The organism is Massilia sp. GCM10023247 (assembly GCF_042653325.1).
GTDB lineage: Bacteria > Pseudomonadota > Gammaproteobacteria > Burkholderiales > Burkholderiaceae_D > Telluria.
In genome coordinates this window covers 741,508-855,863 of record NZ_JBHSIB010000007.1, presented here as the reverse complement: position 1 = coordinate 855,863, position 114,356 = coordinate 741,508, and the positions used below count along the sequence as shown (strand labels likewise).

General features: G+C 65.9%; 98 protein-coding genes, 3 tRNA genes and 3 pseudogenes (2 of these 104 only partly in view). 59 read left to right on the top strand and 45 right to left on the bottom strand.

The window, feature by feature from the left end; all coding sequences use genetic code 11:
- From aroE to corA, 3 genes are all read left to right on the top strand, one after another.
- On the top strand, positions 1-382 hold the 3' end of the coding sequence (aroE, locus tag ACFPAH_RS07420) for a shikimate dehydrogenase (protein ID WP_379742890.1). It extends 437 nt beyond the left edge of the window; the window shows 382 of its 819 coding nt (coding positions 438-819); its start codon lies beyond the left edge, outside the window; it ends in the stop codon at positions 380-382.
- A gap of 11 nt (positions 383-393) precedes the next feature.
- Complete coding sequence (gene mtgA / locus ACFPAH_RS07415) at positions 394-1,119, top strand: monofunctional biosynthetic peptidoglycan transglycosylase (RefSeq protein WP_379742887.1); 726 nt, start codon at positions 394-396, stop codon at positions 1,117-1,119.
- Between the two features lie 120 nt (positions 1,120-1,239).
- Positions 1,240-2,211 carry a magnesium/cobalt transporter CorA gene (corA, locus tag ACFPAH_RS07410; RefSeq protein WP_379742884.1) on the top strand — a complete coding sequence of 324 codons (972 nt, stop codon included), beginning with the start codon at positions 1,240-1,242 and terminating at the stop codon, positions 2,209-2,211.
- Positions 2,212-2,311: 100 nt separating this feature from the next.
- Here the strand turns inward: corA and ACFPAH_RS07405 are convergent, their stop codons facing one another.
- The 4 genes from ACFPAH_RS07405 to thiD form a co-directional block, all read right to left on the bottom strand.
- Positions 2,312-2,815 (bottom strand): hypothetical protein, encoded by a 504-nt coding sequence (locus ACFPAH_RS07405; RefSeq protein WP_379742881.1) that lies wholly within the window; start codon positions 2,813-2,815, stop codon positions 2,312-2,314.
- The gene (locus ACFPAH_RS07400; RefSeq protein ID WP_379742878.1) at positions 2,784-3,584 is read right to left on the bottom strand and encodes a glycoside hydrolase family 19 protein; all 801 of its coding nucleotides are present in this window, start codon (positions 3,582-3,584) and stop codon (positions 2,784-2,786) included. The genes ACFPAH_RS07405 and ACFPAH_RS07400 overlap by 32 nt, the downstream gene beginning before the upstream one ends.
- Before the next feature lie 94 nt (positions 3,585-3,678).
- Entirely contained in the window at positions 3,679-4,977 is a 1,299-nt protein-coding gene (hemL, locus tag ACFPAH_RS07395) for a glutamate-1-semialdehyde 2,1-aminomutase (RefSeq protein WP_379742875.1), read from the bottom strand.
- A 19-nt stretch (positions 4,978-4,996) separates the two neighbouring features.
- Positions 4,997-5,779, bottom strand: a complete 783-nt coding sequence (gene thiD / locus ACFPAH_RS07390) for a bifunctional hydroxymethylpyrimidine kinase/phosphomethylpyrimidine kinase (RefSeq protein ID WP_379742872.1) — start codon at positions 5,777-5,779, stop codon at positions 4,997-4,999.
- 133 nt (positions 5,780-5,912) lie between these two features.
- On the opposite strand from thiD, the gene ACFPAH_RS07385 reads away from it, so the two are divergent.
- From ACFPAH_RS07385 to ACFPAH_RS07360, 6 genes are all read left to right on the top strand, one after another.
- Positions 5,913-6,065: a rubredoxin gene (locus ACFPAH_RS07385; protein WP_136221333.1), complete on the top strand. Its 153-nt coding sequence runs from the start codon at positions 5,913-5,915 to the stop codon at positions 6,063-6,065.
- 245 nt (positions 6,066-6,310) lie between these two features.
- The gene (locus ACFPAH_RS07380; protein WP_379742869.1) at positions 6,311-6,706 is read left to right on the top strand and encodes a response regulator; all 396 of its coding nucleotides are present in this window, start codon (positions 6,311-6,313) and stop codon (positions 6,704-6,706) included.
- A 22-nt stretch (positions 6,707-6,728) separates the two neighbouring features.
- Entirely contained in the window at positions 6,729-7,097 is a 369-nt protein-coding gene (locus ACFPAH_RS07375) for a response regulator transcription factor (RefSeq protein ID WP_379742866.1), read from the top strand.
- Entirely contained in the window at positions 7,097-7,654 is a 558-nt protein-coding gene (locus ACFPAH_RS07370) for a chemotaxis protein CheW (RefSeq protein WP_379742863.1), read from the top strand. The genes ACFPAH_RS07375 and ACFPAH_RS07370 overlap by 1 nt, the downstream gene beginning before the upstream one ends.
- Positions 7,655-7,676: 22 nt before the next feature.
- Complete coding sequence (locus ACFPAH_RS07365; protein ID WP_379742860.1) at positions 7,677-10,013, top strand: methyl-accepting chemotaxis protein; 2,337 nt, start codon at positions 7,677-7,679, stop codon at positions 10,011-10,013.
- Positions 10,014-10,033: 20 nt separating this feature from the next.
- Positions 10,034-15,391: an Hpt domain-containing protein gene (locus ACFPAH_RS07360; protein WP_379742857.1), complete on the top strand. Its 5,358-nt coding sequence runs from the start codon at positions 10,034-10,036 to the stop codon at positions 15,389-15,391.
- 106 nt (positions 15,392-15,497) lie between these two features.
- Here ACFPAH_RS07360 and ACFPAH_RS07355 read toward each other — a convergent pair whose 3' ends face one another.
- Positions 15,498-16,961 (bottom strand): cryptochrome/photolyase family protein, encoded by a 1,464-nt coding sequence (locus ACFPAH_RS07355; protein WP_379742854.1) that lies wholly within the window; start codon positions 16,959-16,961, stop codon positions 15,498-15,500.
- 273 nt (positions 16,962-17,234) lie between these two features.
- On the opposite strand from ACFPAH_RS07355, the gene ACFPAH_RS07350 reads away from it, so the two are divergent.
- From ACFPAH_RS07350 to ACFPAH_RS07325, 6 genes and pseudogenes are all read left to right on the top strand, one after another.
- Positions 17,235-17,855: a YqgE/AlgH family protein gene (locus ACFPAH_RS07350; protein ID WP_379743035.1), complete on the top strand. Its 621-nt coding sequence runs from the start codon at positions 17,235-17,237 to the stop codon at positions 17,853-17,855.
- Between the two features lie 2 nt (positions 17,856-17,857).
- The gene (gene ruvX, locus ACFPAH_RS07345) at positions 17,858-18,250 is read left to right on the top strand and encodes a Holliday junction resolvase RuvX (RefSeq protein WP_379742851.1); all 393 of its coding nucleotides are present in this window, start codon (positions 17,858-17,860) and stop codon (positions 18,248-18,250) included.
- Complete coding sequence (pyrR, locus tag ACFPAH_RS07340; RefSeq protein ID WP_379742848.1) at positions 18,237-18,767, top strand: bifunctional pyr operon transcriptional regulator/uracil phosphoribosyltransferase PyrR; 531 nt, start codon at positions 18,237-18,239, stop codon at positions 18,765-18,767. The genes ruvX and pyrR overlap by 14 nt, the downstream gene beginning before the upstream one ends.
- Positions 18,757-19,725: pseudogene (locus ACFPAH_RS07335) on the top strand (aspartate carbamoyltransferase catalytic subunit); the annotation flags it as partial. The gene pyrR and the pseudogene ACFPAH_RS07335, both read left to right, overlap by 11 nt.
- Entirely contained in the window at positions 19,722-21,023 is a 1,302-nt protein-coding gene (locus ACFPAH_RS07330) for a dihydroorotase (protein ID WP_379742845.1), read from the top strand. The pseudogene ACFPAH_RS07335 and the gene ACFPAH_RS07330, both read left to right, overlap by 4 nt.
- 49 nt (positions 21,024-21,072) lie before the next feature.
- Positions 21,073-21,846 (top strand): lysophospholipid acyltransferase family protein, encoded by a 774-nt coding sequence (locus ACFPAH_RS07325; protein ID WP_379742842.1) that lies wholly within the window; start codon positions 21,073-21,075, stop codon positions 21,844-21,846.
- A 9-nt stretch (positions 21,847-21,855) separates the two neighbouring features.
- Here the strand turns inward: ACFPAH_RS07325 and ACFPAH_RS07320 are convergent, their stop codons facing one another.
- Complete coding sequence (locus ACFPAH_RS07320) at positions 21,856-22,701, bottom strand: symmetrical bis(5'-nucleosyl)-tetraphosphatase (protein ID WP_379742838.1); 846 nt, start codon at positions 22,699-22,701, stop codon at positions 21,856-21,858.
- A 242-nt stretch (positions 22,702-22,943) separates the two neighbouring features.
- On the opposite strand from ACFPAH_RS07320, the gene ACFPAH_RS07315 reads away from it, so the two are divergent.
- The 7 genes from ACFPAH_RS07315 (at position 22,944) to ACFPAH_RS07285 (ending at position 29,858) form a co-directional block, all read left to right on the top strand.
- A complete protein-coding gene (locus ACFPAH_RS07315; RefSeq protein ID WP_379742835.1) occupies positions 22,944-23,252 on the top strand; it encodes a hypothetical protein in 309 nt (102 codons plus the stop codon).
- A 504-nt stretch (positions 23,253-23,756) separates the two neighbouring features.
- The gene (locus ACFPAH_RS07310) at positions 23,757-24,857 is read left to right on the top strand and encodes a glycosyltransferase family 4 protein (protein WP_379742832.1); all 1,101 of its coding nucleotides are present in this window, start codon (positions 23,757-23,759) and stop codon (positions 24,855-24,857) included.
- Positions 24,858-24,933: 76 nt separating this feature from the next.
- A complete protein-coding gene (locus ACFPAH_RS07305; protein ID WP_379743032.1) occupies positions 24,934-25,245 on the top strand; it encodes an H-NS family nucleoid-associated regulatory protein in 312 nt (103 codons plus the stop codon).
- A gap of 326 nt (positions 25,246-25,571) precedes the next feature.
- Positions 25,572-26,957, top strand: a complete 1,386-nt coding sequence (locus tag ACFPAH_RS07300) for a phosphomannomutase/phosphoglucomutase (protein WP_379742829.1) — start codon at positions 25,572-25,574, stop codon at positions 26,955-26,957.
- 23 nt (positions 26,958-26,980) lie between these two features.
- Complete coding sequence (gene waaC, locus ACFPAH_RS07295) at positions 26,981-27,961, top strand: lipopolysaccharide heptosyltransferase I (protein ID WP_379742826.1); 981 nt, start codon at positions 26,981-26,983, stop codon at positions 27,959-27,961.
- A complete protein-coding gene (gene waaA / locus ACFPAH_RS07290) occupies positions 27,958-29,259 on the top strand; it encodes a lipid IV(A) 3-deoxy-D-manno-octulosonic acid transferase (protein ID WP_379742823.1) in 1,302 nt (433 codons plus the stop codon). The genes waaC and waaA overlap by 4 nt, the downstream gene beginning before the upstream one ends.
- A gap of 50 nt (positions 29,260-29,309) precedes the next feature.
- The gene (locus ACFPAH_RS07285) at positions 29,310-29,858 is read left to right on the top strand and encodes a YcxB family protein (RefSeq protein WP_379742820.1); all 549 of its coding nucleotides are present in this window, start codon (positions 29,310-29,312) and stop codon (positions 29,856-29,858) included.
- Between the two features lie 130 nt (positions 29,859-29,988).
- Here the strand turns inward: ACFPAH_RS07285 and ACFPAH_RS07280 are convergent, their stop codons facing one another.
- The 7 genes from ACFPAH_RS07280 to ACFPAH_RS07250 all read right to left on the bottom strand — a co-directional run bounded on the left by ACFPAH_RS07280 (position 29,989) and on the right by ACFPAH_RS07250 (position 37,925).
- Positions 29,989-30,927, bottom strand: coding sequence for a M48 family metallopeptidase (locus tag ACFPAH_RS07280; protein ID WP_379742817.1), 939 nt, complete (start codon positions 30,925-30,927; stop codon positions 29,989-29,991).
- A gap of 44 nt (positions 30,928-30,971) precedes the next feature.
- On the bottom strand, positions 30,972-31,712 hold the full coding sequence (locus ACFPAH_RS07275; protein ID WP_379742814.1) for a lysophospholipid acyltransferase family protein: 741 nt from the start codon (positions 31,710-31,712) through the stop codon (positions 30,972-30,974).
- 19 nt (positions 31,713-31,731) lie between these two features.
- Positions 31,732-32,307 carry a D-glycero-beta-D-manno-heptose 1,7-bisphosphate 7-phosphatase gene (gmhB, locus tag ACFPAH_RS07270; RefSeq protein WP_379743029.1) on the bottom strand — a complete coding sequence of 192 codons (576 nt, stop codon included), beginning with the start codon at positions 32,305-32,307 and terminating at the stop codon, positions 31,732-31,734.
- A gap of 8 nt (positions 32,308-32,315) precedes the next feature.
- Entirely contained in the window at positions 32,316-34,403 is a 2,088-nt protein-coding gene (gene glyS / locus ACFPAH_RS07265) for a glycine--tRNA ligase subunit beta (protein WP_379742811.1), read from the bottom strand.
- A 25-nt stretch (positions 34,404-34,428) separates the two neighbouring features.
- Positions 34,429-35,340: a glycine--tRNA ligase subunit alpha gene (gene glyQ, locus ACFPAH_RS07260; protein WP_379742808.1), complete on the bottom strand. Its 912-nt coding sequence runs from the start codon at positions 35,338-35,340 to the stop codon at positions 34,429-34,431.
- Between the two features lie 111 nt (positions 35,341-35,451).
- Positions 35,452-37,041, bottom strand: a complete 1,590-nt coding sequence (lnt, locus tag ACFPAH_RS07255) for an apolipoprotein N-acyltransferase (RefSeq protein ID WP_379742805.1) — start codon at positions 37,039-37,041, stop codon at positions 35,452-35,454.
- A complete protein-coding gene (locus tag ACFPAH_RS07250) occupies positions 37,041-37,925 on the bottom strand; it encodes an HlyC/CorC family transporter (protein WP_379742802.1) in 885 nt (294 codons plus the stop codon). The genes lnt and ACFPAH_RS07250 overlap by 1 nt, the downstream gene beginning before the upstream one ends.
- Before the next feature lie 159 nt (positions 37,926-38,084).
- Between ACFPAH_RS07250 and ACFPAH_RS07245 the strand changes: the two genes are divergently transcribed.
- Both ACFPAH_RS07245 and ACFPAH_RS07240 read left to right on the top strand, forming a co-directional pair.
- Positions 38,085-38,537, top strand: coding sequence for a (2Fe-2S)-binding protein (locus ACFPAH_RS07245; RefSeq protein WP_379742799.1), 453 nt, complete (start codon positions 38,085-38,087; stop codon positions 38,535-38,537).
- 10 nt (positions 38,538-38,547) lie between these two features.
- Positions 38,548-40,773, top strand: coding sequence for a xanthine dehydrogenase family protein molybdopterin-binding subunit (locus ACFPAH_RS07240; protein WP_379742796.1), 2,226 nt, complete (start codon positions 38,548-38,550; stop codon positions 40,771-40,773).
- Positions 40,774-40,880: 107 nt separating this feature from the next.
- Here the strand turns inward: ACFPAH_RS07240 and ybeY are convergent, their stop codons facing one another.
- The 3 genes from ybeY to miaB are packed head-to-tail and all read right to left on the bottom strand — an operon-like array spanning position 40,881 to position 43,769.
- On the bottom strand, positions 40,881-41,345 hold the full coding sequence (gene ybeY / locus ACFPAH_RS07235) for an rRNA maturation RNase YbeY (RefSeq protein ID WP_379742793.1): 465 nt from the start codon (positions 41,343-41,345) through the stop codon (positions 40,881-40,883).
- Entirely contained in the window at positions 41,326-42,411 is a 1,086-nt protein-coding gene (locus tag ACFPAH_RS07230; protein WP_379742790.1) for a PhoH family protein, read from the bottom strand. Before ACFPAH_RS07230 ends, ybeY begins: the two co-directional genes overlap by 20 nt.
- A complete protein-coding gene (miaB, locus tag ACFPAH_RS07225) occupies positions 42,408-43,769 on the bottom strand; it encodes a tRNA (N6-isopentenyl adenosine(37)-C2)-methylthiotransferase MiaB (RefSeq protein WP_379742787.1) in 1,362 nt (453 codons plus the stop codon). Before miaB ends, ACFPAH_RS07230 begins: the two co-directional genes overlap by 4 nt.
- Before the next feature lie 624 nt (positions 43,770-44,393).
- On the opposite strand from miaB, the gene ACFPAH_RS07220 reads away from it, so the two are divergent.
- The 3 genes from ACFPAH_RS07220 (at position 44,394) to ACFPAH_RS07210 (ending at position 46,360) form a co-directional block, all read left to right on the top strand.
- A complete protein-coding gene (locus ACFPAH_RS07220) occupies positions 44,394-44,786 on the top strand; it encodes a hypothetical protein (RefSeq protein WP_379742784.1) in 393 nt (130 codons plus the stop codon).
- 355 nt (positions 44,787-45,141) lie between these two features.
- Positions 45,142-45,747 carry a glutathione transferase GstA gene (gene gstA, locus ACFPAH_RS07215; protein WP_379742782.1) on the top strand — a complete coding sequence of 202 codons (606 nt, stop codon included), beginning with the start codon at positions 45,142-45,144 and terminating at the stop codon, positions 45,745-45,747.
- Positions 45,748-45,793: 46 nt separating this feature from the next.
- Complete coding sequence (locus ACFPAH_RS07210; RefSeq protein ID WP_379742779.1) at positions 45,794-46,360, top strand: DUF1697 domain-containing protein; 567 nt, start codon at positions 45,794-45,796, stop codon at positions 46,358-46,360.
- Positions 46,361-46,409: 49 nt separating this feature from the next.
- Here ACFPAH_RS07210 and ACFPAH_RS07205 read toward each other — a convergent pair whose 3' ends face one another.
- A complete protein-coding gene (locus ACFPAH_RS07205; RefSeq protein WP_379742775.1) occupies positions 46,410-46,682 on the bottom strand; it encodes a PEP-CTERM sorting domain-containing protein in 273 nt (90 codons plus the stop codon).
- A 607-nt stretch (positions 46,683-47,289) separates the two neighbouring features.
- Here ACFPAH_RS07205 and ACFPAH_RS07200 point away from each other — a divergent pair.
- Positions 47,290-49,248: an AAA family ATPase gene (locus ACFPAH_RS07200; protein WP_379742772.1), complete on the top strand. Its 1,959-nt coding sequence runs from the start codon at positions 47,290-47,292 to the stop codon at positions 49,246-49,248.
- 81 nt (positions 49,249-49,329) lie between these two features.
- Here ACFPAH_RS07200 and ybaL read toward each other — a convergent pair whose 3' ends face one another.
- The gene (gene ybaL / locus ACFPAH_RS07195; RefSeq protein ID WP_379742769.1) at positions 49,330-51,030 is read right to left on the bottom strand and encodes a YbaL family putative K(+) efflux transporter; all 1,701 of its coding nucleotides are present in this window, start codon (positions 51,028-51,030) and stop codon (positions 49,330-49,332) included.
- Positions 51,031-51,208: 178 nt separating this feature from the next.
- Here ybaL and ACFPAH_RS07190 point away from each other — a divergent pair, with 178 nt between their 5' ends.
- From ACFPAH_RS07190 to ACFPAH_RS07170, 5 genes are all read left to right on the top strand, one after another.
- Positions 51,209-52,402 (top strand): lipid-transfer protein, encoded by a 1,194-nt coding sequence (locus ACFPAH_RS07190; RefSeq protein WP_379742766.1) that lies wholly within the window; start codon positions 51,209-51,211, stop codon positions 52,400-52,402.
- A gap of 7 nt (positions 52,403-52,409) precedes the next feature.
- Positions 52,410-53,564, top strand: coding sequence for an acyl-CoA dehydrogenase family protein (locus ACFPAH_RS07185; RefSeq protein ID WP_379743026.1), 1,155 nt, complete (start codon positions 52,410-52,412; stop codon positions 53,562-53,564).
- A gap of 65 nt (positions 53,565-53,629) precedes the next feature.
- A complete protein-coding gene (locus ACFPAH_RS07180) occupies positions 53,630-54,781 on the top strand; it encodes a CaiB/BaiF CoA transferase family protein (RefSeq protein ID WP_379742763.1) in 1,152 nt (383 codons plus the stop codon).
- A gap of 32 nt (positions 54,782-54,813) precedes the next feature.
- Complete coding sequence (locus ACFPAH_RS07175) at positions 54,814-56,079, top strand: DUF445 domain-containing protein (protein WP_379742760.1); 1,266 nt, start codon at positions 54,814-54,816, stop codon at positions 56,077-56,079.
- A gap of 69 nt (positions 56,080-56,148) precedes the next feature.
- Positions 56,149-56,460: a putative signal transducing protein gene (locus tag ACFPAH_RS07170; RefSeq protein WP_379742757.1), complete on the top strand. Its 312-nt coding sequence runs from the start codon at positions 56,149-56,151 to the stop codon at positions 56,458-56,460.
- Between the two features lie 50 nt (positions 56,461-56,510).
- Here the strand turns inward: ACFPAH_RS07170 and ACFPAH_RS07165 are convergent.
- From ACFPAH_RS07165 to ACFPAH_RS07145, 5 genes are all read right to left on the bottom strand, one after another.
- Positions 56,511-56,587 (bottom strand) — tRNA-Met (locus tag ACFPAH_RS07165).
- A gap of 63 nt (positions 56,588-56,650) precedes the next feature.
- Positions 56,651-56,727 (bottom strand) — tRNA-Met (locus ACFPAH_RS07160).
- 80 nt (positions 56,728-56,807) lie between these two features.
- Positions 56,808-57,770, bottom strand: a complete 963-nt coding sequence (gene miaA / locus ACFPAH_RS07155; protein ID WP_379742754.1) for a tRNA (adenosine(37)-N6)-dimethylallyltransferase MiaA — start codon at positions 57,768-57,770, stop codon at positions 56,808-56,810.
- A complete protein-coding gene (gene mutL, locus ACFPAH_RS07150) occupies positions 57,771-59,666 on the bottom strand; it encodes a DNA mismatch repair endonuclease MutL (RefSeq protein WP_379742751.1) in 1,896 nt (631 codons plus the stop codon).
- Between the two features lie 42 nt (positions 59,667-59,708).
- Positions 59,709-60,617 carry a peptidylprolyl isomerase gene (locus ACFPAH_RS07145; RefSeq protein ID WP_379742748.1) on the bottom strand — a complete coding sequence of 303 codons (909 nt, stop codon included), beginning with the start codon at positions 60,615-60,617 and terminating at the stop codon, positions 59,709-59,711.
- Positions 60,618-60,803: 186 nt separating this feature from the next.
- Here ACFPAH_RS07145 and ACFPAH_RS07140 point away from each other — a divergent pair, with 186 nt between their 5' ends.
- A complete protein-coding gene (locus ACFPAH_RS07140) occupies positions 60,804-61,448 on the top strand; it encodes a VTT domain-containing protein (protein ID WP_379742745.1) in 645 nt (214 codons plus the stop codon).
- Positions 61,449-61,577: 129 nt separating this feature from the next.
- Positions 61,578-62,720, top strand: coding sequence for a carbonic anhydrase (locus ACFPAH_RS07135; RefSeq protein WP_379742742.1), 1,143 nt, complete (start codon positions 61,578-61,580; stop codon positions 62,718-62,720).
- A 171-nt stretch (positions 62,721-62,891) separates the two neighbouring features.
- Here ACFPAH_RS07135 and ACFPAH_RS07130 read toward each other — a convergent pair whose 3' ends face one another.
- The 3 genes from ACFPAH_RS07130 to tsaE all read right to left on the bottom strand — a co-directional run bounded on the left by ACFPAH_RS07130 (position 62,892) and on the right by tsaE (position 65,616).
- Positions 62,892-63,686 carry a D-hexose-6-phosphate mutarotase gene (locus tag ACFPAH_RS07130; RefSeq protein ID WP_379742739.1) on the bottom strand — a complete coding sequence of 265 codons (795 nt, stop codon included), beginning with the start codon at positions 63,684-63,686 and terminating at the stop codon, positions 62,892-62,894.
- A 71-nt stretch (positions 63,687-63,757) separates the two neighbouring features.
- Complete coding sequence (locus tag ACFPAH_RS07125; protein ID WP_379742736.1) at positions 63,758-65,155, bottom strand: N-acetylmuramoyl-L-alanine amidase; 1,398 nt, start codon at positions 65,153-65,155, stop codon at positions 63,758-63,760.
- Positions 65,119-65,616, bottom strand: a complete 498-nt coding sequence (tsaE, locus tag ACFPAH_RS07120; RefSeq protein WP_379742732.1) for a tRNA (adenosine(37)-N6)-threonylcarbamoyltransferase complex ATPase subunit type 1 TsaE — start codon at positions 65,614-65,616, stop codon at positions 65,119-65,121. Before tsaE ends, ACFPAH_RS07125 begins: the two co-directional genes overlap by 37 nt.
- Before the next feature lie 54 nt (positions 65,617-65,670).
- Here tsaE and queG point away from each other — a divergent pair, with 54 nt between their 5' ends.
- The gene (gene queG / locus ACFPAH_RS07115) at positions 65,671-66,759 is read left to right on the top strand and encodes a tRNA epoxyqueuosine(34) reductase QueG (protein WP_379742729.1); all 1,089 of its coding nucleotides are present in this window, start codon (positions 65,671-65,673) and stop codon (positions 66,757-66,759) included.
- Here the strand turns inward: queG and ACFPAH_RS07110 are convergent.
- The 3 genes from ACFPAH_RS07110 to ACFPAH_RS07100 form a co-directional block, all read right to left on the bottom strand.
- Positions 66,754-67,134, bottom strand: coding sequence for a DUF3052 family protein (locus ACFPAH_RS07110; RefSeq protein WP_379742725.1), 381 nt, complete (start codon positions 67,132-67,134; stop codon positions 66,754-66,756). The two genes, queG and ACFPAH_RS07110, sit on opposite strands and share 6 nt — an antisense overlap.
- A gap of 262 nt (positions 67,135-67,396) precedes the next feature.
- On the bottom strand, positions 67,397-67,978 hold the full coding sequence (locus ACFPAH_RS07105; protein WP_379742722.1) for a response regulator transcription factor: 582 nt from the start codon (positions 67,976-67,978) through the stop codon (positions 67,397-67,399).
- 19 nt (positions 67,979-67,997) lie between these two features.
- The gene (locus ACFPAH_RS07100) at positions 67,998-69,998 is read right to left on the bottom strand and encodes a sensor histidine kinase (protein WP_379742719.1); all 2,001 of its coding nucleotides are present in this window, start codon (positions 69,996-69,998) and stop codon (positions 67,998-68,000) included.
- Positions 69,999-70,105: 107 nt separating this feature from the next.
- Between ACFPAH_RS07100 and ACFPAH_RS07095 the strand changes: the two genes are divergently transcribed.
- The 4 genes from ACFPAH_RS07095 to ACFPAH_RS07080 all read left to right on the top strand — a co-directional run bounded on the left by ACFPAH_RS07095 (position 70,106) and on the right by ACFPAH_RS07080 (position 73,202).
- A complete protein-coding gene (locus ACFPAH_RS07095) occupies positions 70,106-71,110 on the top strand; it encodes a TRAP transporter substrate-binding protein (protein WP_379743023.1) in 1,005 nt (334 codons plus the stop codon).
- Between the two features lie 413 nt (positions 71,111-71,523).
- Entirely contained in the window at positions 71,524-72,048 is a 525-nt protein-coding gene (locus ACFPAH_RS07090) for a methylated-DNA--[protein]-cysteine S-methyltransferase (protein ID WP_379742716.1), read from the top strand.
- Entirely contained in the window at positions 72,021-72,923 is a 903-nt protein-coding gene (gene xerD / locus ACFPAH_RS07085) for a site-specific tyrosine recombinase XerD (RefSeq protein ID WP_379742712.1), read from the top strand. The genes ACFPAH_RS07090 and xerD overlap by 28 nt, the downstream gene beginning before the upstream one ends.
- A 75-nt stretch (positions 72,924-72,998) precedes the next feature.
- Positions 72,999-73,202 (top strand): hypothetical protein, encoded by a 204-nt coding sequence (locus tag ACFPAH_RS07080; RefSeq protein WP_379742709.1) that lies wholly within the window; start codon positions 72,999-73,001, stop codon positions 73,200-73,202.
- Positions 73,203-73,364: 162 nt separating this feature from the next.
- On the opposite strand, the gene ACFPAH_RS07075 is transcribed toward ACFPAH_RS07080, so the two are convergent.
- Entirely contained in the window at positions 73,365-76,484 is a 3,120-nt protein-coding gene (locus tag ACFPAH_RS07075; RefSeq protein ID WP_379742706.1) for an efflux RND transporter permease subunit, read from the bottom strand.
- A 4-nt stretch (positions 76,485-76,488) separates the two neighbouring features.
- Positions 76,489-77,694, bottom strand: a complete 1,206-nt coding sequence (locus ACFPAH_RS07070) for an efflux RND transporter periplasmic adaptor subunit (RefSeq protein WP_379742703.1) — start codon at positions 77,692-77,694, stop codon at positions 76,489-76,491.
- A 331-nt stretch (positions 77,695-78,025) separates the two neighbouring features.
- Between ACFPAH_RS07070 and ACFPAH_RS07065 the strand changes: the two genes are divergently transcribed.
- On the top strand, positions 78,026-80,149 hold the full coding sequence (locus ACFPAH_RS07065; protein ID WP_379742700.1) for a putative bifunctional diguanylate cyclase/phosphodiesterase: 2,124 nt from the start codon (positions 78,026-78,028) through the stop codon (positions 80,147-80,149).
- A gap of 95 nt (positions 80,150-80,244) precedes the next feature.
- Here ACFPAH_RS07065 and ACFPAH_RS07060 read toward each other — a convergent pair whose 3' ends face one another.
- Positions 80,245-81,219, bottom strand: coding sequence for an endonuclease/exonuclease/phosphatase family protein (locus tag ACFPAH_RS07060; RefSeq protein WP_379742696.1), 975 nt, complete (start codon positions 81,217-81,219; stop codon positions 80,245-80,247).
- Positions 81,220-81,257: 38 nt separating this feature from the next.
- Here ACFPAH_RS07060 and ACFPAH_RS07055 point away from each other — a divergent pair, with 38 nt between their 5' ends.
- The 3 genes from ACFPAH_RS07055 (at position 81,258) to ACFPAH_RS07045 (ending at position 83,299) form a co-directional block, all read left to right on the top strand.
- On the top strand, positions 81,258-81,749 hold the full coding sequence (locus ACFPAH_RS07055; protein WP_379742693.1) for an aminoacyl-tRNA deacylase: 492 nt from the start codon (positions 81,258-81,260) through the stop codon (positions 81,747-81,749).
- Positions 81,750-81,815: 66 nt separating this feature from the next.
- Positions 81,816-82,436, top strand: coding sequence for a glycerol-3-phosphate 1-O-acyltransferase PlsY (gene plsY, locus ACFPAH_RS07050; RefSeq protein WP_379742690.1), 621 nt, complete (start codon positions 81,816-81,818; stop codon positions 82,434-82,436).
- A gap of 200 nt (positions 82,437-82,636) precedes the next feature.
- Positions 82,637-83,299 carry a DsbA family oxidoreductase gene (locus tag ACFPAH_RS07045; protein ID WP_379742687.1) on the top strand — a complete coding sequence of 221 codons (663 nt, stop codon included), beginning with the start codon at positions 82,637-82,639 and terminating at the stop codon, positions 83,297-83,299.
- Between the two features lie 143 nt (positions 83,300-83,442).
- On the opposite strand, the gene ACFPAH_RS07040 is transcribed toward ACFPAH_RS07045, so the two are convergent.
- From ACFPAH_RS07040 to ACFPAH_RS07030, 3 genes are all read right to left on the bottom strand, one after another.
- Entirely contained in the window at positions 83,443-84,300 is an 858-nt protein-coding gene (locus ACFPAH_RS07040) for an endonuclease/exonuclease/phosphatase family protein (protein WP_379742683.1), read from the bottom strand.
- 108 nt (positions 84,301-84,408) lie between these two features.
- A complete protein-coding gene (tsaD, locus tag ACFPAH_RS07035; protein ID WP_379742679.1) occupies positions 84,409-85,449 on the bottom strand; it encodes a tRNA (adenosine(37)-N6)-threonylcarbamoyltransferase complex transferase subunit TsaD in 1,041 nt (346 codons plus the stop codon).
- A 93-nt stretch (positions 85,450-85,542) separates the two neighbouring features.
- A complete protein-coding gene (locus tag ACFPAH_RS07030) occupies positions 85,543-86,604 on the bottom strand; it encodes a 3-deoxy-7-phosphoheptulonate synthase (RefSeq protein ID WP_379742676.1) in 1,062 nt (353 codons plus the stop codon).
- Positions 86,605-86,737: 133 nt separating this feature from the next.
- Between ACFPAH_RS07030 and ybiB the strand changes: the two genes are divergently transcribed.
- The 11 genes from ybiB (at position 86,738) to ACFPAH_RS06975 (ending at position 99,632) form a co-directional block, all read left to right on the top strand.
- The gene (gene ybiB / locus ACFPAH_RS07025; protein WP_379742673.1) at positions 86,738-87,727 is read left to right on the top strand and encodes a DNA-binding protein YbiB; all 990 of its coding nucleotides are present in this window, start codon (positions 86,738-86,740) and stop codon (positions 87,725-87,727) included.
- Positions 87,728-88,017: 290 nt separating this feature from the next.
- The gene (locus tag ACFPAH_RS07020) at positions 88,018-88,548 is read left to right on the top strand and encodes a DUF4402 domain-containing protein (protein ID WP_379742670.1); all 531 of its coding nucleotides are present in this window, start codon (positions 88,018-88,020) and stop codon (positions 88,546-88,548) included.
- A gap of 31 nt (positions 88,549-88,579) precedes the next feature.
- Entirely contained in the window at positions 88,580-89,074 is a 495-nt protein-coding gene (locus ACFPAH_RS07015) for a DUF4402 domain-containing protein (protein ID WP_379742667.1), read from the top strand.
- 51 nt (positions 89,075-89,125) lie between these two features.
- Complete coding sequence (locus ACFPAH_RS07010; RefSeq protein ID WP_379743019.1) at positions 89,126-89,980, top strand: fimbria/pilus periplasmic chaperone; 855 nt, start codon at positions 89,126-89,128, stop codon at positions 89,978-89,980.
- Between the two features lie 61 nt (positions 89,981-90,041).
- Complete coding sequence (locus ACFPAH_RS07005) at positions 90,042-92,690, top strand: hypothetical protein (protein WP_379742664.1); 2,649 nt, start codon at positions 90,042-90,044, stop codon at positions 92,688-92,690.
- A 103-nt stretch (positions 92,691-92,793) separates the two neighbouring features.
- Positions 92,794-94,002: an NAD(P)/FAD-dependent oxidoreductase gene (locus ACFPAH_RS07000; RefSeq protein WP_379742661.1), complete on the top strand. Its 1,209-nt coding sequence runs from the start codon at positions 92,794-92,796 to the stop codon at positions 94,000-94,002.
- 200 nt (positions 94,003-94,202) lie between these two features.
- Complete coding sequence (gene rpsU, locus ACFPAH_RS06995; protein ID WP_005665410.1) at positions 94,203-94,415, top strand: 30S ribosomal protein S21; 213 nt, start codon at positions 94,203-94,205, stop codon at positions 94,413-94,415.
- Between the two features lie 143 nt (positions 94,416-94,558).
- Positions 94,559-95,008: a GatB/YqeY domain-containing protein gene (locus ACFPAH_RS06990; protein ID WP_379742658.1), complete on the top strand. Its 450-nt coding sequence runs from the start codon at positions 94,559-94,561 to the stop codon at positions 95,006-95,008.
- Between the two features lie 120 nt (positions 95,009-95,128).
- The gene (dnaG, locus tag ACFPAH_RS06985; protein WP_379742655.1) at positions 95,129-96,925 is read left to right on the top strand and encodes a DNA primase; all 1,797 of its coding nucleotides are present in this window, start codon (positions 95,129-95,131) and stop codon (positions 96,923-96,925) included.
- A 256-nt stretch (positions 96,926-97,181) separates the two neighbouring features.
- A complete protein-coding gene (rpoD, locus tag ACFPAH_RS06980) occupies positions 97,182-99,416 on the top strand; it encodes an RNA polymerase sigma factor RpoD (protein WP_379742652.1) in 2,235 nt (744 codons plus the stop codon).
- Between the two features lie 137 nt (positions 99,417-99,553).
- Positions 99,554-99,632, top strand: a tRNA-Ile gene (locus ACFPAH_RS06975).
- A gap of 25 nt (positions 99,633-99,657) precedes the next feature.
- Here ACFPAH_RS06975 and ACFPAH_RS06970 read toward each other — a convergent pair.
- The 5 genes and pseudogenes from ACFPAH_RS06970 to ACFPAH_RS06950 all read right to left on the bottom strand — a co-directional run.
- A pseudogene (locus ACFPAH_RS06970) lies at positions 99,658-99,942 on the bottom strand (tyrosine-type recombinase/integrase); the annotation flags it as partial.
- A 158-nt stretch (positions 99,943-100,100) separates the two neighbouring features.
- On the bottom strand, positions 100,101-100,694 hold the full coding sequence (locus tag ACFPAH_RS06965) for a TadE/TadG family type IV pilus assembly protein (RefSeq protein ID WP_379742649.1): 594 nt from the start codon (positions 100,692-100,694) through the stop codon (positions 100,101-100,103).
- Positions 100,681-101,178, bottom strand: a complete 498-nt coding sequence (locus ACFPAH_RS06960; protein ID WP_379742646.1) for a TadE/TadG family type IV pilus assembly protein — start codon at positions 101,176-101,178, stop codon at positions 100,681-100,683. Before ACFPAH_RS06960 ends, ACFPAH_RS06965 begins: the two co-directional genes overlap by 14 nt.
- Positions 101,175-102,731, bottom strand: a complete 1,557-nt coding sequence (locus ACFPAH_RS06955; RefSeq protein ID WP_379742643.1) for a pilus assembly protein TadG-related protein — start codon at positions 102,729-102,731, stop codon at positions 101,175-101,177. The genes ACFPAH_RS06960 and ACFPAH_RS06955 overlap by 4 nt, the downstream gene beginning before the upstream one ends.
- A gap of 158 nt (positions 102,732-102,889) precedes the next feature.
- Positions 102,890-103,507, bottom strand: a complete 618-nt coding sequence (locus tag ACFPAH_RS06950; RefSeq protein ID WP_379742640.1) for a hypothetical protein — start codon at positions 103,505-103,507, stop codon at positions 102,890-102,892.
- Positions 103,508-103,734: 227 nt separating this feature from the next.
- Between ACFPAH_RS06950 and ACFPAH_RS06945 the strand changes: the two are divergent.
- Positions 103,735-104,280, top strand: a pseudogene (locus tag ACFPAH_RS06945) (IS3 family transposase); the annotation flags it as partial.
- A 299-nt stretch (positions 104,281-104,579) separates the two neighbouring features.
- Here the strand turns inward: ACFPAH_RS06945 and ACFPAH_RS06940 are convergent.
- Both ACFPAH_RS06940 and ACFPAH_RS06935 read right to left on the bottom strand, forming a co-directional pair.
- Positions 104,580-105,662, bottom strand: a complete 1,083-nt coding sequence (locus ACFPAH_RS06940) for an HAF repeat-containing protein (protein ID WP_379742637.1) — start codon at positions 105,660-105,662, stop codon at positions 104,580-104,582.
- 104 nt (positions 105,663-105,766) lie between these two features.
- Positions 105,767-106,843, bottom strand: a complete 1,077-nt coding sequence (locus ACFPAH_RS06935) for an HAF repeat-containing protein (RefSeq protein ID WP_379742634.1) — start codon at positions 106,841-106,843, stop codon at positions 105,767-105,769.
- Positions 106,844-107,344: 501 nt separating this feature from the next.
- On the opposite strand from ACFPAH_RS06935, the gene ACFPAH_RS06930 reads away from it, so the two are divergent.
- Positions 107,345-108,499, top strand: coding sequence for a GGDEF domain-containing protein (locus tag ACFPAH_RS06930; RefSeq protein ID WP_379743016.1), 1,155 nt, complete (start codon positions 107,345-107,347; stop codon positions 108,497-108,499).
- Positions 108,500-108,503: 4 nt separating this feature from the next.
- On the opposite strand, the gene ACFPAH_RS06925 is transcribed toward ACFPAH_RS06930, so the two are convergent.
- Together ACFPAH_RS06925 and ACFPAH_RS06920 are read right to left on the bottom strand one after the other, a co-directional pair.
- Positions 108,504-109,475 carry an MBL fold metallo-hydrolase gene (locus tag ACFPAH_RS06925; protein WP_379742631.1) on the bottom strand — a complete coding sequence of 324 codons (972 nt, stop codon included), beginning with the start codon at positions 109,473-109,475 and terminating at the stop codon, positions 108,504-108,506.
- A gap of 73 nt (positions 109,476-109,548) precedes the next feature.
- The gene (locus ACFPAH_RS06920) at positions 109,549-109,929 is read right to left on the bottom strand and encodes a YbaN family protein (RefSeq protein WP_379742628.1); all 381 of its coding nucleotides are present in this window, start codon (positions 109,927-109,929) and stop codon (positions 109,549-109,551) included.
- A 225-nt stretch (positions 109,930-110,154) separates the two neighbouring features.
- Between ACFPAH_RS06920 and ACFPAH_RS06915 the strand changes: the two genes are divergently transcribed.
- Positions 110,155-112,119: a diguanylate cyclase domain-containing protein gene (locus ACFPAH_RS06915; protein ID WP_379742625.1), complete on the top strand. Its 1,965-nt coding sequence runs from the start codon at positions 110,155-110,157 to the stop codon at positions 112,117-112,119.
- A 6-nt stretch (positions 112,120-112,125) separates the two neighbouring features.
- On the opposite strand, the gene ACFPAH_RS06910 is transcribed toward ACFPAH_RS06915, so the two are convergent.
- The gene (locus tag ACFPAH_RS06910; protein ID WP_379742622.1) at positions 112,126-113,424 is read right to left on the bottom strand and encodes a cytochrome P450; all 1,299 of its coding nucleotides are present in this window, start codon (positions 113,422-113,424) and stop codon (positions 112,126-112,128) included.
- A gap of 181 nt (positions 113,425-113,605) precedes the next feature.
- Between ACFPAH_RS06910 and ACFPAH_RS06905 the strand changes: the two genes are divergently transcribed.
- Positions 113,606-114,356, top strand: partial view of a homocysteine S-methyltransferase family protein gene (locus tag ACFPAH_RS06905; protein WP_379742619.1) — the 5' portion only. The gene runs 233 nt beyond the window's last position; the window shows 751 of its 984 coding nt (coding positions 1-751); it begins with the start codon at positions 113,606-113,608; the stop codon falls past the right edge of the window.

Sequence of the window (114,356 nt, the reverse complement as noted above, 5' to 3'; positions counted from 1 at the left end):
GCGCCCGGCATCGATCCTGGTGGCGAACCGGACATTGGCCACGGCCGAGGCGCTGGCGGCGCAGTTCGGCGGGCATGCCGTGCCCGTGGCCGCCTGCGGTTTTGGCGACATCGAGGGACCCTACGACATCGTCGTGAACGCCACTTCGAGCAGCCTGTCGGCCCAGATGCCGCCGGTGCCGGCCTCGGCTTTTGCCGAAGGCACGCTGGCGCTGGACATGATGTACGGCAGCGAGCCGACACCCTTCATGGTGTTTGCGGCCGCGCAGGGCGCCGTCACGCGCGACGGGCTCGGCATGCTGGTCGAACAGGCGGCCGAAGCCTTCGCCGTCTGGCGCGGCGTGCGGCCCGACACCGCCGAGGTTTTCAATCAGCTGCGCTAAAAAAAATAAACATGGCAAAACGAAGTAATGCAAAGGGCGGGTCCGCCGGTGGCCGGCGCTGGATCAAGTGGATCTTCCTGGGGCCGCTCCTCGCCGTCTTCCTGCTCCAGTTGTATTTCTTTGTCCAGGTATGCTGGTTCGTCTGGTTCAATCCCAGTTCGACCAGTTTCATGCGCCAGCAATTATCGGAGCTGCGCGAAAAGAACCCGAGAGCCGAGCTCAAGCACCAGTGGGTGCCTTACGAGCGCATCTCGAACCATTTGAAGCGCGCGGTGGTCGCTTCCGAGGATGCCAATTTCACCGATCACCCGGGCATCGACCTCGATGCGCTCGAGCGTGCCTACGAGCGCAACAACCGCAAGCACAAGGTGGTCGGCGGCGGCTCCACCATCACCCAGCAGCTGGCGAAGAACCTGTTCCTGTCCGGCTCGCGCAGCTACCTGCGCAAGGCCCAGGAGATGGTGATCGCCTTCATGCTCGAGTCCGTCATGAGCAAGCGCCGCATCCTCGAGGTCTACCTGAACGTCGTCGAATTCGGGCGCGGCGTGTTCGGCGCCGAGGCGGCGGCGCGCTATTATTTCCGCACCCCGGCGGCCAACCTGGCACCGGCGCAGGCGGCGCGCCTGGCGGTGATGCTGCCCAATCCGCGCTACTACGACCGCAACCGCAGCACGAACTACCTGGTCAAGCGCACCAATTTGATCCAGCGCCGCATGCACGCCGCCGAATTACCGTAAGCCGATCCAGGAAAACGCCGGAAAATGGCGCTCTGCCGGGCAAAACTGCCGTTTCGGGGTGGCCGGGCTCGGGCCTAACAGGTACACTTGCGACAGTTTTGATTCCGGCCGAGAAAGCGCATGATCAACGTATTTGTCCTACAAAATGGCCGACTCAACCAGGTGCCCATCGCGTCGCGCGCGGACCTGGAGAATGTCACGCCTGTCTGGGTCGATCTGACCGATCCGGATGACGACGAACGCGCGTGGGTCAAGACGATTTATGGCGTGACCCTGCCGGGTGAAGACGAGGTGTCGGACATCGAAGCCTCGGCCCGTTACTACGAGGCCGAGAACGGCGACCTGCACCTGCGCACCGACTTCCTGCTCGAGGAAGAGGACGGGCCGTCGCGGGTGGTCACGGTGGCCTTCATCTTGTCGGGCAAGATGCTGTTCTCGGTCCACAACGACGATTTACCCGTGTTCCGCCTGGTGCGCATGCGCGCCCGTTCGCGCCCCGGTTCGATCGCCGACTACATGGACGTGCTGCTCGACCTGTACGCGACCGACGCCGAGTATTCGGCGGACGCCCTCGAGGGTATCTACGAGAGCCTGGAAGAGGTCAGCGCGCGCGTGCTGCAGAAGGAATTCACCGACCAGGACGCGGCCGCGGCCCTGAACGCGATCGCCCACGAGGAAGACTTGAACGGCCGCATCCGCCGCAACATGATGGATACGCGGCGCGCGGTCAGCTTCCTGATGCGCGGGCGCTTGCTGAACTCGGAGCAGTTCGACGAGGCGCGCCAGATCCTGCGCGACATCGAATCGCTCGACGGCCACACCTCCTTCCTGTTCGACAAGGTCAACTTCCTGATGGACGCCACCGTCGGCTTCATCAACATTAACCAGAACAAGATCATCAAGATCTTCTCGGTGGCCTCGGCCGCCGTCCTGCCGCCGACCCTGATCGCCAGCATCTACGGCATGAACTTCCAGAAGTTCCCGGAGCTGACCTGGGACTATGGCTACCCGTTCGCGCTCGGGCTGATGATCGCCAGCGCGATCGCGCCGCTGTGGTATTTCAGGAAACGGGGCTGGCTCAAGCTGGCGTGAGCTTGTGGGCGCTCGGCCGGCGCCAACATGATGCAAACGTTCGCGTGGGCGAAGCCCACCCTACGGAACAAAATTTCATTTTGGTGACAAGTGTGAAATTTTATTTCACGGCGACGGCACTCAAGGGCTCCCTGAAACCTTCGCCGCCATCCTCGCAGCGCAGCCGGCTCAGCACCTTGCCGCGGCGCGACACGATGATGCCGTCTTCGAACTCCGGCGTGGCGCCGTCCGCGCCGCGCCCGACCCGGCTGTAGACGGTATAGGTATAGGCCCCGCGCCGGAAGGCGACCGTGGTTTCGCCACCGCCGATCAGCGGCGCCGACTTGACCGTGAACGCGGCACTGGCCTGGCGGCCCGGCTCCGGATAGCGCAGTTCCAGCGCGTCCGGCTTGCCGAAGCGGTAGCTCAGCATGCCCCGGTCGCCCGGCGGGCGGCACAGCGATACCATCTTGTTGCCCACATGGCAGGCGAACACCACCGGCTCGCCGGCCGCGCACAGCGATTCGGCGTGCGCGGGGGCCGATGCCAGGGCGCCGCTCCACGCCGCGCCGCACAGGGTGGCGAGGGCCAGTCTAGATACCCAATGCTTTCTTGATTCTCGCAAGGCGCGCTCCGCGGTCGTTCAGTCCATTGAGGCCGCCGTTGACGGCCCGGGTCACGCCCTCGAGGTCGTCAAGATCGGCAAGCGTATTGACTGTACGCGCATCCCAGTAATAGAAAGCCGATTCGATGGCGTATTTGAGTTCGCTCAGCAGCAGGTCGGGGTCGGCGACGAAATCGCGCGGGTCGCTGCCGTTTCTGGCGTTGTGCGCTTCGGTGAAGTCGGCGTAATTGGCCTTGCCGGTCAGCTGCACCAGGCCGCGCCCGCGGTAGCGGTAGCCGTCTCCGGAGGCTTCGTCGCCGTTGCCCAGCCGGTTGGCGTACACGTAGGCGAGCAGGCGCTGCGGATTGCCGGCGTAGGTGTGGGGTTCGAGCCAGAGCTTGGGGCGCAGGCGCGCCGGCTGCCCGTCCGGACCCAGCCTGCAATCGTCGGTGCTGCGGTCGTACTGGGCGGGGCCGCCGCGGCAGCCGAAGATTTCGTGCATGCGCGGCACGCTGTAACTGCCGTTTTCTTCGCTCGCCCGAAAGCTGCTCTCGTGCCCGATCTGGGCCAGGAAATGGGCCAGGCGCAGCGGCGTGTTCACCTCGTAGCGGCGCGCGTAGTCGTTCAGGGCATCGACGATGTCGGCGTAATAACTGTCGGGATTGGCGCCGTCTGCCGCCCGCAGCAATGCCACCGTGACGCCGGCGGCGCCGGCCTGGGGCAGCGCTTGCTGCGAGCGTGGCACCCGCGAACGGGGCGCGCCGGGAGGGGATCGTCGTAGTCGTGCCATGGTCGAGTCCAGCCAGGGGTGGACCCATGATGGCACAAGCGGGGGCCCGCGCCGCGCGCGCGACAGCGCCCCGTTTGCTCTACCTTAAACCTGCTCAGGCGATGCGGGCAAAGACTTTCCGCGCCGCTGCAATCGTTTCCTCGATGACCGCGTCGTCATGCGCGATCGACACGAAGCCGGCCTCGAACATGGCCGGCGCGAAATACACGCCCTCGTCCAGCATGCCGTGGAAGAAGGCATTGAAGCGGTTCTTGTCGCCCGCCATCATCTGGCCGTAGGTCGACGGCACCTGGTCGTTGAAATAAAAGCCGAACATGCCGCCGACCGAGTCGCCGCAGAAGGGGATGCCCGCTTCCGTGGCCGCTGCCGTCAAGCCGGCGACCAGCTTTTCGCCCTGGGCCGTGAGGCGCTCGTAGAAGCCCGGTTCCTGCACCAGTTTCAGGGTGGTCATGCCGGCGGCGACGGCGACCGGGTTGCCCGACAGGGTGCCGGCCTGGTAGACCGGGCCGATCGGCGCCATCTTCTGCATCAGTTCGCGCTTGCCGCCGAAGGCCGCGACCGGCAGGCCGCCGCCGATGACCTTGCCCAGGGCCGTCAGGTCCGGGGTAATGCCATACATCTCCTGGGCGCCGCCGAGGCCGACGCGGAAGCCGCACATGACTTCGTCGAAGATCAGCACGGCGCCGTGCGCGGTGCACAGTTCGCGCATGCGCGTCAAAAACTCCGGCGTGGCGCGGATCAGGTTCATGTTGCCGGCGACGGGTTCGACGATCACGCAGGCGATGCTGTCGCCCATCGAGGCAAACGCGTCTTCCAGCGCGGGCACGTTGTTGTAGTCGAGCACCAGCGTGTGCTTCACGAAATCTTCCGGCACGCCGGCCGAGGTCGGGTTGCCGAAGGTGAGCAGGCCGGAACCGGCCTTCACCAGCAGCGAATCGGCGTGGCCGTGGTAGCAGCCTTCGAACTTGACGATCTTGTCGCGGCCGGTCGCCCCGCGCGCCAGGCGCAGCGCGCTCATGGTCGCCTCGGTGCCGGAGGAGACCAGGCGCACCTGCTCGATCGAGGGTACCAGCTTGCACAGTTCTTCGGCGATCTCGATTTCGCCTTCGGTCGGCGCGCCGAAGGACAGGCCGTTCGCGGCCGCGTCCTGCACCGCCTTGATCACTTTCGGATGGGCGTGGCCGACGATGGCCGGGCCCCAGGAACCGATGTAGTCGATGTAGCGCTTGCCGTCCGCATCCCAGAAATACGGGCCTTCGGCGCGGGTGATGAAGCGCGGCGTGCCGCCCACCGAGCGGAAGGCGCGCACCGGCGAATTGACGCCGCCGGGCGTGGTTTCCTGGGCGCGGGCAAACAGGGTCTCGTTGCGGGAAGTGCTGTGTTCGGTCGTCATCGGGAGAGTGTCTTTCTTGTTACCCGCCCGTCGAGGGCAGGTTCTTGTAAAAACGGTTGGGAACGAGCTTGCCCATGCCGAAACGCTGGGCGTGCAACAGGGCGCCGTAGGTGTATTCCTGGGCGGCGCGCAAGGCCTCGGCGGCATCCATGCCGCGCGCCATGCAGGCGGCCAGCGCGCCCGACAGCGTGCAGCCGGCGCCGACAAAGGGGCCCGGCAGGTGCTGCCAGTCGAAACTGGTCATGCCGCCGTCGCGGTCGAACAGGGCGTTGGCACGGTTGTTGCCGCTGCCCGCGGTGCAGGTGACGAGCACGTACTGGCAGCCGCGCGCGGTCAGTTCGCCGACGTCGGCTTCCAGGCTGCTTTCGGTACCAGGCTCGCGCCAGAGTTCTGCCATTCTCCCCAGTTCCGACTGCGACAGCTGCAGCACGGTCGCCTGTGGCGCGAGGATCTGGCGGATCGAGGCGACCACGTCTTCGTCGGACATGCCGGAGTCGGGCAGGGCGGAGAGGAAGGGATCGACGATCAGCGGCACTTCGGCATAGTCGGAGACGATCTCGGCGATCGCCGCGGCCTGCTCGATGCTGGCGATGGCGCCGATCTTGACGGCCGCGATCGGCATGTCTTCGAGCACGACGCGCGCCTGGTCGGCCATGACGCCGGTGTCGACTTCCTGCCATTCCTCCACGCGCGCGCTGTCGGCCACGAGCAGCGCGGTGGTCACCGACAGGGCGTGGCAGCCGAAGGCGGCGAAGGTGGCAATGTCGGCGCCGACACCCAGGGCACCGACCGGGTCGGACACCCCGAATGTGAGAATCAGTGGAGACGGTTGGTTTTGCACGACGGGTAGATTAAGATACCTGATTCCGCATTTTACTAGATCGAAGGAACCAAACGTGAGTAATGAAACGACCGCAATCGCCTACCAGACCTGGATGTGCCTGATCTGCGGATGGGTCTACGATGAAGAAGCGGGTGCACCGGACGACGGTATCGCCCCGGGCACGCGCTGGGCCGACGTGCCGATGAACTGGACCTGTCCGGAATGTGGCGCCCGCAAGGACGATTTTGAGATGACCGCTATTTGATAGACCGAAGTCGCGGCAGCCGAGCTGCTGCGATACGTAGGGTGTGGGCGGAGCCTGCGCGGCCCGGCCACACCCCACGATTCATTGTCAATCACGCAAGTCCGTTATCAAATCCACCCCGCCTGTTGTCAGCGTTTTCACCCTTTTTCCCCGCTCGTTTGCGCTTAGTTGATACTAAGCAACACTTTCCGCACAAGCCATTTTCCCTGTGCTATCTTGGCGAACCATGCTGAAGTGAAACGAAAATGACGACATCGCAGCAAGCACCCGATCTCACCGTCATGGTGGTCGACGACAGCAACACGATACGCCGCTCGGCTGAGATTTTCCTCACCCAGGCCGGCTACCGCGTGGTGCTGGCCGAGGACGGCTTCGACGCGCTGGCCAAGATCAACGACCATCACCCGGCGCTGGTGTTCTGCGACATCCTCATGCCGCGGCTCGACGGTTACCAGACCTGCGCCCTGATCAAGAAGAGCGCGCGTTTCCACGCGACGCCGGTCGTGATGCTGTCGTCGAAGGACGGCCTGTTCGACCGCGCGCGCGGCGCGATGGTCGGCTCGAGCGCCTATCTCACCAAGCCATTTTCAAAAGACACCCTGCTGGCGGCCGTCCGCGAGCATACGGCCGCCAAGGCCTGATTAACCGAATTGCGGAGCCCACGTGGCCATACACAAGATCCTGATCGTCGACGACTCGCCGACCGAACGCTACTACCTGACCGACATCCTGGTGAAGAACGGCTTTTCCGTTTCCACCGCCGATAACGGCGAGGACGCGCTGCTCAAGATGCGCGCCGAGCGCCCCGAACTGATCCTGATGGACGTCGTCATGCCCGGCGCGAACGGCTTCCAGGTGACCCGTTCGATTGCGCGCGACCCGGAACTGTCGACGGTCCCGGTGATCATCTGCAGCAGCAAGAACCAGGAAACCGACCGTATCTGGGGCATGCGCCAGGGCGCCAAGGATTATTTCGTCAAGCCGGTCGATCCGGCCCAGCTACTGGCGCGCATCGCCGCCCTCGGCGCCTGATGAACGCCGGCGTCGACCGTTTCGACCAGCGCGACCTGGCGCCGCAGGCCGCGCGCCGCACCCGCCTGCGCGACTACCAGGCCCAGCTCCTGGCGCGCATGCAGGCCGCGCAGAACGGCGCCGCCGACACCGGCCACCAGCTGGGCGTGGTGATCGGCAGCGAGCGCTACCTGCTGGCCCTGACCGAAGCCGGCGAAATCGTGCCCCAGGCCGGCCTGGCCGGCGTGCCGCGCACCCAGCCCTGGTACCTGGGGCTGGCCAATGTGCGCGGCAGCCTGCTGGGCGTGATCGACCTGGCGCGCTACTTCGATGCCGGCGCCAGCGCGGCCGGTCCCGAGGCGCGCCTGGTGTCGCTGGCGCCGCGCCTGGGCGTCAATTGCGCGCTGCTGGTCACGCGCGTGGTCGGCCTGCGCCGGGCGGCGGCCATGACGCCCGAAGGGGAACGCATGCGCGACGCCGAGGGCCAGGCATGGACGCCGCTGTCGCTGGCGGCGCTGGTGCGGGAAGAACGCTTCCTGCACGTCGCACTCGATCCAGTTAACTACACCAATAACTAAAAACCGCAGGACAGGAGCCGGAATGGGAATCGCGTCGAAGATGAGTCTGGATTTTCTCTCGAAAGGCAAGACGGAGGACGATACCGTGCTGGCGTCGCCCGATACCCGCTTCGGTCCCGGCCTGCTCGCCATGCCGGACGGCGCCGGGCGGCCAGCCGCGGCCGAGGCCCCGTCTGCCCCATCGACGCTCGGCGCCGGTTCGGCCGAGGAAGCCATGCTACGCCTCGGGAACCTGCTGCGCCGGCGCGCCCCGGCCGCCGCCGAGGAAGCGGAAGAAGACAATCTCAGCCTGCCCCTGATCGGCCACCTGTCGCTGCCGCGCCAGCTGCGCATCCTGCTGGTCGCCTTCGGCGCCGGCATCCTCCTGACCATCCTCGGGATGTGGCAGAACGCCGCCGTGAACGCCCGGGTGGCGGCCCAGGTCCAGGTCGCGGGCGACCTGCTGATGCACTCGCAGCGGGTCGGCAAGGCGGCGCCGAACGCGCTGGCCGGCAGCGCCGATTCCTTCACCCAGCTGGCCGAGAGCCGTGTCGAGGTCAACCGCGACCTGCAGCTGCTGGCCAAGGGCGGCGAGCTGGGCGGCATTACGGTGCCGGCCGCGAGCGGGCGCCAGAACGCGCTGCTGGGGCGGGTGCGCGCCACCTGGTCCGCCTCCGACCAGGGCGCGGCCAACATCCTCAAAATGCAGCCGGCGCTGACCGCCTTCGACAAGAGCGTGCGCCAGCTCGATTCGCTGGCCTCGGAAATGCTGGTGCTGACCGAAGACCTGATGACGCAGAACGTGGAGCGCGGCGCCAGCGCGCGCGAACTGGCCGCCATCGGCCGCATGATGATGCTGACCCAGCGCCTGGCGCGCGGCGCCAACAGTTTCTTCGCCATCGGCGTGCCGCGCGACGACGCCGCCGTGCGCATCGGCGCCGACAGCGCCGCCTTCGAGCATGCGCTGGAAGCCCTGCTGCTTGGGAACGCCGCGCGCCAGAACGAGGACCTGCGCGCCAAGCTGGGCCAGGTGCAGGTGCGCTTCGATGCCTTCCGCAAGGATTTCGCGCCCTTCCTCGACAATCCGGTCGCCTATTCGACGGCGCGCGCCGCCGCGCGCACCATCCACCGCGACAACGAAGTGGTCAAGAAGGAAGTGGCCGCGCTGCAGGGCAGCTACCGCGAGCAGCAGGACTCGCAGAGCGCCTGGTTCTGGCTGCTGGTGGTGGCCTCGATCTTCACGCTGGCCACGGCCGGCTCGATCAGCCGCGTCATGCTGCAGGACTCGCGCAACCGCACCCGCGGCGCCGACACCCGCCGCCGCGAGGCGGAAGCGCAGCGCCAGCTGGCCCAGGCCAAGGAAGAAGAGGCCAAGGCCACCAACGACCAGAACCAGGCCGCGATCCTGCGCCTGATGAACGAACTGCAGGAAGTGGCGGACGGCGACCTGACCGTGCACGCCACCGTGTCGGAAGACATCACCGGCGCGATCGCCGACTCGGTCAACTACACGGTCGAGGAACTGCGCGGGCTGGTGCTGCGCGTGACCAACACCGCCGAACAGGTGACGCTGGCCTCGAACGAAGCGCAACTGACCTCCAGCACCCTGCTCGGCGCGACCGAGCAGCAGTCGCGCGAGATCGAGGAAGCCTCGTCGACCGTGCTGCGCATGGCCGGCGAGATCACCGACGTGTCGAAGTCGGCCAACGAATCGGCCGACGTCGCGCGCCAGTCGGTGGCCGCGGCCGAGCAGGGTGCCACGGCCGTGCAGAACGCGATCCTCGGCATGCACGAGATCCGCGAGCAGATCCAGGAAACCTCGAAGCGCATCAAGCGCCTCGGCGAATCCTCGCAGGAGATCGGCGAGATCACCGAACTCATTTCCGACATTACCGAGCAGACCAACGTGCTGGCGCTGAACGCGGCGATCCAGGCCGCGTCGGCCGGCGAAGCGGGGCGCGGCTTCTCGGTCGTGGCCGAGGAAGTGCAGCGCCTGGCCGAACGCTCCGGCGACGCGGCCAAGCAGATCGGCGCGCTCGTGCGCACCATCCAGACCGATACCCACGACGCCGCCGCCGCGATGGAAAAATCGACCCAGGGCGTGGTCGAGGGAGCCCGCCTGTCGGACGCCGCCGGCGCGGCGCTGGCCGACATCTCGCGCGTCTCGAACCGCCTGGCCGAGCTGATCCAGGGAATTTCGTTCGCGACCAGCCTGCAGGCGACCTCGGCCAACGGCGTGGCCCATAACATGCAGCACATCCTGTCGGTGACCGAGCATACCCAGGCCGGCACCCGCCAGACCGCCGAATCGATCCACCAGCTGGCCGAGCTGGCGCAGGAACTGAAAAACTCGGTGTCGCGCTTCCGCGTCGCCGCTTGAGCCCTATCGAACCAGAGACCATGACTTCTTCTCCGCAGGCGAGCGCTTTCGATAGCGGCGCTTTTCATACCGGCGCTTTCGATACCGGACCCTTGTCGTGGGTGATCGGCGAGATCCGCGGCGCGTTTGAGCGTTCCGGCAGCGCCCTGGGCGACGCCGCCACGCGCTCGGCCGAAGCCCAGCCAACCTTGCTGCTGCACGCGAAGACCCACCTGCACCAGGCGCACGGCGCACTGCAGATGGTCGACGTCGATGGGGTGGGGCTGCTCACCGCCGCCGCCGAGCGCGCGCTCGACGCCTTCAAGGACCGCAGCCTGGCCTGCACGCCGGAGCACGCGACGACCGTGCGCGAGGCCTACGGGGCGATCGTCGAATACCTCGACGAGCTGATGGCCGGCGCGCATGCGCGGCCGGCGCGTCCGCAGCCGGTGCGCCTGTTCCCCTACTATCGGGCGCTGCAGGAACTGCTCGGCGCCGAACGCATCCACCCCGCGGACCTGCTCGCCGTCGACACCGGCAGCACGCTCGAGCTGCCTGCTGCGCCGGATGCGCCTGCCCCCGATTACGCCGGCTGCCGCGCGCGTTTCGAAAAGGCGCTGCTGCCCTACCTGAAAAGTCCCGACGCCGGCACCCAGCGCGCGAACGCCCACGCGCTGTTCGAGGCCATCGCCCCGCTCGCCGATGCGCGGCTCGATGCGCGCGAGCGCACCTTCTGGCGCGCCCTGCGCAGCGTCGCGCGCCTGGTGGCGGATGGGGCGCTGGCGGGCGACCTGTACGTCAAGCAGCTGTTCGGCCAGGTGAACCTGCAGCTGCGCCGCCTGTCGCAAGGCCAGGACGGCTTGCCCGAGGCGATGCTGCGCGACGCGCTGTTCTTCGTCGCCGCCGCACCCGCGGCGGAAGGGGAGGCGGCCGCGCTGCGCCAGGCCTTCCGCCTGCACGACGCGGTGCCGCTCGATTATGCCGAACGCCGTTACGGCAAGGTCGACCCGGCCGCGCTGCGCGACGCCAAGGAGGCGCTGGCGCGCGCCGCATCCGGCTGGGACCAGCTCGCGCTGCACCCCGACGCCGCGCGCGAAGCCGACTTCCATCAGGCGCTGGCCGGCCTGGCCGAAGCCGGCGCCCGGCTCGGCGCGCCGGCGCTGGCGCAGCTCTTGCGCGACCTGGCGCAGGCCGCTGCCGATGCGGGCCCGGCGCGCCGCAAGGAGGGCTTCGGCCTGGAGATGGCCGGCGCGCTGCTGTTCGCCGAACAGGGCCTGGACCAGGTGCGCCAGCTGCCTCCCGATTTCGAGGAACACGCGCAGGCGCTCGGACGGCGCCTGCTGGCAGTGGCCGCCGGCGACACGCCGCCGGAGGCGCCGCCATGGCAGAACGAGCTGACGCGCCAGGTCCAGCAGGGGCAGACGGTGGCCGTGCTGGCCGGCGAGATCAAGTCGGGCCTGCGCCAGGTCGAAAAACTGCTCGACGAATACTACGACGCGCCGCTGGCACAGCGCGGCGCACTCGAGCGCGCGGCACCGCTGCTGCACCAGGTGCAAGGCGCCCTGAGCATCCTCGACCAGGACGAGGCGGCGCGCGCCGCGCAGCACGTGCGCGCATCGGTGCAGGAACTGGCCGAAGGCGACGGTGACGTCCAGGCCCAGGCCGCGACGCTGCACAACATCGCCCGCAACATCGGCGCGCTGGGCTTCTTTACCGACATGCTGGCGCAAGACAACGCGGGCGCAAGGAGCCGCTTCGCCTTCGACAGCCAAGCCGGCCTGCTGCTCGAACTGAGCTACGAGCAGGCGGCGCAGGCACAGCGTCCGGCGCCGGTCCAGGAACCTGCGCCGGCGCCCGCACTGGTACCTGGGCCTGAACCCGACGCGGCCGCCGATGCCGAACTGCTGGAGATTTTCATTCTCGAGGCCGAGGAAGTGCTGGGCACCGTGGCCGCGACGCTGCCGCTGCTGGTCCAGGACCCGGCTGCCCAGGATGCGCTGACGACGGTGCGGCGCGCCTTCCACACGCTCAAGGGCAGTGCGCGGATGGTCGAGCTCGAGGCCTTCGCGGCGGCCGCCGCGGCACTCGAGCGCACCCTGAACTTGTGGCTGGCCGACGGCCGCGCCGCTACTGCCGACCTGCTGGCCCTGATCGAGCACGCCCATGCGCAACTGGCGCCGTGGGTGGCCGAGCTGGCGCAGGCCGGGGCATCGAGCCGCGACGGCGCCGGACTGATCGCTGCTGCCGAGCGGGTACAGGCGGGCGGCAGCGTGGCCGCGCAATCGGGTACGGACGTCGAGCAGGCGCCGCAAGCCGAAGCCGAAACCGAAACCCCGGCGGCGAACAACGTGTTCACGCTGCCGGCGGCGACGCGGCCGGTGGCGCCGCCCGACGACGGCATGCGCCGGGTCGGCACGCTCGACATTCCGCTCGCGCTGTACAACATCTACGTGGCCGAGACCGACGAGCTGCTGCGCCTGCTCGAGCGCGACTTCGGCGAGTGGCGCCACGAAGCGGGGCGCCCGGTCAGCGACGAGGCCTTGACGGCGGTGCATACCCTGGCCGGCACCTCGGCCACGGTCGGCTTCGCCGCATTGCGCGACCTGGCCTGCAGCCTCGAAGCCACGCTCGGGATGCTGGCCGCGCCGGCGCCGGTGCTGCAGCCCGGCCAGCACGACGTGCTCGACGCGGTGCTGGCGACGGTGCGCCAGATGCTGGCCGCGTTTGCGCGCGGCGAACTGGCGCCGGTCCAGCAGGAGAGCCTGGAGCAGCTCGACGCCCTGCGCGCGGCGCTGGGCGCGCAGCAGGCGGCGGCAGCCTATGGCGACGCCGAGCCCGCCCTGGCGCAGGAACTGGACGCCTTGTTCGCCCAGGCTTACGACAGCCTGGTCGCCGACCCGCCCGCCGCCGCCATGGCGGCGGCGCCGGTCCGCGATGCGGACACCAGGCCGGCCGCGGCCGCCGACGAGCTGTTCGGACTGGATTTCGACGACCTGTTCGACGCGCCTTCGCTGGCGCCCGCGGCGCCGCTGGAGGAGCCGCAGGTCGAGCCGGAGCCGATACCGGAGCCGGAACTGGAGCCGGAACAGGAGCCAGAACCGGAGCCGGAACCGGAGCCGGAACCGGAGCCGGAACCGGCGCCGCCCGCCACCGAGCGTCCCGTCGCCTTGCCGGCCGCGCCGGTGCTGGCCCTGGAGCCGGTGCCGCACGACGAACTCGATCCCGACCTGCTGCCGGTCTTCCTCGAGGAAGCGGCCGACCTGCTGCCGCAGATCGGCAATGGCCTGCGCCAGTGGCAGCAAGACCCGCTCGACACCACGCCGGCCCAGGGCTTGTTGCGTACCTTGCACACCGTCAAGGGCAGCGCGCGCATGGCCGGCGCGATGCGCATCGGCCAGCACACCCACGAACTCGAAACGCAAGTCGAGAACATGGTCCACGCCGGCACCACCGCGCCGGCCGCCTTCGACGAGCTGATGGCCAATTACGACCAGGCGTTGGCGCTGTTCGAACAGCTGGTGCAGCCGGCGCAGGCCGCCGCCGATGTGGTGCAAGGCGAGCCGCCCGCCATCGAACCGGCGCTGGCACCCGAAGCGCGCACGCCGCTGGTGCGCGTGCGCGCCGACATCCTCGACCGCCTGGTGACCCAGGCCGGCGAAGTGTCGATCACGCGCTCGCGGCTCGAGAACCAGATGGGCGTGCTCAAGACCTCGCTGTCGGATTTTTCGGATCACCTGAACCGCCTGCGCCGCCAGCTGCGCGAAGTCGAGATGCAGGCCGAGTCGCAGATCGCCTCGCGCATGTCGATCGCCGGCGAGCGCGAATTCGACCCGCTCGAATTCGACCGGTTTACGCGCCTGCAGGAACTGACGCGCATGATGGCCGAGAGCGTCAACGACGTCGCCTCCTTCCACGAGTCGCTGTCGCGCACGGTCGACGGCGCCGGCGAGGAACTGGCCGCGCAGTCGCGCATGACGCGCGACCTGCAGCGCGACCTGATGCGGGTGCGCATGGTGCCCTTCGCCAGCCTGTCCGAGCGCCTGTTCCGGGTCGCGCGCCAGACCGCGAAGGAAACCGACAAGCGCGTCAACCTCGACATTCGCGGCGGGGCGGTCGAAATCGACCGCAGCGTGCTGGAACAGATGGCCGCGCCCTTCGAACACCTGCTGCGCAACGCCATCGTGCACGGCATCGAGCCGCGCGCCGTCCGGCTCGGCGCCGCCAAGCCCGAGACCGGCGAATTGCTGGTGCAGGTCAGCCAGCAGGGCAACGAGGTGGTGCTGCAGTTCAGCGACGACGGTGCCGGCCTCGACCTCGAGCGCATCCGCGCCAAGGCGCGCCAACTGGGCCTGGTCGGCGCCGGGGCAGACTTGCCGGATGCCGAGGCAGCCGAACTGATCTTCACGCCGGGCTTCTCGACGGCCGACGCGCTGACCGAGCTGGCCGGGCGCGGCGTCGGCATGGACGTCGTGCGATCCGAGGCGCAGTCGCTCGGCGGGCAGGTGTCGATCGCCACCGAGGCGGGCAAGGGCGTGCGTTTTACCATCCGCCTGCCGCTGACGCTGGCCGTCGCCCAGGTGGTGCTGGTGGCCAGCAGCGGCAAGACCTATGCATTGCCCTCGACCCTGGTCGAGCAGGTGGTGCAGGTGCGCGAAGCGGAGCTGGTCGCCGCCAGCGCTGCCGGCGTGCTCGAGGTGGCAGGGCAGGTGCTGCCCTTCCACTACCTGCCGGCCTTGCTGGGCGAGGGCGAGGACTTCGAGCCAGGGCTGCGTTCGCGCCCGGTGATGGTGCTGCACAGCGCCGGCGAGCGCCTGGCGCTGCAGGTCGACGAGGTGCTGGGCAACCGCGAAGTCGTGATCAAGAACCTCGGCCCGCAACTGGCGCGCGTGCCCGGCATTGCCGGCGCGACCGTGCTGGGAACCGGCGACATCGTCCTGATCCTCAATCCGCTGGCGCTCGGCCGCCACGCCGGCAGCGCTGCGCCGGCTGCAGCGGCGGCCGCCGTTTCCCCGCCGCGGCCGACGGTGATGGTGGTCGACGATTCGCTGACGGTGCGCCGCGTGACCCAGCGCCTGCTCGAGCGCGAAGGCTATCGCGTCGCCCTGGCCAAGGACGGGGTCGATGCACTGGCGCAGCTGCCCGAGGTGCGGCCGGACCTGATGCTGGTCGATATCGAGATGCCGCGCATGGACGGTTTCGACCTGGTGCGCCACGTGCGCAACGATGCCGCCACCAGCGCGATCCCGATCATCATGATCACCTCGCGCACGGCGGACAAGCACCGCAACGTCGCGCTGGGGCTGGGCGTGAATGCGTATTTCGGCAAGCCCTACCAGGAGCCGGTGCTGCTGGGGGCGATCGCGGGGCTGTTGGGCCGCGAAGCGCCGGCAGCGCAATGATGACCGGTAGGGTGGGCGGCTTTGCCGCTCACGCGTTCAAGCGGCCTTGGCACTGCCGCGATATTTCAGGCACCTGTTGAACGCGTGAGCGGCGCAGCCGCCCACCCTACGTCGCACTGGCCTTGACCACCGCAAACCGCGCCAGCGTCGTTTGCCGCGCTTCCTCGTGATCCACGACCGGGCGCGGATAATTCTCTCCCAGCACCACCCCGCATGCCGCCAGTTCATCGGCCGGCACCAGCCACGGCGCATGAATATCGCGCCCATCGAGGGCCGCCAGTTGCGGTAGAAACCGGCGGATGAACTCTCCGCCCGCATCGAACTTCCGCGATTGCGTCACCGGATTGAAGATCCTGAACCAGGGCTGGGCGTCGCACCCGGTCGAGGCCGCCCACTGCCAGCCGCCGACGTTCGAGGCGAGCTCGTAGTCGTTGAGCTGGCGCGCGAAATAACGCTCGCCCCAGCGCCAGTCGATGCCGAGGTCCTTGACCAGGAAGCTGGCCGTGACCATGCGCAGCCGGTTGTGCATGAAGCCCGTCGTGTTCAGCTGCGCCATGGCGGCGTCCACCAGCGGATAGCCGGTGCGGCCCGCGCACCAGGCCGTGAACAGTTCGTCGGCGTCGGCGCCCGATTCCCACTCGACCGCATCGAAGGCCGGCTTGAAGGCGCGCGCGGCGGTATGCGGATGGTGGAACAGGATCATCGCGTAGAACTCGCGCCAGATCAGTTCCGACAACCACACCGGGGCGCCTTCCCCGCCGGCGCCGAGCGCCATCATCTGCTGCAGCGTGCGCACCAGGTGGCGCACCGAGGTGGTGCCGAAACGCAGGTGGATCGACAGCTGCGAGGTGGCGGCCAGCGCCGGAAAATCGCGCGCGCTGCCGTAGTCGGCCAGGCGCGGCAGGAAGGCTTCGAACAGCCTGGTCGCGCCCGACATGCCGGGCGGGGCGGGGAGGGGACCGTCGTCGAAGCCGATCTCGGCGAGCCGGGGAAGCGCCGCCTGCGGCGCCGGCGCCAGCGCGGCCGCGTAGGGTTCGACCATCCAGGGCGCGGCCGCCTCCGGCTGCGCGGCCAGACGCTTGAGCCAGGCATTTTTATAGGGCGTGAAGACGCTATATAAACCGCCGGCCAGCGTCATGACCTCGTTTTTCTCGAAGATGACGCTGTCCTTGAAATCGAGCAGCACGCGGCCCTCGAGCGCCAGGGCCCCCGCCACGGCCGCGTCGCGCTCGAGCGCATCCGGTTCGTAGTCGCCATTCACGTAGACGGCGCGGGCGCCGAGCTCGGCGGCCAGGCGCGGGATCAGCTCGCGTGCCGCGCCATGGCGGACCAGCAGCCCCCCGCCGAGCCGGCGCAGCTCCGCGTCCAGCTCGGCCAGGCAGGCATGGATGAAGCGTACCCGGCGGTCGTCGCGCGGCAGCTGCGACAGGATCTCGGTATCGAACACGAAGACGCAGTGCACCGCGCCGCCATCGGCAGCGGCATCGCGCAGTGCGTGATGCAGGGCGGCATGGTCGAAGGCGCGCAGGTCGCGCCGGAACCAGACCAGGGAATTGCTTATCGGAATCATTGTGTGTTCAGTCAACACGGCGGCCCATTTTACCGGCTACGATCCTCCAAGGTCACCTCAGATCGCGCGCGCAATGGCGCTACCGATGGCTCGTCGCGCGTTTCAGTGTAAACTAACGAAAAGCCTAATGTTGTAGTCTGGATACTAGTGGTCAAATACAGGGGTTCGAGACATCGTCGCCATCCGACCCGCAGCAGCTTGATCGGACCCCGCGAGAGCGAGCCAACAGAGAGTCAGCGTATGAAGAAGAGCAAAATCGGCAAAACTCTGCCCATGGCCGGCCTGCCGCAGCAAGGTGAAACGCTCGGCAATATTGGTCCGGCACCATCCGGGTTGAATTTAGCCAATCATTTCCTCATCGCTATGCCAACGATGGAAGATCCGATCTTCGGCGGCGCGGTGGTCTACGTCTGCGAGCACAACGAAAAAGGCGTGCTCGGCGTCGTCATCAACAAGCCCACCGACATGACGATGGAGGTGCTATTCGACCGCATCGACCTGAAGGTGGCCGACGGCCTGCGTCCGCACGTCGTGGACGAGCCGATCATGTTCGGCGGCCCGGTGCAGGACGACCGCGGCTTCGTGCTGCACAGCCCCAGCGGGCGCTACTCGTCCTCGCTCAACGTCACCGACGAAGTGGCCTTCACCACCTCGATCGACGTGCTCGAGGCCGTTGCCAGCGGCGCCGGCCCGGCGCGCATGCTGGTGTCGATCGGCTACGCCGGCTGGAGCCCGGGCCAGCTCGAGGAAGAACTCTCGCGCAACGGCTGGCTGACCGTGGGCGCCGACGCCCACGTGCTGTTCGACCTGCCGATCGAGGAGCGCTACAACGCCGCCATCAAACTGCTGGGCATCGACCCAATGATGCTCGCCACCGAGGCCGGCCATGCGTGACAATGGTTGATATTGTTTTTGGATTTGACTTCGGCATCAAGCGTATCGGCATCGCGATGGGCAATACGCTCACCGCGCAGGCACAGCCACTCACGGTGGTGAAGGCCATCGACAACGCCACCCGCTTCCAGACTATCGGCGAGCTGATCGAACAATGGCGCCCCGCGCGCCTGGTCGTCGGCGAGCCGCGCCATCCCGACGGCGCCGAGCACGACATGACGCTGCGCGCGCGCCGCTTCGCCAACCAGCTCCATGGCCGCTTCAACCTGCCGGTCGAGCTGGTCGACGAACGCTACTCGTCGGCCGTCATCCAGGCCAAGCGCGGCGAGATCATCGACGCCAAGGCCGCCGCCATTATTTTGCAACAGTACTTTGACGATCATGCCCACAACTAAACACGACCTCGATGCCGAGGCGCTCTACCGCGCCCTGCTCGAACAGGTACGCGCCGGCCTGGCCGACGTGCCCGACGCCGCCATCGTCGGCATCCATTCGGGCGGCGCCTGGCTGGCCGAACGGCTCGCCGGCGACCTCGACCTGAAGGCACGTCTCGGCTTCATCGACGTTTCCTTCTACCGCGACGACTATGCCAAGAAAGGCCTGCACCCGGACGTCAAGCCGACCCACATCGGCTTCAACGTCGACGGCGCCACGATCCTGCTGGTCGACGACGTGCTCTACACGGGACGCACCACGCGCGCGGCCATCAACGTGCTGTTCGACTATGGCCGCCCGGCCTGCATCAAGCTGGCCGCGCTGGCCGACCGCGGCGGGCGCGAACTGCCGGTGGCACCAGATTTCGTCGGCGTGCGCACCACCCTGGAGCCGCGCCAGCTGCTGTCGCTGGCGCGCGGCGCATCCGGACAACTCACGCTCACGATCGAAGAAGACAATGCCGATTCTGCACAATAACCCGCAACTGAACAAGAACGGCGAGCTGCAGCACCTGCTGACCATCGAAGGCCTGCCCAAGTCGATCATCCACCACATCCTCGACACCGCATCGAGCTTCGCCGGCATCTCCGACCGCGAAGTGAAGAAAGTGCCGCTGATGCGCGGTAAAAGCGTGTTCAACCTGTTCTTCGAGAACAGCACGCGCACCCGCACCACCTTCGAGATCGCGGCGAAGCGCCTGTCGGCCGACGTCATCAACCTGAACATCCAGGCCTCCTCGACCACCAAGGGCGAGTCGCTGCTCGACACGATCGACAACCTGGCGGCCATGCACGCCGACATGTTCGTGGTGCGCCACGCGCAGTCCGGCGCGCCCTATCTGATCGCCAAGCACCTCAACGAAAGCGGCCAGAAGGACATCCACGTCGTCAACGCCGGCGACGGGCGCCACGCGCACCCGACCCAGGGCCTGCTCGACATGTACACGATCCGCCACTTCAAGCAGGATTTCACCAACCTGCGCGTGGCCATCGTCGGCGACATCCTGCATAGCCGCGTGGCGCGCTCGGACATCCATGCGCTGACCACCCTGGGCGTGCCGGAAGTGCGCGCCATCGGCCCGCAGACGCTGCTCCCGAGCGGCCTCGAACACATGGGCGTGCGCGTCTTCAACAACATGGACGAAGGCCTGAAGGACGTCGACGTCATCATCATGCTGCGCCTGCAGAACGAGCGCATGTCGGGCGCGCTGCTGCCCTCGGCCCAGGAATACTTCAAGAGCTATGGCCTGACGCCCGAGCGCCTGGCGCTGGCGAAGCCGGACGCGATCGTGATGCACCCGGGGCCGATGAACCGCGGCGTCGAAATCGACTCGGCGGTGGCGGACGGCAAGCAGGCCGTGATCCTGCCGCAGGTGACCTTCGGGATTGCGGTACGCATGGCGGTAATGAGTATTTTGGCAGGGACGCACGGATGAAACTACATATCAAGAACGGGCGCCTGATCGACCCGGCAAACGGCATCGACGCCGTCACGGACCTGTTCATCGAGAACGGCAAGGTCGCATCGATCGGCGCCGCGCCGGCCGGTTTCGCGGCCGACAATACCCTCGACGCCACCGGGCTGGTGGTTGCGCCGGGCCTGGTCGACCTCTCGGCGCGCCTGCGCGAGCCGGGCTACGAATACAAGGCGACGCTGGAATCGGAAATGCAGGCGGCCGTGCGCGGCGGCGTGACGACGCTGGTGTGCCCGCCCGACACCGACCCGGTGCTGGACGAGCCGGGCCTGGTCGAGATGCTCAAGCACCGCGCGCGCAACCTGAACCTGGCCAACGTGCACCCGCTGGGCGCGCTGACGATGGGCCTGAAGGGCCAGGCGCTGACCGAGATGGCCGAGCTCACCGAGGCCGGCTGCGTCGGCTTCGCCCAGGCCGAGGTGCCGATCCTCGACACCAACGTCCTGCTGCGCGCGCTGCAGTACGCGAAAACCTTCGGCTACACCGTCTGGCTGCGCCCGCAGGACCCGCACATCGGGCGCGGCGGCGTGGCCCACAGCGGGCCGCTGGCATCGCGCCTGGGCCTGTCCGGGGTGCCGGTCATGGCCGAGACGATCGCGCTGCACACGATCTTCGAGCTGGTGCGTTCGACCGGCGCGCGCGTGCACCTGTGCCGCATCTCGTCCGCCGCCGGCCTGGAGCTGGTGCGCGCGGCGAAAAAGGAGGGCTTGCCGGTCAGCTGCGACGTCGGCGTGCACCACCTGCACATGACCGACGCCGACATCGGCTTCTTCGATTCGAACGCGCGCCTGACGCCGCCGCTGCGCAGCAGCCGCGACCGCGACGCGATCACTGCCGGCCTGCTCGACGGCACCATCGACGCCGTCTGCTCCGACCACACCCCGGTCGACGACGACGAAAAGCTGCTGCCGTTTGCCGAGGCCTCGCCGGGCGCGACCGGCCTCGAGCTGCTGCTGTCGCTGATGCTGAAATGGGTCGAAGGCCAGCATGCGGCCGACGCCCTGCCGCGCGCGCTGGCGAAGATCACCGTCGACGCGGCGCGCACCGCCGGCCTGCCGGTGGGGCAACTGGGCGCGGGCGCCGCGGCCGACGTCGTGCTGTTCGACCCCGACGTCCGCTGGCTCGTCGACGGCGCGGCGCTCGCCAGCCAGGGCAAGCACTCGCCCTTCCTCGGCTACGAGCTGACCGGGCAGGTCCAGGCCACGGTCGTCGGCGGGCGCATCGCATGGCAGCGCCCGGCGGCAGGCAAGCAAGGGTAAATAAAGGCGGGCGGCGAGCCGCATCCGGCCGCTCGCCGCCCCTGTATCCATGACACGTCTTCGCCTCGCCTGGCGCCTCGCGCGCGTGACCGTCCACCTGCTTGCCGGGCTGGCCACCTGCGCGCTCGTGTTCCCGTGGGCCGGGCGCGCCCTGCGCGACGCCGCCACGCGGCGCTGGTCGCGCCGCCTGCTTGCCATCTACAATGTGCAGGTCGAGGCGGCGCCCGGCGCCAGGCCGCTCGAGCATGCCGTCTTCGTCGCCAACCACATTTCGTGGCTCGACATCTTCGTCATCGACTCGCTGTATCCGTGCCGCTTCGTGGCCAAGGCCGAAATCCGCGCCTGGCCGGTGCTCGGCTGGCTGGCCGCCGCCGCCGGCACCGTCTTCATCGCGCGCGGCAACCGGCGCGAGCTGCGCCACCTCTTCAAGGGGCTGGTGGCGGTCTTGCAGCAGGGCGAACGGATCGCCTTCTTCCCGGAGGGCACCGTCGCCAGCCAGGGCCAGGTGCTGCCTTTCCACGCCAACCTGTTCGAGGCGGCGATCGACGCCCGGGTCGCAGTGCAGCCCTGCGCGCTGGCCTACCTCGACGCCGAGGGTGGCTGGCATGCGAGCGTGGATTACACCGGCGACGTCAGCTTCATGCAAAGCATCGCCAGGATCCTGGGCGGTCCGCCGGTCAGGGCGCGCCTGGCCTGCCTGGCGCCGCTGGAAGGCGAGGGCGCGCACCGACGCGAGCTGGCGCAGGCGGCGCACGACGCGATCGAGCAGGCGCTCGCCGCCGAGGGCAGGCCGATGGCCGTGGCGCCCGCAGCGGGGCGATAAGGGCTGTCGCTAGGGCTTGCCGCTGTGCGGCCGGTATTCCGGGCAATCGACCTGCAACAGCTTGCGGTCGTCGAGGCAGACGGCAGTAAGCTTGCCGCCCCAGACGCAGCCGCTGTCGAGCCCGATCAGGTTGGGGCGCAGGACCAGGCCCAGCGCCGACCAGTGGCCGAACACCACCGTGACATCGAGCGTGCGCCGTCCGGGCAGGTCGAACCAGGGCAGCAGGCCCGATCCGATCGGGCCGCTTTCGCTTTCCTTGTGCGCGAAATCCATGGTGCCGTCGGGCAGGCACAGGCGCATGCGGGTCAATGCGTTGACGATGCAGCGCAGGCGCGGGACGCCTTCCAGGCCGTCGTCCCAGCGGTCGGGCTCGTTGCCGTACATCTGCGCCAGGAAATCGATCCAGCCTTCGCTGCGCAACATGGTCTCGACTTCGCCCGCCAAGGCCATCGTCTGCGCCGCATCCCATTGCGGCGGCACGCCGGCGTGCACGCACAGGTGGGCGTCGACGAACATGGCAAGCGGGCGCTGGCGCAGCCAGCCGATCAACTCGTCGCGGTCGGGCGCGGCCAGGATCTCCTCCAGGGTGTCGGATTTGCCGGCGCGCTGGGCGCCCACGGCCACTGCCAGCAAGTGCAGGTCGTGGTTGCCCAGCAGGGCTTCGACCCGTCCGCCGCTCGCCTCGTGCAGCGCCTTCATGCTCCGCAGCGCCATCAGCGATTCCGGGCCCCGGTTGATCAGGTCGCCGACGAACAGGATGCGCGCGTCGCCTTGCGCATCCTCGGCGATCTTCTCGAGCAGGGCCTGGGCCTCGTGGGCGCAACCCTGCAGGTCGCCTATGACGTAAGTTTTCATCGTTTCTTTTTCAGTGGCGCGGCGGCCACGCGCCGCGCAGTGTGTTGGCTGGATCATGCGCACGCACCGCCGGTGCGGGCGGCGGTTTGCCTTCGGGGCATACTAAATGATTTTGGCGGCCGGCGGTGGCAGGGACCGATGGCGCGGCATCGTATGCAGCGTGCATGGACCGATTGTTGGCCGATGTGGCCCGGCAAGCCTGTGCAGGTAATTGCCGGTAATCGACGAGTGCCAATCATTGGTTGCCGCTGTTTCGCCATATCCCGATTATCCCGGCAGCGGCTATTGCTGTCGTATCGGCGGTCGCCGCGAAACAAGTCTGGCGTACGGGTTATCGTGCGATCGTCTTGCGGCCGATGTCCACCGGCGGCTTTGTCCTTGCATTTGGACGCTGGCGAAAACGGCACCGACTGGCCGTCTTTCCGCAAGCACGGCAAGCCCGACTGCATTTGAGCGAGCTTATCGGCGAAGCGGACATGATCGCCGCCGCTGCGACAAAAGCATTGCTGCCCGAATGCGTTCGCGGGCATGGCGAAAGCGTGGCGGCTTGAATCGGATCTCCTTTGACGAGCCTGTTTTCGGAATCGTTTATATCGATGCCATTGCCATTCCAGGATGGGCAAGGCATAGGCCACTCACGCCCGGCATTCCGCTTGCCACGCCGGCTCGCCGTACCGGCCTGTTGTCCTGCACGGCAGCCGTCCCGGACGGTTTTAGCCCGCAGTCTTATGCGTTACTGGACAGGAATGGCATTTGTACCAGGTTTGTACCAATCGAGGCAGCAGTGCCGTTGAAACACCTGCCAGGTTACGCCGATACCTATTTTGAGGCAGCGCAAATGTCATTTTCTTTCGAGCATGGCAATGGCAGGCGATTTTGCGCAATCGTGTGCATGCGCCACACGATAAACTGGCGTGCCGGGATGAGGGCGCTTATGCGGTTAGAATGGAATCACGGTCCGAACGCAGGCGCGGTCCGACCTGCCCGCCGCCGACGCAATGCACGCCAGCGAGCGCCCTGCGCTGTACCCGAACGGTGAAATCCGCAGGATATTCATGTTCTCTTTCCTCGTCAGCTTCGCCTGTTCCGCTCTGCTGACCCTGCTTGTCATCAAGCAGGCGAAACTCCATGAGCCTGCGCTCGACTGCAATTTCCGCGGCGTCCAGCGCGCCCACAGCCACCTGGTGGCGCGTATCGGCGGCCTGCCGATCTACCTCGCGGTGGTGCTCACGGCAGCGGTCTCGATCTGGCGCGAGCCGGCGCTGGCGCAGTGGCTGGCCTTGCTCCTGGTCTGCGCCTTCGTGGCCTTCATCGGCGGCCTGTTCGAAGACTATACCGGCGCCGTGCGTCCCTCGCGCAGGCTGCTGCTGACGATGGCGGGCGCGATGCTCGCCTACCTGCTGCTCGACGCCAGGATCGGCCGCATCGACTTGCCGTTCGGCCTCGTATTGTGGATGTCGAACTGGCTGGCGCTGCCCCTGACGGTATTGGCGGTGGCCGGTATCGCCAATGCGGTGAATATTATCGACGGCTTCAACGGCCTGGCGAGCATGGTAACGATTTGCATGCTGCTCTCGCTCGCTTATGTAGCGTTGCAGGTGGACGACATGTTCGTGCTGATTACGGCCTTGACCGTTGCCGGTGCCACCGCCGGCTTCCTGGTCTGGAATTATCCGGTAGGCCTGATCTTCCTCGGCGATGGCGGCGCCTACTTTATCGGATTCATGCTCGGCGAACTGGCGATGTTGCTTGTAATGCGCAATCCTGAGGTATCGACCTGGTATGCAGCACTGTTGTTGATTTACCCCGCATTCGAAACAATCTTTTCCGCTTACCGTCGTATGTTTGTACGTGGCAAATCGCCGGCTGTACCCGACGGTATTCACTTGCATAGCCTTATTTTCAGGCGTATTGTCAGGTGGACTGTCGGTATGAAGGAGGCTCGTGCACTGCTGAAGCGAAATGCCCGCACCTCGCCCTATTTGTGGTTATTTTCACTCATGGCGGTGATCCCGGCGACATTGTTCTGGCAAAACACCATTGTCTTGATAGTATTCTGTTTGTTGTTTGTAATCAGTTACGTCTGGCTGTATGCGCGTATCGTTCGATTCAAGTCTCCACGATGGCTCATTTTGCGCAAGAAGGACTGGCAATAAATTGCCAATGTAGTATATTGCGACATTTGGTGAGAATTCACCTGAATTGGATTAACCCAACACTCAAGGAACGATGATGGATCTGTCAAATATGTCGGTGGGCGATTTGCGCAACCTGCAGGAGCAAATCAAGCAGGAAATGAAACAGCGTGAGCACCAGGAAGTGCAACAGGCGCGCGAGCAGATCCTGGCAATCGCCCAAAAGGTCGGTGTTCCGCTGAAAGACCTGATCAATACCCCGGCGCGTGGCGGAAAAACCGGCACGGTCGCCGTGCGTTATCGCCACCCGGACAATTCGTCGCAGCAATGGACTGGCCGTGGCCGCCAGCCGAAGTGGGTCAAGGAGTGGGTCGAAGGCGGCAAGTCCCTCGACAAACTCCGCGTTTGATGATGAGAACTCGATAAACCTGCTGCGCGTCGTATTCTTGGCCTGCGGTGCTCGCTGTACTACTCGTACAGCTCCGCGCCTCGGCCAAGACTACTTCCGCTCGCTACGGTTTCTCGAGTCCTCGATACGCTAACTGGTGTTCGGGTTTGAACATCGGTCGTGTTACCGGCGCTCGCCGGTGCGCACTCTAGCTGGCCACGGGTTTCCCGGGTGGCCGCGCTAGCCGCTACAATACTTCCTGTTTTGTCATCCCACTAATATGCGGTGCCTTCGCTGTCCTGTTGCTGCAGGCTGGCGGCTTTGCGCCTGACTTTTCAAGGTAGAACATGGTTGCTCTCTCAAAAACGATCTTCAAGGCTTATGACATCCGCGGCGTCATCGACAGCACGCTCGACGCCGGCGTCGCGCGCAGCATCGGGCAGGCCTTTGGCCGCGCCGCGCTGGCGAAGGGAGAGCGCAAGGTCGTGATCGGCCGCGATGGCCGCCTGTCGGGGCCGGAACTGGCCGCGGCGCTGGCCGAGGGCCTGCAGGCCGCCGGCGTCGACGTCGTCGACCTCGGCATGGTCGCCACCCCGATGGTCTATTTCGGCACCAATGTGCTGGAAGGGACGCGCTCGGGCATCATGGTCACCGGCAGCCACAATCCGCCCGACTACAACGGTTTCAAGATGGTGCTGGCGGGCGAGGCGATCTACGGCGACGCCATCACCGGCCTGTACGAGAGCATCCTGGCGCATGACGGCAGCGACGCAGCCGAACCCGGCGCCTATTCCACCCACGACATCCGCGCAGCCTACCTCGAACGCATCGTCGGCGACGTCAAGGTCGCGCGCCCGATGAAGATCGCGGTCGACTGCGGCAACGGCGTGGCCGGCGCCTTCGCGGGCGACCTGTACCGCGGCATGGGCTGCGAGGTGGTCGAGCTGTTCTGCGAAGTGGACGGCCACTTCCCGAACCACCACCCGGACCCGGCGCACCCGGAAAACCTGCAGGACCTGATCCGCGCGCTGCAGACCACCGACGCCGAGATCGGCCTGGCCTTCGACGGCGACGGCGACCGCCTCGGCATCGTCACCAAGGATGGCCACATCATCTATCCGGACCGCCAGATGATGCTGTTCGCGGCCGACGTGTTGTCGCGCAATCCGGGCGCGGAAATCCTGTACGACGTGAAGTGCACGCGCCACCTGGCGCCGTATATCGAACAGCATGGCGGCCGCCCGCTGATGTACAAGACCGGCCACTCGCTGGTGAAGGCCAAGCTGCGCGAGACGGGGGCGCCGCTGGGCGGCGAAATGAGCGGCCACATCTTCTTCAAGGACCGCTGGTACGGCTTCGACGACGGCCTGTATTCGGGCGCGCGCATGCTCGAGCTGCTGACCCGCTTCGACGACCCGTCGAGCGTCCTGAACGCGCTGCCGATGGCGATCAGCACCCCCGAGCTGCACCTGCACCTGCAGGAAGGCGAGAATTTCGCCCTGATCGACAAGCTGCGCACGGACGCGACTTTCCCGAGTTCGGCGAAGATCAACGACATCGACGGCCTGCGCGTCGAATACCCGGACGGCTTCGGCCTGGCGCGTTCGTCGAACACGACGCCGGTCGTGGTGCTGCGTTTCGAAGGCGAGAGCCCGGAGGCCCTGGCACGCATCCAGGACGAGTTCCGCAGCGTGATCCTGGCCGCCAAGCCGGATGCGAAACTGCCGTTCTGAAGCGGTCCTGAAGAGAGATCCACGTGAAGATATTACTGGTGCGCGTGTCGTCGCTGGGCGATGTGCTGCACAACTTGCCCATGGTGGCCGACATCCTGCGCCACCATCCGGGCGCCACCATCGACTGGGTGGTGGAAGAGGGCTATGTCAGCCTGGTGCGCCTCAATCCCCATGTGCGCAAGATCATTCCCTTCGCGCTGCGGCGCTGGCGCAAGGGGCTCGGCAAGGCGGAGACCCGCGCTGAAATGAAGCAGTTCTGGCGCACCCTGCGCGAGGAAGAATACGATGTCGTGTTCGATACCCAGGGCCTGCTCAAGACCGGGATCATCATGGGCGCCGCGCGCGTTCGCCGCGGCGGGCGCAAGGTCGGCCTGGCCAACGGCAGCGAAGGCTCGGGCTACGAAGGCGCCTCGCGCTTCTTCCATACCGAGAGCATCCCGCTCGACCCGCGTACCCATGCGGTAGCGCGCGGCCGCCTGGTCGCCGGCGCCGCGCTCGGCTATGCGGTCGATACGCCGCCCGACTTCGGACTGCCGCCGCCCGAGGCCGCAAAACGGCCCGGCTGGCTGCCGCGCGAGGACTATGCCGTCTTCTTCCACGGGACGGCGCGCGACGCCAAGAAGTGGTCGCCGGCGAACTGGATCGCCACCGCCCAGGCGCTGGCGCCGATGCCGGTGCTGCTGCCCTGGGGTTCCGAAGGGGAGAAGCGCGAGGCCGAACAGCTCGCCGCCGGCATGCCGAATGCGCGCGTGCTGCCGAAATTGTCGATGATGGACGCGGTCACGCTGGCGCAGCAGGCCGCGCTCGCGGTCGGCGTCGACACCGGCCTGACCCACATCGCCGCCGCCTTTTACCGGCCGACCGTCGAGATCTACGCGGATTCGCCGAAGTGGAAGACCGAGGGCAACTGGTCGCCTTCCATCGTCAATCTCGGCGACCAGGGCGCGCCGCCCTCGGCAAGCGACGTCATCGCCGCGGCGCGCGGCCTGCTTGGCGCCCGATGAACCGCACCCTGTATTCGATCCTGTGGTGGCTGGCCCTGCCGCTGGTGCTGCTGCGCCTGTGGTGGCGCGGGCGCAAGGAGCCGGGCTACCGCAGCGGCGTGGCCGAGCGCCTGGGCTTTTACCCGGATTTGCCGGGCCCGGCGCGCCCGACCTTCATGGTGCACGCCGTGTCGGTCGGCGAGACGCGCGCGGCGCAGCCGCTGGTGGAGGCCCTGCTGGCCAACTGGCCCGACAGCCGCGTGCTGCTCACCCACATGACGCCGACCGGGCGCGCTACCGGGCGCGCGCTGTTCGCGCACCACGGCGAGCGCGTGGTGCAGTCCTTCCTGCCTTACGACACCGGCTTCATGGTCGGCCGTTTCCTGCGCCATTACGCGCCGCGCATCTGCATCCTGATGGAGACCGAAGTGTGGCCGAACCTGATCCAGGGCTGCGCCGTGCACGGGGTGCCTGTGGCGCTGGTCAACGCCCGCCTGTCCGAGCGCTCGCTGCGCCGCGGCCAGCGTTTCGGCACCCTGATGTCGGGGGCGGCGCGCGCCATCACGGTGGTGGCGGCGCAGACCGACGACGACGCCGCGCGCATCCGCTCGCTGGGCGCGCCGAAGGTCACGGTCACGGGCAGCATCAAGTTCGACGTGGTGCCGCCGCAAGCTGCGCTGGAACTCGGCGCCTGGCTGCGCGCGCAAATGGGGGCCGCCGCGGGCGCGCGTCCGGTGCTGCTGTGCGCCAGCACCCGCGAAGGCGAGGAGGAACTGATCCTCGACGCGTACGCGCGCCTGGACCCGCGGCCGCCCGGCATGCTGCTGGTGCTGGTGCCGCGCCACCCGCAGCGCTTCGACGAAGTGGCGCAGATGGTGCGCGCGCGCGGCCTGTCGCTGGCGCGCCGCTCGCAGCTGTCGGACGCGGCAGCCGGCGCCGAGGCGGCCGCCGGGGCGCAAGTTGTCCTCGGCGACTCGATGGGCGAGATGTTCGCCTATTACGCGGCCTGCGATTGCGCCTTCATCGGCGGCAGCCTGCTGCCCCTGGGCGGACAGAACCTGATCGAAGCCTGCGCCCTCGGCAAGCCGGTGCTGGTCGGCGAGCACACCTTCAACTTCCTGGACGCGACCGACGAAGCGGTGGCTGCGGGCGGCGCCGTGCGGGTGCCGGATGCGGACGCTCTGCTGGCGCAGGCGGCGGCGCTGCTGCGCGACGCCGGCCAGCGCGAGGCGATGGGCGCGCGCGCCGCGGCCTTCGCGCAGCGCCATCGGGGCGCGACCCTGCGCACTGTTGAAGTCTTGCAACAGGAAATAGCCTAGGGTTTGATACCATTGCTTTTTGAGCACGGTAGAAGAAGAAGGGGGCGCGCATGTCGTCGTTGAATGACCCAGGGCCGGCCGGCAACACCAGGCCGACCGCCACCATGGCGCACCAGGGTATGGATGGGATGAACGACGCTTACTACGGCGCGGCAGGCAAGGTGCCGCGGACCGCCCCGAGCCAGGCCCAGCTCGCCTTATGCGACCTGCATTTCTTCGTGCGCTATTCGCTGCGCGAGTACGTCGGCTTCATGTGGCAGCATGGCGGCTACCTGATCCGGCGCCGCCATATCCGCTGGCCCGCCAGCCTGTACATGCAGCTGAAAAGCACCCTGAGCGCGGCCTTCCGTTTCCTGATGCTTGGACGTAACCGCCGCACCTACGAATTCACCATCGACCGCCACGGCATCGTGCGCACCAGCGGCGGCGTCACCCTGATCGACTGGGCCGACGTCACGGCCGTGCGCACCTACTCGCGCGGCTTCATGATGGTCCTGAAACGGGGCACGCTGCCGATTCCGTTTCGCTGCCTGGACGAGGCGCAGCAGGGCGCGATGCGCATGCTGGCGCAGGCGCGGCGGGATAATGTGTTGAGGTAGCCAAGGGCCTTGCGGCTTCTCAGGCGATGTTTGAACGCGTGGACGGGAAACCCGTCCACCCTACAGGTGCAAAGGACGTAGGGTGGACGGCTTCGCCGTCCACGCGTTCAACTAACGCAAGCGCAGCCGGTCAATCCGCAAACAATACCGGCATCTCATGCGAGCGCCGCCGCAATTCGAGGCGCGCGCCATCGTAATCCGCGAACACCGAACCGACCACCGCCCAGAAGCGCGGGCTGTGGTTCATTTCGCGCAGGTGCGCCAGCTCGTGCACGACGACGTAGTCGACCAGCGGCAGCGCGTAATGCACCAGGCGCCAGTTCAGGCGGATGTTCCCGGCCACCGTGCACGATCCCCAGCGGGTGCCGGCCGACGACAGCGTCAGCGAACGGTAATGCACGTCCAGCTGCGGCGCGTACAGGTCGAGCCGTTCGACGAACAGGCGCTTGGCCTCGGCCTGGAACCACAGCTTGATGCGCTCCTTGAGCTGCCACTCCGACAGCCCCGGCGTCACGCCGACCCGCAGTTCGCGCGTCTCGGGATCGAACGCGCAGTGGCTGCGCGCCGCCTCCTGCAGGCGCAGGGTGATCTCGCCACCGAGGTAGGGCAGGCAGGCGCCGTCGACCCAGCGCAGCGGCGCGCGCTCGGCGCGCTTGGCGCGGCGTTCGCCGCGTTCGTGCAGCTTGGTCAGGATCCAGCGCTGCTTGGCGCGGATCGCGTTGTCGATGTCGGGCAGGATGGCGCGGCGCGGCGCCGTCACGTGCAGGCCGTCGTCGTCGATCATGAAGCCGATCGAGCGGCGCGACGAGCGTTTCAGTTCATAGTCGACCGCGTACTGGCCCAGCACGATGCGCCGCAGCGGCGGATCGTCAGGCGTGCGTGGCGGGGAGGGGAGGTTGATGCGCGGCGGGCTCGGAGGCGCCTTGAACAGCGGCTGCGGCGGTGGCGGCAGCGGCCTTGCGGCCGGCGCCGTCGGGGGAGCGTTCAGGACCCGGTCGAACGGGTCCTGCGTGCTGGTGTCTTGCTTGAACAGGTCCAGCTGGGACCCGTTGATCTTGGGGGAAGTCATGGCGTGCTGAAGTGGAGGTGCTTTGATCAGCGCGCCGACTTCGTTCAACCACCGGTGTAGACGTGGGGCGAAATGACGCGCATTTCTGATTCTATCCAATTTTCGACCTCTTGCATCAGACTCTCGGGAGTGTGGTGTTGCGGCGATATCGGCTTACCAATTGACACGGTCACCAGGCCGGGACGTTTGATAAACGAATTCTTGGGCCAGCATTCGCCCGAATTATGCGCGATCGGCACGACCACGGCTTGGGTTTCGACAGCCAGCCTCGCGCCGCCGCTTTTGTACTTGCCTTTTTTTCCGACCGGGATGCGCGTCCCCTCCGGGAACATGATGATCCACTGGCCGTCGGCCAGGCGCCGCTTGCCGTGCTTGACCACGTTGGCAAACGCGTTCTTGCCCTCCTTGCGGTCGATCGGGATCATGCGCAGCAGCGCCATCGCCCAGCCGAAGAAGGGAATGTAGAGGATTTCCTTCTTGAAGACATAGACCAGCGGGCGGGTCAGGTTCGGCAGCAGGAAGATCGTCTCGAAGGCCGACTGGTGCTTCGAGAGCACGATCGCCGGCGCATCGGGCAGGTTCTCGTAGCCCTTGAACTGGTAGCGGATGCCGCAAATGACCTTCGCGCACCAGATGATGAAGACGTTCCAGCGCGAGGTCACCCAGAAGCGCTTGTTGTAGGGCAGGGGCGCGGCCAGGAAGCAGACGCAGGCCCAGACCACCGTGGCGACCGTCATCACGACGGCAAACAGCAGGGAACGCAGGAAGGGAACGACGTTACGCAAAAAAGACTCTCTTTCGACTTCAGTTGGGCTGGGACTGCGGCGGGGCCTGGGTGCGCGGCGCCGTCTTGAGGAAGGCCGTGACCATCGCGGCCAGGTCGGGGAAGACCTGGGTGCCGGGAGGCAGGCCTCCGGTCTCATGGGTTTTTTCACCCTTCCCGGTCAGGACCAGGTAGGGCAGGCAGCCTTTGACGAAGCCGGCCTGCAGGTCGCGCAGCGAGTCGCCGACCGTCGGCACGCCTTTCAGGCTCACCTTGAAACGCTTGCTGATCTCCTCGAACATCCCGGCCTTGGGCTTCCTGCAGTCGCAATTGTCGCTTGCTGCATGCGGGCAGAAGAAGACGGCGTCGATGTCGGCCCCGACCTGCTGGGCGTGGTCGTGCATCTTCTGGTGGATCGCGTTCAGGGTCGGCATGTCGAACAGTTCGCGCGCGATGCCCGACTGGTTCGAGGCGATGATCACGCGGTAGCCGGCCTGGTTCAGGCGCGCGATCGCTTCGAGCGAACCGGGAATCGGGATCCACTCGGCCGGGCTCTTGATGAAGTCCGGCGAGTCATGGTTGATGACCCCGTCGCGGTCGAGGATGATCAGCTTCATGTCGGGCATCAGGCGGCCAGTTTGGAGATGTCGGCGACGCGGTTCATCATCCCGTGCAGCGAGGACAGCAGGGCCAGGCGGTTGTTGCGCAGCGCCTCGTCCTCGGCCATCACCATCACGTCATTGAAGAAGGCGTCGACGTCGTCGCGCAGGCGCGCCAGGGTCTTGAGCGTGCCGGCGAAGTCGCCCGCGGCGAAGGCGGCGTCGACTTGCGGACGAACTTCTTCGATTGCCTGGTACAGCTTGCGCTCGGCGTCTTCCTGCAGCAGCGACTCGGACACCGCCCCGATGGCGGCGTCGGTCTTTTTCAGGATGTTCGTGATGCGCTTGTTGGCGGCGGCCAGCGAGGCGCTTTCCGGCAGGGCGGCGAAGGCCTGCACCGCTTCCAGGCGCTGCACCACGTCGTCGACGCGGTCCGGGTTCTGGGCCAGCACCGCCTCGACCTCGTTCGGCGTGAAGCCGCGCTCGCGCAGCATGCCGCGCAGGCGGTCCAGCATGAAGGCGGCGACCTCGGTACGCGGGTCCTTGAAGGCAGGCTGGCCTTCGAAGACCCTGGCGGCGTCCGCCAGCAGCTCCGAAATCGACAGCGGCAGGCGTTTTTCCACCAGCATGCGCATCACGCCCAGGGCATGGCGGCGCAGCGCGAACGGGTCTTTTTCGCCGGTCGGCTGCAGGCCGATGGCCCAGATCCCGACCAGGGTTTCCAGCTTGTCGGCCAGGGCGACCGCCAGGCCGGTATTCGTCGACGGCAGCTTGTCGCCGGCAAAGCGCGGCTGATAATGCTCGGAGGCGGCCAGCGCCACTTCGTCGTGCTCGCCATCGTGGCGCGCGTAATAGGTGCCCATAATGCCCTGCAGCTCGGGGAACTCGCCGACCATGTCGGTCAGCAGGTCCGCTTTCGCCAGGCGTGCGCCGCGTTCGGCCCGCGCCACGTCGAAGCCCAGGCGCTTGGCGATGGCGCTGGCGAGCGCCGTCACGCGCTCGGTGCGCTCGAGCTGGGTGCCCAGCTTGTTGTGGTAGACGACACTCGCCAGCTGCGGCAGGCGCGACTCGAGGGTTTTCTTCTTATCCTGCTCGAAGAAGAACTTGGCGTCCGACAGGCGCGGGCGCACCACGCGCTCGTTGCCGCCGACGATGTGCTGCGGATCGCTGGTCGCGATGTTCGAGACGATCAGGAAGCGCGAACGCAGCTTGCCCTCGGCATCGGTCAGCGCGAAGTATTTCTGGTTCGTTTGCATGGTGAGGATCAGGCATTCCTGCGGCACGGCCAGGAAGGCTTCCTCGAAATGGCATTCGTAGACCACCGGCCACTCGACCAGGGCCGCCACTTCGTCGAGCAGCGATTCCGGCATCAGGACCTGGTCGGCGCCCGCTTTCTCCAGCAGCTGGGCGCGGATGCTGTCCTTGCGCGCCTCGGCCGAGGCGATCACCTTGCCTTCTTCCTCGAGGATCGCAGCGTAGTGATCGGCGTGGGTGATGGCGATCGTGCCGCCATGCGACAGGAAGCGGTGGCCCATGGTCTGGCGGCCGGCGTCCAGCCCCAGCAGGGTCAGGGGCAGGACCTGTTCGCCGAGCAGGGCCAGCAGCAGGTGCACAGGACGCACGAAGCCGACCGTGGCGCCGTCGGGACGCTGGTAGCTCATCACTTTCGGGATCGGCAGCTTGGCCACCGTGTCCTGCAGTACGTCCTGCAGGCCGCCGGCGAGCGCACTCCCCGGCGCGGTATAGGTGTAGAAGAAGCTTTCGGCCTTGCCGTCCTGGGCGCGCTCGAGGTCGGCGATCTTCAGGTCGGGAAAGCCCAGCGCAGCCAGCTTCTTGCCAAGCGGCGCGCTCGGCTTGCCTTCCTTGTCCAGGGCCACCGAGACCGGCAGCACTTTTTCGCGGATCGATTTGTCGGGCGAGGTCGCGCGCACATTGGTGATCGAGACGGCCAGGCGGCGCGGGGTGGCGTAAGGGGTGACGACGCTGTCGGGTTCGAGGAAGTCGCGGGCTTTCAAGCCGTTGGCGATGCCGGCGGCAAAGGCCGCGCCCAGTTTGACGAGTGCCTTCGGCGGCAGTTCTTCGGTCTGCAGTTCGACGAGTAATGTTTGATTCATGGTGTTGTTCTTGTCAGTACTGGGCTTAGGCGGCAACGGCGGCGGCGCCGAGCATCGGGAAGCCGAGCTTCTCGCGCGAGTCGTAATAGGCTTGCGCCACGAGGCGCGACAGCGTGCGCACGCGGCCGATGTAGGCGGCGCGCTCGGTCACGGAAATGGCGCCGCGCGCGTCGAGCATGTTGAAGCTGTGCGAGGCCTTCATGATCTGCTCGTAGGCCGGCAGCGTCAGTTCCAGCTCGATCAGGCGCTTCGCTTCCGACTCGTGGTTGGCAAAGGCGGCGAACAGCAGCTCGGTATTCGCGTGTTCGAAGTTATAGGTCGACTGCTCGACTTCGTTCTGGTGGAAGACGTCGCCGTAGGACAGCGTCTTCTTGGTGCCGTTCTCTTCCCACTCGGTCCAGACCAGGTCGTAGACGTTTTCCACGCCCTGCAGGTACATCGCCAGGCGTTCGATGCCGTAGGTGATTTCGCCCAGCACCGGTTTGCAGTCGAGGCCGCCTACCTGCTGGAAATAGGTAAATTGGGTCACTTCCATGCCGTTCAGCCAGACTTCCCAGCCCAGGCCCCAGGCGCCCAGGGTCGGGCTTTCCCAGTCGTCCTCGACGAAACGCACGTCGTTCTTTTTCAGGTCCAGGCCCAGCGCTTCGAGCGAACCGAGATACAGGTCGAGGATGTTTTCCGGGGCCGGCTTCAGCACCACCTGGTACTGGTAATAATGCTGCAGGCGGTTCGGGTTCTCGCCATAGCGGCCATCCTTCGGGCGGCGCGAAGGCTGCACGTAAGCCGCGCGCCATGGTTCCGGTCCGATCGCGCGCAGGAAGGTGCCGGTGTGGAAGGTGCCGGCGCCGACTTCCATGTCGTAGGGCTGGAGCAGGGCGCAGCCTTGCTTGTCCCAGTAGGACTGCAAGGTCAGGATGATTTGTTGGAATGTGAGCATCGGCTTGTCAGGCGCGCGCAGCGAGGCGCGCATAGTGTAGGTTTGCAGGTTTGCTAATAAGGGCAATTCTAGCGGGTTTTAACTGGCCTCTGGGACCAGATTTCCACTCGACTATTCGCCATGTGGCTTTTTCTTTCTGTAATTGCGCCCCAGGAACCATGCCGCCGCCAGCGCCAGTGCGCCCAGCACCAGGAAGGCATAGTTGCCGAACCGGATGTAGGGCGTCATGCCGCTGGTGCCGCGCACGGTCGCGTTCAGCACGCCCTCGGTATAGAAGGGCAGCGCCTGGGTGATCCGGCCGCGGTGGTCGATGACGGCGGTGGCGCCGTCGTTGGTCGAGCGCAGCATCGGCCGGCCGGTTTCCAGGGTGCGCATGCGCGAAATCTGCAGGTGTTGCGGGATCGCCGTCGACTGCCCGTACCAGGACAGGTTCGACATGTTCAGCAGCACCGTTGCCGGCTGGGGCGCGTTGCGCAGCTGCCAGGCGATCTCTTCGCCGAATACGTCCTCGTAGCAGATGTTCGGCAGCACCAATTGATCCTTGACGGCGAACGGCGCCTGCAGCCCCTGGCCGCGGGTGGCGTCGTTCAGCGGCAGATTCAGCATGTCGGTGAACCAGCGGAAACCGGGCGGGATGAATTCGCCGAAGGGGACCAGGTGCGCCTTGTCGTAGCGATACGGCTGCGGTTGCGGGCTGAGGGCGATCACGCTGTTGGCATACTGTTGCGGGCCGTCGAGCAGCGGGATGCCGACGGCCAGGGTGCTGCCGCTCTTGCTGGCAAATTCCTGCAGGCTCGACAGGTAGCCGGGCGGCAGGTTTTGCGGGAAGGAGGGGATCGCCGTCTCCGGCGTCGCGATCAGGTCGGCGGGGGCCGCCGTGATCATGCCGCGATAACGCTCGAGTATGCTCGAGAGGAATTCGTAATCGAACTTGCGGTCTTGCGGGATATTTCCTTGCAACAGACGCACGCTGATCGGCGCACCGGTTTCCTGGGTCCACGCGATGCTGCGCAGGCCGAAGCCGACCGCCAGCAGGGCAGCGAGCAAGCCGATCGCCGGCAGGCGCGCGCGCTGCGTTTTCTGGGTAAGCATCACGATGCAGCCGGCGCATACCGCGACCAGCACGCCGATGCCGTAGACGCCGACCAGCGGCGCGTAACCCGCCAGCGGAGCCGTGTCGTGGGCATAGCCCGACACCGACCAGGGGAAGCCCGTAAACACCCAGCCGCGCATCCATTCGGACACGCCCCAGGTCACGGGCAGCACCAGCAGCACGAAGGCGGCCAGCGGCAGCGACCAGCGCCGGCGCAGCCAGCTTGCCACCCCGGTCGCAAACGCCCCGAACAGGCCCATGTAGAGCCCGAGCAGGACGATGCCGAGCACGCCGAGGATGGCCGGCAAGCCGGCGAAACGGGTCATCAGGACATACAGCCAGAACATGGCGCCGACCGACCAGCCGAAGCCGAAGGCCCAGCCGAGCAGGGTGGCGCGCTTGACCGAGCTGCCCAGGCCGACCTGGTAGAACAGCCAGGCCAGCAGCACGAACTGCAGCGGCCACCAGCCGTAGGGCTCGAAGGAGAACAAGGAGGCGCCGCCGGCGAGGGCGGCGCTGACCAGCAAGACCAGTGAGGGACGCGTGCCGCGCGCTGCGGCGGCCTTGATCGGATCGACCGGGGCAGGAGCAGAGCGGCGACGCAGCATCAGTCCTCGTCGCGGTCGATCAGGGTGGAAGGCAGCTTTTCGACCAGCAGGACGTGGATCTGGCGTGCGTCGGCGCGCAGCACTTCGAAACGCAGGTTACGCAGGGTAAATTCTTCGCCTTTGTGCGGCATGCGCCCGAGGTGGCCGGCAACAAAGCCGCCGATGGTGTCGGCTTCGTCTTCGGGGAGGTCGACGCCGATTTCTTCGTTGAACTGGTCGATCTCGGTCAGGGCTTTGACGCGCCAGCGCGGGCCGTGCTGGCCTTCCTTGATCGAGAGGACATTGTCTTCTTCCTCGTCGAAGTCGTATTCGTCCTCGATGTCGCCGACGATCTGCTCGAGCACGTCTTCGATGGTGATCAGGCCGGCGACGCCGCTGTACTCGTCGACGACGATCGCCATGTGGTTGTGGTTGGCGCGGAAATCGCGCAGCAGCACGTTCAGGCGCTTCGACTCGGGAATGAAGATCGCCGGTCGCAGCATGGCGCGCACGTCGAAGGATTTCTCTGTGTAATAGCGCAGCAGGTCCTTGGCCAGCAGGATGCCGACTACCTTGTCGCGTTCGCCTTCGATGGCGGGGAAGCGCGAGTGCTGGGTTTGCAGCACGATCGGCAGCCATTCCTCTATCGGGTCGGTGATGTCGATCACGTCCATTTGGGAACGGGGCACCATGATGTCGCGCGCGGACAGGTCTGAAACCTGGAACACCCCTTCGATCATCGACAAGGCGTCGGCGTCGATCAGCTTGCGCTCGTGTGCTTCGTGCAGCACTTCAAGCAGCTCGGTGCGGTTTTCTGGCTCAGGGGAGATGAGTGCGGTCAACCTTTCGAAGAGGGACCGATGGGGTTTGGCGTCCTGGCGGACGTCACTGGGATACTCGGGCATAGTTGGCGTGAAGCCGTTGTTACGATAGGCATAGGATACACCAAAAGCGCCGGGGCCGATTCGCCGGGGCGATTGGATCGGGCGCACGCATGGGGCGCCCGGCAGAGTGCGGGCGCTTGCCTTATCATTGAATAATTGGTTTTCAAGCAAAGGAAGTGCATGCCCGCCCTCACCATCAACGGCAATACCGCCAACCTCGACGTACCCGACGACATGCCCCTGCTGTGGGTCTTGCGCGACGTCGCCGGCCTGACCGGCACCAAGTTCGGCTGCGGCCAGGCGCTGTGCGGCGCCTGCACCGTGCACCTCGACGGCCAGCCGATCCGCTCCTGCGTCACCCCCGTCTCGGCCGCGGCCGGCAAGCAGGTCGTGACGATCGAGGCGATCGCCCAGGACCCGGTCGGCGCCAAGGTGCAGGACGCCTGGCGCCAGGTCGACGTGGTGCAATGCGGCTATTGCCAGTCGGGCCAGATCATGTCGGCCACCGCCCTGCTGCGCGCCACGCCGGCACCGAGCGACGAGGAGATCGACAACGCGATGGCCGGCAATATCTGCCGCTGCGGCACCTATGGACGCATCCGCCAGGCGATCAAGATCGCCGCCGGCAAATAAGGGGACGCAGATGAGCAAACCGAAAGACGTCTCGCCTGCGCGCCGCCGTTTCATGCAACTCGGGGCCACCGCCGGCGGCGGCCTGCTGTTCGGCTTTTCGCTGTTTGGCTGCAGCAAGGACGGCGCGCGCAAGGAAGCGCCGCCGGAACAGGCGGTCGGCCAGGCCTCCACCCACCATTCGGATACGCCGGCCGGGCTGGCGCGCGACGCCTTCATCCGGATCGACCGCACGGGTATCGTCACGCTCGTGATCCACAAGGTCGAGATGGGGCAGGGCACGTTCACCTCGATGCCGATGCTGCTGGCCGAGGAGCTGGGGGCCGACCTGTCGAAAGTCAAGCTCGAGCAGGCGCCGGCAAACAACGAGCTGTACGCCGACCCGCTGCTCGGCGGGCAAGTCACGGGCGGCTCGACCTCGGTGCGCGGCGCCTGGAAGCCGCTGCGCGAAGCCGGCGCCATGGTGCGCAGCGTGCTGGTCGCCGCCGCGGCCAAGCAATGGGATGTCGATGCCGACGAGCTGCAGGTGGTGGCCGGCACGGTGCGCCATGGGAAATCCGGGCGTGCGGCCCATTTCGGCGAACTGGTCGACGCGGCCTCGAAGATGGACTTGCCGAAGACGGTCACGCTGAAGGACCCGAAGCAGTTCGTGCTGATCGGCAAACCGATGCGCCGCCTCGATTCGCCGGCCAAGGTGAACGGCGAAGCGCTGTTCGGCATCGACGCGCGCCTGCCGAACATGGGCATCGCGGCCGTGGCGGCCTCGCCCGTGACCGGCGGCAAGCTCGTCGGTGTCGACGAAGCGAAAGCCCTGGCGGTCAAGGGCGTGCGCCAGGTGCTGCGCCTGGAAGGGGCGGTGGCGGTCGTGGCCGACCATTTCTGGGCCGCCAAGCAGGGCCTGGCGGCTGCGGCGCCGCGCTGGGACGATGGCGCCAACGCCAAGGTCTCGCTGGCCGGCATCGTAAACGACATGATGAAGGTGTCGGAAGGCACGGGCGCGGTGGCGAAAAACACCGGCAACGCCTTGCAAGCCCTGGAGAACGATGCCGGGCGCAAGGTCGAGGCCATCTATGAGATGCCCTTCCTTGCCCACGCCACCATGGAGCCGATCAATTGCACGGTCGACCTGCGCGCGGACGGCTGCGACCTCTGGGTCGGCACCCAGGTGCCGGCGCTGGCGCAAGGGGCGGCGGCCAAGGTGGCCGGGATCCCTGTCGAGAAGGTCAAGGTCCACAACTATTATATTGGCGGCGGCTTCGGGCGCCGGCTCGAGGTCGACTACGTGATCCAGGCGGTGGCCTTTGCCCGCCTGGCCAAGGGGCCGATCAAGTTCATCTGGACGCGCGAAGAGGACATCCAGCACGACATGTTCCGGCCGTACTACGTGGACCGGCTGGCGGCCCGGCTGGACGATAAAGGCCGGCCGGCGGCCTGGTTCCACCGCACCACGGGTTCTTCGATCATGGCGCGCTTCGCGCCGCCTGCCGTCAAGAACGGCGTCGACCCGGATGCGGTCGAGGGCGCCGCCGATTTGCAGTACACGATTCCGAATGTGCGCGTCGAATACGTGCGCCACGAACCGCCGGGCGTGCCGACGGCCTTCTGGCGCGGCGTGGGGCCGACCCACAACGTGTTTGTGGTGGAAAGCTTCATGGACGAGCTGGCGCAGGCGGCCAAGCAGGATCCGGTCGTGTTTCGGCGCGCCCTGCTGGATAAATCGCCGCGCACGCTGGCCGTGCTGAACCTGGCGGCGCAAAAGGCGGGCTGGGGCAAGCCGCTGGCGCCGATTGCGGGCCGCCGCGTCGGGCGCGGCGTGTCGACCCAGTTCGCGTTCGGCAGTTATATGGCGCAGGTGGCCGAGGTCTCGGTCGGACCCGAGGGCGACGTGCGCCTGCACCGCGTGGTGTGTGCGGTCGATTGCGGCCAGACGGTCAACCCCGACACGATCGTGGCCCAGATCGAGGGCGGCATCATCTTCGGCGCCACGGCAGCCTTGTGGAACGAGATCACGATCCAGCGCGGGCGCGTGCAGCAGACCAACTTCGGCGATTATCGGATGATGCGCATCAACGAAGCACCCAAGGTCGAAGTCCACATCGTCCGTAGCATGGACGAGCCGGGCGGGATCGGCGAGCCGGGTACGGCGGGCATTGCGCCGGCGCTGACGAACGCGGTGTTCGCGGCGACGGGCAAGCGGATTCGGAAGTTGCCGATCGGCGATCAGCTGGGAAGAGGGTGATGTTGTAGGGTGGGCGGCTATGCCGCTCACGCGTTCAACCAGGGCCGGAATAGCCGAGCAGGTTCTTCAAGCCCGATTTGAACGCGTGAGCGGGGGACCCGCCCACCCTACGCGTACGGATCCGGATACCCGAGCACTTCCATGATGTCGCGCTCGAACTGTTCCATTTCCTCGGCTTCTTCGTCGTGCTCGTGGTCATAGCCCTGCGCATGCAGCACGCCGTGCACGATCAGGTGCGCCGCGTGTTCCTCGACGGTTTTCTTTTGCTCCTCGGCCTCGCGCAGCAGCACGTCCGTGCACAGGACGATGTCGGCCTGGGTCGGCTCGTCTTCGCCCAGTTCCTCGCCTTCGTTATAGGCAAAGGTGAGCACGTTGGTGGCGTAATCCTTGCCGCGGTAGTCGCGGTTGAGGGTCAGCCCCTCCGCGCTGTCGACGAAGCGGATCGTCAGTTCGGCCGGCCCGAGCAGGGTCGCGCGCACCCAGCGCTCCACCAGTTCCGGGGTGATGGTCGATTCGAGGCGGGCGTCCGGGTACTGGACGTCCAGGTCAAGCTCATGGTTTTTTTCGGACATTTCGGGTCGTGGCAGGTTTCGTCAGTGCGCCCATTTCCTGGACGGCGGTAGCGGTTTCATAGGCATCGACAATGCGGCCCACCAGCGGGTGGCGCACCACGTCGGCGCTCGAGAACTGGGCAAACGCGATGCCGCGCACGTCTTTCAGCACGTGCATGGCGTCGACCAGGCCCGAGCGCTGGGTCTTGTGCAGGTCGACCTGGGTGACGTCGCCGGTGACGACGGCCTTGCTGCCGAAACCGATACGGGTCAGGAACATCTTCATCTGCTCGACGGTCGTGTTCTGCGCCTCGTCGAGGATGACGAAGGCGTGGTTCAGCGTGCGGCCGCGCATATACGCCAGCGGGGCGATCTCGATCACCTGTTTTTCAAATAATTTCTGCGTGCGGTCGAAGCCGAGCAGGTCGTACAGCGCGTCGTACAGCGGGCGCAGGTAGGGATCGACCTTCTGGCTCATGTCGCCCGGCAGGAAGCCGAGGCGCTCGCCGGCTTCCACCGCAGGGCGCGTCAGGATGATGCGCTTGACGGCGTCGCGCTCGAGCGCATCGACCGCGCAGGCCACGGCCAGATAGGTCTTGCCGGTACCGGCCGGGCCGATGCCGAAGCTGATGTCGTGCTCGAGCACGGCCTTCAGGTACTGGATCTGGTGCGGCGTGCGCCCGCGCAGGTCGCTGCGGCGGGTTTTCAGCATCGGGCTGACCAGTTCGGCGTCGCCTTCGCCCGCTTCGGCCTCATCGGCAGCTTCCGGCGCCTTGGCGCCGGCGGCCGGCGCGCCTTCGATCGTCGGTTTCAGGCCGGCGCGCTGTTCGACCAGCGCCAGCTGCACTTCTTCGATCGGGACGATCTTGTTGGCCACCGCATAAAAGCGCTCGAGCAGTTCGACCGCGCGCTCGGCATTCGCGCCGCTGACGATGAATTTCTCGCCACGGCGGAAGATGGTGACGTCGAGCGCCGCCGAAATCTGGCGCAGGTTCTCGTCGAGCGGACCGCACAGGTGGGCAAGCCGCGTGTTGTCGAGCGGCTCGGGAATGAAATACGAGGGCTGGGAAGGGTTTTGTGTTTTCAACTGGCTTTGGCAATCGTATCGAGATTGGCGACGAGTTCGCCGCGCAGTGAGTAATCCAGGCTTTCGGTGACGCGCAGGTCGACCAGTTGGCCGATCAGTGCATTGCCTGCCGTGCCCGGTGCGAAAATGACCACCCGGTTGCTCTCGGTGCGGCCTTGCAGTTCGGAAGGATCTTTCTTGGACGGCCCCTCGACCAGGACGCGCTGGACCGTGCCGACCATGGCCGCGCTGTACTTGCGCGTATTGGCGTCGATCAGCGCCTGCAGGCGCTGCAGCCGCGCCAGCTTGACCTCGTGCGGCGTGTCGTCCTCCAGGTTGGCGGCCGGGGTGCCTGGACGCTTGCTGAAAATAAAGCTGAAGCTGTTGTCGAAGCCGACGTCCTCGACCAGCTTCATCATGGCCTCGAAATCGGCATCGGTTTCGCCCGGGAAGCCGACGATGAAGTCCGACGAGATCGCGATGTCGGGGCGTACGGCGCGGATGCGGCGGATGATCGATTTGTATTCGATGCCGGTGTAGCCGCGCTTCATGGCGCCGAGGATGCGGTCGGACCCGTGCTGCACGGGCAGGTACAGGTGGTTGACCAGCTGCGGGATCTTCGCGTAGGCGTCGATCAGGCGCTGGGTGAATTCTTTCGGATGGCTGGTGACGAAACGCAGCCGTTCGATGCCTGGAATGTCGGCAATGTATTCGAGCAGCAGGGCGAAGTCGGCCGTGTCGCCGTTCTCCATCACGCCGCGGAAGGCATTCACGTTCTGGCCGAGCAACATGATTTCCTTGACGCCCTGGGCGGCCAGGCCAGCAACTTCCGTCAGCACATCCTCGAAGCGGCGCGACACTTCTTCGCCGCGGGTATAGGGCACGACGCAATAGCTGCAATATTTACTGCAGCCTTCCATGATCGAGACATAGGCGACCGGGCCTTCGACCTTCGCGGGCGGCAAGTGGTCGAATTTTTCGATTTCCGGAAAGCTGATGTCGACCTGGGCGCTGCCGCTGCTGCGGCGCTCGCGGATCATCTGCGGCAGCCGGTGCAGGGTCTGCGGACCGAACACCATGTCCACATGCGGCGCGCGCTTGACGATGGCTTCGCCTTCTTGCGACGCCACGCAGCCGCCGACGCCGATGATGAGGTCCGGGCGCTGGCGCTTCAGTTCGCGCAGCCGGCCGAGGTCGGAAAATACTTTTTCCTGAGCTTTTTCGCGTACGGAACAGGTATTAAACAGAATGACGTCCGCATCGTCGGGTTTGTCGGTGCGCACCAATCCATCGGAGGCGCCCAGCACGTCAGCCATCTTGTCCGAGTCATACTCGTTCATTTGGCAACCAAAGGTTTTAATGAATACTTTTTTCTGCATGGAATGCTTTGTTGAAATGTGTGCTGACGCTTTGACAAGGCGCCAACGGAGTTTAACGTAAATCCTCATATGCAGCCGGAATCCGCGTGCGGAAGGGCATGCAAGCTGGGTTATCGATGCTTGTTGGAATTAATCGTTGCTACGACCGAAACGATTATCAAGATAATCAGATTGTTAAATTTCCAGAAGGAATCGAATTGCGGTAGCCAAGGCAGAGTCAGCGTTTGCTCAATATATTTCCTGTTGTAAATCAAAGCCTTCGGTCTAAATTCTTTTACACAAATTAACGCAAGAAATCTCTTGCGTGCGCCACAAATAATCCCCATGTGTTGAAATGCTTATGTGACAAGCTTTCCACGCGATAGCTTGATTTCCAACAATGAGTCATGTGTTCAAGACGGATGTGCAGCTTCCGTATGGGTCTGATAATTTGTTTGAAAGACAAGTGCGTTCGGGGGAGTGTTAAGCAGGGCGCATGCGCTCCGGCATTGTTCTTAAGCGAAATCTCAGACTTGTTCTGTTTAATCGTCCAGGAGCGTGTCCGGGAACTTAGTTTGACGGAAGGTAGTCATTAACAAAGTTCGTAACGGAACTATTTTAACCACACTCGCGAGGTAAAAAATCATGGCACATCATGCTTTGTCTTCACAGGAAAGTTACAACCCCAACCACCTGCTCGACATTCTGCTTGGCAAAATGCAGCTGAAAAACGACGCTGCGCTGTCGCGCATGCTCGAGGTGGCCCCGCCGGTCATCAGCAAGATCCGCCACCACCGCCTGCCGGTCGGCGCCTCGCTGCTGATCCGCATGCACGAAGTGACCGGGATGAGCATCCGCGACCTGCGCGACCTGATGGGCGATCGCCGCACCAAGTATCGCCTGTCCGATGCCCAAGGCCGTCCAAAGCCAGAAGAAAAGGCAGCCGCAGCCGCAGCCGCCCAGCAACAGCAGCAGCAACAGCAGCAAACGCAGAACACCGACGCCTCTTCTACGACGTCCGGCAACTATGCGCACTAATACCGACGGCGTGGCAGCCATTGCCATGCCTTCGGTGAAGCCAGGCAGCGGCCCGGCGTCCTGAGGGCGTCGCGCACGCTGCCTTTTTTACGCGTCCCGCCGGCATCAAGGCCCGCAGGACGTCCTCTTTTCCTTCCTTGCTTTGAGCTGCTCGCCTCCGTTCGCTGGCGCCGCCTCGCCGCGTGCCCCCTCGCCCGAGCAGGCAATCACGGTGCTCGCAGTGCATTGACCGGCCCCAAGCAATAACGCGCCGGTTATTGTATTCTCGCCGAGCCCCGCCGTCATGCCAATCCGGCATCCGTATCGCGTGCTGCCGTCCGGCCGGGCTTGCTTACTCCAAAACAAAAGGATATCGATGAAACTCTACTTCAGCCCAGGCGCCTGCTCGCTGTCCCCCCACATCGTCCTGATCGAGGCCGGCCTGACCTACACGACCGAGCCTGTCGACCTGCGCGAAAAGCGCATGGGAGGCGGCGAAGATTTCCGCGCGATCAATCCGAAAGGCTATGTGCCCGCGTTGGCGCTCGACGACGGCAGCCTGCTGACCGAAGGCCCGGCGATCGTCCAGTACCTGGCGGACCTGGCGCCGGCAGCCGGGCTGCTGCCGGGCGTGGGCGATGTCGAGCGCTACAAGGTCCTCGCCTGGCTGAATTATATTTCGGCCGAACTGCACAAGAACTTTAGCCCGCTGTTCGGCCCGGCGCCGACGGAAGACATGAAGACTTACGCCCACAAGATGCTGGCGCTGCGTTTCGCCCACGTCGCCGAGCACCTGCAGCAACGCGCGTTCCTGGGCACGCAGTTCAGCATCGCCGATGCCTATTTGTTCACCGTGCTCCGCTGGATCGATTTCGTCGAGCTCAGCCTGGACGAGTGGCCGTCGCTGCAGGCCTACCGCGACCGCATCGCGGCCCGCCCGGCCGTCCAGCAGGCCCTGCGCGAAGAAGGCCTGATCAAATAAGCCCCTGCGCCCCGACTCCGGGGCGCGGCGCGGGTATCATGTACACATGACGAGCACTCGCTACATCGCCCTGTTACGGGGCATTAACGTTGGCCGCGCGAAACGCGTCGCCATGGCCGACCTGCGCAAGCTGGTCGCGGATCTAGGCTATGGCGACGTGCGCAGTGTACTCAATAGCGGCAACCTGGTGTTCAGCGCCGACGGCATCGCGGCGGACGCCGCTGCCGCCGCGATCGAGGAGCAACTGGTGCTCAAGCTGGGCCTGGCGGCCCGCGTCACCGTGCTCAGCCGCGACGACCTGGCGGCCGTGCTCGCCGAGAACACCTTGCTGCCGGTGGCCGAAGACCATTCGCGCCTGCTGGTGTTCACGCTGGCCGACGGCGCCGCGCGGGCGCAGGTGGCGCCGCTGTGCGAGCGCGACTGGGGCGACGAGGCGCTGGCCGTGGGGCAGCGCGCCGCCTATGTATGGTGTCCGGAAGGGATGCTGGGCAGCGCTGCCGCCACCGCACTCGGCAAGCATCTGGGTGACAACACGACCTCGCGCAACTGGAATACGCTGTGCAAGCTGTACGCCCTGTGCAGCGAGGCAGGATCGGTACCGCCGGGCGCCTGAGCAAGCCACACCTGGTCACGCCACACCTGCGCGCCCAGCCCGGCACGTATTACTTGAACTTCTCGCTGCTGTCCCGGCGTGCCCGGTAGCCGAGCAGCACCAGGCCCACCAGCATCATCGCAAACACCTCGGGCTCGGGCAATTCGGACATCGTCACCGGCAGCGCTGCCAACTGCGGACGGACGGGCTGGGCCGCGTCGACGGCGCGCGTTGCCGGCGGCGCCGCGCCGCCGGGTGCTTCCGGTACCAGCTCGATCAGTTTGGCCTGCGCGGCACTGCCGGCCACGAGGGCTAGCGCCAGGGCGAGTGCGAATTTGTTCACGATGGTTCCTTTTCTCACGGCCGCTACGGATACGACGACAAACTGTACAGGTGCAAACTGCCACAAACAGCAGAGTCGACGGAGCCCGGCAGGTGCAACGATGGCGGCGGTAGGGCAGCGACGCGCAATAAAGCATAGCAAAAGGCGCGCGCGCGATCGCGTTCGATTCGTTGCGAAAATACGCGCGGCCGGTGCGCCCTTGCACACAGCGCGCATGGCCGGATCATGTGAAATAAATGCGACAGGTGCTCATGCAGGCAATACTATAGCGGCAATGCTTTAACTCAACTTTGTTGGTTGTTTCGTAACTAGTTTGCAGAAAGAGTAGACCAAATGCTGTTTTCTTTGCCAAGCGTACAACGGATTGCGTTGTCAGGTTTTCTACCTATGACAGCGATCAATAAATTTTAAGCGTCCCGTATACATCTCGGTTTTTTTTAGAGGTATAGTCTTCCCTATCCCATTGCCCCAGGGCATCAAAATGATGCCGAACACACATGTTCGGCATGTCACGGCCTTCAAGAGCCGCCGCCGCTACGATTCCCGTTTTCGGCAACCGCTGTTTGCACTGTCCTACGCGCATCCATACATTTGTAGAGTACCGATAATGCCCAACTTTGCCCGACTTCAGATTGTCTTCAAGAACGTCTATGTGCGCATCGCCGCAGCCCTGGTGCTGGGCGTCGCCGCGGGCGTGGCGATCTACACGGCCGACGTGCCGCAGGATCCGAGCCCGATCGTTCATTCGCAAGATATTTCCGAAATCACCCGCCTGGCCACGCAAAAGGACAAGCTCGACTACCTGATGGTCGCCAAACCGCTGTCCGAGTCGCCACGTTATGTGTTCAAGTTCAAGAACGCACCCGAGCTGCACGTGGTGAAGGTGCCGAGTACCTCGCACCTCTCGCTCGAACGCGAAGTGCTGCTCAAGAATGCCATCCCGTATTCGATCGCCAAGGATGACTTCCTCGCCTCGCACAAGGCTGTGCTCGACGAAGGCGGGACGATCGGCTCGGCCGCGGTCAGCTTCCTGAAACGCTATGCCTTCGAAATCCTGCTGATCGGCCTGATCATCTATTGCCTGAAGTTCGGCATCCCGGGCATGGGCGCGAGCGCGACCATGATCACGCCGGACAAGCTCAAAGGCAGCATGGACGACCTGATCGGCATGGAAGACATCAAGCAGGAAGTGCTGCACCTGGAAGACATGATCCGCAATCGCGAGGAATACCAGTCGCACAACATCGACAAGCCGTTCAACGTCATGCTGACGGGGCCTGCCGGTACCGGCAAGACCAAGCTGGTCGGCTACCTGGCCAAGCGCCTCGACATGCCGCTGATCCAGGCTTCCGGCTCGGCACTCGAGTCGGGCTATGTCGGCGGCGGTTCCAAGGCCTTGAATGCCCTGTACCGCAAGGCTTGCGCCAAAGGTAAATGCATCATCTTCCTCGACGAAGCGCAGAGCCTGTTCATGCCGCGCGGCCGCAGCGAAAAGAAATGGGAAGACGATACCGCCAACACCTTGCTCGGCCTGCTCGACGGCGTGAAAAGCGACAAGGGCCAGGGCGTGATCTGGGTGGTCGCCTCGAACTTCGACGACGCCTCGACCGAGATGGACGAAGCGATGCTGCGCCGCTTCTCGGTCAAGATCAACTTCCGCCTGCCGAACAAGAACGAGCGGCGCGAACTGCTGAGAAGCTTCCTGGCGCGCAAGAAAGAGGGCCTGGTCGACTATAACGACCTCGACCTGGACCAGGTGGCCGAAATCACCCAGAACCTGAGCCCGGCGCTGCTGGAAACCGTGGTCGAGCGCGCATCGATGCTGTCGATCCAGGAGAAAGTGGTGATCAATACCGACCTGCTGTTCCGTGCCTACGAGCGCGCCACGATCGGCATCACCGACCGTGCCACGACGCTTGACAAGCACAAGCAGCGCGAGCGTATCGCCCTGCACGAACTGGGCCACTTCTTCATGCAGATCGATCCGCACCTGCGCGCCGGCCTGAGCCTGGAAGAGGTGAAGGAAAAGTCGCACCTGCTCAAGATCAGTACCGAAGCGGTGTCGAAGATCGGCGCCCTCGGTTATGTGCTGCAGTCGGGTGACGACATGTCGCTGCGCACGCTCGAAGAACTCGAGCGCGACGTGATCGGCCTGTACGGCGGCATGGCGGCCGAAGAGCTGTTCTACGGCGCCCGCGGCATTTCGGTCGGCGCCCAGAACGACATCGAAAAAGTGACCAAGATGCTGAACCTGATGGTCAACCGCCTGTCGATGTATTCGCGCTCGAAGATCGACTACAGCCAGCTGAAGAACGACGCCAGCGGCGAGCACACGCTGCGCCAGATGGAAGAAAAGGCGGACGAGCTCTACAGCTACACGCTGGGTGCGATGCGCGACTACCGCGCGATGATCGAGTCGCTCAAGGACACGCTGCTCGAGCAGTACGTGCTGTCGAAGGACGCCGTGTTCGCGCTGCTGGAAGAGCGCAAGGAGCTGCTGCACTTCGCACCGAAGCATGCGAGCCTGAAGCTGTGCAGCGAGACCGGGGAAATGGTCGCGGCCTGAAGCCAAGACAGCAAATAAACATGCCCGCCGTGCGTTCGCGCCGGCGGGCATTTTTCATGCACGGTCTGATTGCCGCCGCAATCAATGCGCGTGCTGCGGCCCCTTCAAGGTGGCCAGCACATAACGCGTCATGCTGCCCGCCAGCTCCTGTTCGCCCAGGAAGACGGTGCCGCCGGTGTCGGTGCGCAGCAGCGCCGCTTCCTCTGCGTTGTGGGTACGGACCACGCAGCGGATCGCCGGGTTGAGTATCTTCGCGGTCTCGATCATGGCGCGCACGTGGAAGGTGTCGGGCGTGGCGATCACGAGCACGGCCGCGTGCGCGATGTGGGCCTGGATCAGCACCGCCGGTTCGGCCGCGTTGCCGACCACGGCCGGCTGGTCCTGGCGGCGCAGCGTGTCGACCAGTTCGCGGTTCTGCTCGGCGACCACGTAGTGGATTCCCTGGGCGGTGAGCTCGGCGGCGATCATGCGTCCCACGCGGCCGTAGCCGACCAGCACCACCTGCTTGCGCAGGTGCTCGTGCGGCACCGTCATCGGCAGCTCGGCCAGCGGGTCGGGCGAGGACTCGAGCTTGCGCACGGCCTCCGAATTGGCGCGCAGCCAGCGCTGCAGCGGCTCGATCGCCGTGAACAGCAGCGGATTGACGGCGATCGAGATGATCGCCCCGGCCAGGATCAGGCTCTGGCCTTCCGCCGGCATCAGGCCCAGCGAAATGCCGAGCGCGGCCAGGATGAACGAGAACTCGCCGATCTGCGCCAGGCTGGCCGAGACCGTGATCGCGGTATTCAACGGGTAGCGCAGGGCCAGCACCAGCACCATCGCCGCGATCGACTTGCCGAAGATGATCACAAGGACCACCGCCAGCACCTTCAGCGGGCTCTCGACCAGCACCATCGGGTCGAACAGCATCCCGACCGAGACGAAGAACAGGACCGAGAAGGCGTCGCGCAGCGGCAGCGATTCCTCGGCGGCGCGGTGGCTCAGGTCCGATTCGCGCAGCACCATGCCGGCGAAGAAGGCGCCCAGCGCGAACGAGACGCCGAACAGCTCCGAGGAGCCGTAGGCAATGCCGACGGCGGCCGCGATGACGGACAGCGTGAACAGTTCGCGCGAATTGGTCTTGGCGACGCGCCACAGGAACCAGGGGAACAGCTTGCGTCCGACGATGAGCATGAAGGCGACAAAGGCGCCGACCTGCAGCAGCGTCTTGCCGAGGGCGAACAGGAGCGAGGTCTCGCCGTCTGCGCTCTTGCCGCCGAGCGGGCCGGCGAGCGCCGGCAGCAGCACCAGTACCAGCACCGTGACCAGGTCTTCGACCACCAGCCAGCCGACCGCGATGCGCCCGTTCATCGAGTCGAGGATGCCGCGCGACTCCAGCGCGCGCAGCAGCACCACGGTGCTGGCCACCGACAGCGCCAGGCCGAACACCAGTCCCGCGCCCAGGCTCCAGCCCCACAGGTGGGCCATCCCGATGCCCATCGCCGTGGCGACGGCGATCTGCAGCACCGCGCCGGGCAGCGCGATCCGGCGCACGTCGAGCAGGTCGCGCAGCGAGAAGTGCAGTCCCACCCCGAACATCAGCAGCATCACCCCGATCTCGGCCAGTTGCGAGGCCAGCGACACATCGGCCACGAAACCCGGCGTGGCCGGCCCGATCACGATCCCGGCGGCCAGGTAGCCGACCAGGGCCGGCAGTTTCAGGCGCACGGCGATCATCCCGAACAGGAGACCGAAGCCGAGGGCGGCAGCGATGGTGGTAATCAGGGTGAGTTCATGCTGCATGCAGTACAGCTCCTTATCAAAGTGAAATCGCGACAGTATAAGCGACATGACGACAGGTTCGAGAAAATAGAGGACTACTTCCAGTGGCCGGCGGCGCCGGCGCGCGCGTTGCTGGCTATAATCGTTTGCATAAAAGGTTTGCATCCGCCGCAGCCCGCCAACAGACCCAGGAGACAGCATGAACAAGGTATGCGTGACCGGTGTCGGGATGATCCCGTTCGCCAAGCCCGGCGCCAGCGCCCCCTACCATGAGATGGCGGCCAGCGCCGCGCGCGCCGCGCTGCAGGACGCCGGCATCGACTACCTGGACGTCGAGCAGGCCTATGCCGGCTACGTATACGGCGACTCCACCTGCGGCCAGAAAGCCTTGTATGGCGTCGGCATGACCGGCATTCCGATCGTCAACGTCAACAACAACTGCTCGACCGGCTCCACCGCGCTGTTCCTGGCGCGTCAGGCGATCGCCAGCGGCGCCGCCGACTGCGTGCTGGTGCTCGGCTTCGAACAGATGAGCCCCGGCGCGCTCGGCTCGGTGTTCGCCGATCGTCCCACGCCCTTCGACGATTTCGACGCCGTCACCGACCGCCTGGTCGGCAAGCCCGAGATCCCGCTGGCGCTGCGCTACTTCGGCGGCGCGGGCCTGGCGCACATGGAAAAATACGGCACGCCCCTGGAAGCCTTCGCGCGCATCCGCGCCAAGGCCAGCCGCCATGCCGTCAACAATCCGCTGGCGCTGTTTCGCAAGGAAGTCAGCACCCAGGACGTGCTCGACGCACCGATGATCTGGCCCGGCGTGATGACGCGCTTGATGGCCTGCCCGCCGACCTGCGGCGCCGCGGCGGCGGTGCTGGTCTCGGAAGATTTCGCGAAAAAGCGCGGCCTGCGTGCCGACGTTTTTATTGCCGCACAGGCGATGACGACCGACCGCGCCAGCACCTTCGAGGCGAACGACATGATGCGCCTGGTCGGCTACGACATGAGCCGCGAAGCCGCGAACAAGGTTTACCAGCAAGCGGGCATCGGCCCGGAAGATATTGATGTCGTCGAGCTGCACGACTGCTTCGCCCACAACGAACTGATCACCTACGAAGCGCTCGGGCTGTGCCCGGAAGGCGGGGCCGACAAGTTCATCCTGGATGGCGACAACACCTATGGCGGCAAGGTCGTCACCAATCCGTCGGGCGGCCTGCTGTCGAAGGGCCACCCGCTCGGCGCCACCGGTCTCGCCCAGTGCTTCGAGCTGACCCACCAGCTGCGCGGCAGTGCCGGCGCGCGCCAGGTCGAGGGTGCGCGCACCGCCTTGCAGCACAACCTGGGCCTGGGCGGCGCCTGCGTCGTCACCCTGTATCAATCGGCGTCCCAGGCAGCGTGAGGACATGATGGACCTGACCCCATCCTGGATGAACCCGGAGCTGGAATCCTTCCGCGACGCGGTGCGCCGTTTCGTCGCGAGCGAGGTCGCGCCGCACGGCGAGCGCTGGCGCCAGCAGCAGCACGTCGACCGCGAACTGTGGCGCAAGGCGGGCGAAATGGGCCTGCTCGCGGCCGACATTCCCGAGGAATACGGCGGCTCGGGCGGCAACTTCGCGCATATGGCCATCGTGTTCGAGGAACTCGGCTACGCCGGCGACATGGCCTTCGGTTTGCACGTGCACGCGATCGTCGCCCATTACCTGCTCAACCAGGGCACCGAAGACCAGAAGCAGCGCTACCTGCCCAAGCTCGCCAGCGGCGAGATGATCGCGGCCATCGCGATGTCGGAGCCGGGCGCAGGTTCCGACCTGAAGGGCATCCGCACGGTCGCCGTGAAGGGCGCCGACGGCTACCGCATGAGCGGCTCGAAGACCTTCATTTCGAACGGCTACCTGGCCGACCTGATCCTGGTGGTCGCGAAAACCGACCCGGCCGCCGGCGCGAAGGGCATCTCGCTGATGCTGTTCGAAACCCGCGATGGGGACCGCAACGCGGCGGGCTTCCGGGTCGGGCGCATCCTGGAAAAAGTCGGGCAGAAGGGGCAGGACACCTGCGAACTGTTCTTCGACGACGCGCAGCTGCCATTCGAGAATGTGCTCGGCGGCCAAGAGGGCAGGGGCTTTGCCCAGCTGATGACGGAATTGCCCTATGAGCGCACCATCATCGGCGTGGCCGGCGTGGCCGCCATCGAGCGCGCGCTGCGCCTGACGGTGGAGCATGCAAAGGAGCGTAAGGCCTTCGGCCAGGCCCTGATCGAGATGCAGAACACGCGCTTCGTGCTGGCCGAGATCAAGACCGAGGCCACGGTGGCGCGCATCTTCATCGACCGCTGCGTGGAAGACATGCTGGCCGGGCGCATGGACACCGTGCGCGCCTCGATGGCCAAGTACTGGATCTCCGACCTGCAGTGCAAGCTGGTCGACCAGTGCGTGCAGCTGTTCGGCGGCTACGGCTACATGCTCGAATACCCGATCGCCCAGATGTACGTCGACGCCAGGGTCCAGCGCATCTACGGCGGCGCCAACGAGATCATGAAAGAGATCATCGCCCGCTCCTTGTAGGGTGGAGGGGGGCGCTGAGCCTCCCGACTCCAGCGCAAAGCTCGATCAAACGCAAAGGTGCAGCCATGCCCGGACCCCTAAACGGCATCAAAGTCATCGAACTGGTCGGCCTCGGCCCTTGTCCCTTCGCCGCCATGATGCTGGCCGACATGGGCGCCGAAGTCATCCGCATCGACCGCAAACCCAAGCCCGGTGCCGCCACGCCCTTTCCGATGCTCGGCACCAAATTCGACGTCATGGCGCGCGGCCGCCGCTCGCTCGCGCTCGACCTGAAGCACCCCGAGGCACGCGCGCTCGTGCTGCAACTGGTCGAACGAGCCGACATCCTGATCGAGGGATTCCGTCCCGGCGTCATGGAACGCCTCGGCCTCGGCCCCGACGACTGCCAGGCGCGCAACCCGCGGCTGGTCTACGGCCGCGTCACCGGCTGGGGCCAGGACGGCCCGCTGGCGCAGGCCGCCGGCCACGACCTGAACTACATCGCCCTGTCCGGCATGCTGCATGCGATGGGCCGCGCCGATGCGCCGCCCAGCCCGCCCCTGAACCTGGTCGGCGACTTCGGCGGCGGCGGCATGATGCTGGCCTTTGGCGTGGTCTGCGCCGCGCTGGAAGCGCGCAGCTCGGGCAAGGGGCAGGTGGTCGACGCCGCCATGACCGACGGCGCGGCCCTGCTGGGCGCCATGATGGTCGGCCTGCGCGCCTGCGGCGCCTGGAGCGACGCGCGCGAGGCGAACCTGCTCGATGGCGGCGCCCCGTTCTACGATACCTATGCCTGCCTCGACGGCAAATTCCTGTCGGTCGCCGCGCTCGAGCCGCAGTTCTATGCCCAACTGCTGGAGCTGACGGGCGCCGCCGACCCGGACTTCGGCAAGCAATGGAGCCAGCAGCGCTGGCCGGAACTGAAAACCAAGTTCGCGGCCTTGTTCGCCACCCGCACCCGCGACGACTGGTGCGCGCTGCTGGAGGGGTCCGATGCCTGCGTCGCCCCGGTGCTCGACATGGCCGAGGCGCCGCAGCATCCGCACAACCGCGCGCGGAGCACCTTCGTCGAGATCGAGGGCCTGGTACAGCCGGGGCCGGCACCGCGCTTTTCCCGTACCGTGCCCGAAGCAGGGCAGGCCGGCGCCGCGCCCGGCGCGCACAGCGCCGCCATCCTGGCGGACTGGGGCTGGAGCCTCGACGCAATCGAAACGCTGAAACGGGCCGGGGTCATATAGGATTCGATTTCACGATGAGCTGATACGGACCCATGACCAAAGAGCGTGAACTCGACAAATCCAAGCGGCTGGCGCTCAGTTTTTTCATCGGCGCCGCCTTGCTGTTCGTACTGAGCTTCTTCCTGCCCCAGAACTGGTGGACCGGGTTATTGAAAGCGTTTTCGGAAGCGGCAATGGTCGGCGCCCTGGCCGACTGGTTTGCCGTGGTGGCCCTGTTCAAGCGGGTGCCGATTCCGGTGGTGTCGCGCCATACGAACATCATCCCGAACAACAAGGTCAAGATTGCCGATAACCTGGCGCTGTTCGTGCGCGAGAAATTCCTCGATACCGAATCGGTCGTCAGACTGATCCAGAAGCACGACCCGGCCCAGAAGGTGGCCGACTGGCTGGTGAAACCGGCCAATACCGAACACATGGGCGGCTACCTGGTCAAACTGGCGACCTGGATGCTCGACTTTACCGAGGATTCGGCGATCCAGAATTTTCTGCGCCGCGCCGTGCACACCATGGTCGGCAGCGTCGATTTGTCGAAGTCCGCCGGCACCATCCTGGAAAGCCTGACCCGTGGCGGGCGCCACCAGGAATTGCTGAACGAGGGCATACGCCAGCTGGCGCATCTGCTCGATAACAGCGACACCCAATCGTATATCTCGCAAGGCATCGTCGACTGGCTGCGGGAGGAATATGCCTTCATCGAAAAGATGCTGCCCTCCGAACTCATCGGCCGCAAGGGCGCCGATATCGCGGTGCGCCTGGCCTCCGGCATCCTGAGCAAGGTCGCCGCCGATCCGCAGCACCCGCTGCGCGCGCGCTTCGATACCTTTACCAAGGAATTCATCGAGCGCCTGAAAGCCGACCCGCAGTTTTCCAGCAAGAGCGAGGAAATCAGGGATTACCTGCTCAACGACGACACCCTCAACAATTATCTGAAATCGCTGTGGGGCGACCTGAAGTCCTGGCTGAAACAGGACCTGGAAAGCGAAGACTCGACCCTGCGCCTGCGCATGCAGGCCACCGGCGCCTGGCTCGGCAAGACCCTGGCGGAAGATCCGCAGCTGCGCCAGTCGCTCAACGACAACCTGGAACTGGCCGCGCGCGCGGCCGCGCCGGAGTTCGCCGTCTATCTGACCCGGCACATCGCCGACACGGTCAAGAATTGGGACAGCGCCGAGATGTCGGAACAGATCGAACTCAATATCGGCAAGGACCTGCAATTCATCCGCATCAACGGCACCATCGTCGGCGGCCTGATCGGCGTGACGCTGTACTTGCTGTCGTCTTTGCGCGCTTTCGTATAACGCCCAACGCGGCGCTGGGCGCGGCCGGGGCAGGGTAATATCGCTGTCAACGCGACAACAGGAGAAGTCATGGAACAGGCACTGAATGCATGGTTGGCCGCCCATCCCGAGATCGAGGCCATTCCGGGGCGCGACCTGTTCATCGTCGCGCGTTACCTGGTGCCGATGGAAGCGACCCTGATGCAGGGCTGCCTGGAGGCGTCCGGCATCCCGGCGGTATTGGCCGACGCCCACCTGATGCAAACCGATTTATTGTTGGCGCCGGCGCTGGGCGGGGTGCGCATCCTGGTGCCGTCGACTTATCTGCAGCAGGCGCAGGCGGTGATCGAGGCGTTCGGGCGCGGGGAATTCGAACTCGACGACAATACCGCGTATGAATGAAAAAACCGCCGGCTCTTGCGAGGCGGCGGTTTTCATCATTGCTGCTTGTCTGGTGGTGATAGGTGGACTTGAACCACCGACCCCAGCATTATGAGTGCTGTGCTCTAACCAACTGAGCTATATCACCTGAAAACGCTGTAAAACAAAATGGCTCGACTCGCGTGAGCCAAGCCATTCGTTTAAAAATTCTTGGTGGTGATAGGTGGACTTGAACCACCGACCCCAGCATTATGAGTGCTGTGCTCTAACCAACTGAGCTATATCACCAAAGCGAACGACATTATCCAAGGCGCCGCGCCCGCTGTCAAGGCTGTGTGTGTCGAAGGCGCGGCTTTTTCGCGGCGCTGTTACTTTGGCAAGCGCTCCAGATAGGCCAGGATCTCGCCTGCCGGGTCGGGCCCGAGGAAGTCGATTACGATCCGGTCGGGCATCGCGCGCAGCCAGGTCAGCTGGCGCTTGGCGAGCTGGCGCGTGGCGATGATCCCCGTTTCGCGCAGCGCGGCGCGGTCGATCTTGCCGTCCAGGTAGTCCCAGGCCTGGCGATAGCCGACGCAGCGCATCGAGGGCAGGTTCGGCGACAGGTCGCCTCTAGCGCGCAGGCGCGCCACCTCGGCGACGATGCCGTCGTCGTCCGACTCGCCCAGCATCTGGTCGAAGCGCAGGGCGATCCGCTGGTGCAGGATGCTGCGGTCAGGCGTTTCGAGCGCGAACGACACCAGATCGAAAGGCAGCTCGGGTTTCGCGCGCCGCGCCAGCAGGGCCGACATCGGTTTGCCGGTCAGTTCGATGATCTCGAGCGCGCGGTTGATGCGCTGGGCGTCGTTCGGCGCCAGGCGCGCGGCGGTCACCGGGTCGAGCGCCGCGAGCTTCGCATGCATGCCGGGCCAGCCGATGCGCGCCGCCTCCGCGTCGAGCGCGATGCGCAGCGCAGGGTCGGCGGTCGGCAGGTCGTCCAGCCCCTCGCTCAGCCCCTTGAAGTACATCATCGTGCCGCCGACCAGCAGCGGCAGGGCGCCGCGCGCGCTGATCTCGGCCACCAGGCGCAGCGTGTCGGTGCGGAACTGCATCACCGAATAGGCGTCGAGCGGGTCGATGATGTCGATCAGGTGGTGCGGCGCGCTGGCCAGTTCGTCAAGCGTGGGTTTCGCCGTGCCGATGTCCATCTCGCGATACACGAGGGCGGAATCGACCGAGATGATCTCGACCGGGCGCTCGCGCGCGATGCGCAGCGCCGCTGCCGTCTTGCCCGACGCGGTCGGGCCCATGATCGCCACCGCCAGCGGCTTGGCGTGCTGTGTGTCGATGCTCATTTATTGGCCGCGCAGGAACAGTTTGTCGAGCGCGGCGATCTCGAGCTGGACCCAGGTCGGGCGGCCGTGGTTGCACTGGTCGGCGCGTTCCGTGCCTTCCATCTGGCGCAGCAGGGCGTTCATTTCCGGAATCGAGAGGATGCGGTTGGCGCGCACCGCCGTGTGGCAGGCGAGGGTGCCGAGCAATTCGTTCCTGCGCTCGATCAGCACGCGCGAGCCGCCGAATTCGCGCACGTCGCGCAGCACGTCGCGCGCCAGCGTCTGGGCGTCGGCATTCCTCAGCAGCGTCGGTACGGCGCGCACGGCCAGCGTGGTCGGGGACAGCGCGGCGATGTCGAAGCCGAGCGCCTTCAAGGTCTCCTGGTGGTCGGTGGCGGTGGCGACCTCGATGGCGTCGGCGAAGAAGGTCACCGGGATCAGCATTGCCTGCACCTGCATGTCCTGGCCCTCGACCCGGGCGTCGAGCGCATTTTTCAGCTGCTCGTACAGGATGCGCTCGTGCGCCGCGTGCATGTCGACCAGCACCAGCCCCTTGGTGTTTTGCGCCAGGATGTAGATGCCGTGCAGCTGGGCCAGCGCAAAGCCGAGCGGGAAGTCGTCGTTGGTCGGCGCGTTCGACGTGGCCGGCATCGGCATGGCCGAGCTCGCGCCGGGCCGCTCGCCCGCGTCGGCGAACAGGGCGCCGTAGTTGGCCGTGCTCTGCGCGACACCTTGCGTGGCCGGCGCATCCCAGCGGCTGCCCGGCGGGAACGGGGACGGCGAAAAGGTCGGCGAGGCGTGTTCGCGCAGCTGGGTACCGAACGAGGTCTGCTCGTGCGGGCGGCGCCAGTCGGCGCCGGACGGTGCGATCTCGGCCGCCGTCAGGGGCGCCGGCACGCTGCCGTGCGCGGTCGCCGAGGTTTGCGCCAGCGCGCGCTGCACCGCGTGGAACACGAACTGGTGCACCGCGCGGCTGTCGCGGAAGCGCACTTCGATTTTCGAAGGGTGCACGTTCACGTCCACCAGCGCCGGGTCGAGGTCGAGCGCCAGCACATACGAGGGGAAGCGGTCGCCATGCAGCACGTCCTGGTAGGCGGCGCGCACCGCGTGCACGAGCAGCTTGTCGCGCACATAGCGCCCGTTCACGTAGAAGAACTGGCCGTCGGCGCGCGCCTTCGAGGCGGTCGGCAGGCCGGCGTAGCCGTGCAGGCGCAAGGGACCGGCCGCTTCGTCGATAGGCAGCCGCGCCTCGGCGAAATCGGACCCCAGGATCTGGGCGCTGCGGCGCGCCATCTCGCACACGTTCCAGTGGTCGATGGTGCGCCCGTTATGGGTCAGGCTGAACGCCACGTCCGGGCGCGCCAGGGCGATGCGGCGCACGACCTCGGCGCAGTGGCCGTATTCGGTCTGCTCGCTTTTCAGAAACTTGCGGCGCGCCGGCGTATTGAAATACAGGTCCTGGACGTCGATGGTGGTGCCCAGGGGGCCGGACGAGGGCGTGACCGTGCCCAGGTGCGAGCCGACGATTTCCCAGGCATGCGGCGCGTCGCTTGTCCTCGAGGTGATCGACACCGCCGCCACCGAGGCGATCGAAGCCAGGGCCTCGCCGCGAAAGCCCAGCGTGGCCACATTTTCGAGGTCGGTGAGCGAGGCGATTTTTGAGGTCGCATGGCGCGCCAGCGCGAGCGGCATTTGCTCGGCAGCGATGCCGCGCCCGTTGTCGGTGATCGCGATGCGCTTGACGCCGCCTTCTTCGAGGCGGACCGTGATCTGCGTGGCGCCCGCGTCGAGCGCGTTTTCCAGCAATTCCTTGACGACGGCCGAGGGCCGCTCGACCACTTCGCCCGCGGCGATCTGCGAGATGAGCTGGTCGTTGAGCTGCTGGATGGGGCGGTGGGTAGGCACAGGCGCGTTCATGCCGCGATTATACGCGCGGCCATTGGCGCCAGCGCTACGGGTTTATTTTTGTTCGCGCACCGGAATTGGCGCATTGCACAGGTCGATATGACCGGCCGCGACCTTGGTCCACGGGCCGCCGCGGTTGCGCTGGGCCTCGACCACGCGTCGGTAGGTCGGGCTCTCGGTGCGCATCACCTCGAACTTGCTGCGCTCGGCTTCCGGCAGGTCGGCCGCCACCCGGAAGGCCTTGATCGGCACCTGCATCTCCGGCTTGTCGAAGAAGCCCATCGGCGCCGGGCCGCGCGGCACCGTCGCTAGCAGCGGCATGCCGGACACGACGCGGCCGACCACCGTGATATTGCGGTCGAGGTGGCGCGGCGACTGGCCGGTGACCACATACAGGGCGGTGCCGCCGCCGCTGTCGGACCCGTTGTCGCGGCCGACGCCGACCATCGCATAGCAATGGGCGAGCCAGGTTTCGCCCTTCTTCGGGTCGCGCCCGACCGGGAAGCCGTTCGAATGGCCGACCTGCGGCGCATAGCCGTCGACGTCCTTCAGGCGCGTAAAGGCGCTGTCGTTCTTCAGCGGCACCGTGAACTCGGCCGGCAGCGTCTTCTTCGCGTGCTTGACCGGGCGCGGGTTCTCCTCGTCCGGGTCGCCCCACTGGACGACGAAATTGTCTTGCGAGCGCAGGATGACGAGGCCGTCGAAATAGCCCTCGCGCGCCAGCGCCTTGATGTTGCGGGCATGGTTCGGTGCGAAGGTGGGTGCCAGTTCGATCACGACGCGCCCGGCGGGCAAGTCCATGTACAGGGTGTTCTCCGGGTCGAGCGCGCGCCAGTCGGCCGCTTGCGACGCCTTGACGATGTCGCCGACGCTCGGCTTCGGCGGCAAGGGTTTCGGTTCCGCCGCATAGCCACTGCCGCCGGCCAGGGCCAGGCTCATGCCAAAACCCAGCTGTACTGCCATTCTCGCTGCCTTCATCTCCACTCCCGATTGTTATGAATAATTTGTATTGCGTGGCAATTGTAATCGGGAAAATCCTCGGTTTCGGAAACTTCGTACGGGCTCGGAAAGCAGGCCTTGCCTTGCCCGGGCGGGGGAATGGGGAGGGCCGACTAATGGTATGATTCGCCGTTACCGTTTAGGAAAAATATGGATCTGATGCAATTGTTCGACATGATTCTTCATGTCGATAAAACGTTGGGCATGCTGCTCGCCCAATATGGCATTTATGTCTACATCGTCCTGTTTGCCATCGTGTTCTGCGAGACGGGCCTGGTGGTCTTTTTTATCCTCCCGGGCGACACCCTGTTGTTCATCGCCGGCGCTTTCTGCGCCACCGGCCAGATGAGCTATCCGCTCCTGATGTCGCTGCTCATCGTTGCAGCCATCACCGGCAACACCCTGAATTACCATATCGGCGAGGCGGTCGGCGAGCGCATGTTCACCCAGAATTACCGCTGGCTGAACAAGGATGCGCTGCACCGCACCCACGATTTCTTCGAAAAGCATGGCGGCAAGACCATCATCCTGGCGCGCTTCGTGCCGGTCGTGCGCACTTTTGCCCCATTCGTGGCCGGCGTGTCCGACATGACCCATGGGCGCTTCCAGCTCTTCAACGTGATCGGGGCCGTGGCCTGGGTGTCCAGCCTGGTTACCGCCGGCTATTTCTTTGGCAATAGTCCGATCGTGCGCAATCACCTGACCCTGATCGTGCTGGTGGGCGTCAGCCTGGCGCTCGTGCCGCTCGCGATCGGCGGCCTGTACAAGGTCGGACGGCGCATGCTCAGCCGCTGACAGCACAGCGGCGACCCACTGCGCGAATGACGGCAAGCGCCGGATGGTTCCGGCGCTTTTTCGCCTGCATGCTCAAGTTTCCGTGCGGAAGCGTCGTTAAGGCAGGGAGAGTCCACTTTTCCAGTCCCCATGCGTAACCTGATTGCCCTGTTCGCCTGCAGCTTCGTCGTCCTGCACGCGAGCGCCGCCGCACCGCCTGCCACGGCCCAACCGGCCCCGGACGCTGCCAAGAAAGCGGCCGACACCGCCCGGATGGCGGCCGAGCTGGCGAAACCTGCCAGCGCGAAAAACGTCGACAAGGCCGCCGCGATTGCCGCCGCCGCCGACAAGCAGCTGGCGGAGAAGGAGCTGGCCGAGAAGGCGGCCAAGGCCGCGGCGCCGGCCAAGGCCAGCGCCGCGACGGCCGACCGGGTGGCAGCCGCCGTCTCGGCCGCCAGCGAGGACGAGGCCCAGGTCGACTTGTCGGTGAAAATCGCGGAACGCCTGGCCGAGATGCGCGCCAAACAAGCCGCGCGCGCGGCCGCCGCGGCCAAGGCGAAAAAGGCGGCGGAGGCACGCCGCAAGAAGCAGGCCGCCATCGCGGTCGCGCCGAAGATCAGCCAGCACTGGGATTACGACGGCGAGTTCGGGCCGGAAAACTGGGGCAAGATCAATCCTGCCTGGGCCCAGTGCGGAACCGGCAAGCGCCAGTCGCCGATCGACATCCGCGACGGCATGCAGGTCGACCTGGCCGAGATCGACTTCAACTATGGACCTTCGGCCTTTAGCGAAATCGACAACGGCCACACGGTGCAGGTGAACGTCGGCGCCGGCAATTTCATCACGGTCGGCCCCGATACCTACGAACTGGTGCAGTTTCACTTCCACCGCCCGTCGGAAGAGCGCATCAACGGCAAGGGCACCGAGATGGTGGTGCACCTGGTGCACCGCGGCGCGGGCGGCAAGCTGGCGGTGGTCGCCGTGCTGTTAGAGCGCGGCAAGGCGAACGACGCGATCCAGACCGTGTGGAACAATATCCCGCTGGAGAAGGGGCAACTGGGCACGCCGGGACTCGAACTCGACCCGCTCGAATTGCTGCCGCAGGCGCGCGAGTATTACACCTACATGGGCTCGCTGACCACGCCGCCCTGCACCGAGAACGTGCTGTGGATGGTGCTCAAGCAGCCGATGACGGCCTCACCCGCGCAGATGGCGCTGTTCTCGCGCCTGTATCCGCTCAACGCGCGGCCGGTGCAGCCGGGGGGCGGGCGGATGGTGAAGGAATCGAATTAAAGGAAAAGCCGGCGTTGCCGGCTTTTTTGCTTGGGGCGCTGATGCACGGGACGTAGGGTGGACGGCTTTGCCGTCCACGCGTTCAACCGTCGCTTGCAAACCGGCTCAATGGTGTGATGACGTGCGTTGAACGCGTGGACGGAAACCCGTCCACCCTACATCCCCGCAAGCTCAGCTGACGTGATACTCTCCGCGCCAGGCTTCGCCCGGCTGCAAGGCCGGCCCCTCCAGCAAGGCCGGCTCGATGCACACGAAGCGCCGGTATTCCGCGTCCGCCATGTCCGCCAGCGCGGCGGCATCCTCGGCGCCCGGATTCCACACGACCGCGTCCGTAAATCCTTCCTGCCGCAGCGTCAGCACGACGCCGCCGTCGACCAGCGCCAGGCGCGGCGCGACGTTTTCGTACACATGGTCGAACTTGTCGGTGATGACCAGTTCCTCGGGCTCGATGCCGTCGATGCGCACGCCGGCGATGTCGTCGACCAGGTAATAGGTGTGCAGCGCCGCGGCAAACGGGAAGGCATTCGAACCGGTGTTGCGGACGTCGAAGCGCATCGACAGTTCGTTGGCGCGGATGGCCACGCGCAGCGACAGCGCAAAGCCGTGCGGCCAGGCTGCTGCATGCTCGGGCGCGAGGTCGGACGGGGTCAGCGCGAACACGGCAAAGGCCCAGCCCTCGTCGACGCCGCTGTCCTGCACCCGCCAGGTGCTCACGCGCGCGAAACCGTGGCGCATGCCATCGCCGCGCGCGGCGAACTGGGGAAAGATCACCGGCACGCCGCCGCGGATGGCACGGCTGCCGTCCAGGCTCGACTGCGCGCTGCAGAACAGGCGCTCGCGCCCGTCGGCGCCTTGCCAGGAAATCAGGTGGGCGCCGTACAGGGTCACGGTCGCCTGGGCGCCGTCGGGCGCGGTCAGGAGCAGGGCGGGGAGCTGGCCGAAGGTGGTCGAAATGGCGGCGTCCATGTGGGGCATGTCGTTGGCAGGTCGTTAAGGTCGGGCGGCTAGTATGCCATAGACCCCGGGCGCCGCCTGCCTCAGGTCGTGCGGCTCTTCGCCATCGGAGGGTTTGCCGAGAAGTAGCGCTGGATGCCCTTGGTGATGGCGGCCGCCAGCTGGTTCTGGTAGCCGTCGTCCCTCAGCTTGGCTTCTTCTTCCGGGTTCGAAATGAACGCCGTCTCGACCAGGATCGAAGGGATGTCCGGCGCCTTCAGCACGGCAAAGCCGGCCTGTTCGACCGCCGCCTTGTGCAGCCGGTTGATGCCGCCGATCTCGCCCAGCACTGCCTTGCCCAGCTTTAGGCTGTCGTTGATCTGGGCCGTCGTCGAGAGGTCGAGCAGGACGCTGGCGAGCTGCCGGTCGTGCTTGGCGAGGTTGACGCCGCCGATCATGTCGGCCTTGTTCTGGTCCGTCGCGAGCCAGCGCGCAGCCGTCGAGCTGGCGCCCCGTTCCGACAGCACGAACACCGAGGAGCCGCGCGCGCGCGCCTCGATGAAGGCGTCGGCGTGGATCGAGACGAACAGGTCGGCCTGCACCTTGCGCGCCTTTTCCACGCGTTTTCCCAGCGGGACGAAATAATCGCCGTCGCGCGTCAGCATCACGCGCGTGTTGGGCAGCGTTTCCAGGCGCGCCTTGAGCTTTTTCGCCACCGCCAGCACGATGTCCTTTTCGCGCGTGCCGCTGGGGCCGATCGCGCCCGGGTCTTCGCCGCCGTGGCCGGGGTCGAGTGCAATCGTGATCATGCGCACGACGTTGTTGGCCGGCTTGGCGGCCGGCGCGCCCGGTTGCGCCGCCGGCTGTTTTGGACGGGCCGGCGGATTGCCGGTCATGGTGGCGATCTCCGCCTCCAGGCGCGCGATCGGATCGGGCGCCACCGGTTGCGCCGACGGCACCGGTTCGGCCGGCACCGCGGTCGGGGTGCCGTCGCCCGGCGACCATTCGCCCTTGGCGATCAGCGCGGCGATCGGGTCGGCTTCGTGGACCGGATACAGGTCGAAGATCAGGCGGTGCTTGTATTCCGCCACCGGGGCCAGCGTAAACACCTGCGGCGTGATTTCTTCCTTGAGGTCGAACACCAGGCGCACCACGTTCGGGCGGTTCTGGCCGACGCGCACCTGCTTGATGTACGGGTCGTTCGACTCGATCTTGGCGACCAGGCCCTTCAGGGTGTCGTTCAGCGCCAGGCCATCGATGTCGACCACCAGCCGCGGCGGATCGGCCAGCAGGAAATGGTCGGCTTTCAGGTTGGTGTCGTTTTCGAGCGTGACGCGGGTGTAGTCGTCCGCCGGCCAGACGCGCACGGCAAGAATCTGCGCGGCGCGCGCCGGCAAGGGCGTCAATACCGATAGCAGCAGCGTGCCGCCGGCCTTGAGCAGGGTGCGGCGGCGGGCAGGGGACTTCAGCGGGGAGGAACGATGGAGAGTCGGTCGAGGCATAGCAGACCCAATTGAGACAACGCCTGCAATTCTACATCACGGCCGAGCCCGCTGACTGTAAGCAAAACACGTAGGTCGGGCGGCGGCAACACCGGCTCGCCTTTTTCGGGCCATTCGACGATGCAGATATTCCTGCCGTCGAAGTCCTCGCGAAAGCCGGCATCGAGGAATTCTTCCGGGCTGGCCATGCGGTACAGGTCGTAGTGGATGACATTGACCGGCTCGCCGCCCAGTTGCACCCGATACGGTTCCGACAGGGTATAGGTCGGGCTTTTCACGGTACCCTGGTACCCGGCCGCATGCAGCAGGGCGCGCGTGAGCGCGGTCTTGCCGGCGCCGAGGTCGCCGTGCAGGTAGATGACCAGGCCGGGCACGAGGGCGCGCGCCAGTGCCGCGCCGAGCTGGAGGGTTGCCGATTCGTCCGGCAGGTGGGCTGTAAGGTGGGCTGGAAGGGGCTGCATCAATTAGAATGTCATGTTTGGCGGCGCGCTCGCGCCGCGATGGTTATTGCCAGAATGCCGACATCCACTCCCGACTTGCAACTGCTTGCGCGCGCCATCAAGACATGGGGCGCGGAGCTCGGCTTTGCCGACGTGCGCATCGCCGACGTCGACCTCGCGCACGCCGAGGAAGGCTTGCGCGCCTGGCTGGCCGCGGGCCACCACGGCGAGATGGATTATATGGCAAGCCACGGCATGAAGCGCGCCCGGCCGGCCGAACTGGTGCCGGGCACGGTGCGGGCGATCGTCGCGCGCATGGATTATTTACCGATGGACAGTGCCGACTGGCGCGCCCGCGAAGCCGCGCGCGCACGCGATCCCGGCGCCGCGGTGGTGTCGCTGTATGCGCGCGGCCGCGACTACCACAAGGTCTTGCGCAACCGGCTGGCGCAGCTGGCCGAGCGGGTCAAGCGGGAAATCGGCGACTACGGCTATCGCGTATTTACCGATTCGGCGCCGGTGATGGAGTTGCCGCTGGCGGAAAAGGCAGGCCTGGGCTGGCGCGGCAAGCACACGCTGCTGTTGTCGCGCGACGCCGGCTCGACCTTTTTTATTGGCGAAATCCTGGTCGATTTGCCCTTGCCGGTCGATCCGCCCGCAAGCGGGCACTGCGGCAGTTGCAGCAACTGCATCACCGCCTGCCCGACCGGCGCCATCCTCGGCCCAGGCCGCCTGGATGCGCGCCGTTGCATCTCCTATCTCACCATCGAACTCAAGGGCAGCATTCCCGTGGAATTGCGGCCCCTGATCGGCAACCGCATCTACGGCTGCGACGATTGCCAGCTGGTCTGCCCGTGGAACAAGTTTGCGCAGCGCGCGAGCCTGCTTGACTTCGACGAGAGAAACGGTCTCGGGGAATCAGGCATGCTGGAACTGTTCGGCTGGGAAGAGGAGGAATTCAATCGCCGGATGGAAGGCAGTCCGATCCGCCGCATCGGCCACGAACGCTGGCTGCGCAACCTGGCGGTGGGCCTGGGGAATGCGGCGGCAGGCGGACTCCGCGGCGACCCGGCTATCGTGGCGGCCCTGCAGGCGCGCGCCGCCCATCCGTCCGCGCTGGTGCGCGAACACGTGGAGTGGGCGCTCGCCCAACATCGTTCATAGCTCGATGCGCTTTGCCCGCATCGCCGACCAGTCGCCGTCGATCGAGATCATCGCCACGGCAGTGATACCGTTTTCCTTCAGATAATCGTTGATCGAGTCGCGATTGATATCAGTGGCTTTCGATGCGGTCTGCTTCAGGTAGGCAATCCAGAGCGAACCCTTGTCGCCGAGGCGCTCCTTGGCTGTCGGCAGGTATTGCTCGAGGTCCTTGCGATTCATGCAGAACATCATGATTACGTCGAAGGGGCCGTCGCCTTCCTTGATCAGCTCCTGCGGAAACTGGGAGACGACGGTCGGGTGTACCCCGCCATTGATGATCAGCATGGATTTCGCGTTGCGCAAAAACATCCTGTCTGCAACTGTCTTTTCGTTCATTTGCTTTCCCTAAAAGAAGTTGGCGTCGCCGAGCGCCGGCGGCAACGCGTTCAAATAGATTTTACAAGCGATCCCCAAAGGGCGGGTTTTGGGACGTCCTGTGCGCACCGTTCGACGACCGATACTCGTGGCTGGGCTGTCGCGATAGCGACGGCTGGAAGCGTGGGGATAGGGGAGAGGTCGGGGCAAGTGGCGAGAAAGCAAGAGCCAACGCTGCCCAGGATACGCGTGGAGTCGGAAGCGGTTCGCCGCCCGCTCCACCCTACTTCAACAAGCCCGCCAGCTCGACCGCCGTCTTGACCTGCATCTTGTCGAAAATATGCGCCCGGTGCACCTCCACCGTGCGCATGCTGATGCCGAGCTCGTCCGCGACGACCTTGTTCATCTTGCCGGCCAGGATCAGGTCGAGCACTTCGCGTTCGCGGGCCGACAGCGTGGCCAGGCGCGCCTGCACCTGGGCCGCGCTGGCCGCGGCGCGCGAGGCGGCCAGCGCCTGGTCGACACGGTCCATCAGCGCGTTGTCGTTGAAGGGTTTTTCGAAGAAGTCGAAGGCGCCGCGCTTGAGCGAGTCGACCGCCATCGGCACGTCGCCGTGGCCGGTCAGGAAAATCACGGGCAGCCGCGGCAGCAGACCGCGGCCGATGATCTGGTCGAACACGGCGATGCCGTTCATGTCCGGCATGCGCACATCGAGCAACACGCAGTCACCCTCGGCGTCCGGCGCGCCGACCTGGTCGAGAAAGTCCTGGCCGCCGGCATAGCCGCGCGCCGGCAGCCCGCGCGATTGCGCCAGCCACGCGAGGGCGTCGCGGATCACGTCTTCGTCGTCGACGATATGCAGCATGCGGGTCTCCTGGTTGGCGTCATTGTAGCTCGGCGGCGGCCGTGTTGGCAGCCAGGCGTGGCAGGCTGAAGGTGAAGATGGTGCCGCCGTCCGGGTTCGGCGCGTGGGTCAGGGTGCCGCCGTGGAATTCGATGGCCGTGCGGCAGATCGACAGGCCCATCCCCATGCCTTCGGCCTTGGTCGAGAAGAAGGGCGAGAACAGGCGTTCGGCCACGTCTGGCGGGATGCCGTGGCCGTGGTCGATCACCGAGACCGATACCTGCGCCGCGTCGCTCGAGGCCGTGATGCGCAGGATGCGGCGCTGGGGCGGGACGTCGGCCATCGCCTCGATGCCGTTGCGCGTCAGGTTCAGCAAGACCTGCTCCAGCATCAGCCGGTCGGCCAGCACAGGCGGCAATGAGGGCGGCAGCTGGACCTGCAGCGAGACATAGAATTGACGCGTCTGCAGTTCGATCAGGGCGCGCACGCCGTCGACCACGCTGTGGATCGCGACCGTCTCGCGCCTGGGTTCGCTTTTTTTCACGAACTCGTGCACGCTCTTGATGATCTGGCCGGCACGCTGCGCCTGCTGGCGCGCCTGTTCCAGCGCCCGCCGCAGCGTATCGGGCTCGACCGGCACGCCCTGGCCCGCCCGTTCGAGCACGTTCAGGGCGCCCGCCGTATAGCTGGCGATGGCGGCCAGCGGCTGGTTCAGCTCGTGCGCCAGCATCGACGAGATCTCGCCCATCGTCGCCAGGCGCGCGCTCGCCTCCAGTTTTTCGCGCTGGCGGCGGTTGAGTTCCTCGGCCTTCTTGCGGTCGGTGATGTCGAGGATCGAGCTCATCCAGCCGGTCTGCTTGCCGCGGCTGTCCACCAGGGGCGCCTCGAACACCAGTACCGGCACCCGCACGCCGTCCGAGCGCTGGAAGACGCTTTCGAACTGGGGCGTGATGGTACCGGCCAGCACGTTGGCAAAACGTTCCTCGTACTCGCCGCGCGCTTCCGGCGCCCAGTAGGGCATCGGCGGCTTCCTGCCGATCAGTTCTTCCGGCGGCAGCCCGACGATCTCGCAAAAAGCCTTGTTGACATAGGTGACGCGCCCCTCGAGGTCGCGCGCGCGCAGGCCGGTCATCAGCGAATTTTCCATGGCCGTGCGAAATGCCATCTGCTGGCGCAGCGCGCTTTCCGCCGCCAGGGTGCGCGAGATGTGGCGCCATAGCGCGATCAGGCTCCATAACAGCCCCAGCGCCAGCACGATCACCGAGCCGACCAGCAGGTTCGGCAGCAGGCGCGGCGCACCCTTGACGCTGTCGGTGACGAGCACGATCGAGGCGCCCGGCAGGTCGAGCGCGCGGCGATGGGTGTACACGCCGCGCCCCGGGCCGCCGGCGGCGCGTGCCGCCACCGCCACGTCGTTACGGTCGAGCAGGGTCAAGGCATTGTCCTGGGCAAACCACCAGGGCACGGTTTCGTCGAGCAGCACCTTCAGGTCGTAGGTCGCCACCAGACTGCCGGCATACGCGCCGCCGCGGAACAGGGGCAGGTAGTAGTCGACCAGGCCGGGCGGATGGCCGGCCGCGCCATAGGGGTCGGTGTAGCGGCCGGCGCGCGTCAGGCGCGCCATCTCGTGTGCCTCGGTGGCGTCCGCCTTGGGAGGGGCGACCGTGAGCTCGGCCCCATGCCGCGCCAGCACGGCGCCGTCGGCACCCAGCCACAGCACGCGGCGCAGTTCCGGGCCGTTCTTGATCATTTGCGCGAAGCGCGCCTGCAGGGCCTCGGGCGCGGGCGGCTTGGCGATCAGGTCCGATCCGAGCGCGATCAGTGCTTCCTCGCTGCGCGCGAGCTCGAAGCGCAGGGTCTGCTCGACCCAGAGCGTATCGGCAATCAGTTGCTCCTGGCGCTCGTTGGCTTCCATCTGGCGCGCCTGCCACGGCAGCCAGAACAGCACGGCGAGGAACAGCAGCACCAGCAGGAGCGGCACCAGCCAGCGCCACGGGCGCGCCAGGCTCGCGCGGCGGGGTAGTCTGAAGGGATTTTTCATGTACGGCTGTGGAGGTTTTGTCGGGCTGGTACTATTGCAGGATCCATCTTCGCACGCTCCTTGCAGTAGCAGCAGATACGGTAATCGAAAACATGAAGAAGACAAACATGCGGCGCCTGGCCCTGGGCGTCGCGGCGAGCGCCGCCCTGAGCCTGGCGTCCGGCATCAGCGCCGCGCAGGCCCAGGGGCCGATCGTCATCAAGTTCAGCCACGTGGTCGCCCCCGACACGCCCAAGGGCCAGGCCGCCGAACGCTTCAAACTGCTGGCCGAACGGGCAACGCGCGGGCGCGTCAAAGTGGAAGTGTATCCGAACAGCCAGCTCTACAAGGACAAGGAAGAGCTCGAAGCCTTGCAGCTGGGCGCCGTGCAGATGTTGGCGCCCTCGCTGGCGAAGTTCGGCCCGCTCGGCGTGAAGGAATTCGAGGCCTTCGACCTGCCGTATGTCTTTCCGTCGAAAGCCGCCTTGTACGCGGTGACCGAGGGCCCGATCGGCAAGCGCTTGCTGCAGCAGCTCGAGCCGAAGGGCATCACCGGCCTGGCCTACTGGGACAACGGCTTCAAGATCATGTCGGCCAACAAGCCCCTGCGCCTGCCGGCCGACATGCGTGGCCTGCGGATGCGCATCCAGGCGTCGACCGTGCTCGATGCGCAGATGCGCGCCCTCGGCGCCCGGCCGCAGGTGCTGGCCTTCTCCGAGGTCTACCAGGCCCTGCAGACAGGGGTGGTCGACGGCACCGAGAACCCGCCGTCGAACATGTACACCCAGAAGATGCACGAGGTGCAACAGCACCTGATCGTCTCGAACCACGGCTACCTGGGCTACGCCGTGATCGTCAACAAGAAGTTCTGGGACGGGCTGCCCGGCACCATCCGGCGCCAGCTCGAGGGGGCGATGGCGGAGGCGACCGCTTTCGAAAAAACCATCGCCCAGCGCGATAACGACCTGGCTTTGGCGGCCATCCGCAAGTCCGGCAAGACGGCAATCTACTATCCGACGCCGCAGGAGCAGAGCGCGTGGCGGGCCGCCTTGCTGCCGGTGCACCGGCAGATGGAAAGCCGGATCGGCAAGGACCTGATCCGGGCGATCGCACGCGAAACGGCGGGCCGTTGAAAGGCCCGCGGCCTGTCAAGACGGCTGTGGCGGCTAAACCTCGGCTGTGGCGCTTTTTCATAAACCATATATAAAAAGCTATTCTTCGTCGCTAGAGTTGCGTTATGATTGGCGCGCTGTCGGCACCGAAATAGTGCATGACGCCCGGACATAAGTCTTGGGGAGGGCAGAAGAAAGCGGTAGTTCATACCGGAGAATCACGAGAGGAGACTCACATCCGACAGAAGTCGTTGGTACGCCAAACGACCGGGATGTGGACCATGATTGAAGCGCACCCTTGGGTGCGCTTTTTTTTTAGCTGTGCTTCGGTAGGGTGGGCACAAGTGCCCGCCCGACGCAAGGCAGTCCACACCATACGATTGCCCCAGCGAAAAAGTTTGATGCACGGCCCGCGCCCGGAGTAAACTGCACCCATGACGACACAACAAGGCAGCGAGCTGTTTTCCGCCATCGTGGCGGCCCCGTTCGGCGCGATCGGCATCCGCACCGAAGGCGAGCGGGTGCGTGAGATGGTCTATCTCCAGCCCCGTTTCGAGGAAAAAGCGCCCGAAAACGCCACCGCCGAACTGGCTGCGCGCCAGGTCGGGCACTACCTGCTCGATCCCGATTTCCGCTTCGACCTGCCGCTGTGCGAGACCGGCAGCGCATTCCAGAGGCGCGTGTGGGAGGCCATCGGCGCGATCCCGCGCGGCACCGTGCTCACCTATGGCCGGATCGCCAAGGACATCGGCTCGGCGCCGCGCGCCGTCGGCCAGGCTTGCGGTGCCAACTGGTTCCCGCTGGTCATTCCCTGCCACCGCGTGACCGCTGCCGGCGGCCTCGGCGGTTTCTCGAACAACGACGACGAAAACGGCTTTCACCTGTCCGTGAAACGCTGGTTGCTGCGCCACGAAGGCGCCACCGCATCGCCATGGCAGCAACAGGCGATCTGGGACTGATCGACGAGTTCTGCGACACCCTGTGGCTGGAGCAGGGACTGGCAAAGAACTCGCTCGACGCCTACCGGCGCGACATGCGCCTGTTCGCGGGTTGGCTGGAAACGCAGCGCCCCGGGCGCGGCCTGCTGGGCGCGGCGCCGGAAGACCTGGCCAGCTATTTCGCCGCGCGCCATACCGACACCAAACCGAGCACGGCCAACCGGCGGCTGTCGGTGTTGAAACGTTTCTATGCGCTGGCGCTGCGCCGCAACGCCGTCTCCGAAGATCCTTGCCTGAGGATGGCGACTGCGCGCCAGCCGACGCGCTTCGTGCACACGCTCAGCGAAGCGCAGGTCGAGGCGCTGCTGGCGGCGCCCGACGTCTCGACGCCGCTCGGCTTGCGCGAGCGCACCATGCTCGAACTGATGTATGCGAGCGGCTTGCGCGTGTCGGAACTGGTGGCCCTCAAAATTGTCGAGCTGAGCCTGAACGACGGCGTGCTGAGGATTACCGGCAAGGGCGCGAAAACGCGCCTCGTGCCCTTCGGGGCCGAGGCGAGGAATTGGCTCGAGCGTTACCTGAAAGATGCGCGCGGCATCATCCTGGGCGGACAGGTCGACGATGCGCTGTTCGTCACCAGCCGCGGCGGACCGATGACGCGCCAGATGTTCTGGGTGCTCATCAAGAAGCACGCGCGCAAGGCAGGCATCGACGCGCCGCTGTCGCCGCACACCCTGCGCCACGCGTTCGCCACCCACCTGTTGAACCATGGCGCCGACCTGCGCGTGGTGCAACTGCTCCTGGGACACTCCGACATTTCCACCACACAGATTTATACGCATGTTGCGCGCGAGCGCCTGAAGCACCTGCACGCGGCGCATCATCCACGGGGTTAATTCAAATTTTGAAAGCTTAACTAGGTCATAATAGCTCCCGCAACACTCCTATCAGACAGCGCAGAAGAGGTAATCATGGCCAAAACCAACTTCAGTTACGAGAAGCGGCAGCGGGAACTGGAAAAGAAGCGCAAGGCGGAAGAAAAGGCCCGGCGCAAGGCGGAAGCGAAGAATAATCCGGGGGGGGCAGGGGGGGAACCGGCAGAGGGCGGCGAGGCGGCGGAAGCCGGGGCCGATACCGATACGCAGGAGACGCAGGAGACGCAGGCGCAATCCTAGGGGTAGGGTGGTCGGCTCCGCCCGGTATTGTGCATCCACGCGGCCGGTGCACGCGTTCAGCTCCGCACGCGCCGACACGGGGTTTCAAGCGCAGCTTGAACGCGTGGACGGCGTGTAGGCCCTGGCTGACCAGCGCCTGGGTGGAGCCGTCCACCCTACGTCCTATGCGCTTTCCTTCGCGATCGCCGGCGCGGCATCGGCAACATGCTCGTGTCCCTTCGCGAACCAGCGGCGGGCGCGCTTGCCGAGATTGTCGAGGTAGCTGTAGGCCACCGGCACCACCACCAGGGTCAGCAGCGTCGAGGTGATCACGCCGCCGATCACGGCGCGGCCCATCGGGGCCTGGGTCTCGCCGCCGTCGCCGGCGCCGATCGCCATCGGCAGCATGCCGAAGATCATCGCCAGCGTCGTCATCAGGATCGGGCGCAGGCGCACCTGGCCCGCTTCCAGGATCGCCGCGAACTGCGCCTTGCCCTCGCGCTGGCCGTGGTTGGCGAAGTCGACCAGCAGGATCGCGTTCTTCGTCACCAGGCCCATCAGCATCACGACGCCGATCACCGAGAACACGTTCAGGGTGCTGCCGGTGGCCAGCAGCGCCAGCAGCACGCCGATGAGCGACATCGGCAGCGACATCATGATCGCGATCGGCTGCAGGAAGCTGCCGAACTGCGAAGCGAGCACCAGGTAGATGAAGATGATCGCAATCACGATCGCCGAGCCGAAGTTGGCCATCGTCTCGGCCATCTGCTGGGCATCGCCGCCGACGTCGAAGCGCACCCCTTCCGGCAGTTCGATGCTGTCCATCGCCTTCTTGATGTCGCCGTTGACGTCGCCCGTCGGCCGGCCTTCGACGCCGGCGTAGATCGCCACGCGGCGCTCCAGGGCCTGGCGTTTCAGTACCTGCGGGCTGTAGGAAGGCACGAACTCGACCACCTGGCGCAGCGGTACCATGATCGGATTGCCGGCCGCGTCCAGGCGGCTGGACGCCAGCGACAGGTCGGCCAGGTCGGCCACCTTCTGGCGCCCGCTACGCGGCAGCTGCACGTTGACTTCGTAGTTCTGGCCGTCCGGTGCCAGCCACTGGCTGATCTGGTCGCCGCCCACAAAAGGACGCAGTGCCGCGCCGACCTGCGCCACCGACAGGCCCAGGTCGCTGGCCAGCTCGTTGTTGATCTTGATGACGGTGGCCGGGTTCGCGCCTTCCTGGCTGTATTCGATGTCGGCCACGCCCTTGATGGCGCGCATCTTGTCCATCAGCTTGTGCGCGGCGGCGTCGAGTTTCGCTTCGTCGCGTCCGAGGATGGCGATGAAGATCGGCTTGTTCCCGACCGACATCGTGATGCCGGCGATCGAGGACAGGCGTTCGCGGATCACCGACTCCATCTCTTCCTGCGAGCGGCGCCCGGTCTTTTTCACGTCGGTCAGTTTCAGCACCACCTGGGCGCTGTTGTGGCCTTCGTAGACGCCGATCGCGCTGCTGATAGCGTCGATTTCCTTGAACTCGCGCAGCGCCTGTTCCACTTGCTGGACCTTGCCGTCGGTATAAGCCAGGCTCGAGCCGACCGGGGTCTTGAAACGCATCTCGATGAAGCCGTTGTCGGTTTTCGGGGCGAACTCGCCGCCGATCATCGGGATCAGGAACAGGCTGCCCACGAAAATGCCCAGCGCCAGCGCCAGGGTCGCCTTCCTCCAGCGCAGCGCCAGCGCCAGCACGCGGCCGTACCAGACGTGCACATGCTCGATGCCGACCTCGATCTTCGCCATCAGGCGGCCCAGCCACGGCAGGTATTTGAAACGGTCCTTGACCGGGTCCGGCCACACCGACGACAGCATCGGGTCGAGCGTGAAGCTGACAAACAGCGACACCATCACGGCCACGGCGACCGTCACGCCGAACTGCAGGAAGAAGCGGCCGATGATGCCGTCCATGAAGGCGATCGGCACGAACACGGCGACGATCGCAAACGTGGTCGCCATCACGGCCAGGCCGATCTCGTTGGTGCCTTCCTCGGCCGCGCGCAGGTGGCTCTTGCCCATGCCGAGGTGGCGCACGATGTTTTCGCGCACCACGATCGCGTCGTCGATCAGGAGGCCAATGCACAGCGAGAGCGCCATCAGGGTCAGGAAGTTCAGCGTGAAGCCGAAGTAGCGCATCGCGATGAAGGAAGCAAGCACCGAGATCGGCAGGGTCAGGCCGGTAATCACCGTGCTGCGCCACGAATGCAGGAACAGGAACACGATCACCATGGTGAGAATCGCGCCCTCGATGATGGTGCGCTTGACGTTGTCGAGCTGGTGCTGGACCGTGGTCGACTGGTCGTCCATCACGCGGAACTGGACGTCGGCCGGCATGGTCTTGCGCAGCTCATCGACCATCTTGATGATGCCGGTGCCGACCTGCACCGTGTTCGCGTCCTGCACCTTGGTGATGTCGAGCGAAATGGCGCGCACGCCGTTGACGCGCGAGATCGAGGTTTCCTCGCGCTCGCCGTCGACCACGTCGGCCACCTGCGACAGGTAGACCGGGCCGCTGGCGCGGCGCGCCACGATGATGTTGTTGAACTCGCGCGCCTCGCGCATCTTGCCCTCGACCCGCACCAGGCGCTCGGCCGCGCCGTACTGCAGGTTGCCGGCCGGGAGGTTGGTATTGGTCGCCTGGATCGCGCGCAGCACCTCGTCGATGCCGATCCGCTGGCTGCGCAGCTGCTCGGGTTTCACGTGCACCAGGATCTGGCGCCGCGCCACGCCGCCGGTGCGCACTTCGCCGACGCCGGCCACGCTCTGCAGGCGCTTGACGATGACCTGTTCGGCCAGGGTCGAGAGCGCGCGCATGTCGCGCTGGGTCGAGGTGACGGACAGCCGCACGATCGGCTGCTGGTTCTCGCCGTCGGCGCGGATCACGAACGGTTCCTTGACCTCTTTCGGGAAGCGCGGGCGCACCCGCGCCACCTTGTCGCGCAGGTCCTGCATCGCCTTGTCCATGTTGGTGGCGATGTGGAATTCGATCGAGACGCCGCTACGGCCTTCCCAGGAATTGCTGCGGATGTTCTTGATGCCGCTGACGGTATTGATGGCTTCTTCCATCGGCCGCGTGACGTCGTTCTCGACCTGCTCGGGCGAGGCGCCCGGATACTGGGTCTCGACCCAGGCGAAGGGAATCTCGACGTTCGGCATGCTTTCCACGCCCAGCGAGCGGTAGGAGAACAGGCCAAGCACCATCAGGCCGACCATGACCATGGTCGCAAAGACGGGGTGGCGGATGCTGACTTTGGTGATCCACATGGCATCAGCCTTTCTTGGCAAGGACGACCGGCGCCTGGGCCGCTTTCGCCAGCTTCACCTGGCTGCCCGGCTTGACGCCCTCGAGCGGCACGGCCAGCAGCACGGCGCCGGCTTCGACGCCGCCGGTCACTTCGGCCAGGCCCTCGTCCTCGTTGCGCATGCCCAGCTGGACCGGCTGCGCCACCACCTTGCCGCCGTCGACGCGGTAGACCACGTCGCGCGCGCCATCCTTGCGCAGCGCCGCCAGCGGCACGATCGGGCGCGCGCCCGACTTCTCCGTGGTGATCTCGCCCTTGGCGAACATGCCGGCGCGCAGGAGCTGGTCGCTGTTGGCGACGCTGATATACACCAGCATCGAGCGCGAGCCCGGTTCCGCGGCCGGGTTGATGCGCGCCACCTTGCCGGAAAATTCGCGCGCGTCGAAACCGTCGACCTTGAAGCGCACGTCCTGGCCGACCTGCACGCGCGGGATGTCGGACGCCGGCACCTGGGCGTCGAGCGTCAGGTGCTGCAGGTCGACGATCGCCATCACCGGGCTGTCCGGCGAGAGCTTTTCGCCGGCCTGCACGAAGCGCTTGCTGACCACGCCGGACAGGGGCGCGCGGATCAGCGTGTCGTTCAGCGCGATGCGCGCGAGGTCGAGCTGGGCGCGCGCCGCATCGACCGCCGCCTGCGCCAGCTCGACGCTGTTGCGGGTGGTGTCGAAGGAACTCTGCGAAATGTAGTTCTGCTTGAGCAGGGCCTGGCTGTTGGCCTCGTTCTTGGTGGCCAGGGCCAGGCGCGCGTTGGCTTCCTTGAGCATGGCCGTCTGCTGGGCGACCCGGGCGCGCGCGTCGGCGTCGTCCAGGCGCGCGATCACCTGGCCGGCGCTGACGCTCATGCCTTCGCGCACCGAGGTCTCCAGCACCACGCCCGAGACCTTCGATTTGACGGTGGCCTGGGCCAGCGGCGCGAGCGAGCCCGACAGCGGCAGGCGCAGCGCCAGTTCGCGCGCCTCCACCGTGACGACATCGTTCTGCGCCAGCTCGAACACGGTCGGCTTGTCGGCCTTGCCGGCGGCGGCCGGCGGCGGCGCCGCCTGCTTGCCCTGCCATGCGTACCAGCCGCCGCCGGCGAGGGCCGCCAGCACCAGCGCGATGACCGGTTTGCGCCAGCGGCGCCGGGTGGACAGGGGGGACGCGGAAGCGAGGGGCAGGGTTTCGATTTTCATGGCGGCCGTTGTTTGTATTGTTAAGTGCACGAGAAAGGGTGCCGGGACTGCAAGCGGGGCGCGCGTGCTCCGTCTTCCTGTGAGTCGGAGCTCCGTGCGCATGGTGGGGACTATAGAAATTGACAAGCCTGGACGCCATCGGAATGCGATAAGCAGGCGTTTGCGCACGCTGGAATGCAGAAAAGACGGACGGAACGCGAGCACGGCCTATACTAGTTATGCATGGTTCATAACTTTGCGTACGCGCAAACCCGGTGAGCCCGGCGGCATCAAGAATGAAGGGCTATGGGCGCATTGCGCAGCATTGTTCCGTTGGAGAAAAGGATTTCTTGTGAGCAGCCAATTGTCCGAGCCGTCCTCGTCCGCCTCGCCCGGCGGCCCTGCGTGCGGGACACTCGACTGGCAGTACCATGTTGCTGCCGCCATCGCGCTCAGCCCTGCGGTGGCGGTGCACAGCCAGGACCGCCATGGCATCGTCCGCTTCTGGAACAAGGCCTGTGCCGCGCTGTTCGGCATTCCCGCCGAGGAGGCCATCGGCCAGCCGTTTGCCAGCCTCGTCCGGCACCTCGGCAGGGAGCGCGAGTTCGACCAGGTCCTCGCCGGCGTCTGGCAGACGGGCGAACCGGTCCCGGCACGCGAGTGGCATGTCGAGCTGCGCGACGGACGCCGCCTCTGGTTGTATTCGAGCCATTTCCCAGTACCGGGCGAGGGTGGCGCCGATGGCGCAGCCTATGGCGAAGCCTATGGCGTAGCCTATAGCGAAGCCCATCAGGTGTTTTGTATGGAAATAGACCTCACGGCGCGCAAGGAACTGGAAACCGCGCTGCGCCGGGCCAGCCAGGTGTTCGAGCATGCACGCGATGCCATCCTGCTGGTCGACCGCGAGCACCGCGTGCTGGCCGCCAACCGCGCCTACACCGAGCTGACCGGTTACCCGGCCGCCGAAGTCATCGGCGCCTTGCTGCCGAGCCTGCGGCTGGGGGTGCAGGACATCGATTTTTGCAATCGCCTGCGCGCGCATCTCGAGCTCCACCGCCACTGGGAGGGCGAACTCCCGTGCGTGCGGCGCGACGGCAGTGCCATCGTGCTGCGCGCGGCCTTGTCGGCCATGTCCGAGGACGGCGCCACGACCGGCTATATGATCATGCTGTCCGACATCAGCGAGCGCCGCCGCGCCGTCGAGCAGGCGCGCCACCAGGCCGAGCACGACGCGCTGACCGGGTTGCCGAACCGCATACTGTTCATGGACCGGCTCGGGCAGGCGCTGGCCGCCTACACGCGCCAGGGCCGGCAGTTCGCCATCATGTTCATCGACCTCGACCATTTCAAGGAGGTCAACGACGGCCTCGGCCACGAAGCGGGCGACGCCGTGCTGCAGGAGGTGGCCAACCGGCTGCGGCACTGCGTGCGCCGGGTCGACACCGTCAGCCGTCTCGGCGGCGACGAGTTCGTCGTGCTGCTGGCCGACATCGGCACGGTCGACCAGGACGACCATGTGGCCCATGTGGCCGGCACCATCCTGCAGGCGGCGGCGCGGCCGATCGACGCCGGCGGCCAGCAGGCGAGCCTGTCGGTGTCGATCGGCGTGGCCGTCTGCCCGGCCGACGGGGACGACGCGAAAACCCTGCTGCGCCATGCCGACGTGGCGATGTACCACGCCAAGGACAGCGGGCGCAACGCCTTCCGCTTCTTCAGCCCGCAGATGAACGAGCGGGTGCAGGAGCGCATCGAGATGGAAGAGCGGCTGCGCCGTGCGCTCGAGCGCGGCGAGTTCGAACTCGACTACCAGCCCGAAATCGACCTCAGGAGCGGACGCACGGTGGGCTTCGAGGCGCTGCTGCGCTGGCGCGACCCCGAGCGCGGCCGGCTGCTGCCGGAAGCGTTCATCGCGGCTGCCGAGGAATCCGGCCTGATCGTGCCCATCGGCGAGTGGGTGCTGCGCGAGGCCTGCCAGCAGGCAAGGCGCTGGCGCGACGCCGGTTTTCCGGTCGTGGTCGCCGTCAACCTGTCGAACGTCCAGTTCCTGCACGACAATCTGCTCGGCTATGTCGATGCGGCCCTGCAAGCCTCGAACCTGGCGCCCGAGTTCCTCGACCTGGAGATCACCGAACAAACCATCATGGGCGGCAACGCCGCCACGCTCGCCACCGTCAACCAGCTGCGCCAGCGCGGCGTGCAACTGACCATCGACGACTTCGGCACCGGCTTATCGAACCTGTCGAGCCTGCGCCGCTTTCCGCTGTCGAAACTCAAGATCGACCGCAGCTTCGTCGAGGACATCGTCAGCGCACCGGAGGGCGCGGCGATGATCCCGGCCATCATCGCCCTGGCCCGCAGCTTGAAACTGCGCGTCATCGCCGAGGGCGTCGAGACGGAAGCGCAGTTGCACTACCTGCGCCAGCACGGCTGCGACGAATACCAGGGGTTTTATACCCCGAGGGACCCCGGTACATAGGGTGGAGCGGACGGCGAACCGCTCCCGACTCCACCGCTTGGGCGCCAAAGCACCGCCCAATCGATTAGAACCGCCCCAAAGCGACCAACGCCGCTTTACAGCCCCGCCTCCATCAACCCATGCCCCTCGTCATACAGCCGGATTCGCGCCAGCACCTGCCCATGGTCCGACGCTTCCGGCAGCTCCAGATCGAGGTGGTCGTTCAGGTAGAGCACGTCGACGACTTCGCCGATCGCGTTCGGCAGCGCGCCGTTGAATTCTTCGGACACCAGGATATGGTCAATGGTCGAATAATGGCCCTCGTGCACGCTGGAAAAGCCGAGGTGGCGCGCATGGTCGACCCGGCGCTGCACCTGGCTGGCGTCGTACAGGCGGTCGCCCAGCGGCGTGCCGGCCCCGAGCACGATGCTGGTGGTGACCGAATCGGCGACGTCGTTGAAGTCGCCCAGCACCACCCGCGGGCGGCGGTTGGCGCGGCCCATTTCGGTCAGCAGCACGCGCAGCGCGGCCGCTTCGGTGCCGCGCCGGATCAGCGAGCGCAGACAGGCCAGCGCATACAGGGCCGGGTCTTCTCCGGTGTCGCCGGTGCGGTAGTCGGGCCGGCGCGATTTTAAATGCACGACCACGACATCGACCAGGACGTCGGGCGAGACGGTCACGACGGCGTGCAGCGGCGCCCGGGTGAAGCGGGCAGCATCGCGGCTGCCCGCAGGCAGTTCGATTCCACGCGGGAAGTCGAGCATGGGCTCGGCCGGGCCGCTCAGGGGCAGGCGCGATACCAGGGCCACGCTCGGCGTCAGGCGCATGGCCGCCGGGTCCGGGTCGAAGCCGAGGTGGAAGGCATGACGGTAGCGTTGCGACCGGGCCAGTACTTCCTTTAACGTTGCCTGCGAGAAGATCTCCTGGAAGCCGATCACGTCGGCGTCGAGCAGGTCGAGCTGGTGCGCGGTCCAGTTCAGCTTGGCCTCGTATTCGGCCTCGGTGGTGGGCAGCAGGTTGTCGTACAGCTTCACGCCGGGCGGGGCCAGGTTGCACGCGTTAAAGGTGGCAAAGCGTATTTCTTGCTGCATAATAGAAACCCTTTATTCCAGTGTTTAGCGTATCACGCATGGCCAAGAAAGAGCACGTGTCCGAGACACCCGCCACCGGGTTCCTGCGCAAGGAAGGGGTGGCTTTTTCGGAGCATCCCTATCCCTATGAAGAACATGGCGGCACAGCCGTTTCCTCGCGCGCACTCGGGGTGCCCGAACACGAGGTGGTCAAGACGCTGGTGATGCAGGACGAAGCGGCCAGGCCCCTGATCGTGTTGATGCACGGCGACTGCAAGGTATCGACCAAGGAACTGGCGCGCCAGATCGGCTGCAAGAAGGTCGAGCCGTGCAAGCCGGAGGTGGCCCAGCGCCATTCGGGCTACCTGGTGGGCGGCACCTCGCCCTTCGGCACGCGCAAGGCGATGCCGGTGTATGTCGAGAAGTCGATCCTCGCGATCGGCAAGATCTACATCAACGGCGGCCGGCGCGGCTACCTGGTCGGCATCGCACCAGGCGTGCTGGTCGACGTGCTCGGCGCCAAACCGGTGCAATGCGCCCTGGCCGACTGACTACCTTTGCCCGGCGCGCTGGTGTATATTCACGAGCCCGCCAAAGGGTCCCATTCGAGACACCATATGAATACACTGCTTTTCACCGTCGCCGCCTACCTGATCGGCTCGATTTCCTTTGCCGTCGTGATGAGCCGCGTGTTCGGCCTGTCCGACCCGCGCACCTACGGCTCGAAGAACCCGGGCGCGACCAATGTGCTGCGCAGCGGCAGCAAGAAGGCCGCCATCGCCACCCTCGTCGGCGACGGCGCCAAGGGCTGGCTGGCGGTGTGGCTGGCGGTCACCTTCGGCCCGCAATACGGCATCGATGACGCCGGCGTGGCGCTGGTCGCGATCGCCGTCTTCCTCGGGCACCTGTGGCCGGTGTTCTTCCGTTTCGTCGGCGGCAAGGGCGTGGCCACCGCCCTCGGCGTGCTGCTCGGCCTGAACGTCTGGCTGGGCCTGGCGACCCTCGTCACCTGGCTGGTGGTCGCCTACGCCTTCCGCTATTCCTCGCTGGCGGCGCTGATTGCCGCGATCTTCGCGCCGTTCTACTACGGCCTGCTGTTCGGCGTGAACGAGATCCTGTTCGCCGTCGTGGCCATGAGCTCGCTCCTGCTGTTCCGCCACAGCAGCAATATCGGCAACCTCATCGCCGGCAAGGAATCGCGCATCGGCAGCAAGGCGGCCGGCGCCAAGAAGAAGTAGGGGTCATTGAGGCCAGTGGCCTCAATGACGGCTCCACCCGGCGGCAGGCGTTGACGCGGCATTGGCGCCGCCCACGCGTTCAACCGGCCCATGAATAGCCGCGCGGTAGCGCCGCCCGTTGATTCTCTTCCAACCATCCCCACATACCGCCCAAGCCGGCGCACCCTGCGCCGGCATCCCTATCAGGAAGGCGGTGTCGTGTGAGCAAGCAATTGAGGATTGATTTCGTGTCGGACGTGTCGTGCCCGTGGTGCGCGATCGGCCTCAAGTCACTGGAGCAGGCGCTCGAACGGGTCGCCCCCGAGGTGGTCGCCGAGCTGCACTTCCAGCCCTTCGAACTGAACCCCGACATGGGACCGGAAGGGCAGGACATCGTCGAGCACATCACGGAAAAATACGGCTCGACGCTCGAGCAGCAGATCCAGTCGCGCGAGATGATCCGCCAGCGCGGCGAAGCGGTCGGCTTCACTTTCGACATGGCCCGCCGCGGCCGCATCTACAACACCTTCGACGCCCACCGCCTGCTGCACTGGGCCGAGTCGCAGGGCCGCCAGCACGCACTGAAACTGGCTCTGTTCGAAGCCTATTTCACTCATTGCGAAGACCCGAGCTCGCGCGAGCTGCTGGTGCGCGTGGCCGGCCAGGTCGGGCTGGACACGACCGAGGCGCAGCGCATCCTCGACAGCGGAGAATTCGCCGACGAAGTGCGCGAGACGGAGCTGTTCTTCCAGCGCGCCGGCATCCGTTCGGTGCCGGCCATCGTCATCAACCAGCGCCACCTGATCTCGGGCGGGCAGCCGCCGGAAGTGTTCGAGCGCGCGCTGCGCGAGATTGCGGCGCAGGCCGACGCGCCGCTGGCGTGATTGTCGTAGGGTGGGCAAGTTCCTTGCCCACGCGTTCAACGACCCTGTGATACGTCGCGGTATTTCTCAAGCCGGTTGAACGCGTGGGCGGCGCGAGCGTATCGGATGATCGAACGCCCGGGTGGAGCCGCCCACCCTACGCCTCAGCCGCCGCCCGGGGTGAGCTCCAGCACCACCGGCTGGTGATCCGACGCCGCCGTCTCCGACTGCACTTCCACCGCCGCCAGGCGCGGCGCCAGGTCTTCGGTCACGAAAAAATAATCGTAGCAGTCCGGCTTGTCGGGCCACGGATAGCCGTGCAGGCCGGTGGTCGGCGCGTGGCCCTGGCCCGGATGGCAACTGGCCCAGGCGTCGACCAGGCGCGGCACGCCGTCGGCGCTGGGAGCCAGCAGTGCGGCGTAGTCGTCGGCGCCGGGCGCCATGTTGAAGTCGCCGCAGTAGATGGCGGACGCAGGGCGCAGGCCGAGCTGGTAAGGCGCATCCATCTCGGGGTGCGCCGCGAAGCTGGCCGCGCGCGCGCAGGCCTCGGCGTGCAGTTCGCGCAGCCGGTGTACCTGCGCCATGCGCTGCAGCGGCGAGTGGTATTCGAGGTGGGTGGTGACCAGGCGCAGCTTGGCGCCCGGCGCATCGAGCACGACTTCGATCGCGCCGCGCGGCATGCCCGGCGCGCGGCCGGGGTCAGGCGGCCAGGGCAGCAGGTGGCGATGCGCCTGGGTGATGCGGTACTTGGAAAGGACCAGGTTGCCGAACAGGCGGGGAACGTTGCTGCGGTAGATTTCGCTAGGAGCGTGCTCGATCGCGTGGTAACCGCCAAAGGCGCCCGCCAGCTGCTTGAACTGGTTGGCGCTGGCGCTGCCTTCGAGCTCCGGGTGGTTCGCCGCCACTTCCTGCAGGCAGATGACGTCCGGGTTGAGCTTGCGAAGCACGTCGATGATTGCGTGGATACGGATGCGCCCGTCCTTTCCACAGCCCCAGTGAATGTTCCAACTAACAACGCGCATGTAGGCCTCCGAAAACTGAACCGCCCGATATTGCCATCGTTTGGCGCGGTGCGGTCACACGGTAGGATCGATGTCAACGTTGCAAGTTCACCCTCCGCAGGCCGTTTTTCAGGCGGCTTCGAGCTCGTCGAGGGGCCAGCGCGGCCGCACATTGAAGGCGTAATCGCGCGTCGCGAGCGCCGGATTCTTCTCCAGGCGCAGGGCGCCGGCAAAGGCGATCATCGCGCCGTTATCGGTGCAGAACTCGAGTTCCGGATAAAACACGCGGAACTTGCGTTTCTCGGCCGCGGCATTGAGCGCGGCGCGCAGCTGCGTGTTGGCGCCGACGCCGCCGGCGATCACCAGGCGCTTGAGGCCCGTGTGGCGCAGCGCGCTGACGCATTTCGCGGTGAGTACGTCGACGATCGCATCGACGAAGCCGCGCGCGATGTTCGCCTTGTCCTGTTCGCAGATGTTGGCCACCACCTTCTCCTCGTGGTTCTTGACCACGGTGAGCACGGCCGTCTTCAGGCCCGAGAAGCTGAAATTGAAGTCCTTCGAATGCAGCATCGGGCGCGGCAGGGTGTACGCGTTCGGGTCGCCGAATTCGGCCAGGCGCGAGATCGCCGGCCCGCCCGGATAGCCCAGGCCGAGCAGCTTGGCCGATTTGTCGAAGGCTTCGCCGGCCGCGTCGTCCAGGGTTTCGCCGAGCAGGGTGTAACGGCCGACGCCGTCGACCCGCATCAGCTGGGTGTGTCCGCCCGAGACCAGCAGCGCGATGAAGGGGAAGGCCGGGCGCTCGCTGGCGAGCAGCGGCGACAGCAGGTGGCCCTCGAGGTGGTGCACGCCGAGCACGGGCTTGTCGAGCGCGAGCGCCAGGCTGCAGGCAACCGAGGAGCCGACCAGCAGCGCCCCGGCCAGGCCCGGACCCTGGGTGTAGGCGATGGCGTCGATGCTGGAGGCGGCGATCCCGGCCTGGTCCAGGGTTTGCTGGAGCAGGGGCAGGGCGCGCCGGATATGGTCGCGCGAGGCCAGTTCCGGCACCACGCCGCCGTACTCCTCGTGCATGGCGACCTGCGAATGCAGGGCATGGGACAGCAGGCCGCGCTCGGTATCGTACAGAGCCAGGCCGGTTTCATCGCAGGAGGATTCGACGCCGAGAACAATCATGGGAAATGCCGGAAGGGGAAGCGGAAGGGGCTATTGTAAAGCAGGACGGATGGCGCCGCCGGCCGCGGCGCCGTGGATCCACCGCTTACGCCGTCACGGCCGCTGCAGCAGCTCCTGGTGCGCACTGCGCAGCATTGCCACCGTATCCTCCCAGCCGATGCAGCCGTCGGTCACCGAGCAGCCGTACTTCAGCTGCGTCAGGTCGCTCGGGATCGGCTGGCTGCCGGCCACGATGTTCGATTCGATCATCACGCCCACCAGCGACTGGTTGCCGTGCTTGATCTGCTGGATCACGTCCGACATCACCAGCGGCTGCAGTTCCGGCTTCTTGTAGCTGTTCGCGTGCGAGCAGTCGACCACCAGGTTGGCCGGCAGCCCGGCTTTTTTCAGGGCCTGCTCGGCGATGGTGACCGAGACCGAATCGTAGTTCGGGCGGTCGCCGCCGCCGCGCAGCACCACGTGGCCGTAGGCGTTGCCGCGGGTGCGCACGATCGACGCCGCGCCCTGTTCGTTAATGCCGAGGAAAGCATGCGGATTGGCCGAGGACAGCACCGCGTTGATGGCGATGCCGACGTCGCCGTCGGTGCCGTTCTTGAAGCCGACCGGCGTCGACAGGCCCGAGGACATCTCGCGGTGGGTCTGCGATTCGGTGGTCCTGGCGCCAATGGCGGTCCAGGCGATCAGGTCGCCCAGGTACTGCGGCGAGATCGGGTCGAGCGCCTCGGTGGCGGTCGGCAGGCCCAGCTCGCAGACGTCGAGCAGGAAGCGGCGCGCGCGCTGCATGCCGATGTCGACCTGGAACGAGTCGTCCATGAACGGGTCGTTGATATACCCCTTCCAGCCGGTCGTGGTGCGCGGCTTCTCGAAATAGACGCGCATCACCAGCAGCATCGTCTCGCCCACTTCTTCCTGCAGCGCTTTGAGGCGGCGCGCGTAATCGAGGCCGGCGTCCGGGTCGTGGATCGAGCAGGGGCCGACGACCACGAAGAGGCGCTTGTCCTTGCGGTCGAGGATGTCGCGCAGGGCGGCGCGCCCGGCCATGACGGTGCTGAAGGCGCGCTCGGAAAGCGGCAGCCGGGCGTGCAGCTCGACTGGCGTCGGCATGTGCCCGAACGAGGTGACGTTGGTATTTTCGATATCGGGGGTGATCTGCATGGTGCGGTCTGTTGTGCTGGTCGGATCGACGAGTGTAGCGCCATTTTTGCTGCTTTGCAGCAGTCCGGCACAAACTGCCCGCCGCGGATCGCGCCGGCGGCGTCCGCCGGCCATGTCGGTGTAAGCTAGCGCCATGCATACCGATACCCGATCCGATACCCCATCCGGCACCCGTCCGGCACCCTTCCCGGCGGCCGCCTTCATCAAGGAGATCGGCCGCGGCGTCAAGGGCGCGCGCAGCATGTCGCGCGAGGACGCGGCCGCGCTGTACGGCGCCATCCTCGACGGCCGCGTGTCCGATCTCGAACTCGGCGCCATCCTGCTGGCCATGCGCATCAAGGGCGAATCGGCCGAGGAGCTGGCCGGCTTCATGCTGGCCGCCGAATCCGCGTTCGCGCCCCTGCCGAGCCCGCCAGGAGACTGCGCGCCGGTGCTCATCCCCAGCTACAACGGCGCCCGCAAACTCGCCAACCTGACGCCGCTGCTGGCCTTGCTGCTGGCGCGCGAGGGCGTGCCGACCCTGGTGCATGGCGTGCAGGCCGACCCGGGCCGCGTGACCACGGCCGAGATCCTGGCCGAAATGGGCCTGGCGCCCTGCGCCACCAGCGCCGACATGATGGATGCCTTCGCCAGCGGCCGCCCGGCCTTCATGCCGATCGAGACGCTGGCGCCGCGCCTGGCGTGGATGCTGTCGCTGCGGCGCATCCTCGGCGTGCGCAACTCGACCCATACCCTGGTCAAAATCCTGCAGCCCTTCGAGGGCGCGGCGCTGCGGCTGGTGTCCTACACCCATCCGGAATACCTGCAGACCCTGGGCGAGTACTTCACGACCGCCGCACCGCCGGCGCGCGGCGATGCCTTCCTGATGCGCGGTACCGAAGGGGAGACCGTCGCCAATCCGCACCGCGCCCAGCAGATCGACTGGTTCCACGGCGGCACGCGCACCGTCCTGGTCGAGCGCGATGCCCCGACCGACCTGCGCGCCGACGCGCCGGAAGCGCGCGACGCGGCAGCCACTGCCGCCTGGATCAAGCGTGCGCTGGACGACACCGCCCTGGTGCCGCCGCCGATCGCGGCGCAGGTCGCCGCGTGCGTGCGGGCGGCGCGTGCACTGCGCGCCTGAGGCCGCTTCAGTCACATCAGGCCGCTTCAGGTCCCACCGCGCTGCAGCCGTGCGCTGCTGCCATCGCGCAGGACGTGCGGATCAAGCTGGTTCGCACGGTGCGGTTGTTTATGCACGACAACTATTCAAGCTGTGATCTAGGGCAAGAACGGCCAGGTCATTTTCTTTCACTATGGAAAAACGATACCGCAAAGCAATTCGATTGACTGACAACCGAGTTCAAACGCGTTCGGTCTCGTGATTGATCCGGCCCTGACAAGCCGGTCCTCCCAAACTGAAGGATGACCAGAATGAACAAGCACTCGCGCTTTACCTCGAACGTTTTCCGCCTCGCCGTGCTGGCGATGGCCCTCGCCGGCGGCGGCAGCGCCATCGCTGCAGAGCAGGTCGCCAGCTCGACCGGCACCGTCGTCTCTCCGATCCAGTTGACCAAGGCCGTAGACCTGGTATTCGGCAGCTTCGCTCCGGGCGCCGCGCTGGGCACGGTCACGCTCGGCACGAACGGCACCCGCGGCGTGACCGGCGGCGTGGTGGGACTGGCCGGCGCGACCAGCGCGGCACGCTTCGACGTCGCCGGCCTGGCCGACGCGACCTATTCGATCAACGTCGTGGCGACCCCGCTTTCGTCGGGTGGCAACACGATGACCTTCACCCCGGCGATCGCCTTGACCGCCAGCGCCGCCAGCACCGGTAGCGTTGCCGCGGGTACGCTGACCGGCGGCGCCCAGAGCATCTTCGTCGGCGGCGTGCTGGAGGTGGCTGCAAACCAGGCGGCCGGCACCTACAGCGGCACCGTCACCGCCACGGTCGAATACAACTGAGGCCGGGGGACGGGGCAACCCGTTCCTGATCATGCCGGCAAGCCGTTACCGTTTCATCCTGCTCGCGGGCAGCGTGGTCCTGGCGCTGCTCGGCGCCGGCGCGCGCCATGCACTCGCGCAGCAGCAGATCGTGCTGAGCAATACGCGGGGCCTCGACTTCGGCCGCTTCGTGGCCGGCACCGGCGGCACGATCACCCTGAGTCCGGCCGGCCTGCGTTCGCGCACGGGTGGCGTGGTGCTGCTCAACTCCCCGAACGCCGGCCAGGCCGCATTCAACGCTGGCCGCAGCAGTAATGGCGGCGCCAACAAGGCCGTCATCATTTCCCTGCCGCCCAATGGCGCTACCCGCCTCAGCAGCGGCGCCAACAGCATGGCAGTCAACAACTTCGTCGCCACCCCGGCCTCGCTCACCTCGATCCCGAACGGCGGTACCTCGATGTCGGTCGGCGCGACGCTCAGCGTCGCGCCCAACCAGGCGCCCGGCAATTATTCAGGCAGCTTTTCCTTGATCGTCAACTACCAGTAATCCTGCGCCGCCGACAGACGTGGCGCAGTGAAAGGACACGCAGTGAAACATATGCTCATGCTCCACTCCTCGTTCGCATCGTTCCGCGCCTGCCGCTGGCTGTTAGCTTGCCTGCTGCTGGCGCCCTTGCTGCCGGCGCGCGCCGAGTTGATGCTGCACCCGACCCGCGTCGTCTTCGACAAGAACACGCGCGCCGCCCAGATCGAGCTGATCAACAACGGCAGCAAACCGGCCAGCTATCGCATCGCGCTGGTGAACCGGCGCATGACCGAGGGCGGCAAGTTCGAGGCGGCGGAGACCGCGCAGGAAGGAGAACGATTCGCCGACGCCATGCTGCGCTATTCGCCGCGCCAGATCACCTTGCAGCCCGGAACGGCGCAGACCGTACGCGTGATGCTGCGCAAGCCCGCCGAGCTGGCCGAGGGCGAGTACCGATCGCACCTGCAGTTCGACAAGCTGCCCGATGTCGAGGGCCAGGCCAGCGTCGAGCACCAGGGCGGCAACGGCAGCCAGATCGGCGTGGTGATGAATGCGCTGGTGGGCGCCTCGGTGCCGATTATCGTGCGGCATGGGATCGTCAATGCCGAGGTCCGGTTGTCCGGGCTGGCGCTCGGCAAGGACGAGGCGAAGCGGCCCCAGCTCGCACTGCAGTTCGAGCGCGCAGGCAGCGCTTCGGTGTATGGCGACGTCAGCGTCACGTTCACGCCGAAAAACGGCAAGCCGCACAGCCTGGCGCAGGTAGGCGGCATCGCCGTGTACACGCCGAACCGCGTGCGCATGGCAACGCTGCCTTTGGTGCTGCCGGCCGGTGTTGCGCTGGCGGGCGGCACGCTCGAGGTCAGCTACCGCGACCGGCCGGAGGCCGGCGGCAAGCTGCTGGCCCAGGCCAGCCTGAACCTGCCGTGAGGACGCCAGGCCCACGGTCCGGGTCGCCTGGAATCGCGCCTGTTTCCTAGGCGGCAATCCGGTGGCGCGGGCGCGTCTGCGATCGATCGCACCATGCCGTACCGGCCTGGTGCTGGCGGCGCTGGCCGGGCTGCCGGCCATGCTCCCGCCAGCCCGCGCGGCTGTGGCGGCCACGCCGGCGCCGCCAAGCGAAGCGAACATGGTCCTGCTCGAGGTGCGCCTCGACAACCAGGTGCTGTCGGAAGCCGTCACGGCCTACGAGATCGGACGCGACGTCTACCTGCCCCTGGGCGAGCTGGCGCGCCTGCTGACGCTGGCCATCCGCGTGGCGCCGGGGGAGGGGCGCGCCAGCGGCTACATCCTGTCCGAGCAGCGCAGTTTCAGCCTCGACGTCGCGCAGCGCGCGCTCGACATTGCCGGCCGCCGCGAACAACTCGACCCGGCGCAGCTCAGGCTCGAGGGCGACGAGATCTACGTGGCCAGCCGGCTGCTGGCGCGCTGGCTGCCGGTCGACTTCGAGCTCGATCTGTCGAGCTTGGCGCTGAAGGTGCGCCCGCGCGAACAGTTGCCGCTGCAGGCGCGCCTGACCCGGCGCGAGCGCGGCAAGCTGCCGGGCACGCCCGGCGGCTATGTCGATCCCGGTTATCCGCGCCTGGCCACGCCCTACCGCCTGGCGGATGTGCCCTTCATCGACCAGACACTCGGGTTCGGGTTCGGCCAGCGCGGCAAGGAGCGCATCGCCGAGGCCGCCTGGACGGCCTACGTGACCACCGATTTGCTGGGCATGGAAGCGGCGCTGTACGCCAGCCGCGACGGACACGATCCGTCTGCCGGGCTGCGCCTGACGCTCGGGCGCAACGATCCGGACGGTGGCCTGCTCGGGCCGATCAATGCGCGCAGCCTGCTGTTCGGCAGCGTGCCGGTGCCGGGCGTGGCGAATATCGCGGGCAGCAGTGCCACCGGTAACGGCCTTGCCATCAGCAACCGGCCGCTCGACCAGCCGACCAGTTTCGACCGGCACACGCTGCAGGGCGACCTGGCGCCCGGCTGGGATGTCGAGCTGTACTACAACGAGGCGCTGGTCGGTGTGCGCCAATCGAACCCGGACGGCAAATACAGCTTCGAGGACCAACCGCTGGCCTATGGCCCGAACGAATTCCGGCTGGTGTTTCATGGGCCGCTCGGGCAGACCCGCGTCGAACGCCAGTCCTTCCTGCTGGAACAGTCGGCCGTGCCGCGCGGCGCGCTGTTCTACGACATTGCAGCCCACCGCGACCGGGCAGGGGGCCAGCGCGCCCTGGCCCAGTTCGAGTGGGGCATCGGCGCGCACCTGAACGCCACCGCAGGCTGGCTGCGCCTGCCGCTGGCGGACACATCGCGCAACTACGCCAACCTAGGCCTGCGCAGTTACTGGAACAGCGTCATCCTGACCGCGGATGCAGTCAAGGCCGACGACGGCGGCAGGCTGGCCCAGCTGGGCGTCAAGACCCGGATCGGCGGCCTGGCGCTGACTGCCAGCCGCGCCCGCCTTGACGGTTTCACCAGCGAGTGGTTCATGCCCACAAGCAACCCAGTGCGCACCCGCGACGAGGTGCGCGCCGAAGGCGTGCTGGCCGTCGGCGCCGCCAACTTTTTCCCGCTGTCGCTGCAGGTCAGGCGCGACGTGCTGGCGACCGGCGCCGAGCAGCGCGAAGTCCAGGCGCGCCTGTCGGCCTACCGCAACGGCACTGCCGTCAGCAATGCGCTACGCTGGCGGTCGCTGGACGGGACCAGGCGCGCCGAGGGCAGCTTGCAGCTCAGCCGCCGGGTCGCAGGCGTCGGCCTGACGGGCCAGCTCCACTACACGGTGGCACCCGAGGCCCAAGCCTCCAGTGCGGCGATCGCGGCCGACTGGTCCTTGCGCGCCGGCTACCAGCTGAACCTGGGCCTCACGCGCATGTTCCAGCAGCGCGAACTGCGCGCGACCGGCGCGCTGAACAAGAGCCTGGGCCGCTTCGGGCTGGGTGTGAACGCTTTTTATTCGAATCGCCGCGACTACGGTGTCGGGCTGCAACTGTTCATGGCAATGGGGCTGGAACCGCGCAGCAGGCGCTTCCTGCAGGAAGCCCAGCCAATGGCGAGCCTGGGCGCGGCATCGATCCGCGTCTTCCTCGACAAGAACCAGAACGGCGCGCTGGACGAGGGCGAGGAGCCGGTTCCGCGCGCCGGCTTCATCGTCAACGGCGCCAACTATGGCTTGCGGACCGATGCCGCCGGCCTGGCCTGGCTGCCACGCCTGCCTGGCGGCCGCCATACCGACATCGGGCTCGACCCCGACACCCTGGAAGACCCGCAGTGGCAGCCGCAAGCGAAGGGCGTGCGCATCGTGCCGCGCCCGGGCAAGGTCAGCGAGGTGGATTTCGCGGTCGGCATGACGGGCGAGGTGGACGGCACCACCTGGCTGCTGAGCAAGGGCGCCCGGCGCCCGGTCGGCGACCTGCAGCTCGAACTGGTCGATGCGTCGCACAAGGTGGTGGCCACCATCAGCAGCGCCGCCGACGGTTATTACGTCATGACCGGCATCTTCCCCGGGAAGTATGTGCTGCGCGTCGCGCCAGGCCAACTGGCGCGCCTCGGCCTGCTCGACCCGGGGGCGCAGGCGATCACGATCGGGCCGGAGGGCACGGTGCTCAACGGCCGCGACCTCGAAGTGCGCAGCGCCGGCGGCTGACGGCTGTCGTTTCGCGGGCGGCGATTTGCAGGCCCGCTCCCGCAGCACGGCCCCGAGCGTTTACAATGGCCGGTTTGGCGTAACGCGGAGCACGGTGGCAGGCATGGCAAAACAATTCGATGTAGCGGTAATCGGCGCGGGCGCGGCCGGCATGATGTGCGCGGCCGTGGCCAGCCAGCGCGGCAAGCGCGTGGTCCTGATCGACCACGCCGAGAAGCTCGCCGAAAAGATCCGCATCTCCGGCGGCGGACGGTGCAATTTTACGAATATCAACGCCGGGCCGGCCAACTTCCTGTCCGAGAACCCCCATTTCTGCAAGAGCGCGCTGTCGCGCTACACGGCCCAGGATTTCCTGGCGCTGGTCAAGAAGCACCGCATCGGCTACCACGAGAAGCACCGCGGCCAGCTGTTCTGCAATGATTCGAGCGAGCAGATCATCGGCATGCTGAAGGCCGAGTGCAACGCGGGCGAGGTCAACTGGCGGATGCCGTGCAAGGTGTTGTCGGTGGCACGGGAAGGCGAGGGCTTTGTCGTGGCCACCGACCACGGCGACATCGCGGCCGCCAGCGTCGTGGTCGCCACCGGCGGCCTGTCGATCCCGAAGATCGGGGCGACCGACCTCGGCTACCGGCTGGCGACCCAGTTCGGCCTGCCGCTGGTCGAGCCGCGTCCTGGGTTGGTGCCGCTGACCTTCGACGGCCCGAGCTGGGCGCCGTTCGCGCCGCTGGCCGGCATCGCGCTGGAAGTCGAGGTGTCCACCGGCTCCGGCAAGGGCAAGAACGCGAAGCGGGGGCTGTTCCGCGAAGACCTGCTGTTCACGCACCGCGGCCTGTCGGGCCCGGCGATCCTGCAGATTTCCAGCTACTGGCAGGCCGGCACCCCGATCGTGATCAACCTGCTGCCGGAACTCGACGTGGCCGAAGAACTCATCGGTTCCAAGACGACGGTCAAGAAACAGATCGGCAACGTGTTGTCGCAATGGCTGCCGGCGCGCCTGGCGGAAGGCCTGTTGCTGGCCAACGGCTTCGCACTCGACGCCCGCCTGGCCGACCTGCCGGACGCCAAACTGCGCAAGCTCGGCGACGCCATCAACCGCTGGGCCATCGTCCCGACCGGCTCCGAAGGCTACCGCAAGGCCGAAGTCACGCTCGGCGGCGTCGACACGCGCGCGCTGTCGCAGCAGACCATGATGGCCAAGGACGTGCCGGGCCTGTACTTCATCGGCGAAGCCGTCGACGTCACCGGCTGGCTCGGCGGCTACAACTTCCAGTGGGCCTGGGCCTCCGGCTACGTGGCAGGGCAGAGCGTGTAGTACAAATTGCCCGCTGCGGCTCGCGTAGCGTGGGCACTTGTGCCCACGCGGACGAGACTCACGCATAACGGCCCAGCCGCAGCGCCACTCACCCAGGCATACCCTGTATCAAATTCATCACACGCCCGTAAACTCTTCCACTGCTTGCCAAAAGCTGCTAGAATTTCGTTCTTCCCTAAATCCAACGGTTTGATTTTTACATGACCACTATCCGCCTTAAAGAAAACGAGCCGTTCGAAGTCGCTATGCGTCGCTTCAAGCGCACTATCGAAAAAACCGGTCTGCTGACGGAACTGCGCGCTCGCGAGTTCTACGAAAAGCCAACTGCAGAGCGCAAGCGCAAGCTGGCCGCTGCCGTGAAGCGCCACTACAAGCGCATCCGCAGCCAACAGCTGCCTAAGAAACTGTACTAAGACTGTCCAGTCGGCCCTGAGCCGGTGACGGAGCCCACGGCTCGTCCCCGCAGTCCTCAATAGGCCGCTAGAAGTCATCCGAGCCCGCCCTGGTTGCAACCCCGGCGGGTTTTGTTGTTTGCACCATCATTTCCGGAGATGCCATGAGCTTGAAAGAACAAATCACCAACGACATGAAAGCGGCGATGCGCGCCAAGGAAGCCGGCAAGCTCAACACCATCCGCCTGATCCTCGCCGAAATCAAGCGCAAGGAAGTCGACGAGCAGATCGAAGTGAACGACCAGCAGACTGTCGCCATCGTCGAAAAGATGATCAAGCAGCGCAAGGATTCGATCACCCAGTTCGAAGCCGGCAACCGCGCCGACCTGGCCGAAATCGAAAAGGCCGAGCTCGAAGTGCTGGTCGCCTACATGCCGGCCGGCCTGTCGGACGACGAAATCGCCGCCGAAGTGGCTGCCGCCGTGACGGCATCCGGCGCCGCCGGCCCGCAGGACATGGGCAAGGTGATGGCGATCGTCAAGCCGAAGCTGGCTGGACGTGCCGACATGACCGTCGTGTCGACGCTGGTCAAGAAGGCGCTGACCGGCGCCTGATGTAACATAAGTGAGCATAAATGAGCACAAACGGGCCCGACGGGCCCGTGCTTGTTGCAGATCAACTTGCAGCGAGCGCTGCGGTATAGTCTGACATTAGACAAACACTGTGTAAGCCACGTGATCCCGCAATCATTCATTACCGATTTGCTCAACCGCGTCGACATCGTCGATGTGGTCGGGCGCTACGTCCAGCTGAAAAAAGGCGGCGCCAATTACATGGGGCTGTGTCCTTTCCATAGCGAAAAGTCTCCCAGCTTCACCGTCAGCCCCACCAAGCAGTTCTATCACTGCTTCGGCTGTGGCGCCCATGGCACCTCGATCGGTTTCCTGATCGAATACTCGGGCATGGGTTTCGTCGAGGCCGTCAAGGACCTGGCTCAGGGCGTGGGCATGGTCGTGCCCGACCAGGACGACAAGATCCCGCCCCAGCAGCGCGCCGCCCAGCAGGCCCAGTCGCAGTCGATGACGGAAGCGCTCAGCCTGGCCTGCGACTACTACCGCGCCCAGCTGAAAAGCGCCCCGAATGCCATCGCCTATCTGAAAAACCGCGGCCTGACCGGCGAAGTCGCGGCCCGCTTCGGCATGGGCTATGCGCCGTCCGGCTGGGACAACCTGCGCACCGTCTTCCCCGACTACGAGGCGCTGGCGCTGGTCGAGTCGGGCCTGGTCATCGACCGCGTCGACGAAGACGGCAGCAACAAAAAACGCTATGACCGCTTCCGCGAGCGGATCATGTTCCCGATCCGCAACACGAAAGGACAGGTGATCGGTTTCGGCGGACGCGTGCTCGACGGCGGCGAACCGAAATACCTGAACTCGCCCGAAACTCCGCTGTTCCAGAAGGGGCTCGAGCTTTATGGCTTGTTCGAGGCGCGCCAGGCGATCCGCGACGCCGGCTATGTGCTCGTCACCGAGGGATATATGGACGTCGTCGCGCTTGCCCAGCTCGGCTTCCCGCAGGCCGTGGCGACCCTGGGTACGGCCTGCACCAGTACCCACGTGCAAAAGCTGCTGCGCCAGACCGACAACGTCATCTTCAGTTTCGACGGCGACAAGGCCGGCCGCCGCGCCGCGCGCCGCGCCCTGGAAGCGTGCCTGCCGCAGGTCAGCGACAATAAAACCATCCAGTTCCTGTTCCTGCCCGAAAAGCACGACCCGGACAGCTATGTGCGCGAGTTCGGCGCCGATGCCTTCGCCCAGGAAATCAGCGACGCCATGCCGTTGTCGCAATTCCTCTTGCGCGAAGTGACGGGCGAACACGACCTGTCGACGCCGGAAGGACGCGCACGCACCCAGTTCGACGCCAAGCCCTTGTTGCAATCGATGACGCCGTCGAGCCTGCGCCTGCAGATCGTGCGCGGCCTGGCCAGCCTGACGGAAACGACGCCGGCCGAGATCGAAAGCCTGTTCGAGCTGTCCAAGCCGGTAGCGGTGGCGCGCAAGGCGCCGCCGCGCCAGGGCCGGCCCGAGCCGGTCGGACTGGAATTGCAGATCGTGCGCATGCTGGTGGCCCATCCGGCGCTGTCGCTGAACCTCGACGACGTCGCGCTGCAAGCCTTCGACTTCTTCGGCCAGGAATCGGCCGAGGCCTTGCGCTACCTGGTCGGCATGGCGCAGTCGCTGGGCGAATACGGCACCTTCGCGGCCCTGTCGGAGCAGCTGAAAGAGGCGGGCAGCGATTACGACCGCATCATTGCCGAGATCGCGTCGGAGCCGGAATCCGATCCCGATGCCGACCGTGTTTGGCTGGCTAGTGCTGTGAGGCAAATCAAGATGAACAGCTTGAAACAAGAGTTGGATCAGTTGTTTTCCAAAGGTCTGACCCCAGATCAGGTGAGTACTCGCTATCGTGAAATCACCGCACAGCAGCAGCTCTTGGCGCGCGAGGAGGCCGATTCGGCAGCGGTGCGCTAGGCCCCCGTTGCAAAGGCGACAAGCGGGCTATGTGCGGCTGGAAAAAGAAGGGGTGCGTGCTATAATAAAACGCTAACTATTGCAACCTTTGAAACGACTTTCGTGTCAAAAGGGGCGTGGAGTTTCAGTTAGCGCAGCAGTGTTGTACGCTGTAAGCAGCGTGATGTAAGGTAACAAAACTTTATCTTTAACCATCGTAAAGTTAGTCGTTGTGACATCGAAAGCGCCTGTGCCAACCAAGAAACCCGAACCCATCGTGGCTGCCAAAACCACCAGAGCGTCCGCCAAGGCGGACAACGCACAAGACAAGGCGGAAGTTCGCACTCCAGCGGGCGCCGCGCCAGTCGTCAGCCAGACCACCGATGCGGCCGCATTGGCCGCCATCGACACGTCCGGCTACGTGCTGCCGACCGTGAAGGTCCCGGGCCGCCGCGGGCGCAAGCCGAAGGAATTCACGCCCGAGAACGAAGAAGTCGCCGCGCTGAACGCCGTCGAACGCGCCGAACTGAAGGCCGTCGACAAGGCCAAGGCCAAGGACCGCAAGGCCAAAGAAAAAGCCCTGCTGAAAGACGCGTTCTCGTCGGACACCGAAGCGAGCGAAGAGGAAATCGAGATCCGGCGCCAGAAGCTGAAAGCGCTGATCAAGTCCGGCAAGGAACGCGGCTTCCTCACCTACGCCGAAATCAACGACCACTTGCCCGACAACATCGTCGATCCGGAAGCGATCGAAGGCATCATCGGCACCTTCAACGACATGGGCATTGCCGTGTACGAGCACGCGCCCGATGCCGAAACGCTGCTGCTGTCCGACAACGTTGCCACGGTTACCAGCGATGACGAAGCCGAGGCCGCCGCCGAAGCCGCGCTCTCCACCGTCGACTCCGACTTCGGCCGCACCACCGACCCGGTCCGCATGTACATGCGCGAAATGGGTTCGGTCGAGCTGCTGACGCGCGAAGGCGAAATCGAAATCGCCAAGCGCATCGAAGACGGCCTGCGCGACATGATCCAGGCCATCTCCGCCTGCCCGGTCACGATCGCCGAGATCATCTCCGCTTCCAAGCGCATCGCCGCCGACGAAATCAAGATCGACGAAATCGTCGACGGCATGGTCGACAACGAAGATCCGGAAGAAACCGCGCCGACGGCCGTTGCCCCGAGCAGCGGCGACGGCGACGAGGACGAGGAAGAAGAAGCCGCGGAAGAGGAAGAGGGCGAAGAGGAAGAAGCCTCCGCCAGCACCGGGGCCGCCGGCTATTCCGCCGAGCAGCTCGAGGCGCTGAAAAATTCCGCCTTGGAAAAATTCGGCAACATCGAAGAGCAGTTCGACAAGATGCGCAAGTCCTTCGAGAAGGACGGCTACAACTCGAAAGGCTATGTCAAGGCGCAGGAAACGATCTCCAACGAACTGTTGGGCATCCGCTTCACGGCCAAGGTCGTCGAGAAGCTGTGCGACACCCTGCGCGGCCAGGTCGACGAAGTGCGCCACATCGAAAAGCAGATCCTGGACGTCGCCGTGAACCGCTGCGGCATGCCGCGCGCCCACTTCATCAAGGTTTTCCCGGGCAACGAGACGAACCTGGAATGGGTCGACGGCGAAGTCAACGCCGGCCACGCCTACAGCGCCATCCTCGGCCGCAACATCCCGACGATCAAGGAACTGCAGCAACGCCTGATCGACCTGCAGGCGCGCGTCGTGCTGCCGCTGCCGGACCTGCGCAACATTAACCGCCAGATGGCGGCCGGCGAAATGAAGGCCCGCAAAGCCAAGCGCGAAATGACCGAGGCCAACCTGCGCCTGGTGATCTCGATCGCGAAAAAATACACGAACCGCGGCCTGCAATTCCTCGACCTGATCCAGGAAGGCAACATCGGCCTGATGAAGGCGGTCGACAAGTTCGAATACCGCCGCGGTTACAAATTCTCGACCTACGCGACGTGGTGGATCCGCCAGGCCATCACCCGCTCGATCGCCGACCAGGCGCGCACCATCCGTATTCCGGTGCACATGATCGAGACCATCAACAAGATGAACCGCATCTCGCGCCAGATCCTGCAAGAAACCGGCGCGGAACCGGACCCGGCAACGCTCGCGATCAAGATGGAAATGCCGGAAGACAAAATCCGGAAGATCATGAAGATCGCGAAAGAGCCGATTTCGATGGAAACCCCGATCGGCGACGACGACGATTCGCACCTGGGCGACTTCATCGAGGACAACAACACGCTGGCGCCGTCCGACGCAGCCCTGCACGCCTCGATGCGCGGCGTGGTCAAGGACGTGCTGGACTCGCTGACCCCGCGCGAAGCGAAGGTGCTGCGCATGCGCTTCGGCATCGAGATGTCCACGGACCACACGCTGGAAGAGGTCGGCAAGCAGTTCGACGTCACCCGCGAGCGCATCCGCCAGATCGAAGCCAAGGCCCTGCGCAAGCTGCGCCACCCGTCGCGCTCGGACAAGCTCAAGAGTTTCCTCGAGGGCAGCAGCTGATCTTTGTTGCCACTTCGGCTGCTGATCTCAGCTAACCCTTGACGGCTCGACACTAAACGCAATATCCTCTCGCCACTTCGTTCGGGACACCGCAGCGCGGTGGCGAGATTTTTCTTCTTCCCATCTGTAACGAGTTTGGGCCTCTAGCTCATGCCTGGTTAGAGCAGCGGACTCATAATCCGTTGGTGCCCGGTTCGACTCCGGGGAGGCCTACCAAGGTTTGTACTGCATAATCAAGGGGTTACGGTGTTCCGTAGCCCCTTTTTTGTTCGCCCTGCAAATGGCACTGTGACGTAGTTGTGACGTGCAGCAGAGAATCGATCACGGCCGCGTTCCGCGCCATCTGCGCCGGCGCCAGGTGCGCATACCGCCGCACCATTTCCGCCGATTTCCAGCCGCCCATTTCCTGCAGGTCGTACAACGGTGTGCCGTGCTGTACCAGCCAGCTGGCCCAGGTGTGGCGCAGGTCGTGCCAGCGGAAATTATCGATCCCAGCGCGTACCAGCGCGCTTCGCAGCCGGACATCGCCTGCTGTGTAATGTCCCAGGATGGCCCCAGGAGGACTCCGTAACGGAAACGCGCTTATGCAAGAAATTGCGAAAGCTGCCTTTCGCAGCAGTCGCATCTGGCATCGGAAAGTAACGCTTGACGCACCCGGTATCGAGCGCGTCCGTGTACCATCTTTCAACCAGCTGGTGGCATGGTTCCTGGCACATATCCCAGGGACTCGACCGGCACAATGGTCGTTGCCCGGTGGAGTGGCACACGCATGTCGATTAAAGACAACAGCATCTGCACGGTTACCTTATCGCATTGGCCCGTGACGGCAGGATTACAGATGCTGGCCTGGACGAAACGAATACAGGTGGGCGCACGTGGATCGCTCATGCAGATCCGCCTGTTTGCAGCTGCGTCGGCGGGCCATGATCCTTCGGGTATCACAGACAAATCAGACCGCAGGTAATCCAGTCGGATATGTTCGTCCGTAACGGGATTCGCAAGCACGAGGCCACCTGGCGAGCTTCGGAAAATCGCGAATTGCCGTACCCTGGCAGTCGCGTCGGTATCACGGGGATAGACTTGCGCTGCTTCGGCGGCAGCCCTGCGTGTGACTTCATGAAGGGTGTTGAAGACGAACAGGAGGCGCGCCAATTCGATGATGCCGAAAGTCAACATAAAAAACATAAAGGCAAGCAGCGCAAACTCGATCGCTGCCGTGCCCGCCTGTGTCCTGAGTGGGCGCCAGGTGCTGCGCCGGGATAGGTTAGTTGCCAACATAGCGCATGGTCTGATCAGCGTTGATCTGCAAGCCATACCACCCGGTGTCGATGAACCCGGTGGGGTCGAACATTGCGATTGAAAACGTCACGCGGACAGCAGTGGGGGGGGTACCGGTTGCCAGACCACTGCCACAGATAATCGTGGCGTTACCCGAGACGTTACAAAACGTGTCAATTTTTGCAACTACTGACCCAGGGGAAATGTCCGCGATTTCCCGCATGACGATCTGTCGCGCGACTGCACCCGCACCCTCCGCCAACGCTGGTGTCATCATTTCGGCTACGGGCACAGTAGCAAGATAGCGGACGGCGTCCTGCGCCGCTTTCTGTGCCATCGTGTAATGCCAGAATATGCTTGCAGTGAAGAATCCCAGTGTAAGAAATGGTATGAAGATCGGCAAGAGTAACGCGAATTCAATGGCCGCCGCACCAGCCTGGCGTTTCGTTAATCTCTGGACTGTAGAGAAAGGGAAATTTTTCATGGGAAGAGCTCCACGTGACCTGGCATGGATTGCGGGGGAAGTAATCCGGCGAATTCGGCGATGAGACTGTTGTCAGTCGCTGGTACTGTCATAAAAAACTTCCCAATCGCAACGACGGTCGCCGGTGCGTTCGTGCCAGACGGCGCTGTTGGGTTGCAAGACAGGATTGGAATGTTCAGGAGCCGCCGATGCGGGATCGCCATGGGCCTGTTTGCTAGGCTCGGCGCCTGGTAATAGCCGCTGCCTGTGGTAGACGCACGATAGGGCACTGGAGGTGATGTTGGGTAATTTGATGAAGTAGGACCCGACGGGTATAGGGTAGGCCAGTCTGTAGGGGAAAACGTCGCATAGCCGCCGACGGGTTCGGGCGAATCCACCGGGGACGGCGCTCTGGCTGCTTTAGCGTATGCCCATAAGGGACCGTAAGCCCCAGGTGATGCCGGCGGCGTGGACAGCTCAAAGACGGGCTCGCTTTTGCCGCGGTCTGTCGTCGTTGCCACGGCCGGCGTGCCTTTGTCAGGTGTCATCCACTTGACGACACCGGCCTGGTCGTATGCATATGACTTGATATTGATGTCCGGCGCAGCCCCGCTCGAGGTGCAAGGCGTGCTTGCATAGGTGTCGAAACGCGTGTTGAGTGCAGCATGCAACGATGCAAGCGGCGATGCGTCGGGCAGTTCCGAGACACGGATCGTGTTGCCCGTTATCCGTTTTACCCACATGGAACCGCTGCAGACAAACGGTTCCAGCGCTGCAATACTGAAGCTTTGACTATTTGTACCGGGCTCAGAAACTGGGTTAATCGCGAAACGGATCGGTTTGGTGTTATTTGGGTTAAGCTTCATCAGGTCGTAGCTGATTCCGCGGCGAAACCCATATTGCACCAGCTCGGAGAGGTTGGGTCCGGAAGCGCTGGTTGCTGGACGCGCTGCTGCGGCGTCTGGCGACATGGCGCAGATCCCTATCGGGACTGTCTTCACCGAGGTCCTTCCGGCGATCGCACTGTCGCTGACCCGAACCGTCGCCAGGCTGCTGTCGAAAATACTGATGAGGAAGGTGCGTACTTCGCCAATAGCTGGATCGAGATCTGCAGTATCCACCCGGGCAAAAAAGAGGGCCGCCGCCTGGCCGTTTGCTGCTGTCGACGGGATCCAGCCTCCTGTGCGAGAGGAGGTGGTGCTGAAACTGAGAGCGTCATCCCGCCATGTAAAGGGGATGCCGTTACCATAATTCTGGTAGCGCAGATTTGCTACAGCAGCACTTGCTGCATTCCTCGCCGCAACAAGCCCAGCAGGAGTACCGTCGAGTTCGCGAGCAGCTGCCAGCGCGGCCGCCTTGGCTACTCCGTGAAGGTCAACTTTGCGGTTGTAGATTTGCCCTATATCCAAAGCGAGGCCCCAAAAGCCTATCATCACGATCAGTAATGGAACAGACATCACAGCAAAGGCGCCCTCCTGCCGGGTGCGCCTGATTTTGGCGATGCGCGACATTTTGGCTAATGAAGTCGCGTAATCGTTATGCTGCGTACGAGATGTGTTTTTCCCGAATGCCATACTTGCCTCATTATTGGGACTGTCAAAACGCTCGGTAGATCTGGCTTGAACAAAATGATCGTGGGGAGTCGGAATCTGACAAGGTTGAGCTTTGCAGACGCCACCCTATCGCCTGTGACTGGTTTCTCTATTTAGACCGCTGACTGTTGCAAGTGAGGCTAACCAGGGAAGTGGATTGGCGCAGGCTCTGTTTCAACAGCTTTCGCCGCCACATTCTTCTCGCGCTTGACGCGCTGTAGTTGTTCTGCCCTGAAAAGCAATGCACAGCAGGCGCACGACCAGAATGCCCAGGCTGCCAACGGAAGAAACATAGTCTCGATAAAGCGGTGCTCTATTGCAATAATGGATGCAAATCCGCCCATCGTGATCGCGCACGACACGGCGAAATGGTTACGGGTAAAAGACAAGCGAGCCCATGGGAAAAAAATGAAAGAAAGCGCGACAATACCGAGTAGAGTCAAACTTCCGCCCAGGACCAGGACGCCAAAAAACGCACCTAGGACATAAAGAAGGGCACATGACACCCCGCCCCAGCGGGATTCTGTCGCAGGACTCTTTTTTCGTTCTGCCGGGTTAATACGGTCAATTTCTGGACGAAGGGCGGAGCGCATAATAAGCGTCGCCCCAGGAATTGCCGCAAATATATGAAGCAAAAGTCCGGCACCCAATAAAACCAGCCACGCCTCAAAAAGCAACCAGCCTAAAAGCGAGTAGAGAAACGCTACGAATGACCAATATGGGCGACGCTTCACATTCTGAATGTTATCCGAGTCCATTAATGTCTTTCATTATTCGCACTGGGTAATTCTGCGTTCCCGCTGGGAAAATTTTATTGGATTGAGTGTGAAGTACAGTAGGCTCCGCTGCAATCAAAGTGTGTAACAACATTGATCGTAATCATCAAAAGCGACAACGCGCATGGGGTGCATAGCACTGTTGAGCGCGGGCTTGACTGCTATCCCCGGCCTCGTCATTGTGAATCGCCCCTCTACGGAGCCGGCACGTGTGGCGACAGCTGCGGCGCGAGGGAACGAACGTAGGCCGCTGCACCGTGGAGCGCATGATGCGCAAGGCTGGGCTACGTGGCGTGATGCGCGGCAGCGTGGTGCGCACGACGGCTGTCGGTGCGAAGGCGCCATGCTCGCTCGACCAGGTGAGCCGCCAGTTCAAGGCGCAGCGGCCAAACCAGCCGTGGGTCAGCGATTTAACGTACGTCTCGACGTGGCAGGTTTCGTCTATGTCGCCTTCGTAAGCGACGTCTTCACTCGGCGCATCGTCGATTGGCGCGTCAGCAACTCGATGCCGACCGCTTCGTCCTCGATGCACCGGAGCAGACGCTGCGCGCGCGCCAGCCAGGACGAAACGCGTGGTCCGCCATAGCGACAGCGGCTCGCAACAGGTATCGATAGAGTAGAGCGAGCGCCTGGCAGAAGCCGGCATCGAGCCGTCTGTGGGAGGCAAGAGCGACAATTACGATAACGCCTCGGCCGAGACCATTAACGGACTCTACAAGGCACTGATCCACTGCCGTGCGCCCTGGAAAGAGCGTGGCGGTTGCCTCACCCCGTGACATGCTGCGCTCCAGCTGGCCGTTCGTGGCGGTCGCGTAGCCGGTAGCGACCAAGCGTTTAACGACCGGCGCCGCAGCACCGGTCCGCAGCGCGAACGCAAAACGGGTTCCGCCGGGCTCATGGCGGATCTCCAGGGTCAGCGGTGCGCCGGCGAGTTCGCCGCGCAACTTGATGGAGGGCTCCTCGCGGTCGGTGGTGACCGGCTCGTACTTCGCTTCCGTGAAAGGTGCAAGTTCGCCGTCCTGCGCCATCTTGGGTATGGCTTCCGCGACATCACTTATTTCGCCGTCAACGCCTCCTCCTCATCCGCCTCGATCTGCGGCGCCGCCATCCCATGCGGCCGAATCAAATCCAGCCGCACCGTATAGGTCACGCCCTTGCGCTCGCCCCATGCCGCGATCTGCCCGGCATCGTTGATCGCGCGCGGGAAGCTGATGGTCCAGCCCGAGCGGCGGTCGATCAGGGCGTTCAGGCTTTCCATGCGGCGGCCGCGGTAGACGAAGGCGCCGTGCTGCTGGCTGGTGCCGACGACATGGCCGTGGTTGTTGATGCCTTCGCCGGTGCTGAACCTGTCCGCGGTGGGCGGGGCCGGGTCGATGTTGATCAGGCGGCCATTGCTGTATATGAAGGCGACCTGGTTGTGGAAGCCGGGCACGGCCATGGAACCGGTGACTTGGCCGCGGTCGTTGATGTCCATGCCGACGTTCGGGGTCGCGCCGAAATCGCCGAGGTCGCGCATCACGCCTTGCGACCAGAGGAAGGCGCGGAAGGGCTGTTCGGGGAAGAACAGCGAGCCGGACTCGCCCGTGATCTGGTTGCGGTTGTTCAGCGCCTGGGCGATCGTGACCGGGTTTTCGGCCGGCACGGTGCCGATGTCCCAGGCCTTGCCGTTGGGGGCGCGCAGGAAGCTGCGCGGGCTCGGGGCGAGCGGATCGGCTGGGTTGACCAGCGCGATCGTATAGCCGGCATTGTTGATGTCCACGAAGATGGTGCGACGGCCCTGGATCATGCCGATGTCGCGCTGCCTGCCGTTGGCGTAGATATAGCCGCGCGGCCCACCGTCTTTCGTCGTCCAGTTGCCCACCACTTCGCCCTTGTCGTTGATGCCGCGGGCGTCGCTCGAGGTGCCCAGTCCGCGGAGGACGATATAGCCTTTGCCGTGGCTGACGAAGCCGCGGGTGATGTTCGAGCCGGTCGGGAAGAAGCCGATGACGGTGCCGGCATTGTTGATGTCGGTCGGCTGGCTGTTGGCGGGGCCGACGATGGTGACCCTGTATTCCGGGTTGCTGGCGGGGGCCGCATGGGCCAGGCCCATGGTCAGCGACAGCAGGAGCAGGGAAACACGTTGATGCGTTTGCATAACAATCTCCAGGAATGGACGGCGGCTGGGCAAGGCGATGGCCGCCCGCCGCCGGGTGCGGCCCGCCAGGGCCAGGTTTGAAGGCGCACTACGCCGGTTCCTCGCTACTGCGTCACCTGCGCGTCATCGAGCTGGGGCGCCCCCAGGGCATGCGGCCGGATCAGGTCGAGCCGTACCGCGTAGCCGACCCCGTTGCGAAACCCGTTCGCCGCAATCTGTCCGGCGTCGTTGATCGCCCGCGGGAAGGTGATGTTCCAGCCCGACCTGCGGTCGATCAGCGAGTTCAGGCTCTCCATGCGCCTGCCGCGCCAGATGAAGGCGCCTATCTGGTTTGCGCTGCCGACGGCATGGCCGTGGTTGTTGATGGCATCGGCGGAGCTGAAGCGGTAGCTGCTGGCAGGGCGCGTGTCGATGAGAAGCGGGCGGCCGTGGGTCCAGACGGTCGCCAACGCCTCGCGGAAGGTGGCCGTCGACGTGTAGCCGGCGACTTGTCCGCGGTCGTTGATGTCCAGGCCATAGTTGGGCGTGTAGCCGAAGTCGCCCAGCTGGCGCATCACGCCATTGGTCCAGACGAACGCGTAGAACGGGATTTCGGGAAGGATGAACGTTCCCGACTCGCCCGTGACCTGGTTCCGGTTGTTGAGTGCTTCCGGCTGGGTGATCGGGTTCGGGTAGGGCAGCGCGCCGATGGCCCGGTAGGTGCCGTTCGGCGCGCGCAGGTAGGGAACGGCATTGCCCGCGGGGGCTGTTGGCGGCGGGCCGCTCGACGCCAGGATATACCCGGCATTGTTGATGTCCACGTAGCTGGTGGGGCGGCCGCCGACGCCGTTGAGCTGGCGGAAGCTGCCGCGGTCATACACGTAGCCGCGCAGCTGGCCATTGGTGGTGGTCACGTTGCCGAGCACCTGGCCCTTGTCGTTGATGGCCACCGCCACGTTCGACCTGCCGCCCAGCCGGCCCAGGTTGACCGGGCCCCTGCCGTAATTGACGAAGCTGCTGTAGGAGTCGGGACCGAGCCGGGTGATGCCGACCACGGCGCCGGCCTGGTTCATGTCGGTCGGCTGGCTGTTGGCGGGGCCGACGATGGTGACCCGGTACTCCGGGTAGCTTGCCGGGGCCGCATGGGCCAGGCCCATGGTCAGCGACAGCAGGAGCAGGGAAACACGTTGATGCGCTTGCATGACAATCTCCAGAGGTTGTCGACGGCCGGGCAAGGCGATGGCCGCCCGCCGCCGGATGAGCCTGCCACCAGGGCTGGTTTGACAGCGCAGCGGGCCGGCATGAGAAGCACTCAAGCTTGCGCGCCGAACAATAATCTCCTTAAGAAACAAGGGCTTGCACCATGAGGGCCGGCCCTCGTGCATGACGGTACGCCGCCGCTGGCGGGCAGGTTTGGCGCCGCACAATGCAAGCCGGGTAATGCGGGCAGCGCATGCCGAATCGATCAGCAAGCGCCGGGATCGGGTTGGCGCTCAGAAAGAGGAGGGGAGTTGGCGGGCAGGACGGGCGCCGGCCGGCAGCGTGCGCCTCAGCGTGCCGGTCGAGCTGGGCTTGAACCGTTGCTGGGCTTTACATTATTTCCAAAAACCACTGCTTTGGTGACACTCGGTGAGTTTTTCGCGCGGATCTGCTGTCACAATGCGCTTTCGATCAGTTCCGCACGACGCACCGACTTGAATACCATGGACATCGACTCGCGCAGCGGCGAGTTCCTGCACCCATCGACGGAAGCTTCCTTCCTCGAGCACAAGCTGGCACAGACCCGGGCACTGCTGGGCTTTACGCTGAGCTTCTGTACCGTCTTCTACCTCGGCTTTTTCGTGACCGACCTGGCGGCGCTCGGCTGGGGCCCCACGGCCCTGTCCCTGTTCGGCGCGCGTGTGCTGGTGGCGCTGACCGCCGGCACCTGCGCCTGGCTGGCCTATCGGCGGCCGCTGTCGGTGCGCGCCACGCGGCAGGCGGCCACGATCGCGGAATGTACGGCGCTCGGCTGCTTCATGTTCATCGCCAGCCAGCGTCCGGCCGAATTCCACTGGCATGCGATGTCGCTGGCGATCATGCTGGTGGTCGTCTACCTGTACATTCCGAACCGCCTGTGGCACTCCCTGGCGATCGCCGTGCTGACGACGGCCGGCCTGGTCCTGCTGGCCGGGCGGTACGGCCGCTTGTCGTTTACCGACACCCTGACCATGGGCATGCTGCTGGTGCTGGTCAACACCTTCGGCTTCCTGGCGGCGCGCCGCTTCAATCACGTGTCGCGCGAGGAGTTCCGTTCGCACACGGTCCTGAAACACGCCGCCGAGCGCGACCACCTGACCGGCTGCTTCAATCGCCGCTACCTGCACTACCGGCTGATGGACGAGCAGGGGCCTGCGGACGGCCACGCCACGCCCTGGCTGACCGTGGTCCTGTGCGACATCGACCATTTCAAGCACATCAACGATACCCATGGCCACGGCAACGGCGACATCGTGCTGCGCGAGTTTGCGCACATGCTGCAGGCGGCCACGCAAGAGCCGGTCGAGAGCGTGGTGCGCTACGGGGGCGAGGAATTCCTGCTGGTGCTGCCCGGCACCGACCTGGGCGGGGGCGTGCGCCTGGCGGAGCGCCTGCGCACCCGGTTCGCCGCGACCGAGGTGGTGGCCAGCGACGGCGCGACCCGGCTGCACGCCACGGCCAGCTTCGGCGTGGCCAGCGTCGACCTGCAACAGGCCGGGTGCGCGGACCCCTTGCAGGAGGCGATCGCCGCAGCCGACGAGCTGATGTACCAGGCCAAACGCAACGGGCGCAACCGGGTCGAATACCGGCAGCCCGGCGCTCTCGCCAGGACCGGCTGAACCCTCAGTCGGGCGGCGTCACCACCGCCAGCCGGCCGTCCTTGTCGAGGCTGAACCTGCGCAGGTCGGTGGCAAGGAACAGGCTGCCCGCGTACACGGCGCGCGCCTCGTCTTCGAGCTGCGTCATCGACAGCGGGCCGTCGCCTTCCTGGTAGCGCGGGCTGAAATGGGTCAGCACCAGGTTCGGGATGCCGGCCTCCTCGGCAAAGGCGGCCGTGGCGCGCGCCGAGCTGTGCTGCGCACCGGGCCCGACCCGCTGCAATACCTCTTCCGTATAAGTCGCCTCATGCACCAGCACCTGCGCGCCCGCGGCCTGCGCGTGGAGCAGGGCGGGCGTGTCGTTGTCGCCGGCCACGATGATCTTGCGCCGCGCGCGGGTGGGCAGGATGTAGTCGCTGCTGCGCGCGACCCGGCAGTCCGGCAGGTGATAGTCCTCGCCGCGCTGGAGCTGGCCCCAGCCGGGGCCGGAGGGCACGCCGTCGCGCTCGAGCTTGGCCCGGTCGAGCTTGCGCTCGATGGCTTTTTCGGTGAAGGCGAAGGCAAACGAGGGCACGCGGTGCGACAGCTCGGCCGCCTCGACGATCACGTCGGGCAGGGTGTCGCAGCGCCAGCCGTGCGCGACATGGGCGAACTCGAGCGCGTAGGGCAGGCGCAGCTCGGTGCTCTCCATCACGCCGCGCACAAAACGCTCGACCGCCGGCGGCCCCGCGATCAGCAAGGGCTCGGTGCGGTTCAGCAGGCCGGCGCTGGCCAGCAGTCCCGGCAGGCCGTAGCAGTGGTCGCCATGGATGTGGGTGATGAAGATGGCGCGCAAGCCCATCGGCGAAAAATTCGTGCGCAGGATGCGGTGCTGGGTGCCTTCGCCGCAATCGACCAGGTACCAATGCTTCGCCCCGCTGGTGCGCAGTGCGAGTCCGGAGACGTTGCGGGTCCGGCTGGGCGTGCCGGAGGAGGTGCCCAGGAACTGGAATTCCATGGTGGGAGCAGGTCGTGGCGATGCCTGCGATTATGGCTGAAAGGCGCCAGCCCGGCCGCCGCTTTGTGGCGGTTTAGTGCGGGTCCTTGCCGGCCCGGCGCAGCGTCGGCAGGAAGCAGCACAGGTACACGGTGACGGCGCAGCCGGTCGCCAGCAGGGCGATGCGCAGGCCGAGGTGCTCGAAGCGCAGGCAGGAATACGCGAGCGAGGCCCACATCATCGCCAGCGCGACGATCTTGGCCCGTAGCGGAATCCCGTTGCCGGCCTCGACATTGCGCAGGTAGACCCCGAACACCCGGTGCTGCAGCAGCCATCCGTGCAGGCGGGTGGAACCGCGCGCGAAACAAGCCGACGCGAGCAGCAGGAAGGGCGTGGTCGGCAGCAGTGGCAGGAACAGGCCGATGATACCCAGCAGCAGCGCGAGGATGCCGGCAATGGTGAGCAGGGTTTTCATCGGCGACGTCATCATTGCGCCATTATGCCGAAAACGCGGGCTTGAAAGAAAATTTCATTTGGTTAAATAATATGAAACAATATTTCACCTTGTGCGCTGCGGGAAAAGTTGATGTTTATGAACAACAGAGCAAGGCATTTTCTTGCTGTCAATATAATTGCCCAGTAGAATTTACGGCCTGAATTCCCTTACCCGAACCGGCATCGCTCGCGCCGGAAGCCCGCCATGCCGCTCCAGACCTTGCAATCCCTCCGCGCCGCCGGGGCAGCCGGGGCGTATTTTCGCCCCAGCGTACTGCTGCGGCTGGCCATGTTCCTGGTGGTGGCCTTGCCCCTGGTCTGGCTGCTGGTCGCCCGCGAGCGCGGCCAGCTGGGCGACATCACGCGCGACGAAAGCCAGCGCAACGTCCAGAACCTGGCCCATGCCTTTGCCGAGGAAATCCGCTCGAGCATGGCCACCATCGACCTGTCGCTGAGCCAGCTGCGCCTGAGCTGGCTGCGCAGTCCGGGTGAGCTCGGCACCATCGTCTCCGAACTGAACAGCCACCTGCACGGCACGCTGCAGATGAATATCGCGGTCACCGACGTCCAGGGGCGTCTCGTATTTTCCAGCCTGCCCGGCGTCGCCCCGGGTGTCGACCTGAGCGACCGCAAGCACGTACGGGCCCACCTCGACGGCCCGACGGTCGACCGCCTGTTCATCGGCCGCCCGCACAGGGCGCGGCTCTCCGGACGCTGGGCAGTGCATTTCTCGCGGCCGATCTTCGACAAGGAGGGCCAGTTGGTGGGGGTGCTCATCGCCGGCGTCGATCCGGCCTATTTCTCGCGCTTCTACAACAGCGTCGACCTCGGCAGGAACGCATCGATCGCCCTGATCGGCGACCAGGGGATCGTCATCGCCCGCACCACGCGCGACCTCAGCTTGCGCGACAGCGGCAAGCAGCTGGTAGGCTTTCCGTATCAGCCCGGCAGCGGCAGCCACGGCGTGTTCCAGCGCTCCAGCCGGCTCGACGGCATCGAGCGCTTCTATGGCTGGCGCGCCCTGCCCGAATACGGGCTGACGGTGACGGTGGGGCAGGCGGTGCAGGACGCCCATGCACGCGATGCGCGGCAAAAGGAAATGCTGATGTATACGGGCCTGGCGGTGTCGCTGGTGCTGGCGCTGGTCGGCTGGACCGCGCTCGCCGCGGCCGACAACCGGCACCGCGGCGTGGCCTCGCTGGCCGCCGCCGAAGCGCGCTGGCAGCTGGCGCTGAACGCGGCCGGCGAGGGCGTCTGGGATTACAGTTTCCGCACCGGCATGATCACCTTGTCCCCCAGCGCCCAGGGCATCGTCGACGCGGGCGGCACGCTGCTGCCTTTCGACCGCAGCGCCTTTGCCGCCATGGCCCACCCGGCAGACAGCGACGCGGTGCTGCATGCGCTCGATGCCCACCTGGACGGCAGCACGCCCGACTTCACGGCCCAGTGCCGCACGCGCCTGGGCAACGGCAACTGGCGCTGGATCCTGGTGCGCGGCCAGGTCGCCGAGCGCGACACCGGCGGGCTGCCGCTGCGCATCGTCGGCACCGTGGCCGACATCGACGCCAGGAAGCTGCAGGAAGAGCAGATCCGCCACCAGGCCTACCACGACATGCTGACCGGCCTGCCGAACCGCCTGCTGTTCGGCGACCGCCTGCAGCAGGCCTTGCTGGCGTCCCAGCGCGAAGGCTGCAAGCTGGGCCTCATTTTCTTCGACCTCGACAAGTTCAAGCCCGTCAACGACACCTATGGTCACGCCGTCGGCGACATCCTGCTGCAGCAGGTGGCCACGCGCCTGCGCGCGACGCTGCGCGCATCGGACACGCTGGCGCGGGTCGGCGGCGACGAATTCGTCGTGCTGCTGCCGCGCGTGGCCGACAGCGGCGACGCCAGGAAAGTCGCCGAGGACATCCTGCGCGAGCTGAACCGGCCATTCATCACCGAAGGCTTCACCCTGCATATCTCGGCCAGCCTCGGCGTGGCCGTCGCGCCGGACTGCGGCGCGGATGCCGATACCCTGCTGCGCTGCGCCGACGGCGCGATGTACCAGGCCAAGCAGCGCGGCCGCGGCCGGGTCGCCGAGTGCACGGCGGAGTCGCTGCTGGCCGCTCCATGCCGGGACCGGGAATGCAGCCCTCCCGCGCGCCAGGCCGAGCATAGCGAGGCCTGAACGGCGTCAGGCGCGCGGGGCAGTTCCGGGCTTCCTCATCGCCTCGAGCACCAGGCCGCTGGCCGGCAGGGCCGGCATGTGCGCCAGGCTGACCGTGACGTCCTGCTCCGGCACGTCGTAGTCGATTTCCGTGGTCAGGAGGCGCAGCGCCGACTTGGTCAGTTCGACCGTCAGCATCTCGCCGGGACAGCGGTGGCCGTGGGCATAGTCGCCGCCGCCCTGCGGGATCAGGCCGAAGCCGCTGTCCTTCCAGTTGTCGAAACGCTCAGGGCGGAACACCTCGCCGTCGCTCCAGGTGCCCGGATGGCGATTCGTGCCGTACATGTCGAGCAGCACCCAATCGCCCTTGTCGAAGCGCAGCCCGTTCCACTCGAAGGCTTCGAGGGCGCGTCCGCCGACGGCCGGGAAGAACGGGTAGTAGCGCCGCACCTCCTGCACGAACATCTCCATGTCGGCCTCGTTGCCGGCGGCCAGCCGCGCGCGCCATTCCGGATGGCCGTGCAGCGCCAGCGCGCCGAAGACGATGTAGCGCGCCACCGCCACCACCGGGCGCAGCACGTTGATCAGCTCCACTGCCGCCTGTTCGGTCGAGAGCACCTCGCCGTCGGCGTCGAGGTGGAAGGCGATCACGGCGAGCGGGCTGTTGGGATCGACCTCGCGTCCCATGCGCACCGCCTGGATATGGGCGCGCGCCCACGCCTCGGTATGGCGGCGCAGCGAAGATCCCATCCAGTTGCGCGGGCCGACGGCGCCGGCGCCCTCGATCATGGCCGAGAATTCGGCGGTACGCAGCACTTCCTCCTCGACACTGGCGAGCGGCACCCCGGCCCAGGCGCAGGCGGCGCGGCACAGCACGGCCTGCGCTTCCTGGACCAGGACCACGCGGCGCAGGCGCGGCCAGCGTTCGAAGCGGGCGCGCCATTCGGTCTCGGCCAGCGCCACCAGGCGCGCGCGGCTGGCGGGCGTCTGCAGCGACAGCATCATCGCCTTGCGCACCTCGTGCATCTCGCCGTCGAGCACCTGGGCGCTGCCCGGGCCCTGCAGCAGGCCCAGGGTGGTGGGCGGGATCGCGTGCCGGCGCGTAAACCGGCCCGGCTGGTAGAACATGCGCGCGGCCGCTTCGCCGCGCACGCAGACCACGCGGCGCATCATCAGGCGCGTGGTAAAGATGTCGGAACCGAGCGCATCGCAGCGGTCGCCGATGAAGCGGTAGCCTTCGCTCAAGAGCGCAACCGTGTTGTCGAAGCCGGGGGCCTGGGGGACGGCCTGGTGGACGGACAAGGCGGGGGCGTGGGGCACGGTCATGGTGGTCTCCTTTTCACCCGAGTGTGCCAGAGCCCGCGTGCGCGCTATGTGCGCTGACGCTCGTATGGCCGGGTTATGGTGGTTTTTACAACGGCCGGCCGGATACGCAGGCGGGAACCGGCGCGCTGCGCGAGGCTCCAAGTAGCGATGGCCGGACATCCTCCGGCCGACAGGAGGGACCATGAGCCGCTACCGCAAGCGCCTGCCCCAGCTCGAAGGCCGGCTGTTCCTGGCCGACGCCGGGCTCGAAACGATGCTCGTCCACCAGCAGGGTTTCACGCTGCCCGCGTTCGCCTCCTTCGTCCTGCTGCGCGAGGCGGCGGGAAGGGCGGCGCTGCTGGCCTATTTCGAGCGCTTTGCGCGCCTGGCGCACGACCATCGCACCGGCCTGGTGCTGGAAACGCCGACCTGGCGCGCCAATCCCGACTGGGGCCGCGCCCTGGGCTATGGCGAGCTGGCGCTGGCCGAGGCCAACCGGGAGGCGGTGGCACTGGTCGCCTCGGTGCGCGCGGCCTGGGATGCGCCGGGGCGGCAGATGGGCGCCCAGCCGATCGTCATCAGCGGCAACATCGGCCCGCGCGGCGACGGCTACCGGGTCGACCAGCGCATGAGCGCGGCCGGTGCGCGCAACTACCACCTGGCCCAGGTCGCCGCCTTCGCCGCCAGCGAAGCCGACATGGTGTCGGCCTTCACCATCGGCTATCCGGACGAGGCGATCGGCATCGTCGACGCGGCGGCGGCCTGCGACATGCCGGTCGCGATCTCCTTCACGCTCGAGACCGACGGCCGGCTGCCCTCGGGCGACACGCTGGCCGACGCGATCGGCCGCACCGATCTCGAAACCGGCAGCCATGCCGCCTATTACATGGTCAACTGCGCGCACCCGGCCCATGTCGAGCCGGCGCTGCTCGAGCCCGGCCCCTGGCGCGCCC

Coding starts and splice junctions, on each gene's coding strand:
- mtgA (WP_379742887.1), top strand. CDS start 394: ATGGCAAAACGAAGTAATGCAAAGGGCGGGTCCGCCGGTGGCCGGCGC.
- corA (WP_379742884.1), top strand. CDS start 1,240: ATGATCAACGTATTTGTCCTACAAAATGGCCGACTCAACCAGGTGCCC.
- ACFPAH_RS07400 (WP_379742878.1), bottom strand. CDS start 3,584: ATGGCACGACTACGACGATCCCCTCCCGGCGCGCCCCGTTCGCGGGTG.
- hemL (WP_379742875.1), bottom strand. CDS start 4,977: ATGACGACCGAACACAGCACTTCCCGCAACGAGACCCTGTTTGCCCGC.
- ACFPAH_RS07385 (WP_136221333.1), top strand. CDS start 5,913: ATGTGCCTGATCTGCGGATGGGTCTACGATGAAGAAGCGGGTGCACCG.
- ACFPAH_RS07380 (WP_379742869.1), top strand. CDS start 6,311: ATGACGACATCGCAGCAAGCACCCGATCTCACCGTCATGGTGGTCGAC.
- ACFPAH_RS07370 (WP_379742863.1), top strand. CDS start 7,097: ATGAACGCCGGCGTCGACCGTTTCGACCAGCGCGACCTGGCGCCGCAG.
- ACFPAH_RS07365 (WP_379742860.1), top strand. CDS start 7,677: ATGGGAATCGCGTCGAAGATGAGTCTGGATTTTCTCTCGAAAGGCAAG.
- ACFPAH_RS07360 (WP_379742857.1), top strand. CDS start 10,034: ATGACTTCTTCTCCGCAGGCGAGCGCTTTCGATAGCGGCGCTTTTCAT.
- ACFPAH_RS07355 (WP_379742854.1), bottom strand. CDS start 16,961: ATGATTCCGATAAGCAATTCCCTGGTCTGGTTCCGGCGCGACCTGCGC.
- ACFPAH_RS07350 (WP_379743035.1), top strand. CDS start 17,235: ATGGCCGGCCTGCCGCAGCAAGGTGAAACGCTCGGCAATATTGGTCCG.
- ruvX (WP_379742851.1), top strand. CDS start 17,858: ATGGTTGATATTGTTTTTGGATTTGACTTCGGCATCAAGCGTATCGGC.
- pyrR (WP_379742848.1), top strand. CDS start 18,237: ATGCCCACAACTAAACACGACCTCGATGCCGAGGCGCTCTACCGCGCC.
- ACFPAH_RS07330 (WP_379742845.1), top strand. CDS start 19,722: ATGAAACTACATATCAAGAACGGGCGCCTGATCGACCCGGCAAACGGC.
- ACFPAH_RS07325 (WP_379742842.1), top strand. CDS start 21,073: ATGACACGTCTTCGCCTCGCCTGGCGCCTCGCGCGCGTGACCGTCCAC.
- ACFPAH_RS07320 (WP_379742838.1), bottom strand. CDS start 22,701: ATGAAAACTTACGTCATAGGCGACCTGCAGGGTTGCGCCCACGAGGCC.
- ACFPAH_RS07310 (WP_379742832.1), top strand. CDS start 23,757: ATGTTCTCTTTCCTCGTCAGCTTCGCCTGTTCCGCTCTGCTGACCCTG.
- ACFPAH_RS07305 (WP_379743032.1), top strand. CDS start 24,934: ATGGATCTGTCAAATATGTCGGTGGGCGATTTGCGCAACCTGCAGGAG.
- ACFPAH_RS07300 (WP_379742829.1), top strand. CDS start 25,572: ATGGTTGCTCTCTCAAAAACGATCTTCAAGGCTTATGACATCCGCGGC.
- waaA (WP_379742823.1), top strand. CDS start 27,958: ATGAACCGCACCCTGTATTCGATCCTGTGGTGGCTGGCCCTGCCGCTG.
- ACFPAH_RS07285 (WP_379742820.1), top strand. CDS start 29,310: ATGTCGTCGTTGAATGACCCAGGGCCGGCCGGCAACACCAGGCCGACC.
- ACFPAH_RS07280 (WP_379742817.1), bottom strand. CDS start 30,927: ATGACTTCCCCCAAGATCAACGGGTCCCAGCTGGACCTGTTCAAGCAA.
- gmhB (WP_379743029.1), bottom strand. CDS start 32,307: ATGAAGCTGATCATCCTCGACCGCGACGGGGTCATCAACCATGACTCG.
- glyS (WP_379742811.1), bottom strand. CDS start 34,403: ATGAATCAAACATTACTCGTCGAACTGCAGACCGAAGAACTGCCGCCG.
- glyQ (WP_379742808.1), bottom strand. CDS start 35,340: ATGCTCACATTCCAACAAATCATCCTGACCTTGCAGTCCTACTGGGAC.
- lnt (WP_379742805.1), bottom strand. CDS start 37,041: ATGCTGCGTCGCCGCTCTGCTCCTGCCCCGGTCGATCCGATCAAGGCC.
- ACFPAH_RS07250 (WP_379742802.1), bottom strand. CDS start 37,925: ATGCCCGAGTATCCCAGTGACGTCCGCCAGGACGCCAAACCCCATCGG.
- ACFPAH_RS07245 (WP_379742799.1), top strand. CDS start 38,085: ATGCCCGCCCTCACCATCAACGGCAATACCGCCAACCTCGACGTACCC.
- ACFPAH_RS07240 (WP_379742796.1), top strand. CDS start 38,548: ATGAGCAAACCGAAAGACGTCTCGCCTGCGCGCCGCCGTTTCATGCAA.
- ybeY (WP_379742793.1), bottom strand. CDS start 41,345: ATGTCCGAAAAAAACCATGAGCTTGACCTGGACGTCCAGTACCCGGAC.
- miaB (WP_379742787.1), bottom strand. CDS start 43,769: ATGCAGAAAAAAGTATTCATTAAAACCTTTGGTTGCCAAATGAACGAG.
- ACFPAH_RS07220 (WP_379742784.1), top strand. CDS start 44,394: ATGGCACATCATGCTTTGTCTTCACAGGAAAGTTACAACCCCAACCAC.
- gstA (WP_379742782.1), top strand. CDS start 45,142: ATGAAACTCTACTTCAGCCCAGGCGCCTGCTCGCTGTCCCCCCACATC.
- ACFPAH_RS07210 (WP_379742779.1), top strand. CDS start 45,794: ATGACGAGCACTCGCTACATCGCCCTGTTACGGGGCATTAACGTTGGC.
- ACFPAH_RS07200 (WP_379742772.1), top strand. CDS start 47,290: ATGCCCAACTTTGCCCGACTTCAGATTGTCTTCAAGAACGTCTATGTG.
- ybaL (WP_379742769.1), bottom strand. CDS start 51,030: ATGCAGCATGAACTCACCCTGATTACCACCATCGCTGCCGCCCTCGGC.
- ACFPAH_RS07190 (WP_379742766.1), top strand. CDS start 51,209: ATGAACAAGGTATGCGTGACCGGTGTCGGGATGATCCCGTTCGCCAAG.
- ACFPAH_RS07185 (WP_379743026.1), top strand. CDS start 52,410: ATGGACCTGACCCCATCCTGGATGAACCCGGAGCTGGAATCCTTCCGC.
- ACFPAH_RS07180 (WP_379742763.1), top strand. CDS start 53,630: ATGCCCGGACCCCTAAACGGCATCAAAGTCATCGAACTGGTCGGCCTC.
- ACFPAH_RS07175 (WP_379742760.1), top strand. CDS start 54,814: ATGACCAAAGAGCGTGAACTCGACAAATCCAAGCGGCTGGCGCTCAGT.
- ACFPAH_RS07170 (WP_379742757.1), top strand. CDS start 56,149: ATGGAACAGGCACTGAATGCATGGTTGGCCGCCCATCCCGAGATCGAG.
- miaA (WP_379742754.1), bottom strand. CDS start 57,770: ATGAGCATCGACACACAGCACGCCAAGCCGCTGGCGGTGGCGATCATG.
- mutL (WP_379742751.1), bottom strand. CDS start 59,666: ATGAACGCGCCTGTGCCTACCCACCGCCCCATCCAGCAGCTCAACGAC.
- ACFPAH_RS07145 (WP_379742748.1), bottom strand. CDS start 60,617: ATGGCAGTACAGCTGGGTTTTGGCATGAGCCTGGCCCTGGCCGGCGGC.
- ACFPAH_RS07140 (WP_379742745.1), top strand. CDS start 60,804: ATGGATCTGATGCAATTGTTCGACATGATTCTTCATGTCGATAAAACG.
- ACFPAH_RS07135 (WP_379742742.1), top strand. CDS start 61,578: ATGCGTAACCTGATTGCCCTGTTCGCCTGCAGCTTCGTCGTCCTGCAC.
- ACFPAH_RS07130 (WP_379742739.1), bottom strand. CDS start 63,686: ATGGACGCCGCCATTTCGACCACCTTCGGCCAGCTCCCCGCCCTGCTC.
- ACFPAH_RS07125 (WP_379742736.1), bottom strand. CDS start 65,155: ATGCCTCGACCGACTCTCCATCGTTCCTCCCCGCTGAAGTCCCCTGCC.
- tsaE (WP_379742732.1), bottom strand. CDS start 65,616: ATGCAGCCCCTTCCAGCCCACCTTACAGCCCACCTGCCGGACGAATCG.
- queG (WP_379742729.1), top strand. CDS start 65,671: ATGCCGACATCCACTCCCGACTTGCAACTGCTTGCGCGCGCCATCAAG.
- ACFPAH_RS07110 (WP_379742725.1), bottom strand. CDS start 67,134: ATGAACGAAAAGACAGTTGCAGACAGGATGTTTTTGCGCAACGCGAAA.
- ACFPAH_RS07105 (WP_379742722.1), bottom strand. CDS start 67,978: ATGCTGCATATCGTCGACGACGAAGACGTGATCCGCGACGCCCTCGCG.
- ACFPAH_RS07100 (WP_379742719.1), bottom strand. CDS start 69,998: ATGAAAAATCCCTTCAGACTACCCCGCCGCGCGAGCCTGGCGCGCCCG.
- ACFPAH_RS07095 (WP_379743023.1), top strand. CDS start 70,106: ATGCGGCGCCTGGCCCTGGGCGTCGCGGCGAGCGCCGCCCTGAGCCTG.
- ACFPAH_RS07090 (WP_379742716.1), top strand. CDS start 71,524: ATGACGACACAACAAGGCAGCGAGCTGTTTTCCGCCATCGTGGCGGCC.
- xerD (WP_379742712.1), top strand. CDS start 72,021: ATGGCAGCAACAGGCGATCTGGGACTGATCGACGAGTTCTGCGACACC.
- ACFPAH_RS07080 (WP_379742709.1), top strand. CDS start 72,999: ATGGCCAAAACCAACTTCAGTTACGAGAAGCGGCAGCGGGAACTGGAA.
- ACFPAH_RS07075 (WP_379742706.1), bottom strand. CDS start 76,484: ATGTGGATCACCAAAGTCAGCATCCGCCACCCCGTCTTTGCGACCATG.
- ACFPAH_RS07070 (WP_379742703.1), bottom strand. CDS start 77,694: ATGAAAATCGAAACCCTGCCCCTCGCTTCCGCGTCCCCCCTGTCCACC.
- ACFPAH_RS07060 (WP_379742696.1), bottom strand. CDS start 81,219: ATGCAGCAAGAAATACGCTTTGCCACCTTTAACGCGTGCAACCTGGCC.
- ACFPAH_RS07055 (WP_379742693.1), top strand. CDS start 81,258: ATGGCCAAGAAAGAGCACGTGTCCGAGACACCCGCCACCGGGTTCCTG.
- plsY (WP_379742690.1), top strand. CDS start 81,816: ATGAATACACTGCTTTTCACCGTCGCCGCCTACCTGATCGGCTCGATT.
- ACFPAH_RS07040 (WP_379742683.1), bottom strand. CDS start 84,300: ATGCGCGTTGTTAGTTGGAACATTCACTGGGGCTGTGGAAAGGACGGG.
- tsaD (WP_379742679.1), bottom strand. CDS start 85,449: ATGATTGTTCTCGGCGTCGAATCCTCCTGCGATGAAACCGGCCTGGCT.
- ACFPAH_RS07030 (WP_379742676.1), bottom strand. CDS start 86,604: ATGCAGATCACCCCCGATATCGAAAATACCAACGTCACCTCGTTCGGG.
- ybiB (WP_379742673.1), top strand. CDS start 86,738: ATGCATACCGATACCCGATCCGATACCCCATCCGGCACCCGTCCGGCA.
- ACFPAH_RS07020 (WP_379742670.1), top strand. CDS start 88,018: ATGAACAAGCACTCGCGCTTTACCTCGAACGTTTTCCGCCTCGCCGTG.
- ACFPAH_RS07015 (WP_379742667.1), top strand. CDS start 88,580: ATGCCGGCAAGCCGTTACCGTTTCATCCTGCTCGCGGGCAGCGTGGTC.
- ACFPAH_RS07010 (WP_379743019.1), top strand. CDS start 89,126: ATGCTCATGCTCCACTCCTCGTTCGCATCGTTCCGCGCCTGCCGCTGG.
- ACFPAH_RS07000 (WP_379742661.1), top strand. CDS start 92,794: ATGGCAAAACAATTCGATGTAGCGGTAATCGGCGCGGGCGCGGCCGGC.
- rpsU (WP_005665410.1), top strand. CDS start 94,203: ATGACCACTATCCGCCTTAAAGAAAACGAGCCGTTCGAAGTCGCTATG.
- ACFPAH_RS06990 (WP_379742658.1), top strand. CDS start 94,559: ATGAGCTTGAAAGAACAAATCACCAACGACATGAAAGCGGCGATGCGC.
- ACFPAH_RS06965 (WP_379742649.1), bottom strand. CDS start 100,694: ATGTTGGCAACTAACCTATCCCGGCGCAGCACCTGGCGCCCACTCAGG.
- ACFPAH_RS06960 (WP_379742646.1), bottom strand. CDS start 101,178: ATGAAAAATTTCCCTTTCTCTACAGTCCAGAGATTAACGAAACGCCAG.
- ACFPAH_RS06955 (WP_379742643.1), bottom strand. CDS start 102,731: ATGGCATTCGGGAAAAACACATCTCGTACGCAGCATAACGATTACGCG.
- ACFPAH_RS06950 (WP_379742640.1), bottom strand. CDS start 103,507: ATGGACTCGGATAACATTCAGAATGTGAAGCGTCGCCCATATTGGTCA.
- ACFPAH_RS06940 (WP_379742637.1), bottom strand. CDS start 105,662: ATGCAAACGCATCAACGTGTTTCCCTGCTCCTGCTGTCGCTGACCATG.
- ACFPAH_RS06935 (WP_379742634.1), bottom strand. CDS start 106,843: ATGCAAGCGCATCAACGTGTTTCCCTGCTCCTGCTGTCGCTGACCATG.
- ACFPAH_RS06930 (WP_379743016.1), top strand. CDS start 107,345: ATGGACATCGACTCGCGCAGCGGCGAGTTCCTGCACCCATCGACGGAA.
- ACFPAH_RS06925 (WP_379742631.1), bottom strand. CDS start 109,475: ATGGAATTCCAGTTCCTGGGCACCTCCTCCGGCACGCCCAGCCGGACC.
- ACFPAH_RS06920 (WP_379742628.1), bottom strand. CDS start 109,929: ATGAAAACCCTGCTCACCATTGCCGGCATCCTCGCGCTGCTGCTGGGT.
- ACFPAH_RS06915 (WP_379742625.1), top strand. CDS start 110,155: ATGCCGCTCCAGACCTTGCAATCCCTCCGCGCCGCCGGGGCAGCCGGG.
- ACFPAH_RS06910 (WP_379742622.1), bottom strand. CDS start 113,424: ATGACCGTGCCCCACGCCCCCGCCTTGTCCGTCCACCAGGCCGTCCCC.